The organism is Pseudarthrobacter lactosi (genome assembly GCF_055412785.1).
Genome location: NZ_JBVAYS010000003.1, coordinates 114,122 through 224,565, shown reverse-complemented (window position 1 = coordinate 224,565; position 110,444 = coordinate 114,122). Strand labels below are relative to the sequence as shown.

Annotated in this window: 104 protein-coding genes, 1 tRNA gene, 1 other RNA gene and 2 pseudogenes (2 of these 108 running past the window's edge); 49 read left to right on the top strand and 59 right to left on the bottom strand. The window is 65.7% G+C overall.

Features of this window, described 5'->3' with window-relative positions; all coding sequences use genetic code 11:
* Positions 1–651: the 3' portion of an alpha/beta fold hydrolase gene (locus ACZY0Q_RS14525; protein WP_463917883.1), read on the top strand. The gene continues 390 nt to the left of window position 1, outside the view; 651 of the gene's 1,041 nt are visible here — the last part of the coding sequence; its start codon lies beyond the left edge, outside the window; it ends in the stop codon at positions 649–651.
* A gap of 11 nt (positions 652–662) precedes the next feature.
* On the opposite strand, the gene ACZY0Q_RS14520 is transcribed toward ACZY0Q_RS14525, so the two are convergent.
* Complete coding sequence (locus tag ACZY0Q_RS14520) at positions 663–1,493, bottom strand: HAD-IIA family hydrolase (RefSeq protein ID WP_201762321.1); 831 nt, start codon at positions 1,491–1,493, stop codon at positions 663–665.
* Between the two features lie 196 nt (positions 1,494–1,689).
* Between ACZY0Q_RS14520 and ACZY0Q_RS14515 the strand changes: the two genes are divergently transcribed.
* From ACZY0Q_RS14515 to ACZY0Q_RS14500, 4 genes are all read left to right on the top strand, one after another.
* Positions 1,690–2,751 carry a hypothetical protein gene (locus tag ACZY0Q_RS14515; protein ID WP_463917881.1) on the top strand — a complete coding sequence of 354 codons (1,062 nt, stop codon included), beginning with the start codon at positions 1,690–1,692 and terminating at the stop codon, positions 2,749–2,751.
* Between the two features lie 19 nt (positions 2,752–2,770).
* Positions 2,771–3,445: a TrmH family RNA methyltransferase gene (locus ACZY0Q_RS14510; protein ID WP_463917880.1), complete on the top strand. Its 675-nt coding sequence runs from the start codon at positions 2,771–2,773 to the stop codon at positions 3,443–3,445.
* A gap of 157 nt (positions 3,446–3,602) precedes the next feature.
* The gene (fbaA, locus tag ACZY0Q_RS14505) at positions 3,603–4,622 is read left to right on the top strand and encodes a class II fructose-bisphosphate aldolase (protein ID WP_463917878.1); all 1,020 of its coding nucleotides are present in this window, start codon (positions 3,603–3,605) and stop codon (positions 4,620–4,622) included.
* Positions 4,623–4,624: 2 nt separating this feature from the next.
* A complete protein-coding gene (locus tag ACZY0Q_RS14500; protein WP_463917876.1) occupies positions 4,625–5,047 on the top strand; it encodes a DUF3151 domain-containing protein in 423 nt (140 codons plus the stop codon).
* Between the two features lie 203 nt (positions 5,048–5,250).
* Here the strand turns inward: ACZY0Q_RS14500 and ACZY0Q_RS14495 are convergent, their stop codons facing one another.
* The gene (locus ACZY0Q_RS14495; RefSeq protein WP_463917874.1) at positions 5,251–5,880 is read right to left on the bottom strand and encodes a uracil-DNA glycosylase family protein; all 630 of its coding nucleotides are present in this window, start codon (positions 5,878–5,880) and stop codon (positions 5,251–5,253) included.
* Between the two features lie 441 nt (positions 5,881–6,321).
* Between ACZY0Q_RS14495 and ACZY0Q_RS14490 the strand changes: the two genes are divergently transcribed.
* The 4 genes from ACZY0Q_RS14490 (at position 6,322) to ACZY0Q_RS14475 (ending at position 10,071) form a co-directional block, all read left to right on the top strand.
* Positions 6,322–7,611 carry an adenylosuccinate synthase gene (locus ACZY0Q_RS14490; protein WP_058932815.1) on the top strand — a complete coding sequence of 430 codons (1,290 nt, stop codon included), beginning with the start codon at positions 6,322–6,324 and terminating at the stop codon, positions 7,609–7,611.
* 372 nt (positions 7,612–7,983) lie between these two features.
* The gene (locus ACZY0Q_RS14485; RefSeq protein ID WP_463917872.1) at positions 7,984–8,313 is read left to right on the top strand and encodes a YegP family protein; all 330 of its coding nucleotides are present in this window, start codon (positions 7,984–7,986) and stop codon (positions 8,311–8,313) included.
* 232 nt (positions 8,314–8,545) lie between these two features.
* The gene (locus ACZY0Q_RS14480) at positions 8,546–9,097 is read left to right on the top strand and encodes an RNA polymerase sigma factor (RefSeq protein ID WP_463917870.1); all 552 of its coding nucleotides are present in this window, start codon (positions 8,546–8,548) and stop codon (positions 9,095–9,097) included.
* On the top strand, positions 9,094–10,071 hold the full coding sequence (locus ACZY0Q_RS14475; protein WP_463917869.1) for a hypothetical protein: 978 nt from the start codon (positions 9,094–9,096) through the stop codon (positions 10,069–10,071). The genes ACZY0Q_RS14480 and ACZY0Q_RS14475 overlap by 4 nt, the downstream gene beginning before the upstream one ends.
* Positions 10,072–10,118: 47 nt before the next feature.
* Here ACZY0Q_RS14475 and ACZY0Q_RS14470 read toward each other — a convergent pair whose 3' ends face one another.
* The 5 genes from ACZY0Q_RS14470 to ACZY0Q_RS14450 all read right to left on the bottom strand — a co-directional run bounded on the left by ACZY0Q_RS14470 (position 10,119) and on the right by ACZY0Q_RS14450 (position 15,488).
* On the bottom strand, positions 10,119–10,613 hold the full coding sequence (locus ACZY0Q_RS14470; RefSeq protein ID WP_463917867.1) for a CoA-binding protein: 495 nt from the start codon (positions 10,611–10,613) through the stop codon (positions 10,119–10,121).
* Positions 10,610–11,968: an O-acetylhomoserine aminocarboxypropyltransferase/cysteine synthase family protein gene (locus ACZY0Q_RS14465; protein ID WP_463917865.1), complete on the bottom strand. Its 1,359-nt coding sequence runs from the start codon at positions 11,966–11,968 to the stop codon at positions 10,610–10,612. The genes ACZY0Q_RS14470 and ACZY0Q_RS14465 overlap by 4 nt, the downstream gene beginning before the upstream one ends.
* The gene (sfnG, locus tag ACZY0Q_RS14460; protein WP_463917864.1) at positions 11,968–13,257 is read right to left on the bottom strand and encodes a dimethylsulfone monooxygenase SfnG; all 1,290 of its coding nucleotides are present in this window, start codon (positions 13,255–13,257) and stop codon (positions 11,968–11,970) included. The genes ACZY0Q_RS14465 and sfnG overlap by 1 nt, the downstream gene beginning before the upstream one ends.
* Entirely contained in the window at positions 13,254–15,275 is a 2,022-nt protein-coding gene (acs, locus tag ACZY0Q_RS14455; protein WP_463917862.1) for an acetate--CoA ligase, read from the bottom strand. The genes sfnG and acs overlap by 4 nt, the downstream gene beginning before the upstream one ends.
* 72 nt (positions 15,276–15,347) lie before the next feature.
* On the bottom strand, positions 15,348–15,488 hold the full coding sequence (locus ACZY0Q_RS14450; RefSeq protein ID WP_463917860.1) for a hypothetical protein: 141 nt from the start codon (positions 15,486–15,488) through the stop codon (positions 15,348–15,350).
* Between the two features lie 74 nt (positions 15,489–15,562).
* Between ACZY0Q_RS14450 and ACZY0Q_RS14445 the strand changes: the two genes are divergently transcribed.
* On the top strand, positions 15,563–15,988 hold the full coding sequence (locus ACZY0Q_RS14445) for a CoA-binding protein (protein WP_463917859.1): 426 nt from the start codon (positions 15,563–15,565) through the stop codon (positions 15,986–15,988).
* Here ACZY0Q_RS14445 and ACZY0Q_RS14440 read toward each other — a convergent pair whose 3' ends face one another.
* Positions 15,989–17,017 (bottom strand): isopenicillin N synthase family dioxygenase, encoded by a 1,029-nt coding sequence (locus tag ACZY0Q_RS14440; protein ID WP_463917857.1) that lies wholly within the window; start codon positions 17,015–17,017, stop codon positions 15,989–15,991.
* 45 nt (positions 17,018–17,062) lie between these two features.
* Here ACZY0Q_RS14440 and ACZY0Q_RS14435 point away from each other — a divergent pair, with 45 nt between their 5' ends.
* From ACZY0Q_RS14435 to ACZY0Q_RS14420, 4 genes are read left to right on the top strand one after another with little or no spacing between them, the layout of a single operon-like run.
* Positions 17,063–17,482: an MmcQ/YjbR family DNA-binding protein gene (locus ACZY0Q_RS14435; protein WP_463917856.1), complete on the top strand. Its 420-nt coding sequence runs from the start codon at positions 17,063–17,065 to the stop codon at positions 17,480–17,482.
* Entirely contained in the window at positions 17,475–18,050 is a 576-nt protein-coding gene (locus tag ACZY0Q_RS14430; protein ID WP_463917854.1) for a DUF1990 family protein, read from the top strand. The genes ACZY0Q_RS14435 and ACZY0Q_RS14430 overlap by 8 nt, the downstream gene beginning before the upstream one ends.
* Positions 18,047–18,364, top strand: coding sequence for a putative quinol monooxygenase (locus ACZY0Q_RS14425; RefSeq protein WP_463917852.1), 318 nt, complete (start codon positions 18,047–18,049; stop codon positions 18,362–18,364). Before ACZY0Q_RS14430 ends, ACZY0Q_RS14425 begins: the two co-directional genes overlap by 4 nt.
* Before the next feature lie 31 nt (positions 18,365–18,395).
* Positions 18,396–18,689, top strand: a complete 294-nt coding sequence (locus ACZY0Q_RS14420; protein WP_160677405.1) for a DUF503 domain-containing protein — start codon at positions 18,396–18,398, stop codon at positions 18,687–18,689.
* Positions 18,690–18,770: 81 nt separating this feature from the next.
* Here ACZY0Q_RS14420 and purL read toward each other — a convergent pair whose 3' ends face one another.
* Genes purL through purS form a run of 3 tightly spaced genes read right to left on the bottom strand, consistent with a single transcriptional unit; the run spans position 18,771 to position 22,139 of the window.
* On the bottom strand, positions 18,771–21,104 hold the full coding sequence (gene purL, locus ACZY0Q_RS14415; RefSeq protein ID WP_463917850.1) for a phosphoribosylformylglycinamidine synthase subunit PurL: 2,334 nt from the start codon (positions 21,102–21,104) through the stop codon (positions 18,771–18,773).
* On the bottom strand, positions 21,101–21,886 hold the full coding sequence (purQ, locus tag ACZY0Q_RS14410; protein WP_463917848.1) for a phosphoribosylformylglycinamidine synthase subunit PurQ: 786 nt from the start codon (positions 21,884–21,886) through the stop codon (positions 21,101–21,103). The genes purL and purQ overlap by 4 nt, the downstream gene beginning before the upstream one ends.
* Before the next feature lies 1 nt (position 21,887).
* Positions 21,888–22,139, bottom strand: coding sequence for a phosphoribosylformylglycinamidine synthase subunit PurS (gene purS / locus ACZY0Q_RS14405; protein WP_056631212.1), 252 nt, complete (start codon positions 22,137–22,139; stop codon positions 21,888–21,890).
* 276 nt (positions 22,140–22,415) lie between these two features.
* Between purS and ACZY0Q_RS14400 the strand changes: the two genes are divergently transcribed.
* From ACZY0Q_RS14400 to ACZY0Q_RS14390, 3 genes are all read left to right on the top strand, one after another.
* Positions 22,416–22,601 carry a hypothetical protein gene (locus tag ACZY0Q_RS14400; protein WP_463917846.1) on the top strand — a complete coding sequence of 62 codons (186 nt, stop codon included), beginning with the start codon at positions 22,416–22,418 and terminating at the stop codon, positions 22,599–22,601.
* 307 nt (positions 22,602–22,908) lie between these two features.
* A complete protein-coding gene (locus tag ACZY0Q_RS14395; RefSeq protein WP_463917844.1) occupies positions 22,909–25,881 on the top strand; it encodes an exo-alpha-sialidase in 2,973 nt (990 codons plus the stop codon).
* Between the two features lie 306 nt (positions 25,882–26,187).
* Complete coding sequence (locus ACZY0Q_RS14390; protein ID WP_463918656.1) at positions 26,188–29,361, top strand: S8 family serine peptidase; 3,174 nt, start codon at positions 26,188–26,190, stop codon at positions 29,359–29,361.
* An 83-nt stretch (positions 29,362–29,444) separates the two neighbouring features.
* Here the strand turns inward: ACZY0Q_RS14390 and ACZY0Q_RS14385 are convergent, their stop codons facing one another.
* From ACZY0Q_RS14385 to ACZY0Q_RS14370, 4 genes are read right to left on the bottom strand one after another with little or no spacing between them, the layout of a single operon-like run.
* Positions 29,445–29,798: a serine protease inhibitor gene (locus ACZY0Q_RS14385; RefSeq protein ID WP_463917842.1), complete on the bottom strand. Its 354-nt coding sequence runs from the start codon at positions 29,796–29,798 to the stop codon at positions 29,445–29,447.
* A complete protein-coding gene (locus ACZY0Q_RS14380) occupies positions 29,795–30,730 on the bottom strand; it encodes a 3-methyladenine DNA glycosylase (protein WP_463917840.1) in 936 nt (311 codons plus the stop codon). The genes ACZY0Q_RS14385 and ACZY0Q_RS14380 overlap by 4 nt, the downstream gene beginning before the upstream one ends.
* Entirely contained in the window at positions 30,708–31,283 is a 576-nt protein-coding gene (locus ACZY0Q_RS14375; protein ID WP_463917838.1) for an SSI family serine proteinase inhibitor, read from the bottom strand. The genes ACZY0Q_RS14380 and ACZY0Q_RS14375 overlap by 23 nt, the downstream gene beginning before the upstream one ends.
* Positions 31,284–31,338: 55 nt before the next feature.
* The gene (locus tag ACZY0Q_RS14370; protein WP_463917836.1) at positions 31,339–31,821 is read right to left on the bottom strand and encodes a MarR family winged helix-turn-helix transcriptional regulator; all 483 of its coding nucleotides are present in this window, start codon (positions 31,819–31,821) and stop codon (positions 31,339–31,341) included.
* 80 nt (positions 31,822–31,901) lie between these two features.
* Between ACZY0Q_RS14370 and ACZY0Q_RS14365 the strand changes: the two genes are divergently transcribed.
* Together ACZY0Q_RS14365 and ACZY0Q_RS14360 are read left to right on the top strand one after the other, a co-directional pair.
* The gene (locus tag ACZY0Q_RS14365; RefSeq protein ID WP_463917834.1) at positions 31,902–32,144 is read left to right on the top strand and encodes a hypothetical protein; all 243 of its coding nucleotides are present in this window, start codon (positions 31,902–31,904) and stop codon (positions 32,142–32,144) included.
* A gap of 132 nt (positions 32,145–32,276) precedes the next feature.
* The gene (locus ACZY0Q_RS14360; protein ID WP_463917832.1) at positions 32,277–32,492 is read left to right on the top strand and encodes a hypothetical protein; all 216 of its coding nucleotides are present in this window, start codon (positions 32,277–32,279) and stop codon (positions 32,490–32,492) included.
* A 90-nt stretch (positions 32,493–32,582) separates the two neighbouring features.
* Here ACZY0Q_RS14360 and ACZY0Q_RS14355 read toward each other — a convergent pair whose 3' ends face one another.
* A complete protein-coding gene (locus ACZY0Q_RS14355) occupies positions 32,583–33,941 on the bottom strand; it encodes an aspartate kinase (protein ID WP_463917831.1) in 1,359 nt (452 codons plus the stop codon).
* Between the two features lie 215 nt (positions 33,942–34,156).
* On the opposite strand from ACZY0Q_RS14355, the gene ACZY0Q_RS14350 reads away from it, so the two are divergent.
* From ACZY0Q_RS14350 to ACZY0Q_RS14340, 3 genes are all read left to right on the top strand, one after another.
* Entirely contained in the window at positions 34,157–35,128 is a 972-nt protein-coding gene (locus ACZY0Q_RS14350; RefSeq protein WP_463917829.1) for an ABC transporter ATP-binding protein, read from the top strand.
* Positions 35,125–36,276, top strand: coding sequence for an ABC transporter permease (locus ACZY0Q_RS14345; RefSeq protein WP_463917828.1), 1,152 nt, complete (start codon positions 35,125–35,127; stop codon positions 36,274–36,276). Before ACZY0Q_RS14350 ends, ACZY0Q_RS14345 begins: the two co-directional genes overlap by 4 nt.
* Positions 36,277–36,469: 193 nt before the next feature.
* The gene (locus ACZY0Q_RS14340; protein ID WP_463917826.1) at positions 36,470–37,546 is read left to right on the top strand and encodes a hypothetical protein; all 1,077 of its coding nucleotides are present in this window, start codon (positions 36,470–36,472) and stop codon (positions 37,544–37,546) included.
* Between the two features lie 44 nt (positions 37,547–37,590).
* Here ACZY0Q_RS14340 and recR read toward each other — a convergent pair whose 3' ends face one another.
* From recR to ACZY0Q_RS14320, 4 genes are all read right to left on the bottom strand, one after another.
* Positions 37,591–38,190: a recombination mediator RecR gene (gene recR, locus ACZY0Q_RS14335; protein ID WP_056348564.1), complete on the bottom strand. Its 600-nt coding sequence runs from the start codon at positions 38,188–38,190 to the stop codon at positions 37,591–37,593.
* Between the two features lie 62 nt (positions 38,191–38,252).
* Complete coding sequence (locus tag ACZY0Q_RS14330) at positions 38,253–41,564, bottom strand: DNA polymerase III subunit gamma and tau (protein ID WP_463918655.1); 3,312 nt, start codon at positions 41,562–41,564, stop codon at positions 38,253–38,255.
* 110 nt (positions 41,565–41,674) lie between these two features.
* Positions 41,675–41,771: signal recognition particle sRNA small type (gene ffs / locus ACZY0Q_RS14325), an RNA gene on the bottom strand.
* Positions 41,772–41,889: 118 nt separating this feature from the next.
* A complete protein-coding gene (locus tag ACZY0Q_RS14320; protein ID WP_463917825.1) occupies positions 41,890–42,216 on the bottom strand; it encodes a hypothetical protein in 327 nt (108 codons plus the stop codon).
* A 312-nt stretch (positions 42,217–42,528) separates the two neighbouring features.
* Here ACZY0Q_RS14320 and ACZY0Q_RS14315 point away from each other — a divergent pair.
* A tRNA-Ser gene (locus ACZY0Q_RS14315) sits at positions 42,529–42,616 on the top strand.
* A gap of 121 nt (positions 42,617–42,737) precedes the next feature.
* Here the strand turns inward: ACZY0Q_RS14315 and ACZY0Q_RS14310 are convergent.
* Positions 42,738–43,655 carry an oxygenase MpaB family protein gene (locus ACZY0Q_RS14310; RefSeq protein WP_463917824.1) on the bottom strand — a complete coding sequence of 306 codons (918 nt, stop codon included), beginning with the start codon at positions 43,653–43,655 and terminating at the stop codon, positions 42,738–42,740.
* Positions 43,656–43,819: 164 nt separating this feature from the next.
* Between ACZY0Q_RS14310 and ACZY0Q_RS14305 the strand changes: the two genes are divergently transcribed.
* The 3 genes from ACZY0Q_RS14305 (at position 43,820) to ACZY0Q_RS14295 (ending at position 46,829) form a co-directional block, all read left to right on the top strand.
* The gene (locus ACZY0Q_RS14305; protein WP_463917822.1) at positions 43,820–45,166 is read left to right on the top strand and encodes a M23 family metallopeptidase; all 1,347 of its coding nucleotides are present in this window, start codon (positions 43,820–43,822) and stop codon (positions 45,164–45,166) included.
* Between the two features lie 81 nt (positions 45,167–45,247).
* Positions 45,248–45,775 (top strand): glutathione peroxidase, encoded by a 528-nt coding sequence (locus tag ACZY0Q_RS14300; RefSeq protein WP_463917821.1) that lies wholly within the window; start codon positions 45,248–45,250, stop codon positions 45,773–45,775.
* A gap of 121 nt (positions 45,776–45,896) precedes the next feature.
* The gene (locus ACZY0Q_RS14295) at positions 45,897–46,829 is read left to right on the top strand and encodes a phosphodiesterase (protein ID WP_463917819.1); all 933 of its coding nucleotides are present in this window, start codon (positions 45,897–45,899) and stop codon (positions 46,827–46,829) included.
* Between the two features lie 63 nt (positions 46,830–46,892).
* Here ACZY0Q_RS14295 and ACZY0Q_RS14290 read toward each other — a convergent pair whose 3' ends face one another.
* Together ACZY0Q_RS14290 and ACZY0Q_RS14285 are read right to left on the bottom strand one after the other, a co-directional pair.
* Positions 46,893–48,308 (bottom strand): stealth family protein, encoded by a 1,416-nt coding sequence (locus ACZY0Q_RS14290; protein ID WP_463918654.1) that lies wholly within the window; start codon positions 48,306–48,308, stop codon positions 46,893–46,895.
* 283 nt (positions 48,309–48,591) lie between these two features.
* Positions 48,592–49,521 (bottom strand): Cof-type HAD-IIB family hydrolase, encoded by a 930-nt coding sequence (locus ACZY0Q_RS14285; RefSeq protein WP_463917818.1) that lies wholly within the window; start codon positions 49,519–49,521, stop codon positions 48,592–48,594.
* Between the two features lie 149 nt (positions 49,522–49,670).
* Here ACZY0Q_RS14285 and ACZY0Q_RS14280 point away from each other — a divergent pair, with 149 nt between their 5' ends.
* Both ACZY0Q_RS14280 and ACZY0Q_RS14275 read left to right on the top strand, forming a co-directional pair.
* On the top strand, positions 49,671–49,970 hold the full coding sequence (locus tag ACZY0Q_RS14280) for a type II toxin-antitoxin system VapB family antitoxin (RefSeq protein ID WP_058930154.1): 300 nt from the start codon (positions 49,671–49,673) through the stop codon (positions 49,968–49,970).
* A complete protein-coding gene (locus tag ACZY0Q_RS14275) occupies positions 49,963–50,628 on the top strand; it encodes a LytR C-terminal domain-containing protein (protein WP_463917816.1) in 666 nt (221 codons plus the stop codon). The genes ACZY0Q_RS14280 and ACZY0Q_RS14275 overlap by 8 nt, the downstream gene beginning before the upstream one ends.
* A 91-nt stretch (positions 50,629–50,719) precedes the next feature.
* Here the strand turns inward: ACZY0Q_RS14275 and ACZY0Q_RS14270 are convergent, their stop codons facing one another.
* Both ACZY0Q_RS14270 and ACZY0Q_RS14265 read right to left on the bottom strand, forming a co-directional pair.
* On the bottom strand, positions 50,720–51,361 hold the full coding sequence (locus ACZY0Q_RS14270) for a TetR/AcrR family transcriptional regulator (protein ID WP_463917814.1): 642 nt from the start codon (positions 51,359–51,361) through the stop codon (positions 50,720–50,722).
* A 64-nt stretch (positions 51,362–51,425) separates the two neighbouring features.
* Positions 51,426–52,133 carry a DsbA family oxidoreductase gene (locus tag ACZY0Q_RS14265; protein WP_463917813.1) on the bottom strand — a complete coding sequence of 236 codons (708 nt, stop codon included), beginning with the start codon at positions 52,131–52,133 and terminating at the stop codon, positions 51,426–51,428.
* Between the two features lie 185 nt (positions 52,134–52,318).
* On the opposite strand from ACZY0Q_RS14265, the gene ACZY0Q_RS14260 reads away from it, so the two are divergent.
* Entirely contained in the window at positions 52,319–53,437 is a 1,119-nt protein-coding gene (locus ACZY0Q_RS14260) for a glycosyltransferase family 4 protein (RefSeq protein WP_463917811.1), read from the top strand.
* A 15-nt stretch (positions 53,438–53,452) separates the two neighbouring features.
* Entirely contained in the window at positions 53,453–55,600 is a 2,148-nt protein-coding gene (locus ACZY0Q_RS14255; protein WP_463917810.1) for an amylo-alpha-1,6-glucosidase, read from the top strand.
* A gap of 22 nt (positions 55,601–55,622) precedes the next feature.
* Here ACZY0Q_RS14255 and ACZY0Q_RS14250 read toward each other — a convergent pair whose 3' ends face one another.
* The 5 genes from ACZY0Q_RS14250 to ACZY0Q_RS14230 are packed head-to-tail and all read right to left on the bottom strand — an operon-like array spanning position 55,623 to position 60,230.
* Entirely contained in the window at positions 55,623–56,156 is a 534-nt protein-coding gene (locus ACZY0Q_RS14250; protein WP_463917808.1) for an N-acetyltransferase family protein, read from the bottom strand.
* 22 nt (positions 56,157–56,178) lie between these two features.
* Entirely contained in the window at positions 56,179–57,180 is a 1,002-nt protein-coding gene (locus tag ACZY0Q_RS14245) for a sugar phosphate isomerase/epimerase family protein (protein WP_463917807.1), read from the bottom strand.
* Between the two features lies 1 nt (position 57,181).
* Complete coding sequence (locus ACZY0Q_RS14240) at positions 57,182–58,345, bottom strand: Gfo/Idh/MocA family protein (RefSeq protein ID WP_463917805.1); 1,164 nt, start codon at positions 58,343–58,345, stop codon at positions 57,182–57,184.
* A gap of 8 nt (positions 58,346–58,353) precedes the next feature.
* Positions 58,354–59,475 (bottom strand): Gfo/Idh/MocA family protein, encoded by a 1,122-nt coding sequence (locus ACZY0Q_RS14235; RefSeq protein ID WP_463917803.1) that lies wholly within the window; start codon positions 59,473–59,475, stop codon positions 58,354–58,356.
* A complete protein-coding gene (locus ACZY0Q_RS14230; RefSeq protein ID WP_463917802.1) occupies positions 59,472–60,230 on the bottom strand; it encodes a sugar phosphate isomerase/epimerase family protein in 759 nt (252 codons plus the stop codon). The genes ACZY0Q_RS14235 and ACZY0Q_RS14230 overlap by 4 nt, the downstream gene beginning before the upstream one ends.
* Before the next feature lie 174 nt (positions 60,231–60,404).
* Between ACZY0Q_RS14230 and ACZY0Q_RS14225 the strand changes: the two genes are divergently transcribed.
* Positions 60,405–61,616, top strand: a complete 1,212-nt coding sequence (locus tag ACZY0Q_RS14225) for an ROK family transcriptional regulator (RefSeq protein WP_463917800.1) — start codon at positions 60,405–60,407, stop codon at positions 61,614–61,616.
* Positions 61,617–61,619: 3 nt separating this feature from the next.
* Here ACZY0Q_RS14225 and ACZY0Q_RS14220 read toward each other — a convergent pair whose 3' ends face one another.
* A complete protein-coding gene (locus ACZY0Q_RS14220; protein WP_463917798.1) occupies positions 61,620–62,579 on the bottom strand; it encodes a D-2-hydroxyacid dehydrogenase family protein in 960 nt (319 codons plus the stop codon).
* A 187-nt stretch (positions 62,580–62,766) separates the two neighbouring features.
* Here ACZY0Q_RS14220 and ACZY0Q_RS14215 point away from each other — a divergent pair, with 187 nt between their 5' ends.
* Positions 62,767–63,963, top strand: a complete 1,197-nt coding sequence (locus tag ACZY0Q_RS14215) for an MFS transporter (protein ID WP_463917797.1) — start codon at positions 62,767–62,769, stop codon at positions 63,961–63,963.
* A gap of 265 nt (positions 63,964–64,228) precedes the next feature.
* Here the strand turns inward: ACZY0Q_RS14215 and aceB are convergent, their stop codons facing one another.
* Together aceB and aceA are read right to left on the bottom strand one after the other, a co-directional pair.
* Positions 64,229–65,881, bottom strand: a complete 1,653-nt coding sequence (aceB, locus tag ACZY0Q_RS14210; protein ID WP_463917796.1) for a malate synthase A — start codon at positions 65,879–65,881, stop codon at positions 64,229–64,231.
* Between the two features lie 93 nt (positions 65,882–65,974).
* On the bottom strand, positions 65,975–67,291 hold the full coding sequence (gene aceA / locus ACZY0Q_RS14205; RefSeq protein ID WP_185262477.1) for an isocitrate lyase: 1,317 nt from the start codon (positions 67,289–67,291) through the stop codon (positions 65,975–65,977).
* 153 nt (positions 67,292–67,444) lie between these two features.
* Between aceA and ACZY0Q_RS14200 the strand changes: the two genes are divergently transcribed.
* Complete coding sequence (locus tag ACZY0Q_RS14200) at positions 67,445–68,959, top strand: helix-turn-helix domain-containing protein (RefSeq protein ID WP_463917794.1); 1,515 nt, start codon at positions 67,445–67,447, stop codon at positions 68,957–68,959.
* A gap of 115 nt (positions 68,960–69,074) precedes the next feature.
* Here the strand turns inward: ACZY0Q_RS14200 and ACZY0Q_RS14195 are convergent, their stop codons facing one another.
* Genes ACZY0Q_RS14195 through ACZY0Q_RS14185 form a run of 3 tightly spaced genes read right to left on the bottom strand, consistent with a single transcriptional unit; the run spans position 69,075 to position 72,146 of the window.
* Positions 69,075–70,058 carry a TAXI family TRAP transporter solute-binding subunit gene (locus tag ACZY0Q_RS14195; RefSeq protein WP_463917793.1) on the bottom strand — a complete coding sequence of 328 codons (984 nt, stop codon included), beginning with the start codon at positions 70,056–70,058 and terminating at the stop codon, positions 69,075–69,077.
* A complete protein-coding gene (locus ACZY0Q_RS14190) occupies positions 70,051–71,481 on the bottom strand; it encodes a sensor histidine kinase (RefSeq protein ID WP_463917792.1) in 1,431 nt (476 codons plus the stop codon). Before ACZY0Q_RS14190 ends, ACZY0Q_RS14195 begins: the two co-directional genes overlap by 8 nt.
* Complete coding sequence (locus ACZY0Q_RS14185) at positions 71,478–72,146, bottom strand: response regulator transcription factor (RefSeq protein WP_463917791.1); 669 nt, start codon at positions 72,144–72,146, stop codon at positions 71,478–71,480. The genes ACZY0Q_RS14190 and ACZY0Q_RS14185 overlap by 4 nt, the downstream gene beginning before the upstream one ends.
* Before the next feature lie 250 nt (positions 72,147–72,396).
* Between ACZY0Q_RS14185 and ACZY0Q_RS14180 the strand changes: the two genes are divergently transcribed.
* From ACZY0Q_RS14180 to ACZY0Q_RS14170, 3 genes and pseudogenes are all read left to right on the top strand, one after another.
* The gene (locus tag ACZY0Q_RS14180) at positions 72,397–73,785 is read left to right on the top strand and encodes an MFS transporter (protein WP_463917790.1); all 1,389 of its coding nucleotides are present in this window, start codon (positions 72,397–72,399) and stop codon (positions 73,783–73,785) included.
* A 241-nt stretch (positions 73,786–74,026) separates the two neighbouring features.
* Positions 74,027–75,775 carry a pyruvate dehydrogenase gene (locus ACZY0Q_RS14175; RefSeq protein ID WP_463917789.1) on the top strand — a complete coding sequence of 583 codons (1,749 nt, stop codon included), beginning with the start codon at positions 74,027–74,029 and terminating at the stop codon, positions 75,773–75,775.
* A 146-nt stretch (positions 75,776–75,921) separates the two neighbouring features.
* Positions 75,922–77,202, top strand: a pseudogene (locus ACZY0Q_RS14170) (serpin family protein).
* 22 nt (positions 77,203–77,224) lie between these two features.
* Here the strand turns inward: ACZY0Q_RS14170 and ACZY0Q_RS14165 are convergent.
* Positions 77,225–77,380, bottom strand: a complete 156-nt coding sequence (locus tag ACZY0Q_RS14165) for a hypothetical protein (protein ID WP_463918685.1) — start codon at positions 77,378–77,380, stop codon at positions 77,225–77,227.
* A gap of 161 nt (positions 77,381–77,541) precedes the next feature.
* Between ACZY0Q_RS14165 and ACZY0Q_RS14160 the strand changes: the two genes are divergently transcribed.
* Positions 77,542–78,009, top strand: coding sequence for a hypothetical protein (locus ACZY0Q_RS14160; protein ID WP_463917787.1), 468 nt, complete (start codon positions 77,542–77,544; stop codon positions 78,007–78,009).
* Here the strand turns inward: ACZY0Q_RS14160 and ACZY0Q_RS14155 are convergent.
* The 4 genes from ACZY0Q_RS14155 to ACZY0Q_RS14140 are packed head-to-tail and all read right to left on the bottom strand — an operon-like array spanning position 78,006 to position 80,909.
* Positions 78,006–78,902, bottom strand: coding sequence for a hydroxymethylpyrimidine/phosphomethylpyrimidine kinase (locus ACZY0Q_RS14155; RefSeq protein WP_463917786.1), 897 nt, complete (start codon positions 78,900–78,902; stop codon positions 78,006–78,008). The two genes, ACZY0Q_RS14160 and ACZY0Q_RS14155, sit on opposite strands and share 4 nt — an antisense overlap.
* Positions 78,899–79,309 carry a hypothetical protein gene (locus ACZY0Q_RS14150; protein WP_463917784.1) on the bottom strand — a complete coding sequence of 137 codons (411 nt, stop codon included), beginning with the start codon at positions 79,307–79,309 and terminating at the stop codon, positions 78,899–78,901. Before ACZY0Q_RS14150 ends, ACZY0Q_RS14155 begins: the two co-directional genes overlap by 4 nt.
* A complete protein-coding gene (locus ACZY0Q_RS14145; RefSeq protein ID WP_463917783.1) occupies positions 79,306–80,223 on the bottom strand; it encodes a TIGR01777 family oxidoreductase in 918 nt (305 codons plus the stop codon). Before ACZY0Q_RS14145 ends, ACZY0Q_RS14150 begins: the two co-directional genes overlap by 4 nt.
* 29 nt (positions 80,224–80,252) lie before the next feature.
* Entirely contained in the window at positions 80,253–80,909 is a 657-nt protein-coding gene (locus ACZY0Q_RS14140; RefSeq protein ID WP_463918653.1) for a TetR/AcrR family transcriptional regulator, read from the bottom strand.
* Positions 80,910–81,111: 202 nt separating this feature from the next.
* On the opposite strand from ACZY0Q_RS14140, the gene ACZY0Q_RS14135 reads away from it, so the two are divergent.
* Positions 81,112–81,828 carry a queuosine precursor transporter gene (locus ACZY0Q_RS14135; protein ID WP_463917781.1) on the top strand — a complete coding sequence of 239 codons (717 nt, stop codon included), beginning with the start codon at positions 81,112–81,114 and terminating at the stop codon, positions 81,826–81,828.
* Between the two features lie 98 nt (positions 81,829–81,926).
* Here the strand turns inward: ACZY0Q_RS14135 and ACZY0Q_RS14130 are convergent, their stop codons facing one another.
* The 6 genes from ACZY0Q_RS14130 to ACZY0Q_RS14105 all read right to left on the bottom strand — a co-directional run bounded on the left by ACZY0Q_RS14130 (position 81,927) and on the right by ACZY0Q_RS14105 (position 87,682).
* Positions 81,927–82,868: a type IV toxin-antitoxin system AbiEi family antitoxin domain-containing protein gene (locus tag ACZY0Q_RS14130; protein WP_463917780.1), complete on the bottom strand. Its 942-nt coding sequence runs from the start codon at positions 82,866–82,868 to the stop codon at positions 81,927–81,929.
* A 152-nt stretch (positions 82,869–83,020) separates the two neighbouring features.
* Positions 83,021–84,322 (bottom strand): tRNA guanosine(34) transglycosylase Tgt, encoded by a 1,302-nt coding sequence (gene tgt, locus ACZY0Q_RS14125; RefSeq protein WP_463917778.1) that lies wholly within the window; start codon positions 84,320–84,322, stop codon positions 83,021–83,023.
* A gap of 33 nt (positions 84,323–84,355) precedes the next feature.
* Positions 84,356–85,081 carry an SRPBCC family protein gene (locus ACZY0Q_RS14120; RefSeq protein ID WP_463917776.1) on the bottom strand — a complete coding sequence of 242 codons (726 nt, stop codon included), beginning with the start codon at positions 85,079–85,081 and terminating at the stop codon, positions 84,356–84,358.
* A 62-nt stretch (positions 85,082–85,143) separates the two neighbouring features.
* Positions 85,144–86,196 (bottom strand): DUF6707 family protein, encoded by a 1,053-nt coding sequence (locus tag ACZY0Q_RS14115; protein ID WP_463917775.1) that lies wholly within the window; start codon positions 86,194–86,196, stop codon positions 85,144–85,146.
* Between the two features lie 86 nt (positions 86,197–86,282).
* Positions 86,283–86,822: an NUDIX hydrolase family protein gene (locus ACZY0Q_RS14110; RefSeq protein WP_463917773.1), complete on the bottom strand. Its 540-nt coding sequence runs from the start codon at positions 86,820–86,822 to the stop codon at positions 86,283–86,285.
* Positions 86,823–86,932: 110 nt separating this feature from the next.
* On the bottom strand, positions 86,933–87,682 hold the full coding sequence (locus ACZY0Q_RS14105; RefSeq protein WP_463917772.1) for a VOC family protein: 750 nt from the start codon (positions 87,680–87,682) through the stop codon (positions 86,933–86,935).
* Between the two features lie 78 nt (positions 87,683–87,760).
* On the opposite strand from ACZY0Q_RS14105, the gene ACZY0Q_RS14100 reads away from it, so the two are divergent.
* Positions 87,761–88,369 (top strand): YdeI/OmpD-associated family protein, encoded by a 609-nt coding sequence (locus ACZY0Q_RS14100; RefSeq protein WP_463917771.1) that lies wholly within the window; start codon positions 87,761–87,763, stop codon positions 88,367–88,369.
* A gap of 54 nt (positions 88,370–88,423) precedes the next feature.
* Here the strand turns inward: ACZY0Q_RS14100 and ACZY0Q_RS14095 are convergent, their stop codons facing one another.
* The 4 genes from ACZY0Q_RS14095 to ACZY0Q_RS14080 all read right to left on the bottom strand — a co-directional run bounded on the left by ACZY0Q_RS14095 (position 88,424) and on the right by ACZY0Q_RS14080 (position 93,567).
* Positions 88,424–89,581, bottom strand: coding sequence for an ABC transporter ATP-binding protein (locus ACZY0Q_RS14095; protein WP_463917769.1), 1,158 nt, complete (start codon positions 89,579–89,581; stop codon positions 88,424–88,426).
* The gene (locus tag ACZY0Q_RS14090; RefSeq protein ID WP_463917768.1) at positions 89,578–91,116 is read right to left on the bottom strand and encodes an ABC transporter permease; all 1,539 of its coding nucleotides are present in this window, start codon (positions 91,114–91,116) and stop codon (positions 89,578–89,580) included. Before ACZY0Q_RS14090 ends, ACZY0Q_RS14095 begins: the two co-directional genes overlap by 4 nt.
* Positions 91,117–91,161: 45 nt before the next feature.
* Entirely contained in the window at positions 91,162–92,217 is a 1,056-nt protein-coding gene (locus ACZY0Q_RS14085; protein WP_463917766.1) for an iron ABC transporter substrate-binding protein, read from the bottom strand.
* 162 nt (positions 92,218–92,379) lie between these two features.
* Entirely contained in the window at positions 92,380–93,567 is a 1,188-nt protein-coding gene (locus ACZY0Q_RS14080) for a glycoside hydrolase family 76 protein (RefSeq protein WP_463917765.1), read from the bottom strand.
* 103 nt (positions 93,568–93,670) lie between these two features.
* Here ACZY0Q_RS14080 and ACZY0Q_RS14075 point away from each other — a divergent pair, with 103 nt between their 5' ends.
* Entirely contained in the window at positions 93,671–94,510 is an 840-nt protein-coding gene (locus ACZY0Q_RS14075; protein ID WP_463917764.1) for an SDR family NAD(P)-dependent oxidoreductase, read from the top strand.
* The gene (locus ACZY0Q_RS14070; protein WP_463917763.1) at positions 94,507–95,757 is read left to right on the top strand and encodes an acyl-CoA dehydrogenase family protein; all 1,251 of its coding nucleotides are present in this window, start codon (positions 94,507–94,509) and stop codon (positions 95,755–95,757) included. The genes ACZY0Q_RS14075 and ACZY0Q_RS14070 overlap by 4 nt, the downstream gene beginning before the upstream one ends.
* Positions 95,758–95,822: 65 nt before the next feature.
* Here the strand turns inward: ACZY0Q_RS14070 and ACZY0Q_RS14065 are convergent, their stop codons facing one another.
* Positions 95,823–96,659, bottom strand: coding sequence for a DUF1684 domain-containing protein (locus ACZY0Q_RS14065; protein WP_463917761.1), 837 nt, complete (start codon positions 96,657–96,659; stop codon positions 95,823–95,825).
* 170 nt (positions 96,660–96,829) lie between these two features.
* Between ACZY0Q_RS14065 and ACZY0Q_RS14060 the strand changes: the two genes are divergently transcribed.
* The 3 genes from ACZY0Q_RS14060 to ACZY0Q_RS14050 all read left to right on the top strand — a co-directional run bounded on the left by ACZY0Q_RS14060 (position 96,830) and on the right by ACZY0Q_RS14050 (position 100,962).
* Positions 96,830–97,510, top strand: a complete 681-nt coding sequence (locus ACZY0Q_RS14060; protein WP_463917760.1) for an NADPH-dependent F420 reductase — start codon at positions 96,830–96,832, stop codon at positions 97,508–97,510.
* 174 nt (positions 97,511–97,684) lie between these two features.
* The gene (ppc, locus tag ACZY0Q_RS14055) at positions 97,685–100,510 is read left to right on the top strand and encodes a phosphoenolpyruvate carboxylase (protein WP_463917759.1); all 2,826 of its coding nucleotides are present in this window, start codon (positions 97,685–97,687) and stop codon (positions 100,508–100,510) included.
* Between the two features lie 146 nt (positions 100,511–100,656).
* On the top strand, positions 100,657–100,962 hold the full coding sequence (locus ACZY0Q_RS14050) for a hypothetical protein (RefSeq protein ID WP_463917758.1): 306 nt from the start codon (positions 100,657–100,659) through the stop codon (positions 100,960–100,962).
* 72 nt (positions 100,963–101,034) lie between these two features.
* Here the strand turns inward: ACZY0Q_RS14050 and ACZY0Q_RS14045 are convergent, their stop codons facing one another.
* Positions 101,035–101,652 carry a DedA family protein gene (locus ACZY0Q_RS14045; RefSeq protein WP_463917756.1) on the bottom strand — a complete coding sequence of 206 codons (618 nt, stop codon included), beginning with the start codon at positions 101,650–101,652 and terminating at the stop codon, positions 101,035–101,037.
* Positions 101,653–101,740: 88 nt separating this feature from the next.
* Positions 101,741–102,430 carry a hypothetical protein gene (locus ACZY0Q_RS14040; protein ID WP_463917754.1) on the bottom strand — a complete coding sequence of 230 codons (690 nt, stop codon included), beginning with the start codon at positions 102,428–102,430 and terminating at the stop codon, positions 101,741–101,743.
* Between the two features lie 88 nt (positions 102,431–102,518).
* On the opposite strand from ACZY0Q_RS14040, the gene ACZY0Q_RS14035 reads away from it, so the two are divergent.
* A complete protein-coding gene (locus tag ACZY0Q_RS14035; protein WP_463917753.1) occupies positions 102,519–103,052 on the top strand; it encodes an O-acetyl-ADP-ribose deacetylase in 534 nt (177 codons plus the stop codon).
* Here ACZY0Q_RS14035 and ACZY0Q_RS14030 read toward each other — a convergent pair whose 3' ends face one another.
* The gene (locus ACZY0Q_RS14030; protein ID WP_463917752.1) at positions 103,053–104,051 is read right to left on the bottom strand and encodes an RluA family pseudouridine synthase; all 999 of its coding nucleotides are present in this window, start codon (positions 104,049–104,051) and stop codon (positions 103,053–103,055) included.
* Between the two features lie 233 nt (positions 104,052–104,284).
* Between ACZY0Q_RS14030 and ACZY0Q_RS14025 the strand changes: the two genes are divergently transcribed.
* Together ACZY0Q_RS14025 and ACZY0Q_RS14020 are read left to right on the top strand one after the other, a co-directional pair.
* A complete protein-coding gene (locus ACZY0Q_RS14025; RefSeq protein WP_463917751.1) occupies positions 104,285–104,977 on the top strand; it encodes a helix-turn-helix domain-containing protein in 693 nt (230 codons plus the stop codon).
* Positions 104,970–105,662: an SRPBCC family protein gene (locus ACZY0Q_RS14020; RefSeq protein WP_463917749.1), complete on the top strand. Its 693-nt coding sequence runs from the start codon at positions 104,970–104,972 to the stop codon at positions 105,660–105,662. Before ACZY0Q_RS14025 ends, ACZY0Q_RS14020 begins: the two co-directional genes overlap by 8 nt.
* Positions 105,663–105,815: 153 nt before the next feature.
* Here ACZY0Q_RS14020 and ACZY0Q_RS14015 read toward each other — a convergent pair whose 3' ends face one another.
* Positions 105,816–106,391 (bottom strand): TetR-like C-terminal domain-containing protein, encoded by a 576-nt coding sequence (locus tag ACZY0Q_RS14015; protein ID WP_463917747.1) that lies wholly within the window; start codon positions 106,389–106,391, stop codon positions 105,816–105,818.
* A gap of 79 nt (positions 106,392–106,470) precedes the next feature.
* On the opposite strand from ACZY0Q_RS14015, the gene ACZY0Q_RS14010 reads away from it, so the two are divergent.
* Positions 106,471–106,974 (top strand): DUF4188 domain-containing protein, encoded by a 504-nt coding sequence (locus ACZY0Q_RS14010; protein ID WP_463917745.1) that lies wholly within the window; start codon positions 106,471–106,473, stop codon positions 106,972–106,974.
* Positions 106,975–106,993: 19 nt separating this feature from the next.
* On the opposite strand, the gene yczR is transcribed toward ACZY0Q_RS14010, so the two are convergent.
* Positions 106,994–108,532, bottom strand: coding sequence for a MocR-like transcription factor YczR (gene yczR / locus ACZY0Q_RS14005; RefSeq protein WP_463917743.1), 1,539 nt, complete (start codon positions 108,530–108,532; stop codon positions 106,994–106,996).
* A 61-nt stretch (positions 108,533–108,593) separates the two neighbouring features.
* Here yczR and yczE point away from each other — a divergent pair.
* Positions 108,594–109,190, top strand: a pseudogene (yczE, locus tag ACZY0Q_RS14000) (membrane protein YczE); the annotation flags it as partial.
* A 200-nt stretch (positions 109,191–109,390) separates the two neighbouring features.
* On the opposite strand, the gene ACZY0Q_RS13995 reads toward yczE, so the two are convergent.
* Positions 109,391–110,221 carry an Fpg/Nei family DNA glycosylase gene (locus ACZY0Q_RS13995; protein ID WP_463917741.1) on the bottom strand — a complete coding sequence of 277 codons (831 nt, stop codon included), beginning with the start codon at positions 110,219–110,221 and terminating at the stop codon, positions 109,391–109,393.
* On the bottom strand, positions 110,214–110,444 hold the final stretch of the coding sequence (locus tag ACZY0Q_RS13990; protein ID WP_463917739.1) for an Lhr family helicase. 4,956 nt of this gene lie beyond the right edge of the window; the window shows 231 of its 5,187 coding nt (coding positions 4,957–5,187); its start codon lies off the right edge, out of view; the stop codon is at positions 110,214–110,216. The genes ACZY0Q_RS13995 and ACZY0Q_RS13990 overlap by 8 nt, the downstream gene beginning before the upstream one ends.

Below are 110,444 nucleotides of genomic sequence, written 5' to 3'. Positions count from 1 at the left end.
ATCGAACACGTCCGGGCGAAAAAGCTCACCAAACTCTTCTTCTACGGCCACAGCTTCGGCGGCATGGTGGCCACCCAGGTGGCCGCGCGGCTCCGGGAAATCCACGGTGTGGAGGTCGAATTCATCCTGCTGGACTCCAGCCCGTACAGCCGGAGCGACGTGCTGGACGACAGTTGGTTCGACGGCGTCGTCTTCCTGTACGAGAACGGCTTCCGGGTCCCTTCCGTGGTCCGCGGCAGCTACGAACTGGGGGAACGCGTCATCCACAAGGACGAGCGGACCTGGCGGCAGATCCTTGACCAGACCATGGAGCAGCTGTCCCCGATCGCCCCGTCCAGTGTGCTCATCCAGTCCGAGTCGGCCTACATCTACCACTTCGACGGAAACCGGTTTGTGGACAAGCTCGGCGACACGCGGATGGCGTACGTCGGCAACCCGAAGGACCGCACCGTCCGATACCAGACGGCCAAGGACGCGTGGTCGGCAGCGTTCCACCCGCACATGGTCTCGACGGACCTGCAAACGGACGGTGCCCTGCCGGCGCACGCGAGCCCGGGCTGGAACCCGCTCATCTACCGGCCCATCGTGGAGCGGCTGATGGACGACTTTTTCCCGCTGCCCCGCGGCGGCTCTAAGGTGACGGTCTTCTAGCTAGGGTTCCCCTAGATCTGGTTCTTCAGATCGGCCACGGAGTTCAGCACCTGGTTGGGCCGGAACGGGTAGGCGGCGATGTCTTCGCGCTGTGTGATGCCGGTGAGGACCAGGACCGTGTGCAGGCCTGCCTCCATGCCGGCAATGATGTCGGTGTCCATCCGGTCCCCGATCATGGCGGTGGTCTCGGAGTGCGCATCGATCTGGTTCATGGCGGACCGGAACATCATGGGATTCGGCTTGCCCACAATGTACGGTTCGCGGCCGGTGGCCTTCGTGATGAGCGCGGCGATGGCTCCGGTCGCGGGCATGGGTCCGTCCTTGGACGGTCCGGTGGCGTCCGGGTTGGTGGCGATAAAGCGGGCCCCGGCCAGGATCAGTCGGATGGCCATGGTGATGGCCTCAAAGGAGTACGTTCGGGTTTCGCCGAGCACCACGAAGTCCGGGTCCTGGTCGGTGAGGATGAAGCCGGCCTCATGCAGCGCCGTCGTCAGCCCTGCCTCGCCGATCGTATAGGCCCGGTTCCCGGAGCCGGAACCCCGCACCTGGTCCTTCAGGAAGTGGGCCGTGGCCAGTGCAGACGTCCAGATGTTTTCCTCGGGGATCTCCAGCCCGGAGGCACGCAGCCGGGCGGCGAGGTCGCGGGGCGTGAAGATTGAGTTGTTCGTCAGCACCAGGAACCGCTTGGACGTGTCCACCCAGCGCTGGATCAATTCCGCGGCCCCCGGGACGGCATGGTTTTCGTGGACCAGCACGCCGTCCATGTCTGTCAGCCAGCATTCGATCTCCTGGCCGTTGCGGTAAACCGCCGGTGAACCCTGTACCTGGTCTGCTTCTGCCACGTTTACCTCCGTGAGATGTGCCTATTCCTGATCCAGTCTTTCATTCTTCCTGCCCGGAAACACTCGCTTCTTGCCTGGCGACACTCGAAACCGGGGAAATGACGGCCGGACCGGGGGCTTTGGTGGCCCTGCAGGTCGGCTAGGCTCGTAACCGGCACGAGAGTGCCCATCGGCTGCGGATCGGGGGATAGCCGCGGTGGTTGTTGATGTCGGCATGCGCCGGCTGGTCCCCGACGTCGGAAAATCACCGGGCACCGAGCGCGAACCGCAGGATGCCTGCCAGCACCTGAAAGGGACCGCCATGAGCAACAATTACGGCACGCCACCGCCACCGCCCAGGGACTCAGAGGGCAACCCGCTGCCTCTGCAGCAGCACCCGGGCCAGCAATACACCCGAGCGCCGCAGCCCCCGCACAGCAATAAGCACCTTTTCATCGTTCTCGGCATTATTGCCGCCGTTGTGATTGTCGCCCTCGTGGCAGTGTTCGCCTGGGTGATACCCACCTTTGCCAAGCCGCAGGCCGGGGACTCTCCGTCTCCCGGGGCAACGTCCAGTGCAACGGAGGAAAGCGCTGCTCCGGAAGAATCGGCGGCGCCGTCGGACGGTGCCACCGCGGATGATGTGCCGGCCGGAGCCTTCCCGCTGCCGCCGGGCTGGGCAGATCTGCAGGGGCCGGCGAATATTCCGGCCGAGGGCGATCCGCTCTTCAGCCGGTTTGTCACGGGAGAGTCGTCCTTCCAGTACCTCGCATCCTGGACGGGCGACGACACTTTCGGGATAACCACCGACCCGACCACCGGTGCACCCATGCAGCAAAAAGCGCAGGGCACCGAGGAACGGGACGGGGACGGCATCGCCGTGGCCTACGCCTTCTTCGCCGAGGCGGAAGAGGGCAAGTACGGCAAGGAGCCGGCGAAGGTACAGGCCGCCATCAAGGAGATCGAGGCCAAGTTCACCGCGATGCCCGCGGCCGAACTGCCGCAGCACCTCGTAGGCCACAAATGCACCAGCAATTTCGAAACAACACAACCCGAGACCCGCGAGTTTCGCCGGACGGTGGCCGTAGTGATCGGCTTTACGTGCCTCAACGCCCGCGGCGAGACCATCCAGGCAGTGAACCTTTTCAGTGTTACGCCGTGGGGCACGCCGCAGATGGTGGGCGTCAGCGGCCACTCGACGTACTGGGACGAAAACCCTGAGGTAATGGAGCAGCTCGCCAACTCGTACCGCGCCAACCGCTGGAAGCTTCAAGGCTGACGCGGGCTAGAGTTGAAGGGTGACTGACCACCCTCAAACTCCGCCGCTGCCCGTTCCGCCGCCTGAGGAGGAATACGCACCAAAGCCGGAGGTCGGCGTCGGGCCCTGGAACGGCGAACTGCCCGAAGGTGACCACTGGGACCACGAACTGCTGGCGGACGGGGACCGCCGCAACGTGGTGGACCAGTACCGCTACTGGAAGCACGACGCGATCGTGGCGGACCTCGATTCCAAGCGGCACAACTTCCACATCGCCATCGAAAACTGGCAGCACGATATGAACATCGGCACGGTGGTGCGCACCGCCAACGCGTTCCTCGCCAAGGAAGTCCACATCATCGGACGACGCCGGTGGAACAGACGCGGCGCCATGGTCACCGACCGCTACCAGCACGTCCGCCACCACCCCACCGTGGAAGACTTTGTGGCCTGGGCCCAGGGGGAGGGACTCGCGATCATCGGGATCGACATCTTCCCGGACTCCGTGCCCCTGGAGACGTATGAACTGCCCAAGGACTGCGTGCTGGTGTTCGGCCAGGAAGGGCCCGGGCTGACGCCGGAGGTCCACGACGCGGCCCTGGCAACCCTGTCCATCGAGCAGTTCGGCTCCACCCGCTCCATCAACGCCGCGTCCGCCGCCGCGATCGCCATGCACGCCTGGATCCGCCGGCACGTCTTCAGCCAGCCCGTCTGACCCCGCGCCACTTCGCGGCGTGTGAGCGTAACTGTTACCGGCTCGCGTGACCCGAAACACGGCCCCTGCACAGAAATGGCTAGGATGGTGGCTAGCCGTAAGAGGTCTACTCTCCAGGGTCACAACCCACAGACGAAAACTCAGCATAGGAGTCACCATGCCCATTGCAACCCCAGAGATCTACTCCGAGATGATCGACCGCGCCAAGGCCGGAGGCTTTGCGTTCCCGGCGGTCAACGTGACCTCGTCACAGACCCTGAACGCAGCCATCCGCGGGTTCGCCGAGGCTGAGTCCGATGGCATCATCCAGGTTTCCACCGGTGGCGCAGCGTACTGGTCCGGCGCGTCGGTCAAGGACATGGTTGCCGGTTCGCTCGGCTTCGCCGCTTTTGCCCGCGAGGTGGCGAAGAACCACAACGTCAACATCGCGCTCCACACCGACCACTGCCCCAAGGACAAGCTGGACGGTTTTGTCCTGCCGTTGCTGGCCGCGTCCGAGGCCGAGGTTAAGGCCGGCCGCAACCCGATCTTCAACTCGCACATGTGGGACGGCTCGCACGAGCCACTCAACGAGAACCTCAGCACCGCGCGCGAACTGCTGGAACGCACCGCCGCCGCGAAGATGATCCTCGAAGTTGAAATCGGCATCGTGGGCGGCGAGGAAGACGGCGTGGAAAACGCCATCAACGACAAGCTGTACACCACGGTCGAGGACGCCCTGGCCACCATTGAAGCCCTCGGCGCCGGCGAGAACGGCCGCTACATCACGGCCCTGACCTTCGGCAACGTGCACGGTGTGTACAAGCCCGGCGGCGTGAAGCTGCGCCCGGAGATTCTCAAGGACATCCAGGCCCAGGTGGGAGCCAAACTTGGCAAGAACAGCCCGTTCGACCTCGTGTTCCACGGCGGCTCCGGTTCCTCCGACCAGGAAATCGCCGACGCCGTCTCCTACGGCGTGATCAAGATGAACATCGACACCGACACCCAGTACGCGTACACGCGTCCCGTGGTGGACCACATGTTCAAGAACTACGACGGCGTGCTGAAAGTTGACGGCGAAGTGGGCAACAAGAAGCTCTACGACCCGCGCGTCTGGGGTGCCTCCGCCGAGGCAGGCCTGTCCGCCCGAGTTGTCGAGGCAACTAAGCAGCTCGGCTCCGCCGGAAAGACCTTCTAGGAATGTCCGACGAGTTCCGCAAGAACCTGATGGGTCCGGAGCCGACGCTCCTGCCTCCGGAAACGGACGTCTACGAGCAGCTGGACGCCGGCGCCGAAGCACTGGACCTGGTGGAAAAGCACCCCACCTCGTCACTGTTGTGGGCTGTCCTGGCGGAGGAGGCGTGGTCCGAGGGCCGCACCATCGATTCCTACGCCTACTCGCGCGTGGGCTACCACCGTGGGCTGGACTCGCTGCGCCGTAACGGCTGGCGCGGGGTGGGCCCCATCCCGTGGGAGCACGAACCCAACCGCGGCTTCCTGCGGGCGCTCTACTCGCTGGGCCGCGCGTCCGCCGCCATCGGCGAAGCCGAGGAACCGGAACGCATCGAGAAGTTCCTGAACGACTCGGACCCGGCAGCCAAGGCAGCCATCGAGGCCAAGTAGTTTGAAGAGCAACGCGGAGTCACTTCCTGCCCAATAAACCGTCGTTTTTGGGCGGGAAGTGACCCCGCGTTGGGGCTTAAGAAGCGAACGACGGCGGGCGGTTACCTTTCAGAAGAAAGGTAACCGCCCGCCGTCGTTCCCCACCCGCACCCTCACCTCGCAAGCTCGGCGAGGGAACCCTGCGGGCGTGGGCCCACCGGTGGTTAGACCTTCGCGAGCCCTGTGCGGGCCATGGCGTCGGTGTAGACGACGCGCATTTCCTCGAGGTACTGTTCCTGCCGCGCGGGCGTCCCGGCGAAGGCGCGGCCGCTGAGGGAGCGGACCTTGTAGGTCTTGAGCCCGCGGCGCCAGAGCAGCGGAACTTCGGTCTTCAGCAGCAGGTTGGCCAGACGGTTGGCTTCGGTGCCGTGCGCCACGATCACCGAGGCGCGGGGGACCACGGCGAGGAACTTGAGCAGCGGCTTGAGGCCGGCCGAAATCTGGTCCGGCGTGAATTTGCCGTTGACCTCGCCGGGGGTGTGCCACGGGTGCACGTTCCACGGCATCACGAACTCGGGGCGCAGGCCCAGTGTCCACTGGATGCCGAGCATGCGGGTGGCGGCGTCGTCGTCGCCAGCGGTGATGAAGCCGGACGGGTCAGCTTCACCGATGTTGGAGTAGAGGCTGATGATGCGGCACTCGTCCACGTCGTGCATAGGGTCAACGTAGGGGACTTCAGTGTGGGGCTTGACGCTCTGCAGGGAATCGCACAGCTCGTTGACGGCGGCAACGTTGGGCTCGTAGCGGCGGCTCAGGAGCTGTTCACGGAGGGATTCTGGGGCCAGGGCTGTCATATAGTGCAATATCTCCTGCGGGGCTCGGCGATGCTGCCAATCCGGAAAATGGGCGCGTGATGGGCGCGCCGTTTCCGGCGTGGTTTCAAATGTGGTGTGGACCGATTCCTGGTCGATCTCTATCAGTTTAGCAAGCCCCGCGAAATGCGGACCCCCTCCGGTGACATTGCGTGATGAAAGGCATACCCCGGGCCCCGCAGCTGGAGTGGAAAACACCCGGACGATCCTTGATGGCGCGGCAGCCTCCGCAGGCCGAACGGGTGGAGGAAACCCCCGCATCGGCTAAACTTGGGTGGTAAGAGCCCCGGACTCTTGCGTGGTTGGCCGCAGTGGCGGTCCGGTCAGGCTATGGCCTCCGGGGCATTCTCATGAACGGCGCTAGGCAGGCTTGCCATCTCGGTGGACGGACCTGCGCGGCCCGAACGAATGGGGGAGGATCCCATGCCAGCAATCGTGATCGTAGGAGCCCAGTGGGGCGACGAAGGAAAAGGCAAGGCCACCGATCTTCTGGGCGGCCGCGTTGACTACGTCGTAAAGCCCAACGGCGGCAACAATGCCGGGCACACCGTCGTCGTAGGCGGTGAGAAGTATGAGCTCAAGCTCCTTCCGGCCGGCATTTTGAGCCCCAACGCGATTCCGATCATCGGCAACGGCTGCGTGGTGAACCTTGAGGCCCTGTTCCAGGAGATCGAGGGCCTGCAAGCCCGCGGTGCGGACACGTCCAAGCTGCGCATTTCCGCCAACGCGCACCTCGTGGCGCCCTACCACCAGGTCCTGGACAAGGTGACCGAGCGTTTCCTGGGCAGCCGCGCCATCGGCACCACCGGCCGCGGCATCGGCCCGGCCTACATGGACAAGGTGGCCCGCCTGGGCATCCGCGTCCAGGATGTCTTTGACGAGTCCATCCTCCGCCAGAAGGTGGAAGGATCCCTGCGCCAGAAGAACGAACTCCTGGTCAAGGTCTACAACCGCCGGGACATTGTGGTGGACGAGATCGTGGACTACTTCCTGGCCTTCGCCGAGCGCCTGCGCCCGCTGGTCATCGACAGCACGCTTGTCCTCAACAACGCCCTGGACGAGGGCAAGGTTGTGCTTATGGAAGGCGGCCAGGCCACGTTCCTGGACGTGGACCACGGCACCTACCCGTTCGTGACCTCCTCCAACCCCACAGCCGGCGGCGCGTCCGTCGGCTCGGGTATCGGCCCCACCCGGATTTCCCGCTCAATTGGCATCATCAAGGCCTACACCACCCGTGTTGGGGCCGGACCGTTCCCCACCGAACTGTTCGACGAGATGGGCATGTACCTGCAGAAGACCGGTGGCGAGTTCGGCGTGAACACCGGTCGTCCGCGCCGCTGCGGCTGGTACGACGCCGTCCTGGCCCGCCACGCTTCCCGCGTCAACGGCTTCACGGACTACTTCGTCACCAAGCTGGACGTCCTCACCGGCATCGAGCAGATCCCGGTCTGCGTTGCCTACGACGTCGACGGTGTGCGGCACGACGAAATGCCCATGACGCAGACTGAGTTCCACCACGCAGTGCCCATCTTTGAGTACTTCGAGGGCTGGACCGAGGACATCACCGGTGCCCGCACGCTGGAGGACCTCCCCGAGAACGCCCGCAACTACGTGCTGGCCCTCGAGAAGCTCTCCGGCACGCGCTTCTCCGCGATCGGCGTCGGCCCGGACCGCGACCAGACCATCGTGGTCCACGATCTGATCAACGACTAACAGCCTGTAAAGCACGACGACGGCGGGTCACCTGAAAAAGGTGGCCCGCCTTTGTTGTCTGCTCACCCAAGTGGGTAGCAGTAAGTGTCGCTTTGAGCGCTCATAACGACACTTACTGCTACCTAGTTGGGATGGGAGCGGTGCCCAACCTTGTTTCCGCTGGTCTGGGTTGGCGTTGTACGCAATTTACACAGGGTTTACGCGGCCGGTCTTGTGAGGCTGCAGGCGGACCGGACAGGCTCTCAAGCACACGCTGAACCGATCAGCAGATCATTCAACCAGACCCCGCAGGTACCGGACGCAGGGATGCTTCCGCGCCGGCCGGTGACGTAGCCGTCGCCTGGTGAGGGCCGCAGACCGGAAGGAATTATCATGGCCGGGAAGTTTGAAGTTTTCTTGGACTCGGATTCACGATTCAGGTTCCGCCTCATGGCACCGGATGGCACCGTGATGGCCGTGTCCGGCGCATTTGAAGACAAGGTCGCCGTGGCTGCCGGGATCACCGCCGTCCGCGAATGCGCCGGGACAGGGCTGGTCACCGATCTCTGCCCGGCCGCCACAGCTGCGCCGGCCGCTCCAGCGGTGGTTCGTGCCCAACTCGAGCCGAACTGTGGAGACCAGCGCGTTCCCGCCACCAGGACGCACACGTTTGTCCTTGCCAAGGGATCGCGCCGGGGGTTGACCGCGTCGCGCTGGACGTAGGCAGCCCGGCCAGCGGTACGGTCCCGGAAAGTTTTTGCCCGATGGCGTAACCCCAGCGAGGCCTGGAGCGATTACCCCTATGAAGCGCCGGTCTGGAACTTGTCCCCCATCATGTTCCAGCCCGGCTCTTTTGTTACTGGAGGGTAAGGTTAGCTGGCGAGGGCATTCCGCGCAGGACGTGCGGGCCCCATGCTGAGCAAGCCCAGTCCCCTCCACCGAAGGCCCTGTGTCCGTGACAGATGCGCTGACAGACGACGTTCTGCGTGCGCGCGCCCGCGATCCGGAGCTTTTCAGCATCGTGTACAGAACCTATGCGCCACAGGTCCTGGGCTACCTCACAGCCCGCGGGGTAGAAGATGCGGAGGCGGTTATGCAGGAAGTCTTCCTCGCTGTTTTGCCGCGGCTGCAGACGGTCACCGGTGGCGTCGCCGGGCTGCGTACTTTTGTCTTCTCTGTGGCGCACGCCAGGATGGTGGACGATCACCGGAGGCAGCAACGCACCCCCATCAAACTTCCGTTCGAACCGGAACTGGACGGACGCCGGGAGTCATCCGCTGAGGCCGACGTGCTGCAGCGGGTCTCCCCGCAGGAGGTTGCTGATCTCCTGGACGACCTGCCGGCTGAGCAGCGCGAGGTGCTGTCGCTACGCCTCGTCGCGGGCCTGACCGTGGACCAGGTGGCTGCCGTGATGGAAAAGAGCGCCGGCGCCGTCAAACAGCTCCAGCGCCGCGCACTGATCCGGCTGCGCGAGCAGTCCGCAGTGAAGGAGTACGTGGCGCCATGACGTCCAATGCCAGCTCCCTGATCCGGACCGTGGATGAAATGCTCCTGGACGCCGGTTGGACCGACGATGCGGGGCTCCGTGAAGCCGCAGGACTCAATGAAACCGCAGGGCTCCGCGAAACACTGCTCGCGGTAGGTTCCCTTGCCTCCCTGCCGGTCCCCGAGCCGGGCCCCGAACTCGCGGCACTCCTGTCAGGCCAGACCCACCAGCTCGCCCGGCACCGCCTGCTCCGCAAGCACCGGACCACCGTTGTGGGCCTGGCCGTCATCGCAGGGATGGGGCTCGGCGTCACCGGAGTGGCCGCCACCGGCACCGCTCGGGATGCGCAGGCCGGCAATTCCATCCAGCAGCTGCTGCGGGACTGGGCCCCTGCCTGGACCGTCGCCGGGACTCCGCCTGTCAGCGGAAGTGCCGCAGGCCCGGCCGAGATTCAGCTGCCCGGAGAGCCGGCAGCCCACGACACCCCAGCGCCGGCGCAGCCGGAATCTGCTGAACTGGGAACCGGCCAGCCAGGCAACCGTCCGGAAAACGCAGGCCGGAACGCAGGCCGGAACGCAGGCCAGAACGCAGGCCAGAACGCGGGCACGGAGCCGGCCGGCCCCGGAAACAACACCGCGCCCCGCAAGGCAAAGGCGGACGACGGCGGCGCGCCAGGGAACGCCGCCGGCGCCACCCTTGGCGGCGCTGCTTCCCGGGATGCACACACTGGGGACGCACACACTGGGGACGCACACACTCGTGACGCAGCCACTCGTGACACTGCCGCACAGGAACGCAACAGTAATACTGAGGCCGCCTCCGACGCCGCTGCCGAGTTCGACAAGGCCGGAAAGCTGGCTGCCGGTACCCTGACCCAAGCCGCAACAGCGGCAGAGTCCCTGACGTCAGCCCTTGTCCCACCGGCATTGACGGAAAAAACCGGGCCCGGCAATGCCGGACCCGGTTCAAACTGGCTGAAGAAGTTCAACCGGTAGTCAGGTTCTCCGCCAGGAAGAGCCTTTCCGCCGGGAACCACCAATCGTCAGGAAAGCAGCTGCCGCTTGGAGGAGATCACACCGGTGTCGAATCCGGCCAGGTGCAGCCCGCCATGGAACCGGGCGTGCTCGATCTTCACGCAGCGGTCCATCACCACGTTGAGCCCGGCGGCTTCCGCGCCCGCGGCCACGTCCTCATGCCAGGAGCCGAGCTGCAGCCACAGGGTTTTGGCACCGGCGGCGATGGCTTCGTCCAGGACGCCCGGGAGGTCATCGTGTTTGCGGAACACATCCACGATGTCCGGGCTTTCGGGAAGGTCGGCCAGTGAGGCGTAGGTCGGTTCACCAAGGATCTCCTTGACCACGGGGTTCACGAAGTACACCTTGTACCGCGTGGACGACTGCAGGTACGTCGCCACAAAATAGCTCGCCCGGGACGGTTTGTCCGAGGCGCCCACGATCGCAATCGATGTGGCTGCGCGCAGCAGGTTCAGGCGCTCCGGAGCGGAAGGCCCGGTCCAGGTGCGTTCGCTGGTGCTCATACGTTCGCCCCAATCGTGCAGGAGTCCGCTTCGGTGGTTGAGCCCGTTGAAATCCCGGTCTCGACCGCCGGTTCCGACGCCGCGTCCAGAGCCTGGTCCAGGTCCCACAGGATGTCATCGATGTCCTCCAGGCCCACGGAAATGCGGACCAGGTCCTCAGGCACGCCCGCGGACTCCAGCTGGGCGGGGCTCAGCTGCTGGTGTGTAGTGGAACCCGGGTGGATCACCAGGGTGCGTGAATCGCCCACGTTGGCCAGGTGCGAGGCAATCTGCAGGGATTCGATGAACTTCTGCCCGGCAGTGCGCCCGCCCTTCACCCCGAAGGAGAACACGGAGCCGGGGCCCAGCGGCAGGTACTTCTTCGCGCGCTCAAAATGCGGGTGCGAGGGAAGCCCGGAGAAGTTCACGTAGGCCACGCGGGGATCGGCCTCGAGCCATTCGGCCACCGCCTGGGCGTTCTTGAGATGCTCGTCGAGTCGCTGCGGGAGGGTTTCCACGCCCTGCAGCAGCTGGAAGGCCGACAATGGGGACAGCGCCGGGCCGATGTCGCGCAGCTGTTCGCAGCGAAGCTTGGTGAGGAAGCCGTACTCGCCGAAGTTGCCCCACCAGGAGACGTTTCCGTAGGACGCCACTGGCTCGGTCATGGTGGGGAACTTGCCGTTGCCCCAATCAAACCGGCCGCTCTCGACGATCACGCCGCCCAGAGTGGTGCCGTGCCCGCCGAGGAACTTGGTGGCGGAGTGGATCACGATGTCCGCGCCGTGTTCGATCGGGCGCACAAGGTAGGGCGTGCTCAAGGTGGCGTCCACCACGAGGGGGACTCCGGCGTCGTGCGCGACCTTCGCCAGGGCCGCCAGGTCCTGGACTTCCGACGACGGGTTGGCCACCACCTCGACGAAGATCGCCTTGGTGTTCTCCTGCACCGCCGCGGCATAGTCCGCGGGGTCGGTGCCGGGAACGAACGTGGTGTCCACGCCAAAGCGGCGGAGGGTCACGTCCAGCTGGGTGACCGTGCCGCCGTACAGCTGGGAGGCTGCCACAATGTGGTCGCCGGACTGCGTCAGCGCAGCGAAGGTGATGAACTCCGCGGCCATGCCGGACGACGTCGCCACCGCGCCGATGCCGCCCTCAAGCGAGGCGATGCGCTCTTCGAACGCTGCCACGGTGGGGTTGCCGATGCGGGAGTAGATGTTGCCATACTTCTGCAGCGCGAACAGGTTGGCGGCATCCTGGGTGTCCTTGAACACGAAGGACGTGGTCTGGTAGATGGGCACCGCGCGGGCACCGTGCTCGGCGTCGGGGGTGCCGCCGGCGTGCAGGGCGCGGGTGCGGAAACCGAACTTGCGGTCAGCCATCAGACGGCCACCGACTCGGCGGCGGGCGTCCCGGATGGGCCCACGCCCGCAGGGTTCCCTGGCCGAGCTTGCGAGGCTAGGGTGCGGGTGGGGACCAGTTCGGTGCCGTTCTTGCGGGCCAGGTCGGCTTCGAGTTCGCGGACGATCGGCAGGATGTCCTGGCCGAACGCGGCCACCTCCTCCTGGAAGTGCAGGTAGCCGGTGAGGAACAGGTTCACGCCGATCTTCTTGTATGCCACGATCCGCTCGGCGATCTGCTCCGGGGTGCCGATCAGCTGGGTCTTGAAGCCGTCGTTGTACTGGACCAGGTCCTCGAAGCTCGAGTCAGCCCACATGCCCTTGCCGTCCTTGGTGGACGCACCGGCTTCCTGCACGGCGTCGCGGAAGCCCTGGACTGCGGGCTTGTGTGCCTTCGCCACGATTTCGCGGAGCGTCTCGCGGGCTTCCTTCTCGGAATCGCGGGCGATGACAAAGCCGTTCAGGCCAAACCGCGGAGCGGACAAGGCGGAGGGCAAAGCGGCGGGCAGGGCGCTGTCGGTGCCCTGGGCTCCGCGGCCGGTCTCGCGCCCGCTTTCTCCTGCGGAAGAGACCACGCCGGCGATGTTCTCCTTGAAGCCTTCCAGGTCCTTGCCGTTGGAGAAGTACCAGTCGGCCACGCGGCCCGCGGTGGCCTGCGCCGCCGTCGAGTTTCCGCCGAAGAAGACCTCCGGGTGCGGGCGGCCCGGAACATCCACGGGTGCCGGGTTCAGGGTGAAATCGGTGATGTTGTAGTACTTGCCGGCCTGGCTGTACTCCTGCTCGGTCCAGAGGCCGCGCAGGACCCTGATGAATTCCTCGGTGCGGACGTAGCGTTCGTCGTGCTCCAGCCAGTCGAGGCCGAAGCTGGTGAACTCGTTTTTGAGCCAGCCGGAGACGATGTTGACGGCGGCGCGGCCGTTGGAGATGTGGTCCGCGGTGATGATGAACTTCGCGAGGACGCCAGGGTGCCACATGCCCGGGTGGACGGCGGCGATGACCTTTAGACGCTCAGTGGCGGCGAGCAGGGCCAGGGAGAAGGACGTTGCCTCGTGCTGCTTGTCGGCTCCGTAGGACGCGGCGTAACGGGTCTGTGTCAGGGCGTACTCGAAGCCGGAGTTCTCGGCGATCTGGGCGAGCTTCTTGTTGTAGTCAAAGTCCCAGCCGGTGCGCTGCTCGATGGTGGAGACCACCAGGCCGCCGGAAACGTTCGGCACCCAGTAAGCAAACTTGAGCGGCTCTGAAAGGCGTGCAACGTTGCTGATGTCTGTCATGAGTTTTCCTTTACTAGGACCCGCTCGCGCAGGACGTCCTGGATTCCGGCGATCGCCGGTTCGTTTTGGAGTGAGGTGGTGTCGCCCAGGGCGGTCCCCTCAAATAGTTGGGTGAGCAGCCGGCGCATGATCTTGCCGCTGCGGGTCTTCGGTACGTCAGGAACGACGACGACGTCGCGCGGCTTGGCGATCGGGCCGATCGCCTTCGCGACGTGGTTCCGGAGTTCCTCGGTGGTTGAGCCCGTCGAAACCCCTGCCTTCAGCACCACAAAGGCGACAATCGCGTGCCCGGTCTTGGGATCGGCCACCGGACAGACGCCGGCCTCCACGACGTCCGGGTGAGCCACCAGGGCCGACTCGATCTCGATGGTGGAGAGCAGGTGGCCGGAAACGTTCAGGGTGTCGTCAACGCGGCCCAGAATCCAGATGTCGCCGTCGGCGTCGTATTTCGCGCCGTCGCCGGCGAGGAACCAGCCCTGCTCCACATACTGGCTCCAGTAGGAGTCGTAGTAGCGGCGGGGGTTGCCCCAGACAGTGCGCGCAATGGCGGGCCCGGGGGCGTCAACCACAATGAAACCCTGGACGCCCGGCGGCACTGTATTGCCGGCGTCGTCCACGATCCTGGTACTGACGCCGGGCAGCGGGCGGGCCGCGCAGCCCGGCTTGAACTCGCTATCCGTCGGTGCGGGGGAGAGGATGGTGGCTCCGGTTTCGGACTGCCACCACGTGTCCACCACAGGTGCCGTGCCGGCTCCGACGTTCTGCCGCAGCCAGCGCCAGGCCTCAGGGTTCACGGCCTCGCCCACGGTGCCCAGCATCCGGATCGAGGAGAGGTCGTAGCTGTCCGGCACGCCGTCCGGGAACCAGCCCATGAGGGAGCGGACCAGGGTGGGCGCGGTGTAGTACTGCGTGACGCCGTAGCGATCGATGATTTCGAAGTGGCGGCCCGGGTGCGGGGTGTTGGGCGTGCCTTCGAAGATCACCTGGGTGACGCCGTTCGAAAGCGGGCCGTAGATCTCGTAGGTGTGCGCCGTGACCCAGGCGAGGTCCGCCGTGCACCAGTGCACGTCCTGGTCACGGAGTGCGGGGTCCGGGTTGCTGAACAGGTGCTCGAAGCTCCAGGACGCCTGTGTCAGGTAACCGCCGGACGTGTGGACCAGGCCCTTGGGCTTACCGGTGGTCCCGGAGGTGTACATGATGAACAGCGGCGTTTCGGCGTCGAACGCTTCGGCTTCGTGGACGTCTGCGGCGCTCCCGACGGCGTCATGCCACCACACGTCGCGGCCTTCAGTCATGGGGACGGCGGCCAGGTCCGCCGGCGCCGTGGTGCGGTTGATGACCAGGACGTGTTCGATCGCGTTGTCCCCGGCGACGGCTGAATCCGCGTTGTCCTTGACAGGCACGGCGACACCGCGGCGGAACTGGCCGTCCGTGGTCACCAGGAGCTTGGCTCCCGTGTCCTCGACGCGGAACTTCAGGGCGTCCGCGGAGAAGCCACCGAAAACGAGCGAGTGGATGGCGCCGATCCGGGCTACGGCGAGGGTGATGATGACCGTTTCGGGGATGACCGGCAGGTAGATGACCACGCGGTCGCCCTTGGTGATGCCCAGGGCCAGCAGGGCGTTGGCGGCCTTGGAGACTTCGCGCTGGAGCTCCGCGTAGGTGATGGCGCGGCGGTCCCCAGGCTCGCCTTCGAAGTGGAGGGCAACCTTGTTGCCGCGGCCATTTGCTACGTGGCGGTCCACGCAGTTGTAGGCGACGTTTAGCTTGCCGCCCTCAAACCAGACGATCTCCGGGCCTTTGCCCGCTGCGGCATCGGCCGGGACCCGGCGGTGGGCCGTGTGCCACGGCTTGCCGTCTTGGAGTCCTTCCGGCCGGGCCCAGTCCAGGCGGAGGGCCTGCTCTTCCCAGAAGGCCACATTGTCCGGTAGATCCGGTGTGTGCTTCGCGGTGGCCGCTGCGGCGCTGGCGGGACTCAGGGTGGGCAAAGGGGTGGCAGAAGATACTTCTGATGTCATAAATGTGCTCCATCGATCCTGGCGGTAGCACCCTTCGCTGTGTGCCGAGGATGGTCGCCTCAACGGGTGCGGTTATGAGGGCGGCAAGCCGCCCAGGGATGCTGCGGCTTCATCGATCCAGGTCTCTTGGCCGCTCGGGATGGTCACTTCCACTACAGCCGACCGCACACCCTGCGCCAAATCGGGGTGCCTGGGAATGTAATATTCGTTCATGCCTGGCTCCGGCGCCAGTCAATCAGTCAAATATTCGATCATGGGCTAGTCCGGGGACGCTGTACGCTTGCCTCATGGGCCACGCCAACGAGCCTGCCGTTATTGAGCGCCTGATGCGAAACAAAGGGCGGTGGGCCATCGTGGGCCTGACCACCAATGAGTGGCGCGCAGCTTACGACACCTCGCTGTTTATCCGCGACCGGCTCGGGATGGAGATCATCCCCGTCAACCTTCCTGGGGACACTGTCCACGGCGAAACCGGGTACCGCACACTGGGTGAGATTCCCGCTGAAAAGCAACCCCTCGACGTCGTCGACTGCTTCGTGAATTCGCACAAGGTCGGGGCGGTGGTGGATCAGGCAATTGCGGTAGGTGCCAAGGCCGTGTGGTTGCAGCTCGGCGTTATCGACGAAGCGGCAGCGGACCGTGCCAAGGCCGCCGGCCTGGACGTGGTCATGAACGTTTGCCCCGCGCAGCAGGCGTGGAAGTACAACCTCTGATCAGCGCTGCATGAGTTCCGGGTAGTGGCGTTCGGTCACGTCCGGGTGGGCGCGCATGCGGCCCTTGAGCATGTTCAGGCCGAAGGACGCGAGCATCGGGTTGGATGGGTCGTCGGAGATGCCGCGTGCCTGGGCCTTGAGCTCGGGCGGCAGGGGCACCGGATCGATGACCGCATCCAGCCGCGGCGACCAGAAGAACGGGACTGAGTAACGGTCCACGCCGGGTGGCGGCGCCTTGACCCGGTGGATCGTGGCGGCAAGGAAACCTTCCGTGGCCACCTCCAGCATTTCGCCCAAGTTCACCACCAGTGCCCCGGGAATGGGCTCAACCGGCGCCCATTCAGTTGTCCCGGGTGGCAGCACTTCGAGTCCGCCCACCTCGTCCTGGAGGAGCAGGGTGACAAAACCGTAGTCAGCGTGGGAGCCCACGCCCTGGTTCCCGGCCGCCTTAACCACGCCGCCGACGTAATGCACCAGTTTGCCCATCCAGGCCGGTTCGTTGCCGAAGGGTTCGTCGAAGTGGTCCTCGGGCAGTCCCAGCGAAACCGAGATGCCGCGCAGCAGTTCCATACCCACGCTGGACATCAGGTCGGCCCAGGCCATGGCCGCGGGTTTGAGTTCCGGTAGTGCCTCATCGGGCCACATGTTGTGACCCTGGAGGAGCCAGTACGGCTGATCGGCAGGGTAGTCGTGGACGGGTTCACGCTCCGGGGAGTAGTCGATCTGCTCGCGGGCGTCGGCCCGTCCCTGCGTGACTTCGGTGCCCATCCGGGTGTAGCCGCGGAAGTGCGGTGAAATCCTGTTGTCCAGCTTCATCCGCTCCTCGAGGGGCAGCTCGAAGAAGCGTTTAATGAGGGCCAGGAGCTCCTCGGCCTGACCGGGGGCCGCGCCGTACCCAGTGATTTGGAAGAAGCCCACATTGTGGGCGGCGTCCCGCAGCTCCTCAATGAAATCGGGGCTGAAGGAGCCGTACGGCTGGCGTGCAGCGCTCATGTCCAGAACGGGAATCGTGGCCTGATCAGGTGACATCTTCGCAGACTAGCACCGCAGGGAAGGGCTTTGTAGGCTCGGTCCATGGACGCAGCGCAACTCAAGGCAATCTGCCTGTCATTTCCCGGTTCCTTTGAGGATTTCCCCTTCGGTCCCGAGACCTCCGTGTTTAAGGTCCGGGCTGCCGTTTCCGGGGGAGCGCGGCACGAAGCGAAGATGTTTGCGCTGTCCGCCATGGACGCCGCGGACTGGCACGTGAACCTCAAATGCGAACCTGCCCTGGCCGAACAGCTCCGGAACGCACACCCCGAAATCACCGGCGCGTGGCACATGAACAAAACGCACTGGAACGGTGTACGGCTGGACGGTGCACTGCCGGATGACATGATCCGGGACATGGTGGAGGACTCCTACGACCTGGTCGTAGCCGGATTGAGCAGGAAACAGCAGGACCAGCTGGGGTGGGCGCGGCTGACTGGATCCCGGGACGGGTCTGTTGGCTGAGAAACGGATTGCGCGCGGCCGGCTCGATTACCCGGGTGTCGGCGCTACGGAGAATGGCCGCCCGCCGGCGGGATACCCGAGCCTGGTGTCCCAGGCCTATCTGGGCGACGGGTTGGAATTGTACCGCCGGGTGGCGCAGGGAATTCTGACCTGGGAGCTGCAGCGGCGTTCCGGGCTGCGCGTCCGGACCGAGTCCGACGTCGTCCGGCCTGGCGCACGCGTGGTGAGCGGATTCGGCGCCGGGCCCTTCCGCATCAACGCTCCCTGCGAAGTGGTGTGGGTCCGGCGGCCGGTGCCCGGCGACGGCCCGCAGTCGGCCGGTTTTGGCTACGGCACGCTGCCCGGCCATCCGGCGCGCGGCGAGGAGGCATTTGAGGTGGAGATTGACGACACCGGCCGGGTGTTCCTGAAGATCACTGCCTTCAGCAGGCCCGCCAACTGGTTCTACCGGGCAGGCGGCCTGGTGACCAGGGCCGCGCAACGGCACGTGACTTCGCGATACGTTGAAGGGGCACGTCAGCTCGCCGCGGGAAAGTCCATGTCCCGCAATGGAAGGAACACCCCATGATTTTTATCGTCGTTAAATTCAAGGTCAAACCCGACTGGTCCGAGCGCTGGCTCGGCCTCGTTGACGGCTTCACCAAGGCAACCCGCGCGGAGCCCGGCAACCTGTGGTTCGACTGGTCCCGCAGTGTGGATGACCCGCATGAGTTTGTGCTGGTAGAAGCCTTCAAGGACGACGCAGCCGGGGACCACGTCAACAGCAGGCACTTCAAGCAGGCGATGGCGGATATGCCGCAGGCCCTGGCCGAAACACCGCGGATCATCAGCCGCCAGCTCGACGGCGAGGGCTGGGACCGGATGGGCGAACTCACCATCTGACCATCGTCGGAGCACTGGATACGATTACTGCATGTGGATCGGCTGGATTGAATTCGACATCCTCCTCGGCGACGTCCAGAGCCTGAAGGAGAAACGTTCCGTCATCAGGCCGTTGCTGGCCGAGCTCAAACGCCGCTTCGATGTATCCGTCGCGGAGGTGGGGGATCACGATCAGTACCGGCGTTCGCAGGTGGGCGCGGGCCTGGTGGCAGCAGACCGGGCGCACCTCGTGGAGGTGCTCACCGCCGTCGAACGCCTTGTGGCCGCCCGGCCCGAATTTGAACTGCTGAGCTCGAGGCAGCGGGAGCTCCACAGCGATGACTAAACCAACGCGGGGTCACTTGACGCCCATCCCAAGGGGATTATTGGGCGGAAAGTGACCCCGCGTTGGTTTTATGGGTGGGGACTAGCCGAAGTACTTCGGCAGGGTCGCCTCGTGGGATTCGCGGAGGGCGTCCAGCGACATGGTGTCTACACCGTTGATCTCCAGGTTGCCGCTGGCTGCGTCCACCACGCCGATGCGGGTGTGGGCAAAGCCGCGGGCCGTGCACATGTCCTTGAACCGGACCTCTTCCGAGCGGGGCACGCCAACAATTGCGCGGCCCTGGGTTTCGGAGAACAGCGCCGTGAACAGGTCCACGCCGTCGCGGTCCAGGACGTCTTGCAGGGCGATCCGGGCACCCACGCCGTAGCGCAGCGAGGACTCAACGAGTGCTGCCGCGAGGCCGCCTTCGGAGAGGTCGTGCGCGGAGTCCACCATGCCGTCGCGGGACGCGTTGATCAGGATCTCACCCAGCGCGCGCTCGGCGGCGAGGTCAACCTTCGGCGGAAGCCCGCCCAGGTGGCCGCGCATGTTGGCCCATTCCGAACCGTCCAGCTCGGCCGCCGTCGTGCCCAGCAGGTAGATGGCCTGGCCATCTTCCTTCCAGCCCGACGGCGTGCGGCGGGCGACGTCGTCGAGCTTGCCCAGCACTGCCACCACGGGGGAGGGGTGGATCGGCGTGGTGCCGGTCTGGTTGTACAGCGAGACGTTGCCGCCGGTGACCGGGATGCCCAGCACCATGCAGGCGTCGGACAGGCCGCGGATGGCCTCGGCGAGCTGCCACATCACGTCCGGGTCCTCGGGGGAGCCGAAGTTCAGGCAGTCGCTGACGGCCATCGGGACGGCGCCGGAGGTGGCCACGTTGCGGTAGGCCTCGGCCAGCGCCAGCTGTGCGCCGTGGTACGGGTCGAGGTAGGTGTAGCGGCCGTTGGCGTCAGTGGCCAGGGCAACGCCCAAGCCGGTTTCCTCGTCCACGCGGACCACACCGGCGTCGTCCGGGAACGCCAGGGCGGTGTTGCCGCCCACGTACCGGTCGTACTGGTTGGTGATCCAGGCCTTGCTGCACATGTTCGGCGAGGCCACGAGCTCGGTGACGGCGGCAGCCAACTCCGCGGGGGCGGAGGGACGGCCGGTGTCCTGCACAGAGCCGGTGAAGGAATCGGCCTGTACGGAATCCTGCCAGGACGGGCGGGCGTACGGGCGGTCGTAAACCGGGCCGTCGTGGGCCACGGTGCGCGGGTCGACGTCCACGATGACTACGCCGTCCCAGGTGATGATCAGGCGGCCGGTGTCGGTGACCTCGCCGAGCCAGGAATACTCCACGGCCCACTTGTCCATCACAGCTTCGAACGCGGCGATGTTCTCCGGGGTGACCACAGCCATCATGCGTTCCTGTGACTCGGACATCAGGATCTCGCCCGGGGTCAGGGTGGGGTCGCGCAGCAGGACAGAGGTGAGTTCAACTTCCATGCCGCCGTCGCCGTTGGAGGCCAGTTCGGACGTGGCGCAGGAGATGCCAGCGGCGCCGAGGTCCTGGATACCCTCAACCAGCGAGCCCTTGAAGAGCTCCAGGCAGCATTCGATCAGGACCTTCTCGGCGAAGGGGTCGCCCACCTGGACGGCGGGGCGCTTGGACGGCTTGGTGTCGTCGAAGGACTCCGAGGCCAGCACCGAAGCGCCGCCGATGCCGTCGCCGCCGGTGCGTGCACCGAACAGGACCACTTTGTTGCCCTTGCCGGACGCGTTGGCGAGGCGGATGTCCTCGTGGCGCATAACGCCAACAGCCAGCGCGTTGACCAGCGGGTTGCCCTGGTAAACCGAGTCGAACACCATTTCGCCGCCGATGTTCGGCAGGCCCAGCGAGTTGCCGTAGCCGCCGATGCCGGCAACGGCACCGTGCATGACGCGGGCAGTGTCCGGGTGGTCGATGGCGCCGAACCGCAGCGGGTCCATCACGGCAACCGGGCGTGCACCCATGGAGATGATGTCGCGGACAATGCCGCCGATGCCGGTTGCGGCACCCTGGTAGGGCTCCACGAACGACGGCGAGTTGTGGGACTCGATCTTAAACGTCACGGCCCAGCCGTCGCCCAGGTTGGTGACGCCGGCGTTTTCGCCGATGCCCACCAGCATGTCCTTCTTCATCTCGTCAGTCACCTTGTCGCCGAACTGGCGCAGGTGGTTCTTCGAGGACTTGTAGGAGCAGTGCTCGCTCCACATCACGGAGTACATGGCCAGTTCGGCGCCAGTGGGGCGGCGGCCCAGGACCTTGACTACCTCGTCGAACTCGTTCTGCTTCAGGCCCAGTTCTGCCCAGGGGAGTTCGGTGTCCGGCGTCTTGGCGGCGTTCTCGACGGTGTCGATGTTGAACTTCTTGGCGGTCTCGACAGGCTCGACCACCGAATTGATCTCGGTCATTTGCTGCCTCCCACAATCTTGTTCAATACGGAGGTGAAGAAACCCAAGCCGTCGGTGTCTGAGCTGCCGACGCCAGCGGAGCCGGACACAACAGTCTCGGGGCCGAAGCCAACTTCCACGGCGTGCTCGGGGTGCGGCATGAGGCCCACCACGTTGCCGGCGGCGTTGGAGATGCCGGCGATATAGCGGCGCGAGCCGTTGGGGTTGAAGCCCACGTAGCGGAACACGACGCGGCCTTCGGCTTCGAGTGCGTCAAGGACTTTTTCGTCCGCGATGTATTGGCCGTCCTGGTTCTTCAGCGGCACGGTGATTTCCTGGCCGGCCTCGTAGTCCAGAGTCCAGGCGGTGTTGCTGTTTTCCACACGAAGGACCTGGTCGCGGCACATGAACTTCAGGTGGTCGTTCTTGATCATGGACCCGGGCAGCAGGTGCGACTCGGTCAGGATCTGGAAGCCGTTGCAGATGCCCAGCACAGGCAGCTTGGCGTCGGAGTTCGCAGCATCGATGATTTTGGACATCAGCGGCGCGAAGCGGGCAATGGCGCCGGCACGGAGGTAATCGCCGTACGAGAAACCGCCGGGGATCACGACGGCGTCCACGTCACCCAGGGTGGTGTCCGCGTGCCAGAGCGGCACTGCGGTGCCACCGGCGAGCCGGACTGCACGGGCGGCGTCGCGGTCGTCAAGGGTGCCGGGGAAGGTGACAACGCCGATCCGGGCACCCGCTAAGCGGGGCTCGGCGGCGACGGCGATTGCCTCGCCGATCAAGGGAAGTTCAGTCATCTCAGGCCTCGACGACCTCGACGTTGACGACGTCTTCGATCACGGGGTTGGACAGCAGGGTCTCGGCGGCTTCGCGGGCCTGGGCCAGGATTGCGTCGGTCACCTCGCCGTCAACCGTGAGTTCAAAGCGCTTGCCCTGACGGACAGAGCTAAAGCTGGTGAAGCCCAGACGGGGGAGTGCACCCACGATGGCCTTCCCCTGCGGGTCCAGAATCTCGGGCTTGGGCATGACGTCAACAACGATCCGGGGCATCCGGCAACTCCTGTGCGTGAGCATTGGGTAAGGGCGCAGCGGAGTCACGCCGTCTTACGCCGTTCCGGGATGTTTTTGGACAGTGTCTTTAGAACAGTGTTCCTAGAACAGCGTGGACGGGCGCTCCGCGAGCTTGCTAGCCCATTCTACCGGGCCGAGCGCTGCACCCTGTATTCGGTGGGATCGGCAACAGTCATCTCGGCGGGGAGTACTTTCGAGAGGTGAAGGACGACAGCGGCTATAGCCTCGCGGAGGCAGCGTCACTAGGATTGCGGCATGGCTGAAAAATCGAAATCCCTGCTGTTGCCGGTGATGGCCGTGGCCGTTTTTGCCGGGCTGGGCCGGATGGTTCTGCAGAAGATCAAGGCAGACCGGGCTGCCCGGGAAACGCACGTGACCGGCCCCATGGACGAAAAGACGCGCCAGTGGATCAGCGACGTGGTCCGGACGCCCAGGCAGTAGCGGCCAAGGACTGGCCCGGGCCTTAGGAATTTAGGCAAGCCCCACTGGGCGCCCCCGATTGGGGGCGCCCATTTTTGTGCCCAGCGCCAGGGGGTGCGCCAGATCACCGCTGCAAAATGCCGGCCCCGCGCCGCGGCCCCAGAGTTCTCCCAAGCTTGTTTCAGAACCTCCTAGCCATGTGACGTTCTAGACACTATGGTCATAGGACGTCGTATGTGGCAGGTGGTATCCCCGTGGGTGCCGAGACCGCCCGCACGGCCGAATTCTCCCGATCCGCCGCCCCGCGGCGCCTTGAAAGGATATGGATTTGCGAATTTTCACTCAGCGGAGCCGGTACCGGAATATTGGCCGGACCGCAGGAGCCGGGCTGGTGGCGCTGGCGCTGCTGGCCGGATCCGGGATCGCCGCGCAGGCGGCATCGATCCCCTCAAACAGCCCCACCGCACCTCCCGGGTCATTTGCGGAGGCCAACATCGGCGCCGACCGTACAGCGGCGAACTTCTTTTACCGGATTCCCGCCCTTGCCTATGTGGGCAACAACGTGGTGCTCGCCTCATGGGACGGCCGTCCCGGCAGCGCAGCGGACGCCCCCAATCCCAACTCGATCGTGCAGCGCCGCAGCACCGACGGCGGCCAGACCTGGGGCCCCGTGCAGGTCATCGCGGCAGGCCACGTGGCCGATGCCGTAGGCCCGAAGTACGGATACAGTGACCCGTCCTACATTTACGACGCCGAGGCCGGCAAGGTCTTCGCACTGTTTGTGTACTCCAAGGACCAGGGCTTCTTCGGCAGCCAGTTCGGTAACAACGACGCCGACCCCAACGTGATCTCCTCCGCCGTCATCGAGTCTTCCGACGGCGGTGTCACCTGGAGCCAGCCGCGCCTCATCACCAAGGTCACCAAGCCGGGCACCAGCAAGACGAGCCCCGTAGCCGGCGACGTCCGCTCCAACTTCGCGTCCTCCGGCGAGGGCATCCAGCTCAAGTACGGCCAGTACAAGGGCCGCCTGGTGCAGCAGTACGCCGGCGATGTGCGCCAGGCCGACGGCACCAACAAGATCCAGGCTTACAGCGTGTACTCGGACGATCATGGCGCCACCTGGCACAAGGGCGCCAACGTGGGCGACCGCATGGACGAGAACAAAACCGTGGAGCTTTCCGACGGCCGCGTCATGCTGAACTCGCGCGACAACGCCAACCAGGGCTACCGCAAGGTGGCCATCTCCACCGACGGCGGCGCCACCTACGGTCCCGTCACGCAGGACACCGAACTGCCGGACCCGGCCAACAACGGCTCCATCGCCCGGATGTTCCCCGCCGCGGCACAGGGCTCGGCGGACGCCAAGAAGCTCATCTTCACAAACTCCAATTCCAAGACCGGCCGCGAGAACGTCTCCGCCCGCATCTCCTGCGACGACGGCGCCACCTGGCCCGGCGTGCGCACCATCCGCGCCGGGTTCTCCGCCTACTCCACCGTGTCCCGCCTCGAGGACGGCAAGTTCGGCGTCCTTTATGAGGGCAACTACACCGACAACATCCAGTTCGCGAAGTTCGACGACGCGTGGCTGAACTACGCCTGCGCCCCGCTGTCCGTGCCCGCCGTGACCACCACACCCGGCGCCACCTCGCAGGTGGCCGTCACCGTCACCAACCAGGAAGCCACCACGCTCACCAGCGCCACCGCCACCGTCTACACCCCGGCCGGCTGGACCGCCACCACGGTGCCCGTGCCCGCCGTCGCACCCGGCGCCTCGGCCACGGTCAATGTCGCCCTGACCTCGCCGGCGAACGCCAGCGGCCCGCAGAACCTCAACGCGGCATTTACGACGTCGGATGGCCGGGTTTCGCAGTTCACCTTTACCGCCACTGTCCCGTCGGCTCCGCAGGTGGGACTCACCATCACCGGAACCGCCCCGGCCCGTGACGTTATCGCCAGCCCCTACCAGGCAGGCAACGTGCTGAGCTACACGTTCGCCGTCAAGAGCACGGCGAACGTCACGGCGAATTCGGTCCCAGTTTCCGGCACCTTCGAGTCCGGTTTCCTGCCTCCCGCGCCCGGCGCACCCAGTGCCGCCAACTGCCGGTTCAACAACCTGGCTGCCGGTGCCACGTATAACTGCACCACGGCCAAGCACACGGTGACCACAGAGGACATCGAGCGCGGCTACTTCATTCCCCAGGCAAGCTTCGCCATCACAGCCAGCGCGACGCCGTCGCTCACCAAGACGGTTCCGTTCACCGGGGCTGCGGTGGCCCTTCGTGATGGTCTGGTTTCCGCCAGCATCAGCGGCGCCCGTGCCGACTCCGGCCGTGACCTCGCCACCGCGCCGTACGCCGCCGGCGACGCTGTTCCGTACACGTTCAGCGTGAGCAACACGAGCCCGCTTGTGGAGAAAGTGGTTCCCACCGCCGGCAACTTCAGCCCGTTCGTCCCCGAAGGCCCGGGTAACTGCCGCTACGGCGTGCTGCCGGCCGGCCAGGGCTACACCTGCGCCACGCCGCGCCACACCGTGACCGCGGAGGAGGCCGCGCAGGGCTACTTCGTTCCAAAGACCACCTGGGAGGTCAGTTCCGCAGGCCAGAGCACCAAGGTCTACACGATCGACGGCGGCGAAGTGGACCTCAAGGTCCGCGACGCCAAGCTGGAAGGCACCGTTTCCGCTGAGTGGGCCGACACCGACGGCGACCGTTACGCCAGTGAAGGCGATGCCGTCTCGTACACCTACACCGTTGGCAACGCCGGCAATGTTGCCGTCACCGGGCTCAGCGCCCCGGACGCCTCGATCAATGAGCCGAACCTGGCCGTGGGCGGGACTGTGACGGCCACGCGCGAGCACGTCCTGACCGCGGCCGACATCGAGGCAGGCCGCCTCGACGCCCTCTCGTTCGAAGCTATGGCCACCAACGGCGCCAAGCATGTCACAGCTACGGTGACCGGCGGCGCACTGCTGCTGGACCTCCAGCCGGCACAGCCCGAGACGGTCCCCGTCCTCGCCGTCCAGGACCTCGAGGGGCAGGCGGCTCCCGTCGATCTCGGCACGCAGGACAAGTACCGCAACGGCCAGAAGGTGACCCTGAAGGGTCTCGATTACGGCCAGTGGTACTACGTGTACCTGAATAAGACGAGCTACCGGATCGGCTGGATTTTCCCCGCCACGGACAACACGGTGGAGTTCATCCTGCCCTCCGATGTGAACTACGGCCGCGACGACGTTGTGGTTTTGGACAAGGACGGCAAGCAGGTTTCCTTTGACCGGCTGCAGGTGACGCCGAAGGGCTGAGCCATGGTGGTTTCCTAGAACCAACGAAGACCTCCGCGTGGAGCCGGACTTACCCAAAGTCCGGCCCACGTGGGGGTCTTCTTTTGTGCCTTCCCGCCCCGCCCTTGTAGCTGCATGATTGACGTATGCACCCGATGTGTCCTATGTCATATTCAGCTCTCAGTCTGTACTGTTTGTAACGGCTGGTCACAGCATTACAAAATCTGTAATGTCGTGTGCCGTTCCCAGCTGCTCCAGACCGGCAACGTGGCCGGCCGTTCCTCGTGAAAGGTGTAGTCGCTCGTGAAATCAACTGGAAAAAGCCCCATTCGGGGCGGGGGTATCCGGAAGGCGACGGCATTGGCCGTGGGCTTACCGCTGCTCCTTTCTTCGATGGCGTTGAGCCCCGCTACCGCGGCGCCCGCTGAAGCAAACACGGCAGTTGCCTCAAAGAAGATCAACCCCGGCGATTACCCCGCCGGACGTTACATTGTGGTGCTGGCCGAGAAACCGGCGGCCACCTACGAGGGTGGGTCTCCCGGACTCGCAGCGACGAAGCCCCAGAACGGCCGCAAGCTTGACGCCGACCGGCCCGAAGTCCAGCAGTACCAGGCTCACCTTGAGGGCAGGCAGAACGCCGTGGCCGGATCCGAAAGCATCCGGATCAAGCGCCAGTACACGGCTGCCATCAACGGGTTTTCGGCCGACCTGACTGCCGACCAGGCCGTTAAGCTCGCCAAGGACCCGTCCGTCCTGGTAGTGGCACCGGACACGGAGAACGCGCCGGATTACTCCACCACGGACTTCCTTGGGCTCAGTGGAGAAAACGGCCTCTGGAAGACTGCCTTCGGCGGGCAGGAAAATGCCGGCAAAGGCGTCGTAGTGGGCGTTATTGACTCCGGCTACACCCCCTCCAACCCGTTCTTCGCCGGGGAAGCCGTGCAACCCCTTACCGGCCAGGCCCAGGTGGGGGCTCCGTACCGCACCGCGGACGGCCACATCGCCATGCTCAAATCCGACGGCGACACCTTCGTCGGTGAGTGCCAAAAGGGCCAGGGGACTGGGGCCGCTTTTGACGGCAGCGCCTGCAACTCCAAAGTCCTGAGTGCCCGCTACTTCGCTGACGACTACATGGCGTACGTGGCACCGGAGAACCGTGCCCCCGAAGAACTGATTTCGCCTGTGGATGTGGGAAGCCACGGGACGCACACCGCCAGCACCGCTGCGGGCAACGCGAACGTCCGGGCCAACCTGGGTGCAACCGATATGGGTGTCACCAGCGGTGTGGCACCGGCTGCAAAGGTCTCCGTCTACAAGGTGTGCTGGGAGGACGACAATCCGGCCACCGGAGGGTGCTACAGCTCCGCCTCCGTTGCCGCGATCAATCAAGCCGTCCTGGACGGCGTGGATGTGCTGAACTACTCCATCTCCGGCAGTACCTCAACCACTACGGACCCGGTTTCGCTGGCCTTTCTCTCCGCGGCCTCAGCCGGAATCTTTGTTGCCGCGTCAGCCGGAAACTCGGGGCCGACCGCAAGCACCGTGAACCACGGCGCGCCGTGGCTGACCACAGTGGCCGCGAGCTCCTTCTCCACGGAATTGCAGGGCACCGTCGAATTTGAGGACGGCAGCAAGTACCGCGGCGCCAGTCTTATGGCCGCTCCCGTTCCTGCCAGCAACGTTGTGCTGGCGGCAAGTGCCGCAGCCGCCAGCGCAGCAAACCCGGAACTGTGCGCACCCAATGCCCTGGATCCCGCCAAGGTAGCAGGGAAGATTGTTGTCTGCGACCGTGGGGTGGTGGACCGCGTAGCCAAGAGCGCCGAGGTGCAGCGTGCCGGCGGCATCGGCATGATCCTGGTCAACGTGACCACCTCCTCCGAGGACCTTGACCGCCACGCAGTCCCCACCGTGCACGTGAACCCGCCGGCCACACAGCAGATCAAGGACAAGATCATTGCCAACCCCGGGATCAAGGTCGCCCTGGCGAACACGGACACCACGGGGCTTCCGGCCGCGCCGCAGCCGCAGATCGCCGGCTTCTCTTCCCGGGGCCCGCTGCTTGCCACCGGCTCAGACCTGCTCAAGCCTGACGTGGCGGCGCCCGGCGTAGCGGTGCTGGCAGGCGTTTCGCCCATCGGTTCCGGCGGCGACCAGTTCGGCATGATGTCCGGCACGTCAATGGCGGCGCCGCATGTGGCCGGATTCGGGGCGTTGATTCTGGCCAAGAACCCCACATGGTCTCCGGCCACCGTCAAGTCGGCCATGATGACCACGGCAGCTGATATCAAGAACGAAGACGGCAGCCGGAACGGTGACGTTTTCGCCACCGGCGCCGGCCAGGTGGACATTGCGCGGGTCCTGGATCCCGGCTTGGTCTATGACAATTCAGCGGACGACTACCTGAAGTTCATTCAGGGAACGGGCCTGGACCTGGGCATCCCGGATCTCGGATCAACGGCGCCGCGGGACATGAACGTTGCCTCGTTCGCGCTGGGGGCGCTTACTGGGAAGACCGAGGTCACCCGGACTCTTACCGCGCTGACCCCGGGCGTTTACCGGGCCAAGGCCGATGTTCCCGGCATCAAGGTGACGGTCACGCCGTCGATCCTTAGCTTTAATGCTGCCGGCGAGAAGCGCACTTTCAAGGTCAAGTTCGAGAACACCAGCGCTGCTTTGGGGCAGTTTGCCATGGGCAACCTCGTCTGGCAGGGTGCCGGCAAGAGCGTGGCATCGCCGGTGGCTGTCCGTCCGCAGTCGGTGGTGGCGCCAGCGAACCTGGCCTTCGCCTCGGAAGGCGGCCAGGGGCAGGGTGACATCCCGGTGGTTTCCGGCACCAACGCGCCCGTGAAGATCACCTTGGATGGTCTGTCCAAGGCTGACTCCTCGGCCATCGAGCTGGTGCCCGGACCGCTGGCCCTCGAAACGAACGCGTCCAACTTCGCCAAGGAGGTCACCGTTCCGGCAGGATCGCCGTTGGCAAAGTTCTCCGTCTTTTCAGCCGACCAGGCCGCCGACTTCGACATGGTGGTCTTCAACCCGGCGGGACAGGCGCTGCTGGCCCAGACTGCCTCCGCCAGTGAATCGCTTTCGGTTCCGAACCCGGCGCCAGGGGTTTACACGATTTTTGTGAACCTCTATGCAAGCCCCAATGGGCAGCCCACCAAGGCGTCCGTGGACGCAGCGGTGCTGGGAGCCAATGTAGGAAATGCAACGGTGACCCCCAATCCGCTGCGGCTCGGTAATGGCCAAGCAGGAATCGTGAAGCTCCAGTGGAAGGATCTCGCGGAGGGCTCATATATCGGCCGGGTGACGTTCGCCGGTTCGAGTGTGCCGACGTTCGTCTCCGTGGTGGTCACACCGGGCAGTGCTGTGGTGGTCCCTGATGATGAAACGGCCGATAACCCTGCCGCGGGATCGAAAGACAAGACGGACAAGGTCAAAAAGGAAAAGAAGAAGCAGGAGGTCCCGGAGTTCTCCGGAAACCGCAACATGGATCTCTAACTCTTCAGAATGAGCACGGGGACGCCGCCGGACCGCTTGGGTCCGGCGGCGTTTCCGTCGGTGGCGGAGGCCTCCGCCGAAGGTCAGGTCTCGCCGCGGGAACCCGTTGTCCCGCCCAGCAGGGGAGCCATGGCGCGCCAGCGGGAGATTTCACAGCCGTCAGTTCGCCGGAAAGTCACACTGACGGGACGGCCGTTGATGGAGCCGGTCACAACGGCCACCTGCGGCCCGCCGTATTGCTGCGTGCAAAGCTTCGGGGGACCCGGTTTGGGGAAGAAGATGTCCTCGCCGAAGCGTTCCATGGCTGACAACGCTCCTGCCGGATCCGGCAACGTGCAACCGTCCGCGGGGCGGCCATTTTGGACTATTAGCCGGAATTCGTACTCGGGGGCGTAGGGGTCTTCCGTGACCCTGATGGTCAACTCCAGATCCTTCATACCGTCCTCCCCGCAGGTCGAAGCGGTGCCAAGGCCTGCGCCAGGCGCCCGCGGAGCGCGGCAGCCTCGGCCGCGAATGCCCGCTGATGCTCAACGTAGGCCGCTTTGCCTCCAGCGGTTTCGATCCGGATGGGCGGGTAGCCCCACTCCGCGAGGTCGTAGGGGGAGGCCTGCATGTCCATGGCCCGGATCCGCCAGGACAGTTCGAAGCAATCCATGACCAGTTCGCTGGAAAGCGCGGGCAGCAGCTTGTACGCCCACTTGTAGAGGTCCATGTTGGCGTGAAGGCAGCCGGGCTGTTCCATGTGCCGCTGGTTTTCGCGGCTGGGCGCCAGTTCGTTCAGCGCAATGGCATCGGGAGTGTAGAAGCGGAAGGCATCAAAGTGTGAGCACCGGATCCTGTTGTCCTCCACCACTTTGTCCGTGCCGGCGGATCCCAGTCTTAGCTGCAGGTATTCATGGCGCAGGTCGAACTTATCCTGGCGGTAGACCATGGCCCATTCGTGGAGCCCGAAGCAGCCGAACTGCGCAGGCCGGGCAGCGGTGCCGCGGAGAATGATGTCCGCGAAAGCCACAGCCTCGTGCCGGTCGGCCAGGAATTTGTCGCGGTCAAACGTCACGGCAGGGGTTCCTGGCGGCAGCCCCAGGGAGGCGAGCTCGCCGTCGTCGAGCGTTCTATAGTGCTTCCAGCCCATGCGGGCGGACGCCGCTTCGCCGGTTAGTACGACGCCGGCTCCCGGGTGCCAGCGCAGCAGCTGGCCAGGCTTCTGGGTGTAGTAGGTGAAAAGAAAGTCCTCCACCGGGTGCTTCCGGCCTGCGGAACGGCGGGCAAGGTAGGGATCAGAGTAACGGCGGACGCGTTGGGCGTGCGCTTCTTCGCGGGCACGCGAGGCATCGGCCGTCAGCAGGCTAAGTTGCTCCACCGCTGGCACCCAGGACGTCCTGGGCTGCGTTCCAGGCACCGATTTCGCAGCCGTTGGTGCGCGCGAACGCGGTGCCCACGGGAGTATCGTCCACAATCCCGGTGACCGTGGCGGTCTGCGGGCCGCCGTATTGTTCGGTGCAGGCCACGTCTTTGCTCCTGGGAGCCGGACTGAGGAGGGCCGCGTTGTTTTTGAGGGCAGCGCAGGCGGCCTCGGGCTTGGGGTGCTTGCTCTCAGCGGTGGGGAGGCCATCGCGGCAAACCAGTGTGTAGTTCACCGCCGGTTCAGTGGGAGAGGGCTTGACCATGATGGCAAGCTCGGCGTTTCCGGCGCCGGGGCCTGCCGTCGGGGCCGGCGGTGCGGAAGGTGACGGTGCCGGGACGGTGGTCTCGGTGTCCGGCGCGGGGGCGGCCGAAGTGCCCTGGCTGGCGGAGGGGCTGGCTGTGGGACTGGCTGTCGGGGTGGCGGACGAAGTCCCGGTCCCATCGGGCGTGCCGGTACACGCTGCGAGCCCGGCAATGGCGAGGACCGCCAGCAGTGGCCGTAGTTTTCGCAAACGCATGGACCCTCCTAGGTTGCTGCCATTTTACGCCTTGCCTGGATACTCGACGACGGGTCTACTCCCCGGCGGGGTGCCCGTCGGTTCCGGCGGTGGCGGCGATGAGCCCCATCATGGATTTGTGCAGCTCGCCCACCTGTTCACGGGTCAGCCCCAGGCGTTCCATCATGGTGCCGGGGACGGCGATGGCCTGCTGGCGCAGCGCGTCGCCGGCGGAGGTCAGACCCACGGCAAGGCTGCGTTCATTTCCGTCCACCCGATGGCGGGTAATAAAGCCTGCCTCCTCCAGCCGTCGAAGAAGCGGTGAGATGGTGGCCGGCGCCTGCACCAGGGCGTCACTGATGCTGCGCAAGGTACGGGGTGCCGATTCCCAGAGGCACAGCATCACGAGGTACTGCGGGTGCGTGAGTCCGAGCTTCTCGAGGACGGGCTTGTAGGCGCCCACTACGCTTCTGGATGCCACGGTCAGGGCAAAACAGAGCTGCTGCTCCAAGAGGAGGTCATCGTCCTGCTGCCGCGCGGCGCCGGCCCGTACCGTCATCACATTCCTCCAATAGTTAGTGCACTAATTGTTAGCGTACACTGGAGCGAGTAGATGGTTCTATCGAAGGGGTCACTTTCATGGGCACAGGCAAGTCGGCGGACAAAGGCAACGCATCCCAGCGGTTCATGCGGGCAACCGGGAAGCTCCGGGCAATTTTCGGCCCGGCCAACCGGAGTTCCCTGGTGCATGACATGACCGAAGATAACCGGGCACTCCTTGCTCAGCGCGAGCGGGAAACCCAGCAATGGGAAACGCTCACCCGCCCGGACGGCAGTACCTATGTTGTGCCCAGGAACCCGGACGACCAGTCCCTCCGCTGAACCTCTCCCGGCCGTCCCATCAGGCCGAACCTCACAAGGCGCTTTTTGTGGCCGCGGGCGTAAAATAGGGGCACTGACTCCAACAGGAGGTAGCGGCTCTTTCACCCGCAACGCGGGAAGGGGGTGGAAACAATGGGACATGCGCTCACCGGCTTTATGCACGTGACTGACAGGCTCCGTTTTGTCTTCGGGCCGGCAACACGTCTGGACACGGATTCGCCCGTCGTCCACAAGCATGATGACTACGAGCAGGCCTCTGATGAGGACCTTTCCCACTTCGTAGTGGAAACCGATTCCGAAGGTCATCACTATGCAGTGCGCCGCGAAGAATTGGAAAAGCAGGGCTGAACAAATGCAACGCGGGGTCACTTTTGGCCCGATAAACGAAGGTTATCGGGCCAAAAGTGACCCCGCGTTGTCTTGGAAGGAGCGTTCCGCCTAGCGCCCGGTGCCGCCGTAGACGGTTGCCTCGTCCTCGCTGTCCAGGTCGAAGGCCTTGTGGATGGCACGGACGGCGTCATCGAGGAGATCGGCATGTGTCACAACGGAGATCCGGATTTCCGAGGTGGAGATCATGTTGATGTTGATCCCGGCGTCGGACAGTGCCTTGAAGAACGTTGCGGAGACGCCCGGGTGTGAGCGCATGCCGGCCCCGATCAGAGACAGTTTGCCGATCTGTTCGTTGTATTCGATGTTCTCGAAGCCGATGTCCGGCTGCGCGGCCTTGAGCGCTGCCAGGGCCTCCGCGCCTTCGACGATGGGGAGCGTGAAGGAAATGTCCGTCCGGCCCGTGCCATGTGTGGAAACGTTCTGCACGATCATGTCGATGTTCGAGTGGGCGTCGGCAATGACCTGGAAGATCGCCGCGGCCTTGCCGGGGATGTCCGGTACACCCACCACGGTGACCTTGGCTTCGGAACGGTCGTGTGCAACGCCGGAGATGATTGGCTGCTCCAAGGCAACTCCCTCTTGAGTGGTGATCTTGTCTTCGGCGCTGGGGATGACCCAGGTGCCTTCGTTCTGGCTGAATGAGGACCGGACATGCAACGGCACGCCGAACCGGCGCGCGTATTCAACGCAGCGCAGGTGCAGGATCTTTGCGCCGGACGCCGCGAGTTCCAGCATTTCCTCGCTGGAGATGGTGTCAATTTTCTGGGCGGACGGCACCACGCGGGGGTCTGCGGTGTAGATGCCGTCAACGTCCGTGTAGATCTCGCAGACATCGGCGTCGAGCGCGGCAGCCAGGGCGACGGCGGTGGTGTCCGAGCCGCCGCGGCCCAGGGTGGTGATCTCGTTGGTGCTGCGGCTCATGCCCTGGAAGCCGGCCACGATCGCGATGTGCCCCTTGTCCAGCGCCGTACGGATGCGGTGCGGATCGACGTCGATGATTCGCGCCTTGCCGTGGATGCCGTCGGTGATCATGCCGGCCTGGGAGCCGGTAAAGGACTGTGCTGAGGCGCCGAACTTGTTGATGGCCATGGCCAGCAGGGCCATGGAGATGCGCTCACCGGCCGAGAGGAGCATGTCCATCTCGCGGGCAGGGGCGGAGTCGGTCACCTGCGCGGCGAGGTCCAGGAGTTCGTCGGTAGTGTCGCCCATGGCCGAAACGACCACCACCACTTCGTTGCCGGCGCGCTGTGCGTCGACCACGCGCTTTGCGACGCGCTTGACGCCCTCAGCATCCGACACGGAGGAGCCGCCGAACTTCTGCACGATCAGCTGTTTGGTCACGGCAGCGGATTCGGGCAGCTCCTGTGGCTGCGTTGCTGCGTGCACTTCGGAAGTGGGCGTACTCATGCGCGTACCTTCACTGGATCAATCGGAGTTCTGGAGGTCAGGCACGGCCTTGCGGCTGGACGGCGTGACGTGTCAGCCCAGTTTATCGCCGCCTGTGGCCGGACGCGGAATTGTGTCCAAATCTCAGCCTTCCGGCGGATACTGCGCCCGTTGGCTCAGGCGTAGGCTCGTATAGTCGGTATGCATGAACGGCTCGGGGGACAGGTGCTCGGAAAATGACAGAAAATTGGGAGAAAATAGGCATTCCGGCCCAGCCGGAAAGCGCTCACCAGGATGGCATCAGCGCCACTGCGGTGAGCCGCAGCTTCGGGCAGGTGCACGCTGTCGAGCACATGGATTTCCATGCTCCGGCGGGTAAAGTCACCGCCCTGATAGGCCCTAACGGGGCCGGTAAGACCACCCTGTTGCTCATGCTGGCTTCGCTGTTGGCGCCGGATTCAGGCACCATCACGGTGGATGGGCTGGACCCGCAGCACCACCGCGCGGAAGTGCGTAAAAGAATTGGCTGGATGCCGGACACCCTCGGGGTGTGGGAGTCCCTGACTGCCCGCGAAATCCTTACGCAGATAGCCCGTTTCTACCAGCTGCCCAAGGCCGGCATCCAGCAGCGCGTCACCGCGATGCTGGACCGGGTCCGCCTGAGCGACCTGGCGGACCAGCCGGCCCGCGTCCTGTCCAGAGGGCAGCAGCAGCGACTCAGCCTGGCCCGTGCCCTGATCCACGATCCGTCCGTGCTCCTACTCGATGAGCCGGCGTCCGGCCTGGACCCGGGATCGCGGGTGGAGCTGCGCGTGATGCTGCGGCAGCTCGCGGCGGAGGGCAAATCCATAGTGGTCTCCTCCCACGTACTCAGCGAGCTGGACGAGATTGCCGACGCCGCGGTGTTCGTCAACCAGGGGAAGACGGTCCGGCACCAGACCACTGACGAGGCTTCCGCCTCCGGCAGGCGCTACGCCATCTCGGCAACCGACGGTCCCGCGCTCGCCGCCAAACTCACGGAACTGGGCCTGGCATTCCGGGTTGAGGACGGCCGCCGGCCAGCCGTCAGCCTGGTGTTGCTGAACGACGACGACGCCGCCCGCCTCCTGCGCGACCTGGTCCTGGCCGGCGTCGGGGTCAGTTCCTTTGCCCCCGCGTCTGGTGCCCTGGAAGAGACGTACATGAACCTTGAGGGGGAGCGGCGATGAGCCAGCTGACAGATACAACGCAGCGCCCGCCGGCGTCCGGCTTTGGTGCCGGCTACCTTGCCGGTATCCGGGATGTGGTGGTCCTGGAACTCAAACAGCGGCTCCGGTCCCGCGGCTGGTACATCATGCTGGCGATCTGGTTCATCCTGACGGGCCTGGTGACCTGGCTGACGTGGGCCAGCTGGAATGCCCAGCGCGAAGCCCAACGCGCCTACTCCAACTACATGCCGCCCGACACCGGGCCGGGGTCCATGATCTTCGAAGTGGTCCTGGCCTTTGTCCTGCTTTTCGCGTTGCTGGTGGCGCCCGCGCTCTCCGCCAATGCCGTCAACGGTGACCGCGCCGGCGGCACCCTGGCCATCCTTCAGGTGACCCTGCTGCGGCCGGGCCAGATCCTGTGGGGCAAGTTCTTCGCCGCGTGGGCCGCCGCCCTGGCATTCCTGGTGGCCAGCACTCCGTTCCTGATCATTGGAGTCGCCCTCGGCGGCATGACGCCCGGCCATGTTCTCGTGGCCCTGCTGATGCTGGCCGTCGAAGTGGGCGTGGTGTGTGCCATCGGCGTCGGAATTTCCGCGTTGGCGGGGCGCCCGCTGTTCTCGATTGTGGTCACGTACCTTGCAGTGGCCGGGCTGGTTTTCGGTTCACTGATTGCCTTTGGCCTTGGCACCGGACTCTCGCAGGGCACCGTCATGGCCAACCAGGCGCAGTACCGCAACTATGAACAGTTGCGGCCGGTACCCGACGACACGGTGCCGGAGGAACCGGCGTACACCTGCTCCGGACCGCTGCGCGCCCAGCCGGTCGTGCGCACCGAAAGGGTGGCGTGGATGCTTGCCATGAACCCCTACGTGGTGGTGGCTGACGCCATCCCCTACACGGTCCGCGTTAACAGTGGCTTCGGCATGTCGTCACCGGTGGGGGCCATCGAATCCATCAGCCAGGGTGCACGCTACGCCATGGCCGGTCCGGAGGGCACATACCCTTGCGCCAACGGCGAGGCCAAGCCGCAGTACTTGGCGCAGTCCACTCCCCTGTGGCCGCTGGGGCTTGGCCTGCAGTTGCTGCTTGCCGGGCTGCTGATGTGGCTGGGTTGGCGCTCGCTGCGCACCCCGGCGCACAGGCTGGCGCGCGGAACCCGCATAGCCTAAAGCCGGTGTGCCCCTGCCGTGACAGTCCCTACCTTGACGGCAGGGTCACTGGACCGCCGGGGTACTGGACAGGCCTGCTTCAGCGGATCACGATTGGGTTAGCTGGCCGACGTGGCAGCTGACTGTCGGGGCTGGGCCTGTCCAAAGGGATGGAGGCGGCACGTGGCCGCTAGGAAAGTGGCGGATGAGGCCCGTGGCTGACGGGAAAGATCCGGCCGGCGACGAACCTCTGTACGAACCGATTGGCGCCGGAAAAAACCAGTACGACGACGAAGACGACGCCGGGGACACCGCGTCCCCGGGCGGCGTCCAGATTCGGTTGCTCGTTGACAGTGTGTTGGCAACGGCGCTGCTGACTGTCCGCTCTGGCCGCTTCTGGTGGGGGAGCGCTGCCGTTCTGGGTCTCTGCTGGGGCACCGGGACGCTGTTGGTGATCGTCCTAGTCACCGGTGGCGACCTGCCGCCGGAATCCCATACGTGGGTGTACCTGCTCACGGCCGCAATGCTGGTGCTGGCGAGCTGTGTACTCGCTGTCCGGTGGGGGAACGTGCGGCGCGGCGCTGGGCAGGATCCCGTCGAGGGTGCTGCGGACGGCCCAATAGTGGACTGGGCGCGCAGCAGTGCCAAAGGATTGGTCTTCGCCAGCGTTTCTGCCGTTTTCCTGCTACTGCTCGCGTTCTGGTCTGAGTCCTCGCCCGCAGTTGCCGGGGTGACGTATGTCCTGATGATGCTTGAAGTCTTGGTTTTCGCCGGCGTTGGCGTGGGCGCTGCGCTGTGGTTTGAAGGTCAGCGGGGAAGGGTTCTGGCGTGGGGCGTCGCAGCGTTGCTTCTGGTTGGAAATGTCGTAGCGGTGATCGCGCTGCTGCCCAGCGTGAGGGCGTACGAGCCGGTGCTGGTGGCCATCAACATTCAACGGGACGAGTTCGGCACGGTTGTCTCGTATAGGTGTTCGCCGGAGCTCCGTGGCATCGTCGAGGTCTACCATACTGAGCGGATCTTCTGGATGGCAACGAGCAATCCGATGGTGATCCTGGCGCTGATTGCCAGTGAAGCCGAGTCTAAGGACAATGCCTTTGATTGGCTCCCCGGGGAGCTGCAGCACGCAGCGGAAGGCACCCAGGTGCCTTGTGTGGAGGGCCAGGACCATGAAAAGACAGGCGCTGAAATGCCGCTGGCACTGATCGGCGTTGGCACGCAGTCCGGGGCTGCAGGCATTCTGTTGGCAGGCGGCCACCGCGCTGCCCGACGACGGCTCAACCCTGCCGCCTGAACCCGTCCAACAGATCAGGTCAGGTCAGGCCAGGCCAGGCCAGATCAGGTCAGGGCGTTGCGGCGGCCTTCGAAGGCGCGGCCGAGTGTGACCTCGTCGGCGTACTCAAGATCGCCGCCCACGGGCAGACCGGACGCCAGCCTGGTTACCACGATGCCGATGGTCTTCAGCATCCGGGCCAGGTACGTGGCCGTTGCTTCGCCTTCGAGGTTGGGGTCGGTGGCGATAATGACTTCCTGGATGGCGCCGTCGTTGAGCCGGGTCAGGAGTTCCCGGATCCGGAGTTGCTCGGGCCCTACGCCGGCAATGGGGTTGATGGCCCCGCCCAGCACGTGGTAGCGGCCGCGGAAGGATCGGGTGCGCTCCACGGCGAGGACGTCCTTGGACTCCTCCACCACACAAATGACTGACGGGTCCCGCCGGGGATCGCGGCAGATGTTGCACAATTCCTGCTCGGTGACGTTGCCGCATACCGTGCAGAACTTCACGCGTTCCTTCACCATGGTGATGGCTTCCACGAGTCGCTTCATGTCCTGGGGGTCCGCTTCGAGGATGTGGAAGGCAAGCCGCTGGGCGGACTTGGGACCGACACCGGGAAGCCGTCCGAGCTCGTCAATCAGCTCCTGGACTGCACCTTCGTACACGTTTTCCTCTTTTGGTTGGCTTGGATGGTGATGGGAGTTGCGGGAGCACGTGCTGCAGGTGCCTAGAACCTCGAAACGATGGGGCTTCCGTCCGGGGATCGCTCCTCGATCAGCTTGCCGCCCAGAATACGCTCGACGGCGGCGCGTCCGAAGACGCCGGATTCCTCGATGGTTTCGTCGTCCGCGCTCGGAATGTCCTGGACGTAGGTGGCGGCGGCAGCCCTTGCCGGAGCCTTGGCGCGCCCGGCTTCGGCCTCGGGGCTGTTGGATAGGCGCTGGTAAAGACTCTGCCGGGCGGCAGCAGCGGACTCGGAGGTTGCCGGTGCCGGCTGCAGTGGCGCGGCGGCCGGAGCCGTCGACGCCATGGCGTATTCACGGACCTCGGCCCGTTCGGGAACCACCGCTTCCTCCGCGTGGGCTGCCGGAGCTGCCGGGACTTGGCCGGCTGGCGCCGTACTACGGGGCGCCGCGGTTTCTGGTGCGGGTCGTGGTGGTGCGGCGTCTTCTTGTGGCGTGGCTGGTTGCTGCGCAGCAACGCCGGACGTTGCGGCACCAGCCACGGGCGGCAAGCCCCAACTGGCGTCGGCCTCGGACTGGCTAACGACAGGTGACTTCTGAGGGACCTGGGCGGTGGCCGGCTCGTAGCTGGGGGCGGGAGCGGCGCTAGCGGCCTCTTCAGGGACGGGCGTGTTGAGGCTTTTGCCAACATTGGGTTCGGTACCAACAACCCATACGCCCGGAGCCTGCTCGACGGCCCGGCCCCACGGATCCAGTGACGCATCGGGCTGTGACGGAGCAGCGGCAGATGTAGCCGGTGAGGTCCTGGCTGGGGACGTCTTTGCTGCTGCAGCCTTTGAGGTACCTCGAGCAGGCCGCTTGGCGGGTGCGGCCGCCGAAGGCCCAGGCTGTGATGGTGATAGCAGTGGCGCAACAGGAGCCGACGGATCCCAGTCCATGGGGGGTTCCTCGTCCAGCGGCGGAGCATCTTCGTCGCGCGGCGGGCCCCAGTCGTCATCGGAGTAGGCGTACGAGCCGGCAGTGGAATCAGGCTCAGTTGGCTCCGACTGACCCTGGGCGGCTGGTACCTCGGCGGACTCGGTGGCTGCCGGTGCGCTGAGGGCGCCGGTGTACTGGACGGGATCCGCTGGGACTGTGGACGGTGACGCAGCGGCGGGCGACGCCGCAGCGGCAGGAAGGACAGCCGGTTCAGGAGTGGCAGGAAGCACAGAACGTTCAGGAGCCTGCGTCGCGGGGGAGGGGGCAGGGGAAGGTGCGGGCGCGCTGGCATGGGCGGCAGGGGTGGAAACGGCGCTGGCAGGGGCCAGGCCCCACGCGACATCGGCCGAACTGGCCGGAACCTCCGGGCTAGCCGGTGCTTTTGGGTTTGGCTCAGCGCTCGCTGCACTGTTGGCGGCGCCACCGGCGACTGCCGTGATCTGGCAGTCAATGCCTACCGTCTTGTGGATCGCCTGCCGCAGGTTCTCAGCGTGGTCAGCCCGGCCAAAGGCGCCGGCCAACCCGGTGGTGGTGAATGAAAGCGTCAGGACCTGGCCGTCAAAGGCCCCTACCTGGGAGTTCGGCTCAACCAGGGCCCACGTGCTGCGCTTGATCTTGGAGAGCGTCTGCAGGACTTCCGGCCAGGCGCGGCGCAGAACCTCGACATCGCCGGTGCCAGCCGCACCTGTGCTTGCTGCGGCCGAGGCAGAGGCCGCGGTGGCAGGAGCCGTGACAGCGTCCGTGCTTGCCGGAGGGGTGGCCGGAGGAACGTCGCGGGTGGCGTCAGGCCTGGCCTCCCGGGTGGGCTGACCGGTTGCCTGCGGCGTGGAAACGGGCCGCCGGCCTGCGGACTCGTCAACCGGCCAGTCGTTGGTGCTGACCCTGGGCGGCGTCAGCGACGGCCGTGCGTCTTCCGCTCCGATGGCCTGGGGCCGGGCAGGCCCGGGACCGGCAGCGGCTGGCACTGAAGGCTGCCGCGCAGGAACCGGCGCCGCCGCACCTTGTGGCGCCGCGGCCGGAACCGAACCACCCGGAAGTGTTGCAGTTGGCGCCTCGGATGCGGGTGGGGCAGAAACGGGTGGGGCAGAAGCGGGTGGTACGGCAGGTGGTGCTGCAACGGGTGCCGCTGCCGGTGCAGCAGCACCCTGCGCTGCCGCTGCTGGTGCAGCAGCACCCTGCGCTGCCGCTGCTGGCACTGGAGCAACCGCAGTGGGGTCAGCCGAAACTCCCGCGCCTGCCGGAGCGGGAGCACCGACGTCGTTCCCTGCGTAATTCAGGCGCCGCTCCACACGGTCGATCCGGGCAGCGATGCCGCGTTCGGTCTGTTCCGAACTGGGGAGCAGGATGCGGGCGCAGAGCAGCTCGAGGTGCAGCCGGGGGGACGTGGCGCCGGTCATCTCGGTCAGCGCAGTGTTGGTGACATCAGCGGCGCGCGACAGCTCGGAGGCGCCGAGGTTGTGCGCCTGGTTCTGGAGCCGGGCGATCTGATCCGCAGGCATGCCGCGGAGGATGACCTGTGCGCTTTCGGGCATGGCCTGGACGATGATGAGGTCGCGGAAGCGTTCCAGCAGGTCCTCGACGAAGCGGCGGGGATCGTGGCCGGTCTGCACCACACGGTCCACAGCCCGGAAAACGGTGGCGGCATCTGAGGCAGCCACAGCTTCCACCACGTCATCCAGCAGCGATGCGTGCGTATAGCCAAGGAGGGCAACGGCCAGCTCGTAATCGAGGCCGGTGGGTCCGGCGCCGGCCATTAGCTGGTCCAATACAGACAGGGAATCGCGGACTGAGCCGCCGCCGGCCCGGACCACCAGGGATAGAACGCCCGGTGCCACGGGAACGTTTTCCTGGTTGCAGAGCAGCTCCAGGTAAGCCATTAGGGGCTCCGGCGGGACAAGCCGGAACGGGTAGTGGTGCGTGCGGGAGCGGATGGTGCCGATGACCTTGTCCGGCTCCGTGGTGGCGAAGATGAACTTGATGTGCTCCGGCGGCTCTTCAACAATTTTCAGCAGCGCGTTAAACCCGGCCGAGGTGACCATGTGGGCCTCGTCGATGATGAAAATCTTGTAGCGGTCACGGACCGGAGCGTACGTTGCGCGTTCGCGGAGGTCGCGGGCGTCGTCCACGCCACCGTGGCTGGCGGCGTCGATTTCGATGACGTCCAGGGAGCCTGAGCCGCCGCGGGCCAGTTCAATGCAGCTGGGGCACGTACCGCAGGGCGTATCCGTGGGGCCTTGGGCGCAGTTGAGGCAGCGGGCCAGGATGCGGGCGGAGGTGGTCTTTCCGCAACCGCGGGGGCCGGAGAAGAGGTAGGCGTGATTGACGCGGTTTTTCCGCAGCGCCGTCATCAGCGGCTCCGTGACGTGTTCCTGCCCGATAACGTCAGCGAAAGAGTCCGGGCGGTACCTGCGGTAAAGGGCGGTGGTAGTAACAGTCACGAGAAAACCCTACCAATCCGGGCTGACGTTCTGCCGCCCTGTGGGGGAATAGTAAAGACCCCCCATGCACCCGCCAGAGCCCGTTTACCCTTGCTACCTTCCGGTCCTGGGGGAGTTCAACAGGATGACGCCACATGAGGGGCCGCAGACAAGTTTACCCGAAGATTCGGGAAGGTCCGGACGGCCAGTGTGGTGGCCGTCCGTAGCCTCTTTGGGGTGCCGTCCCGCGGCCACGAAAGCGGTTCAAAGCCTGCAGCCAAACTAGCTAGCGTCGACAGCCGTCCACGGGCCAGGTCATAATTGCCGGCTCCTCGTAGGGGTGCGCCGCGCGGAGTGCCAGCACAACGGCGTCGAGCATCTCTTCCTCCACAACGCACTCCACCCGTGTTTCCGGCACACGCTCGGCCGCGTCCACCGCCCCGATGAATGGCTTGGCGCCAGATAACGGAGTGAAGCGCCCGGTGCCGGGGGAGGTGAAGGTGCAGTGTGAATAGTTCCCGATCCTGCCGGCGCCGGCGTCGCCGATTGCCGCGAGCAGCGCCTCCGTGTGGGTGTCAGGAACGTAAACCACCAAGGCGTGCAGCTGTGTCATGGCCTCATCCTGCCAAGAACGCAGGGCTAGCGGCAGCAATTTTCATTGCTTATCCGGCGGGTAGGGCCGATCATGGATATGTACACCGATTGGGGCAATCTCAAGGTTGTGAGCTGCGGGGCCTGGCTGGAGGGCCGGACCCGGCAGCTCAACGGCGTATCGGAGGAATGGGCGCATTGGGGGCGTCCATTTTTACGTTAAGCAGCCAAATGGAGTGAGGGGTGCGTGGCCGCGGTAATAGTCCGCCGGGCCAATTGGGCGATGCCGGAAAGTTCAGGTAGTCTAGTATCTGCTTTTGATTCGAAAGCAGCTGGAGAATTCGCCTAGCGGCCTATGGCGCACGCCTGGAACGCGTGTTGGGTTAACGCCCTCGGGGGTTCAAATCCCCCATTCTCCGCCAGCAAAAAACCCGGTTCTGACCTCGTCAGGGCCGGGTTTTTGCTTTCTTCAAGCAGGGCCGTTTCTTCAAACGGAACCTTGTCCCGTGGCTGGATCCCACGTGCCCAGGCTGGCTGTCCGGGTCAGCTGTCCGCGTAGCCGAGGCGGCGGAGGCGCTCCCGGGCCGCCTGCTCGCTGGGTCCCGGCCCGCGTCCAAGGGCAAGATGTACGACGCCGAGAGTCGCCTTCGTCGCCAGTCTCACGGGGAGCGGAAACGGCCCCAGCCGGGGGACCTGGAGCCCCAGCATCCGGCGGTACTTCGGCTCCAGGCTGTAAACAGCGCCGGCGAAAATGATCCGGTAGCCAGGACGCAGCAACGGATGCAGCGGCGGGTTGCGGATGAACTCAACGGTCTCGGCAACCCTGCTGTCCGCCACGAGTTCACCGTTCTTATACCAGCGGTCCAGTTGCTCCCGCATTTCGGACTCGCTGAGGGGTGGGTCCACTATTCCCATCAGCCGCCCGGCCTGGGCCCACTCACGGACATAGGCGTCCGGGCCGCCGGGGATCTCGGCACCCCAGATTTTGTGGGCCGCGAGGAAGGCATCCACGAAGGCGATGTGGACCCAGCGGGCGAGTTCCGGATCGTTGGCCGCGTAGCTTCGCTCGCCGCCGTGCCCGTCAGCGTAGCTCCCTTGCACAGGCTCGTGCAGGCGACGGACCCGGGAAGAAGCCTCGTCCGCGGCGGCCTGCGGGCCATAGGTGACAGTGAAGATCCAGCGGATGGTCCGGGCCAGCCGGCTCAGCGGATCTGCGCGGAAATCGGAGTGCTCGTGGACTCCCGCCAGTGCTCCCGGATGCAAGGCCTGCATGAGGAGCGCCCGGACCCCGGCCACAATGGTGGCCATAGAGCCGTGCACCGCCCAGACGGCCGAGCCGGGCAAGTGATAGCCGGCGTCGTCCCCCTCGGCCAGCCGCGGAACCCAATCGGGCGGGCCGTCCGTGCTGCCGGTGAATACTCGTTTGATTTCGCCTTGCCATTCCCTGAGGAAATTTCGCATGCCACCATTCTCGCCCACGGCCCGGCGGGCATGCTTCGATGCGGATCCACATAATATCCGCAGCCTTATCGGCGCGGGGGTTCACATGCCCGGAGCTTTGTGGTCCCATGAAGTGGTAAGTCCGTCTGGATCCGGGGTCTGATGGGCCAATCCGGGAGTAGCGAGTGGGCAATCATTGGGGATCCGGCCGGGCGAAGGAGCCTGCGGGCGGCTGCGTTATGGCTGTGCGCGTGCTGGCCGCCAGCGCCATTGTTGCCGCGTCACTCTTCGCCGTTGGATTCCCTGGAACGCCCCCCGTTGAACACAGCCCGGCAGTGCCTGTCGGTGCCGGACACGTAGGCCTGACTGGGCCGGCCGGTGCTTTCCTGACGGACAGCCGGGCCTTGGTTCCGTTCAACCGCACTCTGGTCAGGACCATCGCCGTGGGGGGGAGCGCCCCGCTCAATGTGGCTTCGGCCGGGCTCACGCGCCCGCCGGAGGGGTCCCTCATGGCGCCCCTTGAACTCCTCGCCCCAAGCTCTCCTTTCGGGTTCCGGGTCAGCCCGATCACCGGTGCGGGCGGCGATTTCCACCTGGGCCAGGACTTCGCCGCAGGCTGCGGCACCAGGGTTTATTCGGCCGACGCCGGCGTGGTCAGGGCCGCTGGCTGGCACCCCTGGGGCGGCGGGAACCGCGTGGAAATAGACCACGGCAACGGGCTGATCACCACGTACAACCACTTGGAGGCGGTGGCCGTCCGGACCGGGGACTCCGTGCAAGTGGGCCAAGTCATTGCCAGGGTTGGCACCACGGGGTGGTCCACGGGGTGCCATCTGCATTTCGAAACCATCCTCAACGGCAAGCACACCAGCCCAATGAACTGGACACTCCTCAGGATTCGTCAGTTGGACAATCTCGAGGACATAGCCATGGTCAGCTATGAGGCCAAGCCGGCGGATGATGCCGGCGCGCAGCGCTGGGCCATCCCGGTCACTCAGGACAACAGCCATACGGTCCTGGGCGGTGAAGAGGAACTGTCCGAAGCTCCGCCAGTGGAACCGCCGGTAGCCACGCCGGAACCGCAGGATGAGGCACCCACGGAAGGGCCGTCGTCGGACCCTACGTCGCCGGAATCCGCATCGCCGGACCCCACGGCGTCGGAAACTGCGACAGAAACAGCAACCGAAACGGCGACGGAAACAGCCACTTCGACAGCGTCACCCTCCCCGACGCCGTCCACGCCCGGGACGACGCCATCGCCGACGGGAACCTCAAGCGCCACACCGACGACGACGTCACCCACCGCCACGGGCACCTCACCTGCTCCGACGACGAGCGCGTCCCCGTCGCCAACGCCCACTGTCTCCAGGTCGCGGCCGTTCAGGCCTACGTCGAGCGCGACGCCGACGCCGGCGCCTGCGGTGGAGCCACCAGTCACATCGAGCACCGGTTCTCCAACAGCAATAACAGCAGCAACAGCCGCCGCCACGCCTACAGACACCGCAACCGGGTCCGAGACGGCGAACCGCTGACGGCAAACTCCCAGACTGCACCCGTACCCTTGATGGTTGGCAACGAATCACCTGCATGACCAACCTTAAAAGGACGGCGCTGTGACAGACCTGTACACCATTCCCCTCACCCTCAACGACGGCACCAAAGCCGATTTTGGCCGGTTCAAAGGCAACGTGGTGATGGTGGTGAACGTGGCGTCAAATTGCGGGTTCACGCCTCAGTACGCGGGGCTGGAGACGCTCTACGAGAAGTTCCGCGAGCGTGGCTTCGAGGTGCTCGGAGTCCCGTGCAACCAATTCGCTGGCCAGGAGCCGGGAAACGACAGCGAGATCGCCGAGTTCTGCGAGCGGAATTTTGGTGTCACCTTCCCGCTGACGGCCAAGGCCAACGTGCGTGGCAAGGACCAGCATCCGCTCTATGCCGAGCTGACCAAGTTCAAGACCGGTGTGCTGCCCGGACTGGTGAAATGGAACTTTGAGAAGTTCCTGGTCAACCGCAACGGTGAAGTGGTGGCACGCTTCGCGCCCACCGTGGAGCCGGACTCCGCCGAGGTTATCGATGCCGTAGAAACGGCTCTGGCCGAATTTGACGGACCGGGGGCGATCCCGGAACGTTCCGGATCGTAAATCTTTTAGTTTTTGCCAACTTGGCCGCAGATTTACCCACAGTTTTCCTATTATCTGGTTGGATAATAGTTACTGAAGGGTAGAAGGGAAACGCCGTTTCCCACCAACCACAGAGGCAGCAATGAAGCACATCGAGGCCGAACACCCCCGGCCACGCCACTTCCTCCTCCACCTGAGCGACCCCCACCTGTTGGGAGGTCCGGATCCCCTTTACGGCGCAGTTGACAGCGAAGCCAAGCTCATTCAGCTTTTCGAAGAGGTCAGGGCTTCCGGCGCGCGGCCCGAGGCCGTGATCTTCACGGGCGACCTCGCCGATCAAGGCGACCCTCAAGCCTACGCAAAGCTCCGGGCAATTGTTGATCCCGCCTGCGAGGACATGGGCGCCCAAGTCATCTGGGCGATGGGCAACCACGACAACCGCGCCAATTTCCGGACCGGGCTGCTGGACGAGCCGGCGAGTGATGCACCGGTGGACCGAAGTTACTTCATCAATGGCCTGCGCATCATCACCATGGACACCTCGGTCCCGGGTTACCACCACGGCGAGCTAAGCCCGTCACAGCTGGGCTGGCTCACCCGCCAGTTGGATACCCCGGCCCCCGACGGCACCATCCTGGCGCTCCACCATCCGCCGGTCCCGTCGGTCCTGGACCTTTCGGTGCTCGTGGAACTGCGGGATCAGGCCAGCCTGGCTTCGGTGGTCCGCAACTCCGACGTCCGGACCATTCTTGCCGGGCATCTGCACTACTCGACCACCGCCACCTTTGCCGGGATTCCTGTCTCCGTGGCCTCGGCGACGTGCTACACCCAGGACCTCAACGTCCCCGTCGGCGGTACGCGCGGCCGGGACGGCGGGCAGGCCTTCAACTTGGTGCACGTCTACGAACACACCATTGTCCACTCCGTGGTTCCGCTGGGGAATGCGGCCACCGTAGGCGAGCATGTCACCCCGGAAATGACGGCCGAGCGCCTGGCCGCCGCGGGCGTCAGCATCCCCGACAACGCAAAAACAGCCGGCACCAGAAAAGTCGCCCTGCCGAACTACGCCATCTAGCCATGCTCGGCCGGCGGGCAGCAGCCCCCAACGTCGGCAAGTCCAACGTTGGGGCCGCAGACCTCAGAGCTCCCAGGGCGCCTTGATGGGGTAGTACTTCTCCAGGAAATCGGTCACGATCTCGGCGCGCTCGTCGGCGGGGACCTCGGGGAAGCTGCCGTCATTGAGGCAGAAGAAGTCCATGTTCCGCTTGGCCAGCAGCTTGGGCAGGTAGTTCAGCCCGGCGCGGGCGGTGGTGTCCACGTACCGCACCCTGGCTGCGGTCTGGGTGACCGCACGGCCCGTGAGCAGGGCGTAGTAGTGGTAGAAGGAATTGGTGACCGAGATGTTGTCCGCGGCGCGGAACCTGCTGCCGGCCGTCTTCTGGAACTCCTCCGGGAACTCACGCTCCATCCGGGCCACAACGCTGCGCCGCAGCGGGGCGGCGGTGTGCTCAAGGTGCCGTGTGGTGATCCGCCCGAAGCGGTTCCAGAGCAGCTTCCGGTTAACGCGGGCCGCGTTCTCGAAGCCACTGCGCTCGGCATCGTTGTCGCCCAGCCCGATCCGGGTCTCTGCCTCGATGAACTTGGTGACACCGCCCGGAGTGAAGAACATGTCCGGGCCCACAGGCCGGCCGAAGAACATGTCGTCGTTCGAGTAAAGGAAGTGCTCGGAGAGGCCCTCGATGTTGTGGAGCTGGCATTCCACGGCCTGCGAGTTGTGCGTGGGCAGCACTGTGGGATCGGCGAAAAATTCCTCGCTGCGGACGATGGTCACCGACGGGTGCTCGGCGAGCCACTCCGGGGCGGGGGAGTCCGTGGCGATAAAGATGCGGCGGATCCAGGGCGCGAACATGTACACCGAGCGCAGGGCGTACTTGAGTTCGTTGATCTGCCGGAAGCGGGCTTCGTTGTCGTCGCCTTCGCCGAGAACCACACCCTTCTGCTGGGCGCGGCGGGCCGCGATGTAATCGGGCGAGCTGCCGTCCACCCACGAAAAGACCAGATCGATGTCGAAGCTGATGTCGCTGGCGTGATCGGCGAACATGTTCTCGATGGTGGGCCAGGTGTGTCCGTAACGTTCAACCGTCCCACGGACAGCGTCCTGGGACTGCATGGTGCGGCGGGTCAGGGAGTTTTCGATCGGGAGGATCAGCTGATCGCCCTCAAAGCTCCAGAGCTCAATCTGGACGCCGGCGGAGGAACCGAACTCGAAACCGCCGTCGGGCTCAACCCGCGGGCGGTAGAGGCGGAAGATGCGGGCCTGGCGGTTGGGGGAGAGATCGCCGTCGGCCACCAGCACGGAGGACTTCTTTTTCGCGTCCACGGTCATGGAGTAGACCGGCTCGTTGCGGCAGGCCTCCACCAGGGCTGCCCGCAGCTTCTTGCGGTCCTTCCAGTCCAGGGCGATGACCGGACGGTCGTTGTTGCCCCGGACCAGCAGGTAGTCCAGGCCTTCGCCCGCCAGGACACCACGCAGGAACAACAGGTCCTCGACCATGGCCTGGTACGGCGTCCGGTTGTGGTTGATCAGGGCATACCTGCCCTTGTGCCGGACTACATCGGGCCGGTGTTTGAGCCGCGCCTCAGCCGCCGGAGATGTCACCTCGGCGTGGGTTCGCGGTTCTACGGACGCCTGGCCGCCGTAGTAGATCTCGTCCTGGACAGGTGCTTCTGTAATGGTTGTCTCCGTCGCGGGTAAATGGTAAGCGTTCTTACCTGAATAATAGCGCGACCCCCAAAATGGCAGGCCCGAAACGGGCGCTGCCGGGCGGGGGACGGGCTCAGTTGACCATTGCCTCCCGCCAGCTGCGCAGGAAAGCTCCGCCGGCGTCGTCGTGAATGACATCTTCCCCAAGCCCCAGATCGGTGGCCGTCAACACGTCGTAGGGTTTGACCGGAACGCCGTCCGCCGGGCGGACATCAACGTGCTTCACGGGATGGTCATTGTGGTGCAACCAGTCCGCCATCGCATAGTCCGTGCGGGAATCACCCACGGTCCGCCAGGCCTGCGGCGTGATGCCCTGCGCCGCCAGTAACTCCACCGCGCGGCTGGCGCCGAGGTCCTTGCCCAGCCGCACCGACTCAATATCGGTGGAAATGATGGTGGGATCGACACGGTAGTCCACCTCGTCGTCGGAATTCGGCGCGTGGTGCTCCAGCCGGACCACGCCCAGGCCGTGGCGGGTCATCAGGTCCATGGCGTCGGAGTCAAAAAGCTTCTGTTCGGCCAAGTAATCGGCGGAAGGCACCTCGATGTGCTGTTCAACAGACACCATGGCGCGCTTGGTCTCGTCAAAAAACATGTGCCGGGAGTAGTCCTCGGCCACGAGCCTGCGGACGTCATCGCCGTAGGCCTTGGGCACGGCAAGATCGTGGTCAACGTGGATGGGGCCGGGCCCGGCAGCGGTGTAACTGAACCACACGGCGCCCTTCTCGCAAATGGCGTGGATGACCGTCCCGGCGGGCATTCCCGCAGCGATCATGGGCGCCATGACCTGCTCCCGGATGAAGGCATCGGAGCGGCCGGTGTTGAAAACGACCGGAATCCCGGCGGTGGCCAGCGCCACCAGATCGGCAATGATGCCCGGTTTCACGTCGCGGGTCACGGGGCTGGCCACGGGTCCGTCGACGTCGAGCAGGAGGGCGAGGGGCGGGGTGGACGGCAGGCGGACGCCGGGCGTTGTGCCGGCAGGGAATTCGGGCGCAGTCATGGCTCCATTGTGTCAGCCGGAGGCCCCCGATCCTGCGCCGGCGGTGCTAGGTCCGCGGCATGTGACAGATGGTCACTGTTTGGCTACAACCTTGGGATGGTGCGGGCCGGACACTTCTCATAGGGCGCCAAGCTGCCTAGGGTGGCATGGTGATATTCAAAGCTGTGGGCGAGGGACGCCCGTATCCCGACCATGGTTTCAACACGCCCAAACAGTGGGCATCGCTGCCGCCGCGGCCTGTCCGCCTGGACGAACTGGTGACCACCAAACGGACGCTGGACCTCGAAGCGCTCCTCGCCGAAGACTCCACCTTTTTCGGTGACCTCTTTCCCCACGTGGTGCAGTACCAGGGAACCCTGTACCTGGAGGACGGACTGCACCGCGCCGTCCGGACAGCGTTGCACCAGCGGACCGCCATCCACGCCCGTGTGCTGGTCATAGATGGCTAGGAAGCCCAGGGACGCCAGCGTCCTGCACGGCCACCACGTTGTTTCCGGCCCCGAACTGCGGGCCACCTTTGAGGCTGCCGGCGACCCCGACAATCCGGTGCGGCTGCGCCGCCGCGTGGTGCATGGAGTGGTCCTGGTCTTACTGCTGGGCCTCATTGCGGGCGCCATCATCGTTGCACTGGCCATCGTGAACGGGCATCTGAAGCTTCCGACGACGGCGGGCAGCGATGAGCCCCGGACCACCTGTCCCGCGGCCACCTTTGACTACACCCCCAACGACAAAATCAACCTCAACGTCTACAACTCCACCAGCCGTCCCGGGCTGGCCCGCACTGTGGCGGATGAGTTGCTGGTCCGGAAGTTTGTGGTGGGGGCCGTGGCCAACACCGAGGCCGGCTTCCGCGGCGTGGCTGCGGTGGTGTCCGGGGCTGCCGGGCAGTCTGCCGCCTTCAGTGTCCAGCGGAACCTGCCGGGCTCCGACTACTTCCAGGATGGCCGGACGGACGCCAGCGTCGACGTCATCCTTTCCAGTGATTACCGGGAGCTCGCCGCTGCGGACCGCGTGGACCAGACGCCGGGGAAGCTCAGCTGCCCGCGTGAAAGTCGCCGGATTGCTGACGACGCCAAATGGCCGGTTATTCCAACGGCAGGCCCCTGACCTGTTGCCGGTGCTCTCTCACTTCTGGTTGCTAAACCGGGTTGCTAAACCAGGCGGATGACGACCGTAGGTGACACAGCAACGCTGGCGTTCACGGCAAGGGGAGGCTGACGCGCAGGGGTGCGCCGGCGTCGTCGAACCGTGCTCCGGCGCCCAGCTGGATGAACCGCACGGTGCGGGCGACCCGCGCCTCAAGTTCGGCGGGCTCGTTGCTGCCGCGCGCCGCGCTGGAGGAGAGTGTGCCGTGGATGAGCTGCGCCTGCTGGCCAATGTCCGCTTGTGGCAGGTACCCCTGCGCCATGCCGTCCCTGAGGATGCCCTGCAGCAGGACGCTGAGTTCCCCGACGTGGTCGGCCAATTTCGCAAAGGACGACGGCGACAGCACCGCCGCCATCGCCGGTCCGGGTGGGAGGTGGCGGCGGCTGAGGTCCTCCACCTGGGTGCGCACGTACAGGGCCAGCCGTTCGACGGGGTTCTCGAGAGTGCTCAGCGACTCCCGCAGCTCGGTGAGGAACCGCTCGGTCTCGTCCAGGGCATAGGAGATCAGCAGCTCTTCGATGTCCGCGTAGTAGTTGTAGACAGCGGTGCGCCCCACCCCGGCATGCCGGGCGACATCTGTCATGGTCAGTCCGGGCAGGCCGTGCGTGAACAGGAGTTCCCCGAATGCTGTCAGGACCCGGCGTTGCGTCTCGGCGCGTTGCGCGGCGTTGTTGGCCGCCGAAATCCTGGGCATGCAGACACTTTACCGCGATGTGTCAGTAAGAACTCGTCGGGCCAGTAGAACTCGTTAGGCTCGGTCAGACCGCGCAGCCGTCCGGGCCGCAGGCCTCGCCATCGTTGCCGGCCGCGGCGTTGACCAGAACCAGCGGGTTGGTCTCCTGCCAGGCCTGGTGGAGCGCCGCAGTGAACGTTTCGGCCGGCTGGGCACCCGAGAGGCCGAACTTGCGGTCAATCACGAAGAACGGGACGCCCGTGATGCCCAGGGCGCGGGCTTCCTCGAAATCGAAGCGGACGTCGTCGGCGTATTTGTCCGTGGTGAAGAGTTCGGCGACTGCCTCGGTGCTGAGGCCCAGATCCTGTCCCAGGGCCGTGAGGTATTCGGCACTGCCGATGTCCTTGCCGTGCTCGAAGTGATCGCTCAGCAGGCGTTCCTTGGCGGCATCCTGCTGACCGTGCTCGGCAGCGAGGTGGATCAGGCGGTGGGCGGTGAAGCTGTTGGCCACCACCACCTGGTCGAACCGGTAGTCCAGGCCCTCGCCCTTGGCCTGCGCGGCGACGTGGTCAAACATCTCCGAGACCTGCGCCGGGGCCATGCCCTTGCGCGTGCTTAAGTACTCCAGCTCCGTGCCGTCATAGTGCTCCGGGAGGGTGGGGTCCAGCTGGTAGCTGCGCCACTTCACCTCCACAGCGTCGCGGTGTGGGAACTCGGCCAGGGCGGCCTCGAACCGGCGCTTGCCGATGTAGCACCACGGACACGCGACGTCTGACCAGATCTCAATCTTCATGCTTGCCACAACTGTGCAGGTCAGGCGCCCATTCCCCGCAGGCAGTGTCGGATTTGTCACATTGGGCCTTGAAATCGCTCCCCGCGCGGGGCGATAGTCGGAACAACAGGTTAAGCAGAGGCCTATCGGAACAACTCAGGTGCCAGCGCGGGGGGACCTGGCCGCCATCCCCCGGAGGCCAAACCATGCGGATCGGACTTGTTGCAGGACCATGGATTCCCGTTCCCCCCGTCGGCTACGGAGGTATCGAGAGGGTTGTTGACGCCCTGGCCCGGGGGTTCATCGCCGAAGGGCACGAGGTGTTGCTTGCCGCAGCGTCGGACAGTACCTGTCCTGCCCCCTTGGTATCAGGCATGAGGCCTTCACAGCCGGCTAAACTCGGGTTCACACTCTCCGAGCTCAGCCATGTCATCAGGGCATATGACGGCCTGGGCGGGGTGGACATCATCCACGACCACACCCTGGCCGGGCCCCTGGCTGCCAGGCGGAGGTCCACCGCCCCCGTGGTGACTACCATTCACGGCCCCCTCACCCCGGCGTCGGCCGATTTGTACCGCGCGATGGCTGCCGACACGGCCATTATCGGAATCTCACGTGACCAGGCCTCCCGTGTGCCGGACGTTCCGATCACCCGCGTGATCCACCACGGAATGGACGTCTCTGCCGTCCCGGTCGGATCCGGCACCGGCGGCTATGCCTGCTTCGTCGGCAGGATGTGCCCGGACAAGGGCGTGCTCGAGGCCATCCACATCGCGCGCAGGGCAGGAGTTCCGCTGCGTATTGCAGCCAAAATGCGCGAGCCGGACGAGATCGCGTACTTCCGCTCCGACATTGAGCCGATCCTGGGCTCCAACGAGGTCTTCCTGGGCGAGCTGGGGGACGCCGACAAGTTCCAGCTCATGGGTGAGGCGATGGCGTTCCTGAACCCCATCCAATGGTCCGAGCCGTTTGGGCTGGTGATGATCGAATCCCTTGCCACAGGTACGCCGGTAGTGGGAACCCCGACCGGAGCCGCACCTGAGATTGTGGACCACGGCAAAACCGGCTACCTGGGGCCGACCGAACAGCTGCACAGCTTCCTGCCCCTTGCCGCAACGCTGGACAGGTCGCTCTGCAGGGACCGGGCGCTCAAGCTGTTCAGCACCGAAAGGATGGTGGGCAACCACCTGGATCTCTTCGCGAAACTCTTGGACAAGAGCCAGCTGCCGGGGGTTCCGGACGGTTCCCCATTGCACCAGAATCGGGTATGGGGAACGGTTGTCCGGGCGCCCGAAACAGGCCCGGTCTCTACTCGGCGGCCTTAGGGAAGGAGCGCATCCATGACTGCATGGAATGCAGACACGGAAGCAGACGTTGGCGGGACAGAGTCGGTAACCCTGGTCGAAGGATCTTCATTCTGCATCTCTTCACACAGTGGTGACATCAGCTCCGAGGGTGGAACGAGCGGGGCGTTCTACCAGGACACCAGGGTGGTGTCGCAGTGGATCCTGCGCATCAACGGCGCGCTCCGCGAGGCCCTGGTGGCGCAGCGTCCGGACGCCTACGAGGCCACCTTCGTGGGCCGTGCCAAGTGGCCCGACGGCAGGTTCGACAGCCCGCTCGTGGTCCGCCAGCAACGCCACATCGGTCCGGGCCTCCAGGACGACATCACGCTGGAGAACTATTCCTCGGAACCTGTTGACTGTGACATCGAACTTCTGGTTGACGCGGACCAGGCCGACCTGTTTGACGTTAAGGGTGGCCGCCCTGTCACGGACGCCGCCGTGAGCAGAAGCGTCCGGGGTGAAGAACTCGTCATTGAAGCCGTCCGCAACGCCCAGCGCCGCGGCTCGGCCATCCGCGCGGCTGGCGCCGACGTCAGCGCTGGCGCGTTGCGTTTCCACGCGCACATCCCCGCGAGAGGCAAATGGTCCACGAGCGTTATTGTGGTCCCTCTGATCAACGGTGTGGCTCCGAAGGAACCCTTCAGCGAAGCCGGGCTGCCACGCCACCGGGCAGGCGTCCAACGGCACTTGGCGTGGGAAGAAAACGTGCCCAGGATCTCTGTCGGCGACCGCAACATCGAGGCAACCCTCCTGCGGAGCCAGGCCGATCTGGGATCGCTGCGGATTTTCGACGCCGAACACCCCGACCGCGCAGCCGTGGCCGCCGGCGCGCCGTGGTTCATGGCGCTGTTCGGGAGGGATTCACTCCTGTCCTCCTACATGTCCCTGCTGGTGGACTCGACGCTTGCGGTCGGGACCCTCCAAACCCTGGCCACCATCCAGGGGGCAAAGGTCGACGACGACTCCGAGGAGGAGCCCGGCCGCATCCCCCACGAGGTGCGGTTGGGCGTGACAGCCGGGCTGTCCCTGGGTGGAACCGCCTATTACGGCACTGCGGACGCTACCCCGCTGTTCGTCACTGTCTTAGGGGAGCTGAGCCGCTGGGGGCTGTCCGATGACGTCCTTGAATCCCTGCTGCCGCACGCGGACCGGGCCCTTGACTGGATCGAAACGTACGGTGACCGTGACGGTGACGGCTTTGTGGAATACCTCCGCCCAAATACCCATGGGCTGGTGAACCAAGGCTGGAAGGACTCCTGGGACGGAATCAATTTCGCGGACGGCCGGATAGCTGAGCCGCCGATCGCGCTGTGCGAAGTCCAGGGCTACGCCTACGCAGCCTACGTGGCCCGCGCACTCCTCGCCCGAGCGGCCGGGGACACGGAGACAGAGAACCATTGGGCAGAACGCGCGGCCGCGCTGAAGAAAGCCTTCAATGAAAAATTCTGGCTGCCGGACAAGGGCTACTTCGCCGTAGCGCTGGACAAGGACAAGAAGCCTGTTGACGCCTGCACATCGAACATGGGCCAATGCCTTTGGGTGGGCATAGTCGACGAGGACAAAGCGCCGTCCGTGGTGGAGCGGCTGATGTCGCCGGAAATGTTCACCGGCTGGGGGATCCGGACCCTGGCCTCGAATATGGGGGCTTACAACCCTGTGAGTTATCACAACGGTTCAGTGTGGCCGCATGATTCGGCCCTCGTAGCCACCGGCCTGATGCGCTACGGTTTTGTGCCTGAGGCCAAGCTGCTTGCGCGGGGCATTTTCGACGCGGCTGCCCATTTCGACGGTCAGCTGCCCGAACTGTTCTGCGGCTTCGACCGGACCGAGTTCCACGGACCGGTGCCCTACCCGACGGCGTGTTCCCCACAGGCCTGGGCGGCGGCGGCGCCCATCCAGCTTGCCCGCATCCTGCTCCGGTTTGATCCGGACTTCACCCGCGGTGTTGTCCACCTGGCCCCTATCCTGGCCGAGGACAAAGGGCACTTCAGGGCTGACAACGTACGGCTTGGCCATGCCAGAATCTCCATCAGCGCGCACCGGACCGAGGGCACCATCGAGGGCCTGCCGCCGGGACTGAAACTGCTGAAGGAACCCCGTCCGCCCCTCGACGAGCGCCTGGGCGGCCAGGCCGGCGACTAGCGGCAGGATTCCCGGAGGACGCTTACGGTACGGCCCGCTCGAGGACGAAATCATGTTCCACCGTGGTTCCCAGCCTGAAGGACTTGGAACCGACCTTCCGGAAACCGGACTTCTCGTAGAACCGGAGGGCCCGCGCGTTCTGGCTGTTGACACCCAGCCAGACCCCGGCCGCGCCCGCTTCGGCGGCGGCCTGCAGGCTGGCGTGCATCAGCTCCGCGGCGGCGCCCAGGCCATGATGGTCGGGGTGGACGTAGCATTTGCTGAGCTCGACGGACGGCAGGACTTGCAGCGCCGACGCCACATCCGGGTCTTGGGCCGGACGTTTGACGAGCAGGCTGTAGCCGCGGAGCGCGCCGTCGGCGTCGATGACCAGCATGATGACGTCAGGATCCGCCAGGTACCCCCGGAAGTGCCTTTCGCTGAGCGTGTTGGCCACGTGCGCGGCAATGTCCTCCGGTGACGACGACGGCGGGCAGGCCAGCGGGAAGGTGACGGCCGCCAGTTCGGCGAGCGGGCCGGCGTCGTCCGTTGTGGCCTTTCGGATGGTGTGGGTCATGCAGGGATTCTACGTGCGCTTCCTACGGCTTAGAGCTGAACGCGGCGTCGAAGGAGGTGTTCGAGGCGGGGAAGTCGAATTTCTTCAGGGCGGCGAGGGCTTCGGGGGCGCCGTGGAGGCGGTCCATGCCGGCGTCTTCCCATTCGACGGAGATGGGGCCGGTGTAGCCGATCGCGGTGAGGGCTCGGAAGGAGGATTCCCAGGGGACGTCGCCGCGGCCGGCGGAGACGAAGTCCCAGCCGCGGCGGGGGTCGCCCCACGGCAGGTGTGAGCCCATGACGGTGTTCCGGCCGGTGGGGCGGAGCTTCGTGTCTTTGCAGTCGACGTGGTAGATCCGGTCCTTGAAGTCCCAGATGAAGGAGACGGGGTCGATGCCCTGCCACATGAAGTGTGAGGGGTCCCAGTTCAGGCCGAACGCTGGCCGGTGGCCGATCGCTTCGAGGGTCCGGACGGTGGTCCAGTAGTCGTAGGCGATTTCGGATGGGTGGACTTCGTGGGCGAAGCGGACGCCGCATTCGTCAAAGACGTCCAGGATGGGGTTCCAGCGGTCGGCGAAGTCCTGGTAGCCGTCCTCGATCACGGCGGCGGGGACGGGTGGGAACATGGCCACGTACTGCCAGATCGAGGAGCCGGTGAACCCGACGACGGTGTCCACGCCCAGTGCCTTGGCGAGGCGGGCGGTGTGTTTCATTTCCTCGGCGGCGCGTTGGCGGACGCCTTCGGGGTCGCCGTCGCCCCAGACCTTGGCGCCCACGATCGCTTCGTGGCGGAAGTCGATGGGGTCATCGCAGACGGCCTGGCCCTTGAGGTGGTTGGAGATGGCCCAGACCTTGAGGTTGTACTTGGCCAGGATGGCGAGCTTGGATTCGACGTAGCCGGGTTCGTCCCAGCGCCAGGCGTCCAGGTGGTCCCCGGACACGGCGATTTCCAGGCCGTCGTAGCCCCAGCCGGAGGCCAGGCGCGCGACTTCCTCGAACGGGAGGTCGGCCCACTGGCCGGTGAACAGGGTATAGGGGCGGGACATGTCAGGCTCCTTCAGGGGTGGTGCGGGCCAGCGGGATGGTGGAGCTTTTCGCGGCGGCGGACTCTTCGATGGCGTTCAGGATCCGCTGCACCTCAAGGCCGTCCTCGAACGACGGTGACGGCGGGGTTCCGGTGCTGATGGCGGTCAGGAAGTCGCGGATCTCATGCGTGAACGTGTGCTCCCAGCCGATGATGTGGCCCTGCGGCCACCACGCTTCAAGATACGGGTGCTCGGGCTCGCTGACCAGGATCCGGCGGAAGCCCTGCTCGCGGGCGGGTGCGGTGGCGTCGAGGAACCGGAGTTCGTTGAGGTTCTCCAGGTCGAAGATGATGGCGCCCTTGTCCCCGTAGACCTCCAGTTTCAGGGAGTTCTTCTGGCCGGTGGCCACCCGGGAGACCTCCACGGAGGCGATCGCCCCGGAGGTGAGGGACAGCGTTGCCCAGGCGGCGTCGTCGACCGTGACATCCTCCATGCCCGCCGCACCGGGGCGGCGCGTGGTGAACGTGTGCGTCCGGCCGGACACTTCGGTGACCCGGTCCCCGAGCAGGAAAAGGACCTGGTCGATCGCGTGGGAGGCAATGTCCCCGAGCGCCCCGGAACCGGCGGTTTCCTTGGTCAGCCGCCAGCTCATGGGCGCCGTTTCATCCGCCAGCCAGTCCTGCAGGTAGGCCGCCCGGACGTGGCGGACAGTTCCCACCCGGCCTTCCGCGATGAGTTCCTTCGCCAGGGCCAACGCGGGCACCCGCCGGTAATTGAAACCGATCATCGACTGCACGCCCAAGGCCCGTGCTGCCTGGGCGGCCGCCGTCATGGACTCGGCCTCGGCGAGGGTGTTGGCGAGCGGCTTCTCCACCAGGACATGCTTGCCTGCCTCAAGGGCGGCGATCGCGATCTCGGCGTGCATCCAGCCCGGCGCGCAGATGTCCACGATGTCGATGTCATCGCGGTCCAGGACTGTGCGCCAGTCCGTCGCGGTCTCGGACCAGCCGTACTTGGCAGCTGCTTCCTCAACTCCGGCGGGGTCCCGGCCCACCAGGACTTTCTGCTCAAAGGGCGGGACGTCAAAGAAGCTGGCCACGTTCCGCCAGGCGTTGGAATGGGCCTTGCCCATAAACGCATAGCCGATCATTGCGACGCCCAGCGGGCGCTTCACAGGTGAGGTCATCATCGTTCCTAGAGCGTTGCGGTTTCCGGGTCCCAGTCCTCGGGGAGGGCCGGGGACGCGGGAGCGGAGCTTTCAACGTCAACAAACGAGCCGGTTTCCATGGATTCGGTGATCGAGACCATGGTGTCCAGGACGTGGTAGGCCAGATTGCCGGTGGCGCGGTGGGGGACGCCTGCACGGAGCGAGCGTGCCATGTCCAGGACGCCCATGCCGCGGCCGCTGGCGGGGCCGGTCGCGGGAACCGTGGTCCAGTCCTCGTCCCCCGCGCGCCAAAGCCGGATGTCGCCGTCGAAATTGTTGGGGTCCGGCAGGGACAGGGTTGCCTCGCTGCCGGTGATCTCCACGAAGCCCATGTGCACGCGGGGGGACTCGAAGGAGAAGACGCTGTGCGATGACGCGCCGCTTTCGAACTGGGCCATGGCGGACACGTGGGTGGGCACCTCGACGGTGAACTCCTCGCCGGCCTTGGGCCCGGAACCGATGACGCGGGTTGCCTTAGCGGAGGATCCGACGGCGGCCACCTTGCGGATGGAGCCGAACGTCTGGACCAGCGTGGTGAGGTAGTACGGGCCCATGTCGAAGAGCGGCCCGGCGCCGGTCTGGAAGAGGAAGGCCGGGTTGGGGTGCCAGGATTCCGGGCCGGGGGTCTGGAACGTGGTCATGGCCGTGAGCGGCGTGCCGATGTCGCCGCGTTCGATCAGCCGGCGGGCGGTCTGCAGGCCGGCGCCGAGGAAGGTGTCCGGGGCGCAGCCGAGGCGGATCCCGGCGGCGTCGGCGGTTTTGAGCAGGCCGAGCCCGGACGTGCGGTCCAGGGAGAAGGGCTTCTCGGTCCAGACGTGTTTGCCGGCATTGACGGCGGCGGTGGCCACTTCCACGTGCGCCGCGGGGATGGTCAGGTTCACGATGATTTCGACGTCGGGATGGTTCAGTGCCGCGTCCACGCCGCCCCACTCCGCGATGCCGTATTCCTTGGCGCGGGCTTCGGCGGTCTCTTCAAAGAGGTCGGCGATGACGAGGACTTTCAGGTCCGGGAAGACGGTGAGGTTGTCCAGATACTGCTTGCTGATGTTCCCGGCGCCGATGACGGCAACTCCCACAGGGCCGCGGCGGGTCGATGCTGCGTGGCTCATGCGCGTGCTCCGGTTGTGCCGGCGCCCTGTGCGGCGTTGAGGTAGGCGAGGCTCTCTGCGATGCCTTCGAAGATATCCCCGGCGTAGTCATCGAATTCCACTACGCCCACCTCGAGGGACCTGGCGGCGGCGATGACGTCCAGGACGGCGACCTTGCCCTGGCCTGCCGGCTGCTGCGCCTTGGTGTCTGTGTTCAGGGGTCCGTCTTTGATGTGGATGAACTTCACCCGGTCGCCCAGTTTTGTCAGGATGTCGACGGGATCCTGGCCGCCCACGGCAACCCAGTAGGTGTCCACTTCGAGGACCACTTCGGGGTCCAGGAGGTCCGCGAAGTACTCCAGCGCCGTGCGGCCCTCGATGGTTGATTCAAGTTCCCACGCGTGGTTGTGGTAGCCCACGCGGATGCCGTGCTCGGCACCCTTTTTGGCCGCGGCGTTGAGCCCGGCGGCGGTGGCCTGGATGTCCTCGGCGGACTGCCAGCGTTCGACTGGGATGAAGGGGTCGATGACGGTGGTGATGCCCAACTCCTTGGCAGCGGCGAAAATTTCGTCCTGGTCCTGGCTCAGCAGGGGTGCGTGCCCGGACGGTGCGGTGAGGCCGTTTTCCTTCAGCGCGGCGCCGAGTTCCTTGGCTGTCGCCACGAAGTTGTACGGCTCAACCTTCGTAAAGCCGATCTCCGCGACCTTGCGGATGGTGCGCGACAGGTCCGCCTGGATCTGGTCCCGGAGTGTGTAGAGCTGGATCGAGTAGTTCATTGGTTCTCCTGATTGCAGACGAATCCACGTTGATTGGGTGCTGCCGTGCTGAGGGCGATGCCACTTCCACTAAAGCTAGAATGACTTTTGCCGATCGTCAAGCAAAAGTTGCCTGGATGCCGATATTCTTTATTCCGCGTGACAGGCAGAAGTTTCATGTGTTATTCATGATCCATGAGCCTCAGCCCCGGAACCGAGCACGCCGCCCCAGACCACGGCGTCAGCCTGGCGCGCGCCGGCGACCTCTTCCAGCTCCTGCGGGACGGCAAGGCGCGGACGCGTGCGGAGCTGGCCCTGACCACCGGACTGGCGCGTTCAACTGTCGCCGCGCGCATCGACGCCCTGATCGCCTCCGGCCTGGTGGGCGCGGCGGGTGAGGCGAACTCCAGCGGCGGCAGGCCGCCGTCGCGCTTTGCCTTCAACCCGGCGGCCCGCGCCGTCCTGGCCGTCGACGTCGGCGCCACCCACGTGATTGTTGCCGTCACCGATCTCAGCGGCCGGGTCCTGGCGGAGCGGCGGCTGGCCCAGGATGTGGCTGCCGGCCCCGAGACGGTGCTCGGCCGGGTGATCAAGGAGGGCCTGGAGCTGCTGAAGCAGGCGGGGCGGGACCCTCGCAATCTCGCCGGTGTGGGGATCGGCCTGCCGGGTCCCGTGGAGCACGCCACCGGAAAGCCCGTCAAGCCGCCCATCATGCCGGGGTGGGATGGGTTCGACGTCGTCCCTTACGTCCAGCGCTCACTGCCAGTTCCGGTGCTGGTGGACAACGACGTGAACATCATGGCCCTGGGGGAGCGGACGGCGCACTGGCCGGACCACGGGAATTTCCTGTTCATCAAGGTTGCCACCGGCATCGGATCCGGGATCATCAGCAATGGCGAACTGCAGCGCGGCGCCAACGGAACGGCGGGCGATCTGGGCCACGTACGCGTGCCCCGCGGCGACGACGTGTTGTGCCGGTGCGGAAACTACGGCTGCCTGGAGGCGCTCGCTTCCGGGCCGGCCCTGGCCGCTGAACTGGAGCGGCAGGGTGTGCCGGCGCGCAAGGGCAGCGACGTGCTGCGGCTGGTCGGCGAGGGAAATCCGCAGGCCATCCACGCCCTGCGCCAAGCTGGCCGGGATGTGGGCGACGTGCTGGCCACCGTGGTCAACCTGCTCAACCCGTCCGTGATTGTCATCGGCGGGAGCCTGGGCCAGGCCGGTGAACACCTGATGGCGGGCGTCCGGGAAGTGGTCTACCGGAGGTCCTTGCCGCTGGCAACCAGCCACCTGCGGATCGCCCTGTCCGTGGCCGGGGACCAGGCTGCGATTTTTGGTGCGAGCCAGATGGTCACGCAGTGCGTGTTGTCTCCTGCATCCATTGAGGCGACGCTCCAGGCGGCCGGCTAGCCTTTAGCCCGAAATCACGCGCACCGGTGATCCCTCCAGCCAGGCCGTGACGTCCTCGAACGCGCCACCGTAGAACTGCCGGTAGCTCTCCGCTGTCACGTAGCCGAGGTGGGGGGACAGGACAGTGTTGGGGGCGCTGAGCAGCGGGTGTCCCGCGGGAAGCGGTTCCTGGTCAAAAACGTCCAGGGCCGCGCCCCGGATCCAGCCCTCGTTCAAAGCCCGCACCAGGGCATCCTGGTTCACCAGCGGACCCCGCGAGGTGTTCACCAGGATGCCTTCCGGCCCCAGGAGCCGCAGTTCCCGCTCACCGACAATGTCCTCGGAACGGGGAGACAGCCGCAGGTGGAGGGAGACGACGTCGGAATTCCTGAAGAGGTCCTCCTTGCTGACCTTCCGGACCCCGGACTCGGTCGCGGCCTCGTCGGTGAGATTCTGGCTCCAGGCGAGCACCTCCATGCCGAACGCCTGCCCGTAGGCCGCGATCCGCCGGCCGATCTTGCCCAGGCCCACGATGCCCAGGGTTTTGCCGGACAGCTCCATGCCCACCGAGGTCTGCCACGTGCCGGCCCGCAGCGAGTTCTCCTCGGCCGGGAGGTTGCGGGCGATCGCGAGCAGCAAGGCCCAGGTCAGTTCCGGCGCGGCGGTAGGGGACCCGGGCGTGCCGCACACAGTGATGCCGAGATCCGTTGCCGCGGCCACATCGATGGCGGCGTTGGCCATGCCAGTGGTCACCAGCAGCTTGAGCCCCGGCAGCCGTTCCAGCACGGTGCGGGGGAAGGGGGTCCGCTCCCGCATCGCAATAACGACTTGATAGTTGGCGAGCGCCGCTGCCAGGGCGTCCTCGGACTGGAAAGGCTCGCGGAAGACGGACGTTGAAACGCCTGATTTTTCCAGGGAGGACCAGTCGGCGAAGGCGTGCGCAACGTCCTGGTAGTCGTCGAGGATGGCAAGCCGTTGCTGCATGTGAAGTTCCTTCGTCCGAGGGGCGCGGCCGTCCGACGGTGCGGCTTGGTATCCCGCACGTAGAGGGCCGGCTGGTGTGAGCTTCATCGTATGCCAGGGCGCCATGACGCTGCTTGCCGCGTCCGGCGCAACCTCGCGTGATAGCAATGGAAGTGATGAAATCCTATTTAGCCACCGAGGAATCCTCATGAGCGGACAGTTCCTGGCCAAAGTTCCCAAGGGCTGGATCCTCCTGGCCTGTATCGGACTGCTGGCGCTGAACCTGCGTGGGCCCTTCGTTGCCGTTGCCCCGGTGGTTGACCTGATGCAGGCCGACCTCGGATTTACCCCCGTGATGTTAGGCCTGCTGACGAGCATCCCGGTGCTGTGCTTCGCGCTCGCAGCATCGCTGGCGTCTCTGACCACGAGGAAACTCGGCGCGGAGTTCGCTGTTTCGCTGACCATCCTTGGCGTCCTGGCAGGCGTGATTGTGCGCTCGGCCGGCGGCCCGGGACCGGTGGTGGTGGGCACGGTGATGATAGGCCTGGCCATCACGGTGGGCAACATCGCGGTGCCGTTGATTATCCGCCGCGACTTCTCCCCGATGCGCCAGGGGACCGCCATGGGTGTGTACACGGCGGCCCTGAACATCGGATCATTCCTGACCTCGATGGTCACGGCGCCCCTGGCCGAGCTGGCCGGTTGGCGGGTAGCACTGGCCGCCGTGGGCATCCTGGCCGTGATTGCCATCGTCTTCTGGACCCTCGCAGTGGGCGCCCGCACCGCGTTTGTGCCCTCCCGCACTGTGGTGGCCGGCGGGCAGGAACACCCGGCCGTCAAGGGTTCCGGCTGGATTACCGCCGGGCTCACCGCAGGCTTCGCCGGACAGGCGTTCTCCTACTATGCAGTGACGGCGTGGCTGCCGAGCTACCTCAACGACGAGCTCGGCATGTCCGCCTCGGAGGCCGGGGCAGGTTCATCTCTGTTCCAGATCTTCGCCATTGTCGGCGGCCTGGGAGTGCCGTTCGCGGCCAAGTATTTCAGTACGACGACGACGGCAGTCACCATTGGCGTGCTCTGGACGGCCGTGCCGGCCGGGCTGCTGCTGGCGCCGGAGCTGTGGTGGCTGTGGTCCACCTTCGGCGGCATCGCGCAGGGCGGCGGGATCACGCTGATTTTCATCGCCATCATCAAGCTGGCCAGGGACCAGGCGTCCGCGGGCCGGATGTCCGCCACGGTCCAGGGGCTCGGTTACTGCTTCGGTGCGGTGGCCCCGCCGTTGGTGGGGTTCGTGCACGACACCTCGGGATCGTGGACCCCGGCGCTGCTGGTGATCCTGGGGTCGGTGCTGATGTTCTTCGTCTGCACAACCCTGGCCGTGCGGCTGGTGCCGAAAGGACGCTGACGCGTCCCGCCGTCGTACGTTCCCTCCCGCCACACCCGAATGCCGCCCAACCCCACGCCCGGCGCGAACGGACACTTGAGCCCCCACGACGGCGCGAACGTACAGTTGAGGCCCCAAAATCCGAAGATTCCAGGGCCTCAACTGTACGTTCGCGCTGTATGAAGGGTGTTCCGTCGCCGGGCGGGCGCCCCGGATCTCGGGGGTGCCTGTTGCGAAGGGCATGCCTGCCCGGCGGACGGAAATCTATTCAGTAGCCTGCCGCAGTCTAAGCCGCTGCGAGCTCCTCTTTGGTTGCCTTTTCGCGGGCCTCGGTGAGGTAGCGGGCGTAGGCGGGGAGGGTCAGGAAGGAGGGGAAATCCTGGCTGAGGGTGACTTCCTCGAAGATGTCGCGGGAGTCTTCGAAGCGGTCGCCGTCGAAGCGTTCCAGGCGTGCGAACTCTTCGTCGAGCAGCTCCTCGATCCACTGGTGCGTGATGATTTCGCCGCGGTCGGTGATGGCGGACGCGAACATCCACTGCCAGATCTGGGACCGGGAGATTTCCGCGGTGGCGGCGTCCTCCATGAGGTTGTGGATGGCGACGGCGCCGTTCCCGCGCAGCCAGGACTCGATGTAGCGGATGCCTACCTCGATGTTGTTCCGGATGCCCTGTTCGGTGATGGTGCCTTCGGTTGCGGCCACGTTGATGAGGGCGCGGTCATCGGGGATGACGTCCTCACGGGTGCGGTCCAGCTGGTTGGGACGCTCGCCAAGGGTTGCGTCGAACACTTCGCGGCAGACCGGAACCAAATCCGGGTGGGCCACCCAGGAGCCGTCGAAGCCGTCGCTGGCCTCGCGGGTCTTGTCGGCACGGACCTTCTCGAACGCGTTGGTGTTGGCGGCCTCGTCCTTGCGGTTGGGGACGGCAGCGGCCATGCCGCCGATGGCCATCGCGCCGCGCTTGTGGCAGGCACGGACCAGCTGTTCGGTGTAGGCGCGCATGAACGGCTGGGTCATGGTCACCTGGGCGCGGTCCGGCAGGACGAACCGCGGGCCGCGGGTACGGAAGTTCTTGATCAGGGAGAAGATGTAGTCCCAGCGGCCGGCGTTCAGCCCGGCGGCGTGATCACGCAGTTCGTAGAGGATCTCCTCCATTTCGAACGCCGCGGTGATGGTCTCGATCAGCACGGTGGCGCGGATGGTGCCCTGCGGGATGCCCAGCAGGTCCTGGGCGAGGATGAAGATGTCATTCCACAGCCGTGCCTCGAGGTGGTTCTCGATCTTGGGCAGGTAGAAGTACGGGCCCTTGCCCTGGGCGAGGAGGCGGCGGGCGTTGTGGAAGAAGAACAGGCCGAAGTCCACGATGCCGCCGGCCACGGGAGCGCCGTCGATGACCATGTGCTTCTCGGGCAGGTGCCAGCCGCGGGGGCGCACCACGATGGTGGGCAGTTCCCCGGCCGGGCGGAGCTTGTATTCCTTGCCCTCAGGGCTCGTGTAGTCGATGCGTCGTTCGAGGGCATCGGTGAGGTTCAGCTGGCCCTTGATGACGTTCCGCCAGGTGGGGGTGGAGGAGTCCTCCATGTCAGCGAGCCAGACCTTCGCGCCGGAGTTCAGCGCGTTGATGGTCATCTTCTTGTCCACCGGTCCGGTGATCTCCACCCGGCGGTCCTCCAGGCCCGGGGCCGGGGGAGCGACGCGCCATGACGGGTCGTTGCGGATGTCCTCGGTTTCGCGGAGGAAACTGGGGTCCTGGCCGGCGGCGATCTCGGCCCGGCGGGTCCGGCGTGCCTGCAGCAGTTCCTGCCGGCGCTCGGCCGTGGCCCGGTGCAGCTTGGCGACAAACTCCAGTGCATCCGGAGTAAGAACCTCGTCCTGCCGGCAAATGGGCTGCGCGGTCAAAGTGATCCCGTTGATGGTGAAGCTGTCAGTGAAGCTGTTCATTTCAATCTCTCCTGGTGCAGGGCCCAACTGGGTAGCAGTAAGTGTCGTTTTGAGCCTCCAGAACGACACTTACTGCTACTTACTTGGGGAAATTTAGTGGAACTGGCCTTCTTCGGTGGATCCCACCAGGGCCAGCGTGGATGCGTTCGGGTTGAGCGCAGTTGCGATGTCGTCGAAGTAGCCGGTGCCGACTTCGCGCTGGTGCTTGGTCGCGGTGTAGCCGCGGGACTCGGAGGCGAATTCCTTTTCCTGCAGCTCGACGTAGGCGCTCATGCCTTCACGGGCGTAACCGTGGGCGAGATCGAACATCGAGTAGTTCAGGGCGTGGAAGCCGGCCAGGGTGATGAACTGGAACGTGAAGCCCATGGCGCCGAGTTCACGCTGGAACTTGGCGATGGTGGCGTCGTCCAGGTGCTTGCGCCAGTTGAATGACGGCGAGCAGTTGTAGGAGAGCATCTGGTCCGGGAAGTCGGCCTTGACGGCCTCGGCGAACTTGCGGGCCAGCTCCAGGTCCGGGGTGCCCGTCTCCATCCAGATGAGGTCGGAGTACGGGGCGTAGGCCTTGGCGCGGGCGATGCAGGGTTCGATGCCGTTGCGGACCTTGTAGAAGCCTTCCGGGGTGCGTTCGCCGGTGACGAATTCCTTGTCGCGGGGATCGACGTCGGAGGTGATCAGGGTGGCGGCCTCGGCGTCGGTGCGGGCGATGACCACCGAGGGGGTGCCGGCGACGTCAGCGGCCAGGCGGGCCGCGTTTAGGGTCCGGACGTGCTGCTGGGTGGGGATAAGCACCTTGCCGCCGAGGTGGCCACACTTCTTCTCCGAGGCGAGCTGGTCTTCCCAGTGCACACCTGACGCGCCGGCCTGGATCATGGATTTCATGAGCTCGTAGGCGTTCAGCGGTCCGCCGAAGCCGGCCTCGGCGTCGGCCACGATCGGCACCATCCAGTCCTCAACAGTCTGGATACCTTCGGAGAATTCGATCTGGTCCGCACGCAGGAGGGCATTGTTGATGCGGCGGACAACGGTCGGAACCGAGTTGGCCGGGTAAAGGGACTGGTCCGGGTAGGTGTGGCCGGAGTTGTTGGCGTCCGCGGCGACCTGCCAGCCGGAAAGGTAGATGGCGCGGAGGCCGGCCTTGACCTGCTGGACAGCCTGGTTGCCGGTCAGGGCACCCAGTGCGTTGGTGTAGCCGCCGGTCTTGTGCTCTTCAGTGAGCTGCTTCCACAGCTTCTCGGAACCGCGGCGGGCCAGTGTGTGCTCTTCGGAGACGCGGCCGCGGAGCTTGACGACGTCCGTTGCCTTGTAGTCACGGGTCACACCTTCCCAGCGGGGGTTGGCGGCCCACTCGAGCTCCAGTGCTGCGGCCTGCTCTTCGGGCGTCTGCTGGGTGGGCTCAAATGCTGCAGTCATCGTTGTCTCCTTGATTGAGCTCCGGGTGGTTAGCTGCCGGCCGGAGCTGCTTCGTTGCAGTTCCGGCCGGCTACCCCGGTGCGGTGTTTCTTTCCGTGATTACTACTTTTCAGCACTTCACAACACTTCTCTAGGGGAAAACAATGGAAAGAAATGCATTTCTTCGCGTATGCTCAAGAAATGACGCCTGGAAGCTGGAATCGCGAAGTTGTACTGCCACCGTCGTCCGCCGCCTCCCTGGAACTGGACGTCATCAGCCTGGGCCGCCGCGTGCGGCATCTGCGCAAGCAGGCCGGGTTTACGCTCGATGACCTGAGCGCCGCCGTCGGGACCGCCCCCAGCCAGTTGAGCCTGATCGAAAACGGCAAGCGGGAGCCCAAACTTTCGCTGCTGCAGGGGCTGGCCGCCGCGCTCAACGTGAGCATCGACCAGCTGCTGGGCGCCGAACCGCCAAGCCGCCGCGCAGCCCTGGAAATTGAGCTGGAACGCTACCAGCGCGGGCCCCTGTACGAGTCCCTGAACCTGCCCAAAATCCGCATCAGCGCGCGGCTTCCGCTCGATGTGCTGGAGGCGCAGGTAGGGCTGCTGCACGAGCTCGAACGCAAGCTTAACGAGCAGGTGGCGACGCCGGAAGAGGCCCGCCGCGCAAACGGTGAGCTGCGTGCCATGATGCGCGAGCGCGGCAACTACTTCCCGGAGTATGAGGCCGAGGCGCAGAAGGTGCTCGGGCTGGTGGGCTACACGGGCGGGCCGCTGAGCCAGCACGTCATCGCCGACATCGCCGAGAAGCTTGGCTTCACCCTCCACCATGTGAGCGACCTGCCGCATTCCACCCGTTCGGTGACGGATTTGAAGAACCACAGAATTTACCTGACGCAGAGCCAGCGGCAGGACCACGACCCCCGGTCCGTGCTGCTGCAGGCGCTGGGTCACTACGTATTGGGGCACGAGACGCCGAAGAACTACGGCGATTTCCTCGCCCAGCGGGTTGCCACCAACTACTTCGCGGCCGCCTTGCTGTTGCCGGAGCAGGCCGCCGTGGACTTCCTGCAGAAAGCCAAGGCTGCCAAGGAAATAGCGGTGGAGGACATCCGTGACGCTTTTGCCGTGTCCTACGAGACTGCTGCCCACCGCTTCACCAACCTGGCCACTAAGCACCTGGGAATCACCACGCACTTCCAGAAGACCCACCAGAGCGGCATCATCTTCAAGGCCTACGAGAACGACGGCGTGACGTTCCCTATGGACCATACTGGCGCCATCGAGGGCCAGCCGTCGTGCAAGGCGTGGACGTCGCGGGCAGTGTTCGATGTGCCCGACAAGTTCAGCGCGTACAGCCAGTACACAGACACTCCGTCCGGCACGTACTGGTGCACAGCCCGGACCGAACGCTCGGCCAACGGCGAGTTCTCGCTGTCGATCGGGGTGCCGTACCAGCATGTGAAGTGGTTCCGCGGCCGGGAAACCACGGCCCGCGAAAAGTCCACGTGCCCGGACCCGAACTGCTGCAAGCGGCCCCCGGCCGCGCTGGCTTCCGAGTGGGCTGGCAACGCCTGGCCGTCGGCCCGCGCCCACTCGCACCTGCTCGCCGCGATGCCGCCCGGCGCGTTCCCCGGCGTGGACGAGACCGAGGTCTACAGCTTTTTGGCGGCGCACTCGGGGAGCTGAGCACGGGAAACGCTCTCTCGCTTAAGTCGGGTTTTTCGCGGATGCTCTCTCCCTTTCTTGGGGAAAGTGAGATAGCGTTCCCGTATTTGTTGCATCAAGTGAGAGAGCGTTTGGCTCACCCGTGGAGCTCCCGGTACGCGGCAACAGCGCCCGGATGCAGGGGCAAACCCCCAGTGTTGATCAGAGACTCCGGGCTCAGGAACTGAACGCCCAGGCTGGAGCGCGGGATGAGTTCCTCGGCATGGCCTACCAGCAGTTCGACGGTCCGCTTGACGGTCTGGTCATCAAGGTCGCTCCGGCACAGCAGCAGATTCGCCACGCCCACGGTCCACACGGCCGGAATGCCTTCGTACGCACCGGCCGGGATCAGCACCCGGTCGTAGTAGACGCCGTGTTTGGCCCGCAGTGCCGGCAGCAGCGGTGACAGGTCCAGGAAACTAAGCCCGACGTCGTCGTTCGCGGCAGCAATGGCCGCGGTAGGCACACCGCCCGACCAGAACAACGCGTCCACTGTTCCGTCCCGCAGCGCCGCGAGACCCTCGTTGAGGCCAAGGCTCAGCACCGTCACGCCGCCGGCGGGGCCCAGGCCGGCAGCTTCGAGCAGCCGGGGAGTGGTCAGAGACGTCCCCGAGCCGGGCTCGCCAACAGCCACAGTCCGGCCGGCAAGCCCGCCAATGTCCCGGATCCCGCTGTTTTGGCGGATGACGCAGTGGACGTAGTTCTCGTATACCTTTCCAACAGCGGAAAGTCCGACGGCGGGCGTCCCACCCACCGCTGTGCGTTGGGCCGCTGAGTCCGCAAGCGCGACGGCGAACGTGGCTTCGCCGGTCAGCAGATGTTCGAGGTTGTCCAGGCTGCCGCCGGTAGTCAGCGCCGTCGCTTGGCCGGCCACCCCATGACGCTGGAGGGACGCCGCCAGCAGTTCGGCGAACTCCAGGTAGAAGCCGCCGGGTTCGCCGCCGGCCACGGTGACAGTGCCAGGACGGTCCGTGGGCGTGCATGCACTCAGGGCAGGCAGGAGCAGCCAGGACAACCCGGCTAGTCCGGCTGTGAGGAAGGTCCGCCGCGGGGGCGTTCCGGGTCCGATGAGGTCAGTCATTGCGGGCTCCCGGCACATCCGCGGCCCGCGGAAACTCGAGGCGCGCGATCAGGCCATGCGGCGAGGCCTCGGCAAGCACCAGCCAGCCGCCGTTCGCCGCTGCCAGTTTGTCCACAATGGTCATGCCCAGCCCGGTGCCGCGGATTGTCCGGTGCGCGGGGGATCGCCAGAAACGGCTGGTGGCCGCTGCCCGTTCTTCGGCGGAGAGCCCGGGGCCGTCGTCGGCCACCTCGATGGCCACGGTGCCGTGGCGCTCGCGGGCAGCAACCGAGATGTGGGCGCCGGGAGCGTACTTGATGGCGTTGTTCAGAAGTTCGCCCACCATCTGGGCCAGTTCCGCGGCGCTGCACGCGATGTGCACAGCGGGGGAAGGCGGATCTGCCAGCAGGATCGATGCTCCGCTGCGCTGGGCGGCCGGCCCAGCCCGTTCGGTTTCTTCCTGCAGGACCGGGTACGGTTCAAGGGGCGCCTGTGCCGCGGCCGACGGGGTTCCTAGCGGGCCCCGGACGGAGTCTTCAGAGGCCCTGTGCTCGGCGGACGCCAGCCGCAAAACGCCGTCCAGGATCTCCTCCACACGTTCGAGCTCGGCCAGCACCCCTGCCGCGGCGTCGTGCTCCCGGGCGGTCTTAAGTTCCAGCTGCAGCAGATCGATCCTGAGCCGCAGGGCGCCCACGGGATTGCGTAGTTCGTGCGATGTATCCGCTATCAGTTGCCGCTGCGAATCGAGGCTGTGGCTGACAGTCTGCGCCATGGTGCTGAATGAACGGCTCAGTTGCCGCAGTTCCGGTGGCCCTGCGTCGGGAAGCTGACCGGTCCGGCCTGTTGCCTCCAGTTCCGTAACTGCCGCATTCAGCCGATGCACGGGGCGCAGCACCCACTCGGTCACGCGGGCCGCACCCAGCAGGAGAACTGCGGCCAGGACAGCCGCCGCCAATGCCACGACGAGCCACCGTTCCCGCAGTTTCTGCCGGGCCGCGTCCAGGTTGACCTCGAGGACGGCTTCGCCCAGGACCTGGCTCGCGCTGCCGAAGGAGCGGGAGATCACCTCGGAGGATGGCCCGAACGGCTGCAGCGGGGTGAGCGTGGTGTCGTTGAGGTTCAGGTTGGCCCTGGCGACCGCGTCCCGGACGTCCGGACGGTCCTCGCTCAGGCCACCGGAGCGCAGGGTGCCCTGCTGGAGGCGGATCAGGACCCCCTCGCCATAGAGCTCGGAATACCTGTCCATTTCCGTCTGCAATTGAGCGGTTTCGCCGGCGGAAGCTGCGTCGAACGCCACTTGTGCCAGGCGGTTGAGGGACGCGGCACGGTTGATCTGGAGTTCCTGGGTCAGCTCCCGGCCGGCAGACGTCAGGATCACGTTGGAGGTGATAATGACGATGAGCACCGCCAGGACACTCAGAATGCCCAGGACGCGCAGTTTCACGCCGGGTCCGCTTCGACCCGGTAGCCGACGCCGCGGACGTTGATGATGAAGCCCGGTAGCTGGAGTTTGGCCCGCAGCCCCGTCAGGTGCACGTCAAGGGACCGGGAAGACGCCACAAAGGCGTCGCCCCACAGGGCATCCAGGATCTGTTCGCGGGTGACAACGGAGCCGGCATGGCTGGTCAACAGTGCCAGCAGGTCGAACTCCGTGGCGGTCAGCGGCAGGACCTCGGAACGGAGGGCTGCCACGCGCCGCTCAAGGTCGATCTCAAGATCACCCAGCACCACGCTCTGCTGCCGCGAGCCGCCATAGCGGCCGGCACGCCGGGTGACGGCTTCGATGCGGGCAAGAAGTTCCACAAGCTTCACAGGTTTGACGAGGTAGTCGTCCGCTCCGGACCGCAGGCCGAGCACTACGCTGCGTTCGTCGTCGCGCGCGGTGAGAATCAGGATGGGAACCGGCGTGACCTGGCGCAGTTTCCGCAGCACGTCCAGGCCATCCATATCGGGGAGGCCCAGGTCCAAAAGGATGACTTCGAACTTCCGGTGGACCAGCAGGGCGTCGGCTCCGCGGGCAACCCGGGTGGGATTGTGCCCCGCGGTCGCGACGGCAGCGGCGAGGGCGGACGCCATGGCGTCGTCGTCCTCGACGATGAGCAACTCCATGGCCTGGTTCCCTTATTCGCTGAGCGGGCAACGCAAACTGCCCGCTTTGGAGATTACCCCTTCTCCCGGCGAAACCTAAGGAAGTGTTAGGAAATGCCCTCCCACGTTGGATGTGCCTTGGATCACGCATAACTTGAATGAGGCCCTCGGCGTTTGAGGGGGACCGTCAACGTCGAGGAGGAACCATGGGCAACGTAGCCATGGACAGCACGAAGGTAAGAAAAGCGCCGCAGCCAAGGAAGGTTCAGCGATGAGCACCCAGCAGGCCGAAGTACAGAGCGAGGCAGCCCAGACCCGCCGGGCCGTGAGCAACATCCTCAAGGGTTCAGCGGGCAATCTCGTGGAGTGGTACGACCTCTACGTCTACACAGTATTCGCGGCGTACTTCCAGTCGCACTTCTTCAATTCCCAAGACGACCTGCAGGCCGGGCTCGAGGCGATGGCCGTCTTCTCGACGTCGTTCCTCATGCGCCCGGTGGGCGCTTGGTTCTTCGGCCGCTACGCCGACCGCAAGGGCCGCAAGGCTGCCCTGACGCTCAGCGTGACGATCATGTCCGCCGGTTCCTTCGCCATCGCCATCCTGCCGACGACCCAGCAGATAGGCGTCTGGGCGCTGATTCTGCTGATCCTTGTGCGGCTGGTCCAGGGCTTCTCCGTGGGCGGCGAATACGGCACCAGCGCCACCTACATGTCCGAGGCCGCCACGTCCAAACGCCGTGGCTTCTTCTCAAGCTTCCAGTACGTCACGCTGATCGGCGGCCAGATGCTGGCCCTGCTGGTGCTCGTCATCCTGCAGAACACCATGGACAAGGGCGCCCTGACTGAGTGGGGCTGGCGCATCCCCTTCGCGATCGGTGGCGTCGCCGCACTCGTGGTCCTGTGGCTGCGGCGCTCGATGGAAGAAACCGTGTCCGCCGAGCAGGTCGAGGCCGCCAAGGTTCCAGCCGTGGCCGGCGTTGCCCAGCCCGGCACCATGAAGTTGCTGTTCACCCAGCACTGGAAGCCGCTGCTGATCTGCATCGGCGTCACCCTCGGCGGCACCGTGGCGTTCTACACGTACACCAACTTCATTCTGAAGTTCATGAACGATACCTCCGGGATCGCCAAGACCGACACCTCCGTGATCAACTTCTGGGCGCTGTTCATCTTCATGCTGCTCCAGCCGGTCTACGGGATCATCTCGGACAAGGTGGGGCGCCGGCCGCTGCTGCTCTGGTTCGGCATCACGGGTGTGTTGTTCACCTGGCCGCTGCTTTCCACCCTGTCCAACACCAAGGACCCGTTCACGGCATTCCTGCTGATGCTGGGCGGCCTGCTGATCGTCGGCGGCTACACCTCCATCAACGCCTTGGTGAAGGCCGAGCTGTTCCCGGCCTCCATCCGAGCCCTCGGCGTCGGGCTGGGCTACGCGATCGCGAACTCACTCTTCGGCGGAACGGTGCCGCTGCTCGGCGCCGCATTCCAGAAGGCCGAGCGCGTGGACCTGTTCTTCACCTACGTCACCGTTGCCATCGCTATCTCACTGCTGGTCTACATCTTCGCCCTGAAGAACAAGAAGGCCACCCACCTGGACCGCGAACAGGGCGATGCCTGGAACCGGCCTGCAAAGGACGAGGACAAGGACTCCATAAACGCCTAGGGACTTGGGGTATAGGCTCCAGTGAGCGTACGACGGCGGGTGGCCGCCCGCCGTCGTACCCTCACCACCCCCAGACGCTCTCTCAGATCCTGCAGCTAACCCGGGACGCTCTCTCACTTTCTTGTGGAAAGTGAGAGAGCACCCCGGGTTTTCTTGCGTTAAGTGAGAGAGCGTTTCGATAAGTATGGGGGACTATATTGGCCCTGACAGCCCATCAACCTGATCGCGGGAGTGTGCACTCATGGCCAAGGAAATCGCCACCCAGCTCATCGAACAGCTCCAGGCTGCGGGTGTGCAGCGGATCTACGGGATTGTGGGCGACAGCCTCAATCCGATCGTCGATGCGGTCCGGCAAACCGGCGGCTCCAAGGAGGGCGGGATCGACTGGATCCACGTCCGGCATGAAGAGGCCGCCGCCTTCGCAGCTGCAGCCGAAGCCCAGCTGACTGGAAAGCTGGCCGTTTGTGCGGGTTCCTGCGGCCCGGGAAACCTCCACCTGATCAACGGCCTGTACGACGCGAACAGGTCGGGCGCTCCAGTGCTGGCCATCGCCTCGCATATCCCCAGCAAACAGATCGGCAGCAGCTTCTTCCAGGAAACGCATCCGGACCGTATCTTCAACGAATGCTCTGTCTATTCGGAGCTGGTCAGCACCGCAGAGCAGGCGCCGCGCGTGATGCACAGCGCCATCCAGCACGCCCTCGGGCTCGGGGGAGTCGCCGTCGTCACGCTCCCGGGCGATATCGCGGGCCTGGAAGCGACGGCCGAAACGCCGCTGCCTGCCACCTTCCGGCGGGCCAGCCTGATCCCTGACCCGGCGAGCGTCCAGGAGTTGGCCGAGGCGATCAACGAGGCCGGGAAGGTGGCGATCTTCGCCGGGGCCGGCGTGGAAGGCGCCCATGAAGAACTGATCTCGCTTGCTGAACTGATCAACGCGCCCATCGGCCACTCGCTCCGCGGCAAGGACTTGGTCCAGTACAACAACCCCTACGACATCGGGATGACAGGTCTGCTGGGCTACGGTGCTGCCGCCGAGGGGATCGAGGACGCTGACCTGCTGATCCTGTTGGGCACCGACTTTCCCTACGACCAGTTCCTGCCGGAAACCCGTACCGCCCAGGTGGATCGTGCAGCCCACAGGCTGGGCCGGCGGACCGACGTCGACATCGCAGTCCACGGCGACGTGCTGCCCACCCTCGCCGCACTGATGCCGCTGCTGAAGCCGAAAAAGAGCCGCCGCTTCCTCGACAGGATGCTCAAGAAGCACGACAGGCTGATGAACAAATCTGTACGCGCCTACACGCGCAAGGTGGAGAAGAAGCAGCCCATCCACCCTGAATATGCGGCGTCCCTGCTGGACCAGGTGGCCGCCGAGGACGCCATCTTCACCGCGGACACCGGCATGTGCAACGTCTGGACGGCCCGTTACCTCAATCCGCTGGGCACCCGCCGGCTGATTGGTTCGTACCTTCATGGCTCCATGGCCAACGCCCTGCCCCACGCCATCGGCGCCCAGCTAGCTTTTCCCGGACGCCAGGTGGTGTCAGTATCCGGCGACGGCGGCCTCTCGATGCTGCTCGGCGAACTTATCACCGTGGCCGCCCACAAACTGCCGGTCAACGTGGTGGTCTTCAACAATTCCACGCTGGGCATGGTTAAGCTGGAAATGCTGGTGGACGGGCTTCCCGACTTTGGTGTGGACGTGCCCGACGCCGATTACGCCGCCGTCGCCCGGGCCCTGGGTTTCCACGCCGTGCGGGTCACGGATCCTGCGCAAATCGAGGGGGCGTACCGCGCCGCGTTCGCCCATCCCGGCCCGTCGCTGGTGGAACTCATCACGGATCCGCAGGCGCTATCGCTTCCGCCGAAGATTTCCGGATCCCAGGTGCTGGGATTCGCGACTGCCATGTCCAAAGTGGTGCTCAACCGCGGTGCCGGTGAGGCGGTCAGTATGGCGCGGAGCAACCTGCGTAACATTCCCCGGCGCTAGTTCCGCGCGTCTCGCGTGACCAAAGTGAGTGCAAAGCGTTGCCCTGCCGGCATCGTCTGGCACCGCCGTCGCTGGTTGACTGGGAGAAGGCGGATTCCCGCCCTTGGTGCCGGGGGAGGCAACTAAAAGTGTTTCGTTTACAACGGATGATGGCGCTCGGAGCGGTGCTGGCAGTGGCAGGGTGTGCAGCCCCGGCGCCACCGTAGCTCCTCACGGCCGACGGCGTCGAACGGGTCTCGGTGGACCGTGCGGCGTACGCCGCCGAGCTGCGCTCCTTCCGCGCGTCGGCGCTGGGGCTCGGGGAGGCCCTGCTGGCCGACGGCGGCGACGGCTCCAACGGGAACGTGGTGTCTTCGCCCGGGAGCCTGCTGATTGCCCTCGCGATGCTTCGCGCCGGCGCGTCGGGCGAGAGCGCGGCCGAGATGGACAGCGTCCTTGAACTCCCCGCAGAGAATCGTGATGAGGCCATGAACGCGGTCCTCACTTCGCTCGAGAAGTTCGACGGCGACCCCGGCTCAGTGGACGAGGACAACCCGCCCCGGAAACCCGTCATGCACGCCGCCAACGGGCTGTTCGTGGACAAGGACGTCCCCACCGGCGAGTCCTTCCTGGACACTCTTGCCCGGCATTACGGAACTGGCGTGTATCCCGTGGACTTCAGCGATGAGGGTGCAACGAAGCCCGCCATCGATGCCTGGGTCAACAGGAATACGGGCGGCCGGATCAAGGAAGCGCCCGCCACGTACGACCCGAGTAACACCTTTAGCCTGCTCAATTCGCTGTATTTTGCCGCCGCCTGGAACTCGCCGTTTGACCCGAATGACACCTCGGACCTGCCCTTCACAGCCGCTGCCGGCGAGGAAATCGACGCGCCCGCAATGCACAACGAGGTGGAGATGAAGTATGCGGAAGGTGCCGGCTGGCAGGGCGTGGACCTTCCCTATGCCGACGGCTTTGTCATGCGGCTGGTCCTGCCGGAGGCCGGACCAGCCGCCGCAGGCGACACGGGGTCCCGCCCTGCCTCAGCAGCTTTCGGCGGGGGTAAGCTCACGGAAATCGCGGACTCCTTCGACACTGCAGGGTTGGCGACAGTGCAGATCCAGCTGCCCCGCTGGGACCACAAATGCAGCTTTGACCTGCGGAAGGTGTTTGAGTCGCTCGGCCTGCAGAAGACCCTCAACACGACCGAGGACTTCAACAACATCCAGCCCAAGATGATGATCACCCAGGCCGCGCAGGCTGCCAACATCACGGTTGCCGAAAAAGGCACCATCGCCGCCGCGGTGACCCAGATCAACGGAGCTGTCACCAGCGCTCCGCCACAGCCCGGGCGGACCATCGACTTCGACCGGCCATTCCACTACCAGATCGTGCACGTGGAAACCGGGTTGCCGCTGTTCATGGGAACGGTGGCCGACCCGCGGTAACCGGGGCTGCCCCGGGCTGAGCCTAACTATTGGTCATGCGTGACCTGCGGCGGCGCAGGAGGGCGCCGTGGCCGGCAAAGAGTCGCGGCAGCACGAGGTAGACCGCAACCGGAACCACCACGAGGGTCAGGACCAGCGCGCGGAGCACCGGGTGCCAGCCTTCTGTTAGGGGTGCCACACCCATCATGCCCAGGGCGACCAGGGGGAAGATGGCCAGCCAGGTGATGACGGCGCGGACGTGGATGGACGGCGTGGGCGGAGCCGGAACCTGAACCGGGACGGCTGACGTGGGAGCAGTTCTATCAGTACTTCGGCAAGAAGGACGAGCTGTTCGACGCCGTGCTGGCCGCTGAGCTGGTCCGCGTGATGACAGAAGTCCCCATCGAAGGCCACGGGGCTTTGGCCGTCGGAGACTACGCCGGCAGGCTCTTCGACCGCCACACCACGGATGGTGCCTTGCCCCGGTTGCTGTTCTGGGAAGGCCTGGAGCGCGGGAGAAATACCGTGAACCGGGCCACCCGCGCGGACCACTGCGCCGCAAAGGTGGACCAGATGCGGAGAGTTCTGCCCGGAATCGACCGCACGGACGCAGCCGACCTGGTCCTCACCATCGTGACCCTGTGCGATGGCTGGACGGTGCTGCCGCAGATCGACTCGCTCTTGGCGGGCTCCGCTCCGGACCGCCTGGACTGCCGTCGAGCCTTCATCGTGCGGACGTCCACGCTGGTGGCCGACGCCCTGTTGGCGGACGCGCAGGTGGACGAGGTGCAGGTGGCTGACGCGCAGCTGGAAGAGTCAGGACGCTAGCGCGCGCCGCCCTGCCAGAGGGCGTCAAACGGTGCGCCGGAGGCCACCCGGTTGCGGATGCCTGCGGTGACAAAGGACTTCGCCGTCCGGGCAGCCTCGAGCGGCGTGGCACCCTTGGCCAGTTCGGCCGTCACGGCCGCGGCCAACGAGCAGCCGGCACCGGAAACGGCCACCTCGCCCACTTTCGGAGTGCTGAGGACTTCGAGGGTCTCGCCGTCGTAGTAAACGTCGACGGCGTCCGGACCTGCCAGCCGCACGCCTCCCTTGGCAAGAACGGCAGCGCCGCTGAGCTCGTGGATGCGGATAGCGGCGGCCTTTAGCGACTCGACGTCGGTGATCGCCAGGCCGGACAACGATTCGGCCTCGAAGTGGTTGGGTGTGACGAACGTGGCCAGCGGCAGGATCTGCGCTTTCAGGGCCTGGTCCGTGTCCAGCGCGTGGCCCGGCTCCTGGCCTTTGCAGATCAGCACGGGATCCAGCACCACATTGCGGAACCGGCCCGTTTCCAGTGCTGCTGCGACCGTGCTGATGGTGGCCGGGCTGCCCAGCATGCCGATCTTCACGGTGTTCAGGACAGGCCGGCCCGGCGCCGGCGACTCGACCGAGGCACCTCCGCCGGTGACGCCCGACGCCGGACCATAGGCCGCCGTCGTGGCTTCCAATTGGTCCGCGATCACCTGCTGGTCCACTGGCACAAAGCGGTGGTTCCAGTTGTCGCTCGGATCGAAGGACACGATGCAGGTCAGGTTGGCGATGCCAAACACGCCCAGTTCCTGGAACGTCTTCAGGTCGGCCTGGGCTCCGGCGCCACCCGTGGCTTCGGACCCCGCAATGGTCAGGACGACGGCGGGAGCGGACACGGGGGACTGGAGGGCAGCTGAAGCAAAAGTCATGGCACTATCCTGCCATCCGGCGTCGGGCCAACAAGCTCGGTGAGTTCACTATCGTCATGTGTGTCCACGAGGCCCACAACAGCCAGCCTTCCCACGGCGGCGCAGAATCCGGTCCACAAAACGAGTCCCCACATGCTGTGCCAGTGGGTTCCCGTGAGGAATAGGAGGGTGAGGAAGCCTGTGACCAGCCCCGCCCCGCCGATGGCCACAACATGAAGCCACTGGTCACGGACGGGCCGCATCAGGACTCCGGTCGCCAGGGCCAGTGGCATGCCGAGGAGCAGGGCGGCAGGGATTCCGAAAACGTAGCCCGTCGCGCCGTGCGGAAAGCCGAACAGGAGCACGGTGATGGTGGCGCCCAGCAGGAACGCTCCGGAGCCGAACGTCACCCGGTACGGCCGGCTCATGCTGTCCCTTTGGCGATGGTGAGCAGCGCGCGACCCAGCTCGGGCTCCCGGAAGATGAACCCGGCGTCCAGCAGTTTCTGCGGCTGTACCCACCGGCTTTTCAGCACGAGCTCGGTCTCTGTGCGGATCAACACAGCGCCCAGCTTGAGTAGCCCGGCCGGGGTGGGGATGCCAAGCCTGGCGCCATAGGCCCGCCTGACGAGGTGCATGAGTTCGCGGTTGTCCACAACATCCGGGGAGGCCACATTCACCGGGCCGGAGATGTCCGTCCGTATGTGCAGGAAGCGCACAGTGCGGTAAAGGTCCTCCACATGGATCCAGCTGAACTTCTGCTTCCCGTGGCCCATATGCCCACCCAGGCCGAGCCGGGCAAGGGTGGCGAAGGGCCGCAGCGCGCCGCCGCCTGGCCCCAGCACGATGGCGATCCGCAGCGGGATTTTCCGAGTCGCGGGTGTGTGGGCCTCGTCCAGGGCGGCTTCCCAGGCGCGCGCCACATCCACGGAGAAACCGCTGCCGAGTTCGCCGTCGGACTCTGTTTGGGGTCGGTCGTCCGCGTGCCGGTAGATGGTGCCGGTGCTGGCGTTGAGCCAGGTGGACGGCGGCGCCTTGCAGAGTGCGAGGGCGCGGCCAAGCGCGGTGGTCGTGGCGATGCGGGAGCCGAGGATGGCCGCCTTGTTCCGCGCGTTGTAGCGGCAGTTGACCGACCGTCCGGCGAGGTTGACCAGCAGGTTGGCGCCGTCCAGCACCCGGGTGATGGCGCCGTCGTCGTCCCAGTTTGCGGACTCAGCCGATCCCTTGGCTGCCCGGCGGCCGATGGTGCGGACCGTCCAGCCGTCCCGCTCGAAACGCTCCCGGAGGTAGGTTCCGATGAAGCCCGAGGCTCCGGCGAGCACCACGGTCTTTGCGTTGTTCATGTCTTCCCCCATTGTGTTCGGTGGTGCGTTCAGTCGCGGACGCTGCGGCTCAGGCTGAGGACATCGTCCAGCACTTTGTTGACGCCGGGAATCTTTGCGAGCGAGAGTCCCCGGGCGATCAGCGGGACGGCTCCGTCCACGAGTTTCCGGGTGCGGCGCTGGCCTTCTGAGGTGTCGTACACCCAGAACAGCGCGATCCCCATGTAGCCCAGCCACAGCAGCTCCGGCAGATCCGCGCGCAGCTTCTTCGGCGCCGGCGGACTGGCGCCTTCCACCGCAGCCCGGAAGATGTCCAGCGAGGCTTCGCGGGCCGCCGTCGACTCTCCCGCGAAGGGGTTGACGGGCGACGTCGGCCGGATAGCCGTGGCCACGAAATCCGCACCGAAGCGGTGGTACGGCGCCATGACGTCCAGACCTGCGTGCAGCGTGGCTTTCAGGCGGCTGCCCAGGTCCTTGAGGCCTTCGAGGGCCTCGTCAGCCTTGGCTGCATGCTCTGCCTGGACCTGGACGTAAAGTTCCTGGACCAGGTCATCTTTGGACTCGAAGTAGTAATAGGCGTTACCCACGGAGACGCCGGCCTCTGCTGCGATGGCCCGCATGGTGGTTTTCTCGAAGCCGATCTCGCGGAACATGCGCAGTGCCACATCCGCCAGGAGCTGGCGGGTCTGCTCGCTTTTGGCTGCCACCGGATTCCCCTCGTTTTTGAACGTGTTCAGAAAAGAGTATGACATGGAACTGAACGTGTTCAAAACCTGACGGCGAACACCGGGGCGAGAGCTGCACACGTTCAGTGGGAGAATGGCGTGACAGTGCTAATACAGCTGGCGACCCGCGCAACTTTGGCTGCGGAACGGTACGCCGAGCGAACCACTATGAACGGACACCCCCATGCCCTCCCCCTCAGGCCGTGACGCCTTGCCCGTCACCAACCCCGCAGGCACAGCCGCCAAATTCGCATCGATCGGCTCGCCGTACTTCGGCATCATGCTGGCCTTTATGGCCGTGGTCCTGATCCTTTCGAACATCGGCGCATCCAAGGGCGTCGCGATCGGTCCGATCATCACCGACGGCGGCTTCTTCCTCTTCCCTCTGGCCTACATTCTGGGCGATGTGATCAGCGAGGTGTATGGCTTCAAGGTGGCACGCAAAGCCATCTTCACCACCTTTGCCCTGTCAGTGTTCGCCTCGATCTGCTACTGGGTGATCATCGCCCTGCCCGGCTTTGATGACGACTTCGGCACGTCCAAGCAGGCAGCCCTGGAGGGTGCGCTGGGCCCGGTCCCACAGATTGTGCTGGCCTCGCTCCTGGCATTCCTGGCCGGGCAGACCATCAACTCGTGGATCCTGGTAAAGATGAAGGCCCGGTCCGGCGAGAAGTCCCTGTGGGCGCGGCTGATGAGCTCCACTGGTGCGGGTGAATTCGTTGACACCCTGATCTTCTGCAGCATCGCCGCGTCCGTCATCGGCATAACGGACTTCGGTACGTTCCTGAACTACGTGGTGGTGGGCTTTGTCTACAAAACCCTGGTTGAGTTCCTGTTCGTCCCGGTGACGTCCCTGGTGATCGGCTGGATCAAGAAGCGCGAACCGAGCTACGGGGTCTAGGCTCCGCCTGCTGCTTTCGCGCCGTTTCGACGGTTCCCTGCCCACACGACGGTCGCAGTCATCGAGCGGGCAGGGAACCATCGAATTGGCACCTGACGCTATGCCGCAGTTTGCCTCCTGATCGCCTGGAGGACGGTCATCTTGAACTCTTGCTCGCGGAAAAGGTGTTTCCACTCGATCCGGATGAATGTCCAGCCAAGGGCCATCAACGCCTTCTCGCGCTGCCGTTCGGCGAAGATGGCCTCATCCGTGGGCTGGAAGTCGAAGTACTTCACCCTGCCGTCGAATTCCAAAGCCACTTTCTTGTCCCGCCAAGCAAAATCGAGGCGGTGCTGGCCCCCCGCGGACCAGACGACTACCTGGAGCTCAGGTGGCTCGATGCAGAGCCGGTGGAGCAGTTCGCGGGAGAGGGTTTCGCCCGGAGACTCGGAACGGGAATCGCTGTCTTCCAGGGCCCTCCGAAGTGCCTGGACTCCGTTTCTTCCAGTCAATGCAGCGCACATCGCACGGAGCTTGTCCACATCCGCACCCTTCCGCAGGGCGTGGTCCATCAACACCAGGGCCTGCCGGTAGTTCAGCATGAGGCAGCAGTCCACCACCGTCCGCTCCAGCGACGTGCAAGGCAAACCGTCCACGAACGTGATGTCCTCGGCCCCTAGGACACGGGTGTGTGCCACGACGTCCTTGCCGTGGGATATACCCGAAGGACACGTCTGCTGGGTGATATGAACGAGATCGTCCACGTCCCAGAGGAACAGCCCATGGAGCCGGGCACCCGAGGTGTGGCTATAGACAAAGCCGCCGCCCGACGTCGTCAGCGTTCCATGAGCATGGGCAGCGATCAGCTGCCGACTGCGCACCCAGGGCTTCTGCCTCGCCCAGATAGTGCCTCGGAGGTAGCATCCGCGTCTGAGCCGGACCAGGTCGCCGGCGCGTACCGTTGCGGCTATGGCGCGGGAATTCAAACCGGCTTCGAGAAGCTCCTCGGTTCGCCACAGGTCCATTCCAATCGGGAGGCCACGGCTCGATGCGTTCGACATACCCCCAGCCTCCGCTGGTTGCCCGGCCTCGAAAAGACAGCGGCGTGGCTATGTGGACAATCCCGGTTCGACGGTTCCCTGCGCCCTAGACGGTTACGAACGTCGAGTGAGCAGGGAACCGTCGAAACGGCGCGGAGAACCAGGGCCGGTGCTCAGGAGTAGTACTGCGCCAGGGTCTCGGCCTTGAACTCGAAGAAAGTCCCGGCTTCGATGGCCAGCCGCGCATCGTCCACCATCTTCACCACAAAACGCTCGTTGTGGATGGAGATCAGTGTGGCCGAGACCATCTCCTTGGCCTTGAACAGGTGGTGGATGTAGGCCCGGGAATAGTTGGCGCACGCGTAGCAGTCACACCCGTCCTGCAGCGGACCGAAGTCGCGCTTGTACTTGGCGCCGGAGAGGTTGAAGCGGCCGGCCGGCGTGTAGAACGCGGAGTTGCGGGCCACCCTGGTGGGGGAGACGCAGTCGAAGGTGTCCGCGCCGTTCTCGATGGCGGTGAAGATATCGTCCGGCTCGGAAATGCCCAGCAGGTGCCTCGGCTTGTCCTCTGGCAGCTCCTCGTTGCACCAGCGCACAATCGTGCCCAGGTTCTCCTTCTCCAGCGCCCCGCCGATGCCGTAGCCGTCGAAGTCCATGGCACCAAGGTCCCGGCATGCCTTCCGGCGCAGGTCCTCGTACTGCGCCCCCTGGATCACGCCGAAGAGGGCCTGGTACGGCTTCCCCACGCGCTCGGAGGTCAACCGGAAATGCTCCTCCAGGCAGCGCAGGGCCCACAACCGGGTGCGCTCCAGCGATTCCTCCTGATAGCCGCGGGAGTTCTGCAGCGTGGTCAGCTCATCGAACGCGAACATGATGTCCGCGCCGATCTGGTGTTGGACCTGCATCGAAATTTCGGGGGAGAACCGGTGGCGGTCGCCGTTGAGATGCGATTTGAACCAGACACCATCGTCGTCGATGTGGGCCAGGCGTTCTTTGCCCGGAGCGACGGCGTCGTCCGGCCCAGAGGTGTCCACCGATTTCATGTCGATGACCTTCTTGAACCCGGAGCCCAGGCTCATGACCTGGAACCCGCCGGAGTCCGTAAACGTGGGCCCGGACCAGTTCATAAACGTTCCCAGCCCCCCGGCCTCGTCCAGGATGTCCGCGCCCGGCTGGAGGTACAGGTGGTAGGCGTTGGCCAGAAGCGCCTGTGCCCCCAGGTCCGCCATGGATTCCGGCAGGACGGACTTCACAGTGGCCTTGGTCCCGACGGCGATGAACGCCGGGGTGCGGATCTCGCCATGCGGAGTGGTGATGGTCCCCGTGCGGCCCAGGAATTCGCCGCCGTTGGCAGATACCTGGGCGGCCGATGGCGCACAGCTGTCGGCAAGGCGGGTGCCAACGGTGAAGGAGAACTCGGACTGGTCAGCTGCAGCTGCGGAGACAAATGGAGCGGAGGCGGGGTTGGCTGGCACGGTTCCAGTGTGCCAGCAAACGCCGCCGATCCCTCAGTGGGCCGCGTCCGATGTGGGGTAGTTCTCAGCCCGCCAGCGGTTCCAGAGCGAATGAATGGACTCCCGTTTGTGGGCACCCAAATCAAAGGTCGAGGCGATCACCATGGCGCCGCCTTGGGGCCTGACGCCTTCAATGACGGGCTGGTCCGCCACGATCAGCAGGCCGTCCCCGTGCTCCGCGTAACCGTGGACCGTGAGTCCCACCTGGTGGTTGCTGCGGAACCAGACCTTCCCGGTGATCTCCTCGCCGGTGGCCAGCGTCAGCCCGTACGGCTCACCCGGCGCAGGCACGTCCGACAGCCCGAGCTTTTCGATTTCGGAGTCCGAGGTGCCGGGAAATTCGAAGAACAACGTGTGCCGTTTGCCGTGCGGGTGGTGTTCCAGCGCGAAGCGGAGCTGCTGGAGGAACGTCAGCCAGCCCTGGGTGATGTCCTCATCCCAGGCCGCCCATTCCGAATTGTGGTCCAGGGCTGCACGCGTGACACTGACCTGGGTCCCGGCGGAGACCGGCTTGAGGTCGAAGACGTCGCCGCCGTTGGTGGTCAGGCTGGTGTGGTCCGGGGCTTCAACGACGTTGCTGCTGAAGTAGATCCCGTCAATCTCATCAGCCAGTTCATCGGCCTCCCAGCCGTGCCACTGGGCCACTTTGGCCGGTTCACGCAGCATGGTCCAGACCTGCGGCGCGTCAGCATTTATCACCACGCTCAGATTGTTCGTCATAGCCCGAATCTACAACGCGGGCGCTGCCCCGGGTAGGGGGTAATTCCCCCACCCGGACAAGCTCACGCTCGGACGGCCTCGAGTTCGTTGCTGATCCGGCGCTGGAGTTCGCCCACACCGATCGTCTCAGACCCGCCGTGCGCCCGCAGGAAAAGCAGGGATTCGAGGCGCAGCAGCCGCCACTCCCGCTCAGCCTCATGGTTGGAGTTGTCGATCGAGCGGAAGATCTCTTTGTCGTACAGGTTGGGTTCGTTCAGCGAACGCTGGCGCACCTTGGCGTTCATCCGCGCCTTGAACGGGTCCGTTTCCTGGTTTTCGGGCAAACGCAGCAGCTTTTCATAGACTTCGGCGCGCTCCTCCTCCCGTTCCTGGCGGCAGATGAAGCTGGACAAGGCCAGCGACGCCTCCACGGACGCCCACCGGCCCGGGTTGCCGTCGAACGGCAGGACGTTGAGCAGGTCCGCCACCGTGAGCGCCCCGTCCGGATCCTTCAGTGTGATGAACAGTTCGTGGGCGAGGTCGCTGAGATCCTTGAGGCAGCTGCCGGACTTGAAGTTGATGCCCTTGGCCAGCTTGTCCGCCAGCAGCAGCACACCAACGGCGTCCGGGTGGGCTTCCGCGGCAGCCTCCACCACCGCTTCCGGGGTGCCCTGCGGCGCCGGAATCTGCGCCAGTTCTTCCGCGGAGGGTCCGCTCGCCGCGGGCGGGATGGCCGGCAGGGGAGGTACGACGACGGCGGGAGCCGCCGGGGCTGCCTCCCCTTCGCCGGTGCGCTGGGGCTGTTCGGCAGGGGGTTGCGCCGAGACCGGCAGCTGCGTGACGGCGTCGGGCGTTGCATCCCGAAGGCTTGCGCCCTGCTGGGTCGTGTCCGGAACCGTGATGACCAGGACTGTTGTGTCCAGGATCTTGACGGTGGACCCGGCGGCGATGCGGAGCGTGCCGCCGCCGGTGAGGTTTGCCAGAACCACCGCCGGGGTCCCGAAATCATCCTGTTCAAACTCCACATGCTGAATTTCGGCGGTACGTTCACCGTCCGGGAGAAGGAGCTGATCGCCGGTGGTCAGAGATCCAGCCTGCTGTTCGCTGTAGTGCCGGGCGGCTGGGTTTTCGGTCATGGGAGTCCTTAAGTTCTCTTGCGGTCCGCCCTACAGTCTACAAAGCGGGGCGCCGGAAGTCGGGGACGCCGGGGATCCCGCGGGCGTCAGTGACCCACTCCGGCAAAGGCCAGGGCCTGGCGGACCAGGGCGCCGCGGCCGCCGCTGAATTCGAGCTGGACGCCGGCGCTGAGCACTTCGGCCGGAGTCATCCACGTCAGTTCCAGGGCATCCTGGCGGGGCTCGCATTCGCCCGTCACGGGGATGACGTACGCCAGGGACACCGCGTGCTGGCGCTCGTCGGTGAAGCCGGTCTGGGACGGGGCCGGGAAATATTCGGCCACCGTGAAGGGGACCGGGCTGATGGGGAGCTGCGGAAAAGCGAGCGGTCCCAGGTCCTTTTCCATGTGGCGCAGGAGCGCCGCGCGGATGGTCTCGCGGTAGATCACGCGCCCCGAAACCAGCGACCGGATCATGTTTCCGTCTTCATCGGCCTGGAGCAGCGTGCCAACCTCGTTCACAAAACCCAGCGGATCCAGCCTTACCGGCACGGCCTCCACATAGATCATGGGGAGCCTCCCCCGGGCCTCAAAAAGGTCTTCTTCGGAGAGCCAGCCGGGATTGGGGTCAGGAGTGCGAACGTTCATGGTTAAGTTCTACCTCATCGGAGGACCGGGGACCGCTGAGGGGTGAGCTCTCAGCGTAAAGCGTCGCGCAAAGCGCCGTGCAAAGCGCCGAAATCTCACCCTCGGCTGGTTCACTCTGCGGCGAGGCGCTGTGAGATCCAGAGAGTGGGCGGGACATGCGGGGCGGGTGTGGCAGCGGTAGTGCCTGCGGCGTCTGGGTTGGCCACGTGCAGGGTCCGGCCAAAGGCTTCCTCGGTCTCGCTCACGTCCAGCCCGGCGGCGGTGAGCCGGTCCCGCAAGGCGCCCAGATCGCCGTCGTACTCGAATCCCAGGCCTGACCGCGGCGGGCCGGACGCCGGGCGCACCATCAGCACCCCGCCGTTTTTGGTGGTGAAGTCGGCGGTTTCGTCGGCGTCCGGGACGGGGCGGAACCTGGCACCGATGTCCTGCAGCGTCACCGCGGCGGCGCCGGGATCCGACGTAAACCAGACCCCGACGACGGTCAGTGCCGGATCAGCGTCCGCCGAGTTTGGCTCCCGCGCACCTTTGTCCGCCAGGAAGCTGAAGCCGTCCCGGCCGGTGATGCGGCAGGACTCGCCATGGTCAGCGGCGATGAGCTCGGCGACGGTATTTCCGGATTCTTCCGCGGCCAGTGCGGTGCGGCAGGCGAATTCGGCCAGATCGCCCACCTCGACGCCGAGGGTCGTTGTGCCGTCATCCGTGGCCCCGACGTCGGCCAGATGCAGGGCCAGCCGGCCGGACCCGGAGTCGAACTCCAGCCACGGACCCTGATCAACGGTCTTGGCCAGGCCCAGGGCCGTGAGGAGCTGCTCCCAACGGTCCGGCTGGGAGGTGAAATGGACGGGACGGACACGCAGCATTGGGTTCCTCCTCGAAACAGGGAAAGCTCGGCTACGGCCATCATGCCACTTCCAGCGGAAGGCAGGCAGAATAGGGCCATGGCCATTGAACTCGAGGAACTGCTGGTAGCGGACGCGGCGGAGTGGCGGCTGTGGCTGGAAGCCAACCATAACGCCAGCCCTGGTGTGTGGCTGGTGCTGCACAAGAAGGGCGGCAACACCACTGAGCTGGACTACGAAGCCGCGCTGCAGGAGGCGCTGTGCTTTGGCTGGATCGACGGTCAGGGCAAGCGACGCGACGACGACAGCTCCTTCCAACGGATGACCCGCCGCGGCCCGAAGAGCGTCTGGTCGGCACGGAATGTGGACCGCATCGGGAAGCTCGAGGCCGCCGGCAGGATGACCGCCGCGGGCCGCGCTGCCGTCGACGCCGCCAAAGCGGACGGACGCTGGGAGGCAGCCTACGTGGGACAGGCGACGGCGGAAGTCCCGCCGGACCTGGCCGCAGCGATCGCTGCGGTCCCCGCGGCCCAGGCCATGTTCGACGTCCTCACCTCAGTGAACCGGTATGCCCTGATCTACCGGACGAATTCGGTGAAGCAGGCGTCCACGCGGGAACGGAAAATCGCCGGCTTTGTGGAGATGCTGGCAAGGGGCGAGGCGCCGTATCCGCAGAAGAAGAAGCCCCCGCCCAACCCAACTGAGTAGCAGTAACTGTCGTTTTGGGGGCTCATAACGACAGTTGCTGCTACTCAGTTGGGCTTAGTCGTCGTGGGGGAACGCGACGGCTTCGCCCACCACCCGCAGGCAGAGTTCCATGCCCGGACGGGCGATGGAGGCGTTCCAGTGCCGGATGGTGATGACCTCGCCGCCGCCGGGGTAGCGGTGGTCGATGCGGCCAGCCAGTTCAGGCGGCACAGAGAGCTTGAGGCGCACGGTGGTTTCCGGGCCGAAGTAGTCGGTGTCCACCACCACGCCGCGGATGGGGCCATCCTCGGCAATGCGGATCTGCTCCGGACGCAGCATCAGCTGCACCCTGCCCTGGGCAGGCGGGCGGCGCACGGGAATTCCGCCCAGTGAGCACGTGGCCAGCGAGCCTTCCATCCAGGCGTCCAGGATGACGGCGTCGCCCAGGAACTCTGCGGTGGCGCGGTCTGCGGGGCGGGTGTAGACCACAAACGGGTTGCCGATCTGGGCCAGCTTGCCGCCGCGCATCACCGCCACCTGGTCCGCGAACGACAGGGCTTCGGCCTGGTCGTGGGTGACCAGGATGGTGGTGACGCCGGCTTTGTTGAGGACCTTGGCCACGGCCCGCCGGGTCGCGACGCGCAGGCCGGCGTCGAGGGCGGAAAAAGGCTCGTCCAGCAGCATCAGTTCGGGTTCGCGGGCCAGCGCGCGGGCCAAGGCCACTCGCTGCTGTTGCCCGCCGGAGAGCTGGTGCGGCCGCCGTTTGGCCATCGATGCATCCAGGGAGACCATGTCCAGCAGCTCGCTGATCCGGGCCGCCGCCGCCCGGCGGCCGCCCGCCAGCTTGGCCGTGTCCAGGCCGAACGCAATGTTCTGACCCACCGTCAGGTGCGGGAAAAGCGCCCCGTCCTGGGCCACGTACCCCACCTGGCGCTTGTGCGCGGGCAACCACACGCCGTCGCCCGCCACCTTGGCGCCGTTGAGCGAGATGCTGCCGGTGTCGGGGTGCTCAAAGCCGGCGATCAGCCGCAGCAAGGTGGTCTTGCCGGAGCCGGAGGGCCCCACAATGGCGGTGGTCCCGCCCTTGGCCACAGACAGGTTGACGCCTTTGAGGACGGCCTGGGAACCGAAGTTCTTGGTGGCGTCGGTGATCTGCAGGTGGCTGTTGGTGGTGGGTGCCACCGACGGCGCGATCCGCGGTTCCGGAAGCCTGGCGGGGGATTGTTCGGTCACTGTCCGGCCACTTTCTTGGACTGCTGGAAGAGAAGGTAAGTCATGGGTGCCGAGAGCAGGATCATCAGCAGGGCATACGGGGCTGCCCCGGCGTAGTCGATTTCGCTGCTCTTGCTCCAGAACGCGCTCGCCAGGGTTGTTGTCCCGTTGGGGGAGAGCAGCAGCGTGGCGGTCAGTTCGGTCACTACGGCCAGGAACACCAGCGCTGCGCCACCGGCGGCCGCGGGAGCCGTGAGCCGTAACGTGATCTTCAGGAAGGCATTGAAAGGGGTCCTGCCCAGGGCGCGGGCCGCTTCGTCGAGTTCCTTTGGGGCCTGTGCCAGCCCGGCGCGGATGTTCACCAATGCGCGCGGAATGAACAGCAGTACGTACGCGGCCACGAGCAGGCCGGTGGTCTGGTAGATGCCCGGGGCCACGTTGATGGCCACGGTGACGAAGGCCAGGCCCACCACAATGCCGGGCATGGAACTGGTGATGTAGTTGGAGAGCTCCAAGGATTTGCTGAACCAGCCCGGATGCCGGACGGCCAGGTACGCCATGGGGAACGCGACGACGGTGGCGGCCACTGCGCCGGCAAGGCCCAGTCCCAGCGTCTGCAGCAGCGCGGGGACAAACTCCTCCACATCCCAGATCTCGGCACCGCCGGCCACGATCCAGCGGATCACAAGCCACAGCGGCAGGCCGAACGCCAAGACAGTGAGCGCCAGGAGTCCGAGCTGGGCAGGAATCTGGTAGCGGTGCAGGGGGAGCCGCAGGGGCTTGGACTGGGCGCCGGAGCCGATCCGTGCGTAGCGGGCCGTGCCGCGGCTGCGGACCTCCAGTACCAGGAGGATCAGGCAGAAGAACACCAGGACGCTGGCCAGCATATTTCCCGCCGTGCCGTTGAACGTGGAAGCGTACTGCTGCATGATCGCCGTCGTAAACGTCTCAAAGCGGATCATCGCGAAGGCGCCGTACTCGGCCAGCAGATGCAGGCCCACCAGCAGGGCGCCGCCGGTGACGGCGATACGCAGCTGGGGCAGCACCACGCGGAAGAAGACCCGCCACGGGCCCAGACCCAGGGACGCCGCCGACTGCTCGATGGCCGGATCCAGCCGGCTGAGCGTGGCCGCGGCCGGAATGTAGACCAGCGGGAAGTAAGAGAGAGTGGCGATCAGCGCGCCTGACCAGACGCCTTCCAGGGCGGGGATGGCGGACACCCAGGCGTAGCTGTTCACAAACGCGGGAATGGCCAGCGGCGCCGCCAGGAGCACGGCCCACCACTTGTGGCCCCGCAGCTTGGTGCGTTCCACCAGCCACGCGCCGCCCACGCCGACCACCAGGGTTGCGGGCACCACGATGAGCATCAGCAGGAGGGTGTTGACCAGCAGCTCGCCCACCCGGGGGCGGAAGATCAGCTCAATGCTGGTATCCCAGCCGGTAACCGCTGTCATGTAGATGACATAGCCCAACGGGATGAGTGCGAACAGAGCCAGCAGTGTGGCCAGGAGCGCAACCACCAATGGCGGGCGAGGGCTGTTGCCCTTGCCCGCCATGGATGAAGCCGATTTGGCGGCTAATGCTGGGGATGAAACCAATTGTTAGAGCAGACCGGCCTTGGTCATCAGTTCCGTGACCTTTTTGGAGTTCAGCTTGGAGGAGTCAACCTTCGGAGCCTGAAGTTCGGCCAGCGGAACCAACTTGTCGTTGGATGCCACGCCGGCGCCCACGGTGTACTCGAAGTCCTTGCCCGTCTGCAGCTGCTCCTGGCCCTTCTTGCTCGTGATGAAGGCGAGGAACGCGTCGGCAGCGGCCTTGTTCTTGGAGGACTTCAGCACGCCACCGCCGGATACGGAGACAAACGCGCCCGGATCCTGGTTCTTGAAGTAGTGGCTGGCCACGTTCTTGGAGTTCTCGCCGGTCTTGGCCTGGTCACCGAAGTAGTAGTAGTGGTAAATAACGCCACCTTCGATTTCACCGGCGTTGACAGCCTTCATGACCGCACCGTTGCCCTGGTAGCCCTTGAAGTTTTCCTTCATGGCCGTGAGCCACTTCTCGGTTTCGGCCTCGCCCTTGAGTTCAAGGTAGGCGGATACGATCGCCTGGAAGTCGGCGCCGGACGGCGATGCGCCCCAGCGGCCCTTCCACTCGGGACCGGCGAGGTCAGAGAGGGACTTGGGCAGCTGATCTTCGGTGAGCTTTTCCTTGTTGTACACGAACACGGTGGAGCGGGCTGCGACGCCGGTCCACTTGTTGGTGGACGGGCGGTACTCGGCCGGAACCTGCTTCTTGACCTCGTCGGTGAGATCGGCGAACAGGCCTGCGTTTTCCACCTGGGTCATGGCGGGGGAGTTCTCGGTGATGAAGACGTCAGCCGGGGACTTGTCGCCCTCCTGGATGATCTGGTTGGACATCTCTGTGTCCTTGCCCTGACGGAGGGTCACCTTGACGCCGGTCTCCTTGGTGAACTCTTCCACCCAGGCCTTGGTCATGGATTCGTGCTGTGCGTTGTAGACCGTGATCTCGCCGGACACCTTTGCGTCGGCAGAGGCGGAACCGGTGGCTGCCGGGGAGGTGCTGCCGCCGCAGGCGGTCAGTCCGAGGGCTGCGGTGGCGGCGAGTGCGATGCCGGCCAGGGCGCTGTTGCGGATCTTCATGGGGGCTACTTTCTGGGAAAAAGTGTGTGGACCGTCGGTCCCGGCGAGCCTGGAGTTAGGGTTGGCTCACTCGAGAAACTGTAGGTTAGCCAAACCTAAGACACCAAGCGGCACGGCCCTTAAGTGATAAGGATCACATGCATTACGCAACTGTTGCGTGACCTAATTGGTTGGCGTTTTCTGCTGAATGGCCGCGGCGGCTTCCAGCACCATCCAGGCCTGCAGCTGGGTGGAAAGCTCGACGGCGGCACCTGGCGGGTAGGTGGTGTCCGCCGGCTGTGCCGCGTGGACGGAAAAGAGGACATGTCCCGGCGTGCCGGTGGTCGCCCCGGCTCCCGCCGGCCGGCGGCCCGCCCAGAAGGCGTCGGCGGTAGCAGTCACGAGCTCCGTAGCGGTGTTCCGGGCGGACTGCGGAAGCCGGGTATCGACGGCGGCGAGTGCCAGGTACCGGCAGAGAATTCCGGTGAAGAGTCCGCCGTCGCCCGTTCCATCGCAGCGGAGGATGCGCGGGGAGCTGCCCGGCGCTGTGGGTTGCACCGTCAGATGCTGGGCTACGCCGTCAATAACCGCCGAGGCCCGGGCGAGGTTGGCGTCACCGCCGAGCTCCAGCAGGGCTCCCAGTACGGGGCCTTGGTTGTAGGTGTAGATGGTGTTCTCCACCACCACTTCGCCGGCCGCGCTGAGCCGCGCCCCGTCGATATAGAGGCCCTGGTGCTCGTCGAACAGCACGGCATTGAGCCAGTCCATCAGCTGCTGCGCCTTGGTTTGCTGGCCTGTCCGGGCGTAGTAGAGCGCCACGGGGGCGGTGGCCGGGGTGTTCTTGAAGTCGCGCTTTTTGCTCCAGAAGGTCCCGCCGCCCAGGTCATCGGTGGAGGCGGAATCGAACTGGAGGGTGAGGGTCTTCTGGACCCTGGCGTTGCGGCGGCGTCCGGGTTTGCGCGTCTCCTTGGCCAGAGTTTGCAGGCGGTGCGTCGCCAGCGCCAGCCAGGCCATGTCGTCGTAGTAGTTGTTGACGAAAGTGAAGGCGTTGCGCAGCCGGATGCCCGTGACCAGCCTGGACGCGAGCCTGCCGGCGCTGGGGTGATGCGGGCCGTTGAACCTTGCCGCGGGGGTGGCTCCGTTGCCCAGTTCTCGGCGTCCGGCGTCCACCAGGCAGTCCACGTAGTGTGCCTGCCACCAGTAGTGCCACGGGCGGAGGAGGTTCTTCAGGTGTTTTGACGGCCATTGCACGGCGGCGAGGTGGGTTCCCGGCAGGAAGAGCAGCCGCCGGCCGAAGAGTCCGGTGACGGAGCGGGCCGCCATGTTGGCCCGGTCCTGCCAGTCGGCGGGTTCGGCATCCGGCATGGTCATCCGTTCAGCCTAGTGGGTGCGGCCCGCAGGATTTTCAGTTAACATGCACTAACTAATGTTCCGCGCCGGTCTTATGGTGTTGGGGCCGCATCAAGGAGGATGTATGGACGTCTTGGGTACTGTCGCGCTGATTACGGGTGGGGCTTCCGGGCTGGGCGCTGCCACAGCGAAGCGCCTGTTCGACGCCGGCGCCTCGGTGGTGCTGATCGACCTGCCGTCCTCCGCCGGTGCGGCCTACGCCGCCGAGCTCAACGCCACAGCGCTGAACGTCGCCGGCAGCGGTTCGGGGAACGGTTCCGGCTCTGCCAGTTACGGGGCGCGCGCAGCCTTTGTCCCCGCTGACGTCACCAACGAAGCGGAGGTGCAGGCCGCCGTCGACGCCGCGGTGGCGCTTGGACCGCTCCGCATTGTTGTGAACTGCGCCGGCATTGCCACACCAGGCAAGGTCCTGGGCCGTGAAGGCGTCCTTCCGCTGGACACGTTCAACCGCGTCATCCAGGTCAACCTGATCGGGACTTTCAACGTGCTGCGCCTGGCGGCCGCTGCCATGGTTTCAACGGAACCGGTGGGCAGCGAGCTGGGCGGCCCCGAGCGCGGCGTCATCATCAACACGGCCTCCGTAGCTGCCTTCGACGGGCAGATCGGCCAGCCGGCCTACGCCGCTTCCAAGGGCGCCGTCGCCGCCATGACACTGCCGCTGGCCCGTGAGCTGGCCCGCGCGCTGGTGCGGGTGGTGACCATCGCCCCGGGCATCTTCGAAACGCCCATGATGGCAACGCTCTCTGAGGAAGCGCAGGCTTCCCTGGGCCAGCAGGTCCCGCACCCGTCCCGCCTGGGCAAGCCCGCCGAATACGCCAACCTGGTGGCGCACATTGTGGAAAATGCGATGATCAACGGCGAAACCATCCGGCTCGACGGCGCCATCCGAATGGGCCCGAAATGAGCCTGCCTGGCGCTTCGGAACAGTCGACCTCCGAACCGTCGATTGACGACCTGCCCGCCGCCGATTTTTTCGCTTACGAGTCATTCCTGAGCTTGAAGGAGCGGGCCAAGCTGGCCGAGCTGAGGGAGTTCCTGGCCACGGAGATCGCCCCGTACGCGTCGGACTGGTGGAACAAGGCGGAGTTCCCGGCGCATATCCTGCCCAAACTTGCCGCACTGGAGCTGAGCACACCGGCGCAGCGCGGCTACAGCAACCTCTTCGCGGGACTGGTCATCGCCGAGATGACGCGCGTTGATACGTCGATCGCCACATTTTTCCTGGTCCACCACGACCTCTTTGTGGAGTCGCTCTACGGATTCGGCTCACCTGACCAGCGGGCGCGGCTGCTTGCGGACGCCTCAAGCCTGCGTATCACCGGGGCGTTCGCGCTGACGGAACCCGGCCACGGTTCCGACGTGGCCGGGGGCATGGAGACCCGTGCCCGACGCGTCGCCAGCGCAACGGGAGAGCCCGACGACGACGGCGATTCGTGGGTGCTCAACGGCGCCAAACGCTGGATCGGGAACGGGACGTTCTGCGACTACATGCTGGTGTGGGCCAGGGACGAGGCCGTGGCTGCCGGCGGGCATGGCGCGGTGCGCGGGTTCATCGTTGATGCTTCCCTGCCGGGTGTGAGCCGGAGCCGGATCGAGAACAAGATTGCGCTCCGGACCGTGCAGAACGCGGACATTGTGTTTGAGGATGTCCACCTCGCCGAGTCCGACCGGTTCGCCGGCATCAGCAGTTTCGAGGACACCAACCAGCTCCTGCGTGGCTCGCGGATCATGGTGGCTTGGCAGGCCGTGGGGCAGCAGTTGGCGGCTTTCGACGTTGCCCGGCAGTACGCCGTCGAACGCCATCAGTTCGGCCGGCCGCTGGCGAAATTCCAGCTCATCCAGCAGCAGCTCGTGACCATGCTGGGCAACACCGTAGCCAGCATGGCCATGATGGCGCGTATCGCGCAGCTGCAGGACGACGGCGCCGCGGAGATGCCGCAGGTGGCCCTCGCCAAGGCCTACACCAGCGCCCGGATGCGCGAAACCGTGGCGCTGGGCAGGTCCATCCTTGGCGGCAACGGCATCGTGACCGACTACCGGATGGCCAAGATCTTCGCCGACGCCGAGGCCATCTACACCTACGAGGGCTCGTTCGAAATCAACACGCTCATTGTGGGCAGGGCGGTCACAGGCGTCTCCGCGATCGTCTGACCCCGGCACCACCGCCAACGTACACTTGGGGCCCGGCGAATTAGGCCCCAAGTGTACGTTCGCGCTCAGTCGGTGAGCATCGGGTCCTTCTCGCCGGCTTCGATCCTCGCGTCCAGGCTGTTGCCTTTCACGGGCATGGGGCAGGTACCGTACGGGGTAAAGGCGCTGGGGTAGTTGATGGCGCGGTTGAAGTCCAGAACCACGGTGGCGTTCCCGGTGGCATCAATCCGGGGCCTGGGGGTGGAGACTTTCCGCCAGTCATCCGTTGATTCGCCGTTGGTTTCGTCGTGGAACGTGATGGTCAGTGCCCCCAGTTTCTCCTCCTCGGCGTGCAGCCGGTACTCGTGGTCGATCCCCGGCAGTCGGAAAACCACTTCGCCCACCGAATAGTGCACGCCGTCCACCAATGGATTGGCTGTTCCGATCGGGATGGCCACCGGTTCAGGGTACGCCTCGTAGGCTGCCTCTATCACTAGGTCCGGGTTGTACTCGAAGGTGGGCACGCCGTCGAACTCGGTCAGCACCGGCGACCCGGAATCGCGGGTCCGGATCGCGTACCGGTCCGCACGCATGGCGAGTTCCACCACAACCTGCTGCCCGTCCGCACCGCCGAACTGCACCCACATCAGGGATTCCTCGTTGGCGAGGGAAGCCGTAATGGTCCCGTCGACGGGCTCGCCGGTTTCCACCAGCGTCAGCCCGTCCCGTGCCGCAGCGGTGAGCGTCGCCGTCGTACCGTCCGTTGACCATAGGCCAGGGGCGAGGTCGACGGCGGCGGGCAAAGATTCCAGCCACTGGAACGAGGTGAGGGTCAGCCAGCCGTGGCGGGTGGCGAGGGCTTTGTTCCGGTTGGTGCGGAAGCGCTGCCAGCGTTCCAGCTGCGCGGCTGCGGTGGTGTTCATGGTTCCTCCCAAAGGGGATCTGATTCCCGGCTACAACGTCAAGGCCTACAACCCGGCGCAGACGCTGTCCATTCCACCATGGACCACCACGAACCGCTGGGGCTGCAGACCTGGCTGCAGCCCCAGCTGCGCCCTATGCCCTGCGGCCGGCCGATAGTAACGTCTGAAGCATGAAAATCGCAGTCTTGGGCACAGGTACCGTAGGCCGGACCCTGGCGGGCGCGCTGTCCGCTCTGGGACACGATGTGGTGGTGGGCACGCGGGACCCGCGGGAAACTTTCGCCCGCAGCACACCCAGCGCCATGGGCGCGCCGCCCTTTAACGAATGGCACGCCTCGAACCAGCACATCGCCCTGGAAACCTTCGCGGATGCCGCCGCCGCGGCGGAACTTATAGTCAATGCAACGGACGGGGCCGGCACACTCAGTGCCCTCAGCTCCGCGGATTCGGCCAATCTGTCGGGGAAAGTCATTCTCGACGTGTCCAACCCCCTCGATTTTTCCCAAGGCATGCCGCCGCTGCTGAACCCCGTCAACACTGATAGCAATGCCGAACGGATCCAACGAGCGTTCCCGGACGCGCGGGTGGTCAAGTCCCTGAACACGATGAACGCCGGGCTGATGGTGGACCCCGGCAGACTGGGCGGCGGAGATCATTCCGTATTTGTCTCTGGCGACGACGCCGACGCCAAGAACACCGTGACCGGACTCCTCCGGGAGTTGGGCCACTGCGACATTATCGACCTCGGTGACATCACCACCGCCCGCGGGGCGGAGATGATGCTTCCAGTGTGGCTGCGGCTGTACGGAGTCCTGGGGACTCTTGATTTCAACTTCAAGATTGTCCGCTGAGATCCTGCACCCCAACCCGCCTGACCTGAATGTTCGCTGTGTGAGTCCCGCGCAATATCTGAGACGGATTCCGCCTTCGCCATCCCGTGCGGGTAGCATCGATAGCTAGTAACGTGGCTCACAGTATCCAGCGCAGTGTACGAGCCAAGTCCGAACCCTCGAAAGACAGTTTCCATGGCTAACACTGCTGCAATGAATTCCGCAACCGACCTCGCCTCTGAGCTGAGGGCCGATGTCCGGCGTGTCTCCACCCTGCTGGGCGAATCCCTGGTCCGCCAACACGGGCCCGAACTCCTGGATCTGGTGGAGCAGGTCCGCCTCCTCACCAAGGAGTCCAAGGAAGCCGCCCGCGGCGGTGCCGATGCCACCGGCCCCTGGAGCGCGCACGACGTCGTCGAACAGGTGCGCGAACTGCTCGGCTCCCTGCCGATCGAGCAGGCAACTGACCTGGTGCGTGCGTTCGCGTTCTACTTCCACCTGGCCAACGCCGCCGAGCAGGTCCACCGCGTCCGCGGCCTGCGGACGCGGACGGAGAAGGACGGGTGGTTGGCCAAGGCTGTCACCGAAATCGCCGCCAAGGCGGGGCCCGAAGTCCTGCAGGAAGTGGTCAACGGACTTGACGTCCGCCCCATCTTCACCGCCCACCCCACCGAGGCTTCGCGCCGTTCCGTGCTGGATAAGATCCGCAAGCTCTCTGACGTCCTGGCCGAGCCCACCAAGGAAGGCACCACCGCGCGCCGCCGGCAGGACCGCCAGCTCTCGGAAGTCATTGACCAGATGTGGCAGACCGACGAACTGCGCCAGGTACGCCCCACCCCGGTGGACGAGGCCCGTAACGCGATCTACTACCTCGGGGGCATCCTGACCGATGCCATGCCCGAGATGCTCTCGGACTTCTCTGAACTGCTCGGTGAGCACGGCGTCAGCCTGTCCTCACAGGACGCGCCCATCCGGTTTGGGTCCTGGATCGGCGGCGACAGGGACGGCAATCCCAACGTCACGGCAGCGGTCACCAGGGAAATCCTGCAGATCCAGAACCAGCACGCCGTCCGCATCAGCATCGCGATGATGGACGAGCTGATCTCCATCCTGTCCAACTCCACCGCATTGTCCGGCGCGGACCAGACCCTGCTTGACTCCATCGACGCGGACCTGAAGAAGCTGCCGGGCCTGGACCGGCGCGTCCTGGAGCTCAACGCCCAGGAGCCCTACCGCCTCAAGCTCACGTGCATCAAGGCCAAGCTCATCAACACGGGCAAGCGGGTAGCCGCGGACTCCACCCATGAGCACGGCCGTGACTACAGCTCCACCGAGGAGCTCCTTAACGACCTCGAACTGCTGGAGCTGTCCCTCCGCAACCACTCGGCGACACTCGCTGCCGACGGCGCGCTGGCCCGCGTCCGTCGCGCCGTCGCGTCCTTCGGCCTGCACCTGGCCACCCTGGACATTCGCGAACACGCCGACTACCACCACGAGGCCGTTGGCCAGCTGATGGACCGGCTGGGCGGCCCCGGCATCCGCTACGCGGAACTGAGCCGGGTGGAACGCTTTGAGGTTCTCGGTTCGGAGCTGGCGTCACGCCGGCCGCTGTCCGGCCACCCGATCAAGCTCGACGGCGTCGCTGACGGCACGTACGACGTCTTCCGTGAGGTCCGCCGCGCCCTGCGCACGTATGGGCCGGACGTCATCGAGACCTACATCATTTCCATGACCCGGGGCGCGGACGATGTCCTGGCCGCGGCCGTCCTGGCCCGCGAGGCAGGCCTGATCAACCTGTTCGGCGAATCTCCCTACGCCAAGATCGGGTTCGCGCCCCTGCTGGAGACGGTGGAGGAACTGCGTGCCTCGGCGGAGATCGTGGACCAGCTGCTGTCCGTCCCGTCCTACCGTGACTTGGTTCGGCTGCGCGGCGACGTGCAGGAGATCATGCTGGGCTACTCGGACTCCAATAAGGAATCCGGCGTGATGACCAGCCAGTGGGAGATCCACAAGACCCAGCGCAACCTGCGCGACGTGGCGGCCAAGCATGGTGTCCGCGTCCGGTTGTTCCACGGCCGCGGCGGATCAGTGGGCCGCGGCGGCGGACCCACCTACGACGCCATCATGGCCCAGCCCAACGGCGTGCTCGAAGGTGAGATCAAGTTCACCGAACAGGGCGAAGTCATCTCGGACAAGTACTCGCTGCCCGAACTGGCACGGGAAAATCTGGAGCTGTCCCTCGCGGCAGTGCTGCAGGGCTCGGCCCTGCACCGGGACCCCCGCACCTCGGATGACCAGCGTGAACGGTACGGGCACGTTATGGAAATCATCTCCGATGGTGCCTTCGACCGGTACCGGAAGCTGATTGACCATCCGGACCTGCCCGCGTACTTCCTGGCTTCCACTCCGGTGGAGCAGCTGGGCTCGCTGAACATCGGCTCCCGCCCGTCCAAACGCCCGGATTCCGGGGCGGGTCTTGGCGGTCTGCGCGCCATCCCGTGGGTCTTCGGCTGGACGCAGTCACGGCAGATCGTGCCGGGCTGGTTCGGTGTTGGTTCGGGCCTGAAGGCTGCCCGCGAGGCCGGAAACTCCGAGCAGCTGGTGGAGATGATGCAAAACTGGCACTTCTTCCGGTCGGTCGTCTCCAACGTGGAGATGACGCTGGCCAAAACGGACCTGGACATCGCCGGGTACTACGTGGCCACCCTCGTTCCCAAGGAACTGCACCACATTTTCGCGGCCATCCGTGAAGAGTTCGACCTCACGGTCACCGAGATCCAGACCCTTACCGGTGAGAACGTCCTTCTAGATGCCCAGCCCACGCTCAAGCGTTCGCTGGAGATCCGGGACCAGTACCTGGACCCCATCAGCTACCTGCAGGTGGAACTGCTCCGCCGCGTGCGGGCTGCCCAGGGCGCCGAAGGTGAAGGCATCAGCGGTGCCGAGATCGACGAACGGCTCCAGCGGGCCATGCTGATCACCGTCAACGGTGTAGCGGCCGGCCTGCGCAACACGGGCTAACCCCCCGAACGCTCTCTCACTTAATGCGGCTTTTTCATAAACCCTCTCGCACCCTGTGCAAGAGGGTTTATGTATTTCCTGCAGAAAGTGAGAGAGGGTTTGGCGGCTTGGGGAGCGGAGGGCCGTGTGCAGATAGGGTTGAAGGCATGCCATCGTTCCAGACGCGCCTGAAAATCACCGGCCTGAAACCTGGCAACGCGCCGGAAGCAGTGATGGCCGCCGCTGTGGAGGCATTGGAGACCCGTCACCATGTGGAATCCAACCAGATCGAACTTGCTGCCGGCGTCCCCCAACTGAACCTCCGGTTCCTCGTGGAGGCGACCGAATACAGCGGCGAGAACCAGCAGGCACGCGAATCGGCAGCGATGATGCGCGACGCCGTCGAACGCGTTGCGCTCACCGGCTCACTGATGGTGCTCCGCCGCAACCGCGGCCGCTGGGCGCCTGTCTAAACTGGTGGTCGAGCTGGTCGGGACCCGATTTCGACAGGCTCACTCACCCGCTCGAACTCACCGGCGATAAGCTCACTCGCCGGGGGCGGGCTCGTCCACGGGTGAGCGGGTGCCGCGCCGGCGGGTGACAATGATGCCGACGACGACGCCGATCACCAGGCCCAGCACCACACCGATCAGCGAACTGGCCCAGAACGGCAGCTTGGTTGCCGATCCCGTGAAGTAGCCAAGGCCCACCAGCCAGCTGGCCCAGAGGACCGCGCCGAGGCCGGCGCACAGGCTGAAACCCCGGGCGGAGACGTCGGCGATCCCGGAAGCGGCCGACGTCGCCAGCCGCCCGCCGGGGATGAAGCGGGCGCCGATGATGGTCCCGTAGGTGGAGGAGCGGCCGGCCTTGGCGATGGCCGCATGGATGCCGGTATGGACTTTCCGGCCCCAGCGCCACCGGTCCAGAATGTGGCTCAGCCGGCGTTTGAAGAGCTGGAACACCACCATGTCGCCGAGCCAGGACGCCACGGCGGACAGCGCCCCCACCAGGAAGACGTTGGCCCGGCCGTCGGCCGAGAGGGCGCCGCCGGTGATCACCACCATCTCTGACGGGATGGGCGGGAAGATGGCATCGCCGAGGACCACGGGGATGATCCAGAAGTAGATCGCCGCCCCCCAGCTGTCGGCGTCGCCAAAGTCCATGGCCACAAAGTACCGCACTTTTGCGCGGCAGCCCGGCTTGGGCTGGCCGGCGGCGCCTCCTTACCCGGCGGTGGTTTCAGCGAGTGCCTCAGTACCCTGCGCCGATCTTCCGGCGGCGTGGCCGCGGGGCTCCGCCGCGATCTTCCCCGGTAACTTCCCTGGAAACGTGGCTGAGGTGCCGCGCGGCGAGGAAGTACCAGTACGGCCAGGCGACCCACGCGGTGGCGCCCACGGCGATTCCGGCTCCGCCGATACCCCAGCGGATCCAGGCCGGTGCCGGTTCCAGGGCCGTTAGTGCCGCCAAGGGCAGCGCCACCACCAAGGCGCCTCCGATGAACTGTCCCAGCTTCGCGAGATCCTGTGGATAGCCGCCCGACTTGAGCAGCGCCTGGTGGGCCAGCAGGAACCAGCCGGCCTGGACCACCATTGCCCCGACCGAGATGCCGGTAGACGCATTGAAATCGAGCTTCTTCGCAACGAGGAGGAACGAGCTTGCCGAACCTGCGGCGCTGGCCGCGATCACCAGCCATTTGGCTGCCTCGGAGGCGGGTGTGCGGCGCACTCGCCGGTGGACCTGGACGATCACCGGGATGATTATTAGCTGGAAGACGCCGCCGGTGGCATCGTTGATGGTGCCGAAAACATAGGGGCCGTTCTTTGGGACCTCGATGGCGAACATGGCGCCCAGTGTGGCCACGCCCACTGCGCCTATGCCCGCGGCCGCGTAGGCAAACTTGGCCGCTGTACGGTCTCCGGGGATTTCGATGAATGTGTCCACGATGGTCCTCACCTTTGCGCGAGCCCCTCTCACAGGATATTCCTGCTCCGGCCTGACATCCAGAAGGTCCCGGTGGGAAACTGGCGGCATGCGGATCACCATCCTCCAAGGCGATATCACTACCCGCAGCGTTGACGCGATCGTGAACGCGGCCGACTCTTCGCTCCTGGGTGGCGGCGGCGTGGACGGGGCCATCCATCGCGCGGCCGGGCCGGAACTGCTCGCAGCCTGCAGCGAACTCCGCGAAACGGTCCTGCCGCACGGACTGGCGCCGGGGGCCGCCGTCGCCACTCCCGGATTCCGGCTCCCGGCGCGCTGGGTCATCCACACCGTAGGTCCCAACCGGCACGCCGGGCAGACCAACCCGGCACTGCTGGTCTCCTGCTTCAGCGAAAGCCTGCGGCTGGCGGATTCGCTGGGCGCCGCTTCCATTTCACTACCCGCGGTGGGCGGGGGAGTGTACGGCTGGCACGGGCGCCAGGTGGCGGAGGCCGCGTACGACGCCGTCACGGGGTTTGGTGCCTCGCATCCGGCCAGCGCGCTGGAGTTGGTGGAAATGGTGCTGTTCGGCCCCGACATGGAGCAGGCCTTCAGGACGGTGTTTGATCAGCCTGGTGCGTGATCAGCGCGGTGTTTGAGCAGCTTCGCTGAGGTGCAGTCCGCTGCGGTACTCCACCGGCTTTTTGCTGATGGGGTCCACAAAACGGATGCCGCGGGCCAGAAGCTGCAGCGGCTTGGAATAGTCGTCCGGGGCCTTGTCCAGCAGATCCGGATAGAACGCGTCATTCACGATGCCCAGCCCCAGCGAGGCCATGTGCACCCTCAGCTGGTGCGTCTTTCCGGAGTGGGGCTCCAGCCGGTACCGCGCCAGGCGGGGCGTACTGCCCGTGCCCCGGGGTCGGGTACCGGCGTCGCCGGTGCCGGCGGCACCCACGGAAGCGCCGCCGTCGAACGTTTCCAGCCGTTCAATCCGGGTCTCCGCGTTCGGCTCGCCCTCGATGACTTCGGCCAGCAGGTAGCTGCGGGATTTGGTCATCCGGTTCCGGACCACCACGGGGAAGTCGACTGCGGGGTGTCCGGGGGCAGACTCCGCAGCGGACACGCACTCGTATTCCTTCTGCACCTGCCGCTTCTCGAAGAGCACCTGGTAATTTCCGCGGGTTTCCGGGTTAGTGGACAGCAGCAGCACGCCGGCGGTCATCCGGTCCAGGCGGTGCATGGGGATCAGGTCCGGGAGTTTGAGTTGGTTCCGGAGCCGGACCAGGGCCGATTCCTGGATGTAGGTGCCGCCGGGGGTGGTGGGCAGGAAGTGCGGCTTGTCCACTACGAGGAGGTGGTCGTCCTGGTGCAGGATGCTGATTTCCACCGGGATCCGGGTCTCCGGCGGCAATGAGCGGTAGTACCAAATGAAAGTGTGGTCCTCGAGCCTGGTGGCCCGGTCCAGGGCGACGCCGCCCTCGCCCACGATCTCGCCGGCGTCGAACCTGTCCTCGATGCCCTGCGGATCGATGTGGCCCCAGCGGTGCATCATGTAGTCCATGGCGGTGGTCCACGGTCCCTCGTCCGGGAGGCGCAGGCGGGTGGCGTTGACGCCGTCGCGCACGGGGAGGGGGGATTGCATCACCGGTCCATTCTACTTTGCCGGCTCCTGCGGCTCCGCCCCGCGCCCGGGTCTGTTGCGCGCGCCCGTTTAGACGGCTCCCTGCCCACTCGATGTCCAGCGCCAGCTGGTCTGCAGGGAACCGTCGTATCGGAGCGCCAGTCGCCGGGCGGACACGTCGCCGGAACGCAGCCCATTGACCGACGGAAAAAAAGTTCTTGACAATATAAGTTGTCGGTTGGCATGATGGACACATGTTGGACATCGAAGTGATCGAGGACCCGGCCGCGGCGGAAGCGTCGCTGGACCCGATCCGGACGCGCATCCTCCAGGAGCTCTCCGAGCCGGGGTCGGCCACGCAGCTTGCCGCCAAGGTGGGCCTGCCGCGGCAGAAGGTCAACTACCACCTCAAGGCCCTCGAGCGGCACGGGCTGGTGCAACTCGTGGAGGAGCGGCGCAAGGGAAACGTCACCGAGCGTGTCCTCCAGGCAACGGCGGCCTCGTACCTGATTTCCCCTGTGGCCCTCGCGTCCGTGGCGCCGGATCCGCACCGGTTCTCGGACCGCTTCTCGGCCTTCTGGCTGCTGGCGCTCGCCGGTCGAATGGTTCAGGAGGTGGGCAAGCTGATCGCCGGTGCCGCAGCGGCCAAGCAGAAGCTGGCCACATTCGCGATCGACGGCGAAATCACCTTCCGCAGCGCAGCAGACAGGGCCGCGTTTGCCGAGGAGCTCGGCGTTGCCGTGACCCGCCTGGTGGACAAATACCACGACGGCGGTGCGGCTGCCGGCCCGGGCGGCACTCCGGCAAGCGGCACTCCCGCGAGTGGCGCTTCGGCAAGCGGCACTCCGGCGAGCGGCGGGCGGAAGCACCGGCTCGTCGTCGCCCTTCATCCCGTTCTCAAAACCCCCATCAAACCCCTTTCAGTGAAGGAGCAGCACAATGACTGACAACCGTGAATTTGAGATCGTCTACGACACCGAACTGCCCGGCACGCCCGAGCGCGTCTGGGAAGCCGTGACCAACGGAACGCCGGCGTGGATGTTCCCCACGGACCAGTGGCCGGACGTCAAGACCGTGCAGGAGTGTCCAGCCCATCTCGTCTCCCGGATGGACGGTCCCGACGGCTGGTTCAACCAGCTGGAACACGTCCTGGCACCCCTCGACGGCGGCCGCGCCCGGCTGCACTACGTCCACAGCGGGATATTCGCCGACAACTGGGACGAACAGTACGACGGCGCCAGCAAGCACACCGAGTTCTACCTGCACACCCTGGCCCAGTACCTGCAGCATTTCGACGGCAAGCCGGTGGTGTTCACGGACATCCAGTCACCCGCGGCATCGCAGACCCCGGACGGTTTTGAACGCCTGAAGAAGGCGCTGGGCGTGGACTCCGCCGCGCAGGGTTCGTCTGTTGAGTTGGAGCTCGACGGCGTGGGGCGGCTGTCCGGGGAAGTGGACTTCTCCAACGAGCACTTCCTGGGCCTGCGGACCTCGGCTGCGATGTACCGGTTCTTCGGCCGCAATGCCTTTGGTGCTCCGGTGGGCATGACGGTCCACGATTTCAGCGGCACGGGGGACTCTTCGGCGACCGCGGACGCCTGGGGAGGCTTCCTCGAAAGGGTCTACGCATAGAGGTTCGTGGGGCTGGCTGCGTTCTCGACTCGCAAAACACTAATCGACCCGCACAATACCTGACGCGGTGGAAATTTCGCCCGCACCAGGTATTTTGCGTGTCACGGGCGGATTTGCGCCTCGAAATGTCTGCGCAGGGGATGTGTAGCGGCCTCAGGCGGCCCAGCCGCGGGCGACGGCGTCCAGGGCAGAGCTGTAAACCGCGGCCCAGTCCGCGTCCGGTGGGCCAACCTGCGCCAGCTCCAGGCTCACCAGGCCGTGGACCTGGCCCCAGATTGCGACGGCGACCATTTCCGCGGGCGCCTGCAGAACAGTGCCCGCGGACTGGGCGGAAGCCACTGTTTCAATCAGGGGCACCATGGCATCGGCCGCAACGTCCGGGCTGGGCTGGCAATCGACGTAGGCGGCCAGCGCGCCACCGAACATTAGCCGGTAGAGCGCTCGATGTTCCAGCGCCCAGGTGCGGTAGGCCACGCCAAGTTCCCGAAGGCCGCCCGGGGCTGCGGCCATCTGTGAGTCGCGGAATGACCGGAACCCGTCGTCCACGACGGCGGTCAGCAGCTGGGATTTTCCACCGAAAAGCGAGTAGACGGCCGTGGTGGACGTTCGGGCTGCCGCTGCCACATCCCGCAGGTTCACACGCGCCGGGCCGTCGCGGTCCACCAGGTCAGCGGTGACGGCCAGCAGGTCCTGCCTGAGGGAATCGTTATGCACTACGGGTCTTGCCATGGGGCCCATTGTTTCATAACCTTGTTTCGTAACAGTGTTATGAAACAAAGTTATGAAACTGGCAACCTGAGGAGTTCCCATGGCGCAGAAGGTTTTTCCCGGCCGCTACACCGCTGACCCGGGCCGCGAATCAGTGACGGTCTTCCTGATCGGCATGCGGGCGAACCGTTGGTGGAAGGTCGGGACCGTCGGCAAGGTGGCTGCCGCCATGCCGCGGATGCTCCAGCACCTGGCCGTCGATCCCGACGCAGGAATGCTCGGATTTGAGCAGTGGTTCGGGCGCACCACCATCCTGCTCAGCTACTGGGAGAGCCCCGAGCACCTGCGGAAGTTCGCCGCGGACCGGGAGTCCCCACACCTGAAACCGTGGCGTCGATTCATGAAGGAACTCTCCGGGACTGGCGACGTCGGTGTCTGGCATGAGACGTACCAGGTACCTGCAGCCGGGATCGAGGTTGTCTACAACGGGATGCCGGAGTTCGGGCTGGCCAAGGCGACGGCGCATGTCCCGGTCGGGGCCGGGACCAATACGGCCAAGCAGCGGATGGGCCGGACCGCCGGGCGGGGCGCCGGCACCGCCTGATCCCGAAAGCCCATGCGCGTCACGCGATGGCCAGGGCAGGCGCGTCCTTCAGGGTCCGGCGTAGCTGCGGGGCGGCGTCGAGCCTGTCCTGGGCCGACCGCAGTGCGAGGACAGCGGTTTTGAGTTGGTCCGGCGGCAGAGTGAAGGGCACCCGGAGGTAGCGTTCGAAGGCGCCGCCGATGCCGAACCGCGGACCAGCAGCCAGCCGGATGCCAAAATCCGGAGCGATGACCGTCAGCGCAGTGCTTACCGGTGCGGGCAGCCTGCACCAGACGGACAGGCCGCCCGCAGGGTGTCCTGTTTCCCATTCCGGGAGGTGTTCGGCAAGGAGCTCCTGAAGTGCGGCGCGGTTGTCCCGGAGGGCGCTGATCCGTGCGGGGAGCGGCTCGTCGAGGGCGCGGACCAGGTGGGCTGCCGCCAGCTGTTCCATAAGCGGTCCGCCCAGATCGAGGGATGTCCGGGCCGCCGCGAACCGTTGGATCATGGCTCCGGAGGCGCGGATCCAGCCCGTCCGAAGGCCGGCCCAGTGGGATTTGCTGAGCGATCCGATGGTGACCACGGCGGGACTGAAGGCTGCCACCGGACTGGTTTCGGCGCCGTCGAGGTTCAGCTCGCGGAGGGTCTCATCCACCACTAGGACCGTCCCGGCCGCCACTGCCGCCCGGACCAGCTGGCGCCGCTGGACATCAGGCATCAGTTGTCCCGTGGGGTTGTGGAAGTCCGGCACCACGTACGCCATCCTGGGACGCTGCTGTGTCATGGCGGCCTGCAGTGCGTGCATGTCCCAAGCCAAAGGGTGCGGACCGCCGTCGGCCCTGTTCGTGTTGGCGTCGCGGGCTGTGGTGAATGCCACCGGGATGGGCCGGCAACCGGCCGAGCGGATGGCGTCGAGGGCGTTCGGGTAGCTGGGGTGTTCCACCAGCACCTTGTCCTGCCGCCCCGCGACGGCTCGGATGATGATGTTCAGGGCGTGCTGGGCGCCCGATGTCACCAGGATCTGTTCGGCAGTGGTCGGCACGCCGGCCGCCGTATAGCGTGCCGCCACCGCCTCGCGCAGGGGGAACAGGCCTATGGCGTCGTAGCCGAAGCCCGGCAGGAGCGCGGGAAGTTCGGTGAGGGCGGCCGCGAACGCGCGGTGTACCACCTCGCCGCTGGCCGGCAGCGATGCGTAGGCGAGGTCGATCAGCCCCTCCGGTGCCGCGAGCCCGGGAGATGTTGTTCCGGGCGTCCGCCCCGCGGTTGCAAGGACCGGGCCCGTGAGCGCAGTGGTACCCAACGGCGTCAGGCGCGGAATCCGGGTCCGGCCCCGGCTGCCTTGCCCGCTGCTGAGGAAGCCCTGCCCGCGGAGGTGTCCGTAGGCAGCCGTTACGGTGGTGCGGCTGACACCCAGCGCCTCGGAAAGTGCCCGCTCGCTGGGCAGTGCCGTGTCCAGGGCGACCCGGCCGTCCAAGACCAGGAGACGGACGACGTCGGCCAGCTCGCGGTAGGCGGGCGCGACGCCGAGGTTCCACTCGCCCAGGAGACGGGCCAGCGCGGACGAGTTCAGTGATGGGGACATGAGGCCAGTATCTCAGACTGGCTATGTAATTAAATGCCAGTTCTCTGGCAGGGTTGTCGTTATGTTGACCCGCAGACTCCTCCAGCTCTTTATCGGCCTCGCCATGTACGGCATCTCCCTGGCCATGTTCATCCGTGCCGGACTCGGACTGGATCCGTGGGATGTGTTCCATCAGGGAGTGGCCGGGAGGACCGGGCTGAGCATCGGCGTGGTGGTCATCATTGTGAGTTTCCTGGTGCTGCTGCTCTGGATTCCGCTCCGGCAGTGGCCAGGGTTCGGCACGCTCTGCAACGCCGTACTGGTGGGCGTCTTCGCAGACATCGGGCTTGCACTGATCCCGGCATTCTCGCATCTGGGCGGCCAGATCGGCATGCTTGCGGGTGCCGTGCTGCTGAACGGCATCGCGTCCGCGTGCTACATCGGCGCACGGTTCGGTCCGGGTGCCAGGGACGGGCTGATGACCGGGCTGGCTAGGCGCACCGGCTGGTCCGTGCGGGTCTCGCGCACCCTAATCGAAGTTGTCGTGTTGGGAGTGGGCTGGCTGCTGGGCGGCTCCGTGGGCGTGGGCACGGTGGTTTACGCCCTAGCCATCGGGCCGCTGGTGCAGCTGCTGCTCCCGCGGTTTATGGTGCCCGCTGCGCTTCCGTCCGAACCTGCCGTCCTTGAACCGGGCGCTGCCGACTCAGATGGTGCAGAACCGGGCGCTGCCGACTCAGATGGTGCAGAACTGGGCGGTGCCGACTTGGACGGTGCCGACTCAGATGGTGCCGACCTGGACGGTGAGGACTCGGACGCTGGGGAGCCGGTCGCCGTCGAACCCGGAGCCAGGATTTCCTAGGACCTCCCGGGACACGACTCCTAGGGCAGGACCGGCTGGCACTGCGGGCAGAAGTAGATGTCCCGTTCCTCTTCGCCATTGGGTTTGCCCAACACGCCGCGGCGGATGGGGGTCCGGCATTTCAGGCACGGCTGGTGTTCCCGCCGGTACACCCAATAACCCGGACGTCCAGCCATCCGCCCTACGGGCATGCCTCGCGGATCAAGGATGGTGACTCGGCGTCCCGGGCCCAGGTTGGCTTCGAGCAGCTGCTTGGCATCCGTCATCATGGTCCGGAGATCGGGGACGGCTGAGACGGGACTCGCCGGGTGCACACCGGACAGGAAGCAGGCCTCGCAGCGGTAGATGTTGCCGATGCCCGCCAGGTTGCGCTGGTCCAGCAGGGCGACGCCGATGGGTACGTCGGGTGCCGCGCGGATCCGCTGCTCGGCCTCGGCCAGGTCCCAGTCCGGACCAAGCAGGTCCGGGCCCAAGTGGCCCACGATGGTGTCCTCGTCCGCGGTGCGAACCACCTCCACGATGCCCAGGGAAAATCCGACGGCGTCGGCTGCTGCCGTGCGGAGGACGCACCGGGCGGTGAATCCTGGCTTCCGCCAGCGTCCGCCAGGTGGATAGACCTGCCAGGTCCCTTCCATTTTCAGGTGCGAGTGGATAGTGAGTTTCCGCTCCTCCGGTCCCACCACGCGCATCAGGAGGTGCTTGCCTCGAGGGACCACCTCCGCCACGGTCCAGCCGGCCAGGTTGAGCGTGGCGAATCTTGGCACGCGGAAGTCCGACGCCGTGAGCGTCTGCCCCGCCAAGGCCTCGTGCAGCTGGCGGGCGGCCCGCCAGACGGAGTCACCCTCAGGCACGGATCCGCAATCCCTTAGGTGTGGAGTAGGCCCCGGCGGCGGCGAGAGCCGCTGCGACCGGTGTGTCCAGGATGCCGTGGCCGTTGACTTTCTCCATGATCAGCTTGTCCACCGCGCCCCGGGTGACCACACCCACCAAAGCCGCGCCGGCGGCGGACAGCACGGCTGCGTCCTCGCTGAAGGCCAGCAGCGTTTTACCGCCCCGTTCCACGTAAAGGACCAG

Bases quoted from the DNA above. Each gene is read 5' to 3' on its own strand.
- ACZY0Q_RS14365 (WP_463917834.1), top strand. From the start codon at position 31,902: ATGGGCACAGGCAAGTCGGCGGACAAAGGCAACGCATCCCAGCGGTTC.
- ACZY0Q_RS14355 (WP_463917831.1), bottom strand. From the start codon at position 33,941: ATGAGTACGCCCACTTCCGAAGTGCACGCAGCAACGCAGCCACAGGAG.
- ACZY0Q_RS14265 (WP_463917813.1), bottom strand. From the start codon at position 52,133: ATGAAGATTGAGATCTGGTCAGACGTCGCGTGTCCGTGGTGCTACATC.
- ACZY0Q_RS14145 (WP_463917783.1), bottom strand. From the start codon at position 80,223: ATGAACAACGCAAAGACCGTGGTGCTCGCCGGAGCCTCGGGCTTCATC.
- ACZY0Q_RS14075 (WP_463917764.1), top strand. From the start codon at position 93,671: ATGGACGTCTTGGGTACTGTCGCGCTGATTACGGGTGGGGCTTCCGGG.
- ACZY0Q_RS14465 (WP_463917865.1), bottom strand. From the start codon at position 11,968: ATGGCTGACCGCAAGTTCGGTTTCCGCACCCGCGCCCTGCACGCCGGC.
- ACZY0Q_RS14295 (WP_463917819.1), top strand. From the start codon at position 45,897: ATGAAGCACATCGAGGCCGAACACCCCCGGCCACGCCACTTCCTCCTC.
- ACZY0Q_RS14500 (WP_463917876.1), top strand. From the start codon at position 4,625: ATGTCCGACGAGTTCCGCAAGAACCTGATGGGTCCGGAGCCGACGCTC.
- ACZY0Q_RS14045 (WP_463917756.1), bottom strand. From the start codon at position 101,652: ATGGACTTTGGCGACGCCGACAGCTGGGGGGCGGCGATCTACTTCTGG.
- ACZY0Q_RS14230 (WP_463917802.1), bottom strand. From the start codon at position 60,230: ATGAACTACTCGATCCAGCTCTACACACTCCGGGACCAGATCCAGGCG.
- ACZY0Q_RS14010 (WP_463917745.1), top strand. From the start codon at position 106,471: ATGGCGCAGAAGGTTTTTCCCGGCCGCTACACCGCTGACCCGGGCCGC.
- ACZY0Q_RS14360 (WP_463917832.1), top strand. From the start codon at position 32,277: ATGGGACATGCGCTCACCGGCTTTATGCACGTGACTGACAGGCTCCGT.
- ACZY0Q_RS14255 (WP_463917810.1), top strand. From the start codon at position 53,453: ATGACTGCATGGAATGCAGACACGGAAGCAGACGTTGGCGGGACAGAG.
- ACZY0Q_RS14320 (WP_463917825.1), bottom strand. From the start codon at position 42,216: ATGACACAGCTGCACGCCTTGGTGGTTTACGTTCCTGACACCCACACG.
- ACZY0Q_RS14290 (WP_463918654.1), bottom strand. From the start codon at position 48,308: ATGGTCGAGGACCTGTTGTTCCTGCGTGGTGTCCTGGCGGGCGAAGGC.
- ACZY0Q_RS14080 (WP_463917765.1), bottom strand. From the start codon at position 93,567: ATGACCATGCCGGATGCCGAACCCGCCGACTGGCAGGACCGGGCCAAC.
- ACZY0Q_RS14070 (WP_463917763.1), top strand. From the start codon at position 94,507: ATGAGCCTGCCTGGCGCTTCGGAACAGTCGACCTCCGAACCGTCGATT.
- ACZY0Q_RS14025 (WP_463917751.1), top strand. From the start codon at position 104,285: ATGTTGGACATCGAAGTGATCGAGGACCCGGCCGCGGCGGAAGCGTCG.
- ACZY0Q_RS14245 (WP_463917807.1), bottom strand. From the start codon at position 57,180: ATGTCCCGCCCCTATACCCTGTTCACCGGCCAGTGGGCCGACCTCCCG.
- ACZY0Q_RS14115 (WP_463917775.1), bottom strand. From the start codon at position 86,196: ATGACCGAAAACCCAGCCGCCCGGCACTACAGCGAACAGCAGGCTGGA.
- ACZY0Q_RS14250 (WP_463917808.1), bottom strand. From the start codon at position 56,156: ATGACCCACACCATCCGAAAGGCCACAACGGACGACGCCGGCCCGCTC.
- ACZY0Q_RS14120 (WP_463917776.1), bottom strand. From the start codon at position 85,081: ATGACGAACAATCTGAGCGTGGTGATAAATGCTGACGCGCCGCAGGTC.
- ACZY0Q_RS14060 (WP_463917760.1), top strand. From the start codon at position 96,830: ATGAAAATCGCAGTCTTGGGCACAGGTACCGTAGGCCGGACCCTGGCG.
- purS (WP_056631212.1), bottom strand. From the start codon at position 22,139: ATGCCCCGGATCGTTGTTGACGTCATGCCCAAGCCCGAGATTCTGGAC.
- ACZY0Q_RS14225 (WP_463917800.1), top strand. From the start codon at position 60,405: ATGAGCCTCAGCCCCGGAACCGAGCACGCCGCCCCAGACCACGGCGTC.
- ACZY0Q_RS14275 (WP_463917816.1), top strand. From the start codon at position 49,963: ATGGCTAGGAAGCCCAGGGACGCCAGCGTCCTGCACGGCCACCACGTT.
- fbaA (WP_463917878.1), top strand. From the start codon at position 3,603: ATGCCCATTGCAACCCCAGAGATCTACTCCGAGATGATCGACCGCGCC.
- ACZY0Q_RS14220 (WP_463917798.1), bottom strand. From the start codon at position 62,579: ATGCAGCAACGGCTTGCCATCCTCGACGACTACCAGGACGTTGCGCAC.
- ACZY0Q_RS14440 (WP_463917857.1), bottom strand. From the start codon at position 17,017: ATGTCACCTGATCAGGCCACGATTCCCGTTCTGGACATGAGCGCTGCA.
- ACZY0Q_RS14445 (WP_463917859.1), top strand. From the start codon at position 15,563: ATGGGCCACGCCAACGAGCCTGCCGTTATTGAGCGCCTGATGCGAAAC.
- ACZY0Q_RS14155 (WP_463917786.1), bottom strand. From the start codon at position 78,902: ATGACTTTTGCTTCAGCTGCCCTCCAGTCCCCCGTGTCCGCTCCCGCC.
- ACZY0Q_RS14475 (WP_463917869.1), top strand. From the start codon at position 9,094: ATGACGTCCAATGCCAGCTCCCTGATCCGGACCGTGGATGAAATGCTC.
- ACZY0Q_RS14150 (WP_463917784.1), bottom strand. From the start codon at position 79,309: ATGAGCCGGCCGTACCGGGTGACGTTCGGCTCCGGAGCGTTCCTGCTG.
- ACZY0Q_RS14370 (WP_463917836.1), bottom strand. From the start codon at position 31,821: ATGACGGTACGGGCCGGCGCCGCGCGGCAGCAGGACGATGACCTCCTC.
- purQ (WP_463917848.1), bottom strand. From the start codon at position 21,886: ATGACTGAACTTCCCTTGATCGGCGAGGCAATCGCCGTCGCCGCCGAG.
- ACZY0Q_RS14495 (WP_463917874.1), bottom strand. From the start codon at position 5,880: ATGACAGCCCTGGCCCCAGAATCCCTCCGTGAACAGCTCCTGAGCCGC.
- aceA (WP_185262477.1), bottom strand. From the start codon at position 67,291: ATGACTGCAGCATTTGAGCCCACCCAGCAGACGCCCGAAGAGCAGGCC.
- ACZY0Q_RS14110 (WP_463917773.1), bottom strand. From the start codon at position 86,822: ATGAACGTTCGCACTCCTGACCCCAATCCCGGCTGGCTCTCCGAAGAA.
- ACZY0Q_RS14185 (WP_463917791.1), bottom strand. From the start codon at position 72,146: ATGGAGTTGCTCATCGTCGAGGACGACGACGCCATGGCGTCCGCCCTC.
- ACZY0Q_RS14030 (WP_463917752.1), bottom strand. From the start codon at position 104,051: ATGCAATCCCCCCTCCCCGTGCGCGACGGCGTCAACGCCACCCGCCTG.
- ACZY0Q_RS14240 (WP_463917805.1), bottom strand. From the start codon at position 58,345: ATGACCTCACCTGTGAAGCGCCCGCTGGGCGTCGCAATGATCGGCTAT.
- ACZY0Q_RS14020 (WP_463917749.1), top strand. From the start codon at position 104,970: ATGACTGACAACCGTGAATTTGAGATCGTCTACGACACCGAACTGCCC.
- ACZY0Q_RS14470 (WP_463917867.1), bottom strand. From the start codon at position 10,613: ATGAGCACCAGCGAACGCACCTGGACCGGGCCTTCCGCTCCGGAGCGC.
- ACZY0Q_RS14270 (WP_463917814.1), bottom strand. From the start codon at position 51,361: ATGCCCAGGATTTCGGCGGCCAACAACGCCGCGCAACGCGCCGAGACG.
- ACZY0Q_RS14310 (WP_463917824.1), bottom strand. From the start codon at position 43,655: ATGCGAAATTTCCTCAGGGAATGGCAAGGCGAAATCAAACGAGTATTC.
- ACZY0Q_RS14195 (WP_463917793.1), bottom strand. From the start codon at position 70,058: ATGACTGACCTCATCGGACCCGGAACGCCCCCGCGGCGGACCTTCCTC.
- ACZY0Q_RS14065 (WP_463917761.1), bottom strand. From the start codon at position 96,659: ATGAACACCACCGCAGCCGCGCAGCTGGAACGCTGGCAGCGCTTCCGC.
- ACZY0Q_RS14385 (WP_463917842.1), bottom strand. From the start codon at position 29,798: ATGAAGGATCTGGAGTTGACCATCAGGGTCACGGAAGACCCCTACGCC.
- ACZY0Q_RS14260 (WP_463917811.1), top strand. From the start codon at position 52,319: ATGCGGATCGGACTTGTTGCAGGACCATGGATTCCCGTTCCCCCCGTC.
- ACZY0Q_RS14090 (WP_463917768.1), bottom strand. From the start codon at position 91,116: ATGGCGGGCAAGGGCAACAGCCCTCGCCCGCCATTGGTGGTTGCGCTC.
- ACZY0Q_RS14105 (WP_463917772.1), bottom strand. From the start codon at position 87,682: ATGCTGCGTGTCCGTCCCGTCCATTTCACCTCCCAGCCGGACCGTTGG.
- aceB (WP_463917796.1), bottom strand. From the start codon at position 65,881: ATGAACAGCTTCACTGACAGCTTCACCATCAACGGGATCACTTTGACC.
- sfnG (WP_463917864.1), bottom strand. From the start codon at position 13,257: ATGACAGACATCAGCAACGTTGCACGCCTTTCAGAGCCGCTCAAGTTT.
- ACZY0Q_RS14420 (WP_160677405.1), top strand. From the start codon at position 18,396: ATGTGGATCGGCTGGATTGAATTCGACATCCTCCTCGGCGACGTCCAG.
- ACZY0Q_RS14130 (WP_463917780.1), bottom strand. From the start codon at position 82,868: ATGTCGAACGCATCGAGCCGTGGCCTCCCGATTGGAATGGACCTGTGG.
- acs (WP_463917862.1), bottom strand. From the start codon at position 15,275: ATGACATCAGAAGTATCTTCTGCCACCCCTTTGCCCACCCTGAGTCCC.
- ACZY0Q_RS14490 (WP_058932815.1), top strand. From the start codon at position 6,322: ATGCCAGCAATCGTGATCGTAGGAGCCCAGTGGGGCGACGAAGGAAAA.
- ACZY0Q_RS14450 (WP_463917860.1), bottom strand. From the start codon at position 15,488: ATGAACGAATATTACATTCCCAGGCACCCCGATTTGGCGCAGGGTGTG.
- ACZY0Q_RS14235 (WP_463917803.1), bottom strand. From the start codon at position 59,475: ATGAGCCACGCAGCATCGACCCGCCGCGGCCCTGTGGGAGTTGCCGTC.
- ACZY0Q_RS14485 (WP_463917872.1), top strand. From the start codon at position 7,984: ATGGCCGGGAAGTTTGAAGTTTTCTTGGACTCGGATTCACGATTCAGG.
- ACZY0Q_RS14350 (WP_463917829.1), top strand. From the start codon at position 34,157: ATGACAGAAAATTGGGAGAAAATAGGCATTCCGGCCCAGCCGGAAAGC.
- ACZY0Q_RS14180 (WP_463917790.1), top strand. From the start codon at position 72,397: ATGAGCACCCAGCAGGCCGAAGTACAGAGCGAGGCAGCCCAGACCCGC.
- ACZY0Q_RS14375 (WP_463917838.1), bottom strand. From the start codon at position 31,283: ATGCGTTTGCGAAAACTACGGCCACTGCTGGCGGTCCTCGCCATTGCC.
- ACZY0Q_RS14100 (WP_463917771.1), top strand. From the start codon at position 87,761: ATGGCCATTGAACTCGAGGAACTGCTGGTAGCGGACGCGGCGGAGTGG.
- ACZY0Q_RS14425 (WP_463917852.1), top strand. From the start codon at position 18,047: ATGATTTTTATCGTCGTTAAATTCAAGGTCAAACCCGACTGGTCCGAG.
- ACZY0Q_RS14400 (WP_463917846.1), top strand. From the start codon at position 22,416: ATGGCTGAAAAATCGAAATCCCTGCTGTTGCCGGTGATGGCCGTGGCC.
- ACZY0Q_RS14015 (WP_463917747.1), bottom strand. From the start codon at position 106,391: ATGGCAAGACCCGTAGTGCATAACGATTCCCTCAGGCAGGACCTGCTG.
- ACZY0Q_RS14135 (WP_463917781.1), top strand. From the start codon at position 81,112: ATGCCCTCCCCCTCAGGCCGTGACGCCTTGCCCGTCACCAACCCCGCA.
- ACZY0Q_RS14035 (WP_463917753.1), top strand. From the start codon at position 102,519: ATGCGGATCACCATCCTCCAAGGCGATATCACTACCCGCAGCGTTGAC.
- ACZY0Q_RS14175 (WP_463917789.1), top strand. From the start codon at position 74,027: ATGGCCAAGGAAATCGCCACCCAGCTCATCGAACAGCTCCAGGCTGCG.
- ACZY0Q_RS14215 (WP_463917797.1), top strand. From the start codon at position 62,767: ATGAGCGGACAGTTCCTGGCCAAAGTTCCCAAGGGCTGGATCCTCCTG.
- ACZY0Q_RS14435 (WP_463917856.1), top strand. From the start codon at position 17,063: ATGGACGCAGCGCAACTCAAGGCAATCTGCCTGTCATTTCCCGGTTCC.
- ACZY0Q_RS14200 (WP_463917794.1), top strand. From the start codon at position 67,445: ATGCATTTCTTCGCGTATGCTCAAGAAATGACGCCTGGAAGCTGGAAT.
- purL (WP_463917850.1), bottom strand. From the start codon at position 21,104: ATGACCGAGATCAATTCGGTGGTCGAGCCTGTCGAGACCGCCAAGAAG.
- ACZY0Q_RS14285 (WP_463917818.1), bottom strand. From the start codon at position 49,521: ATGACTGCGCCCGAATTCCCTGCCGGCACAACGCCCGGCGTCCGCCTG.
- ACZY0Q_RS14085 (WP_463917766.1), bottom strand. From the start codon at position 92,217: ATGAAGATCCGCAACAGCGCCCTGGCCGGCATCGCACTCGCCGCCACC.
- ppc (WP_463917759.1), top strand. From the start codon at position 97,685: ATGGCTAACACTGCTGCAATGAATTCCGCAACCGACCTCGCCTCTGAG.
- ACZY0Q_RS14050 (WP_463917758.1), top strand. From the start codon at position 100,657: ATGCCATCGTTCCAGACGCGCCTGAAAATCACCGGCCTGAAACCTGGC.
- yczR (WP_463917743.1), bottom strand. From the start codon at position 108,532: ATGTCCCCATCACTGAACTCGTCCGCGCTGGCCCGTCTCCTGGGCGAG.
- ACZY0Q_RS14345 (WP_463917828.1), top strand. From the start codon at position 35,125: ATGAGCCAGCTGACAGATACAACGCAGCGCCCGCCGGCGTCCGGCTTT.